The organism is Streptomyces sp. NBC_00344 (genome assembly GCF_036088315.1).
In the GTDB taxonomy this organism is placed as follows: Bacteria; Actinomycetota; Actinomycetes; order Streptomycetales; family Streptomycetaceae; genus Streptomyces.
The window spans coordinates 3,685,001-3,796,480 of the sequence record NZ_CP107996.1 but is presented as its reverse complement, the minus strand read 5'-3'; the positions used below and the strand labels follow the sequence as shown (position 1 = coordinate 3,796,480).

Sequence of the window (111,480 nt, the reverse complement as noted above, 5' to 3'; positions counted from 1 at the left end):
AGCTCGCGGAAGACACCGGCTGGTCCGTCGGCTGGGTCAACAACCGTCTGCGCGAGAGCGCGGAGGACAGCGAACCCGCTGAGGCTGCCGTCTGATGGCCGCGCTACCGGTCTACCCCTGGCGCCTCGCCCCGGACGGTATGGCCACCCGCCGCCAGCTCCGTGCAATGGGGCTACGTCCGGGTGGTCAGGACGTGGCTGCCGAAGTCCAGCGCCCCCGTCGACGGCGGGGCCCGCTGGTCGCCTACCTCTATCGCATCGACAAAGCCAAGTCGGTCCGGCCGATGACGCCGGGCCGCGCCGCTGCGCTGGCTAAGGCGATGCGGGCGCGCCGGACCTGTCCGAACTGCTGCCGGGATGCCGGGTACTGCATCCCGCGCTCACTCGGCATGTGCGTGCCCTGCGCGGACTCCCCCAACCAACACCCGGCTTGACCAGCGAGAGGACCACTTCGTGACTGCCGCCGAATACCGCGAGACCGCCATGGCACCCCTCACCGGGTGGCCAACCATCCCGGATACGCCCCTCACCGGCGCGGTGCGACTGCACGGCGAACAGGGCACCGTCGTCTACGTCCCCGGACCCGACGGGTCCATGGTCGCCGTACTGCGCGAGCACCTGCCGAGTGCCCCCGCCGCCTACCAGCCCCGGGACCTCACCCCGCAACCCCTGCTCGACCCCCGGGCACAACGCCTCGCGGCCGGCGGACTGCTCGCCGGGGGCGCCGGATTCGGGGCCGGTCAGCTGCTCGTCGGTGCAGGCCAAATCGTCAGCGCGTTGGCCGGTCTCGGGTCGGTGGTGATGTGGGTGGCGATCGCGGTCGTCGCCTCCCGGCTCGCACCGGCTCTGCTCGGCGCCAGCCGCCCCGCCACGGTTCATCACACCACGGTCAACAACCGGTGGTTCGGCCGCTCCACACACTGAACCGCTCTACGCCCCGCAGAAGCCCTGACCCCCCTCGCATGTGGGTCGAGATCCCCCGGGTCGTGAACGGCCTTACAGGGCCCCTTGAGGGGGTTGCACGGCCCCATTTTCCGCCGCTCTCGCGCGCGGGCGCGTAGGGCCCCACCCCTCCCCACCGCTCAACTCTGCAACTTCGCAGGTCACAGGTGGTTGCAGCGGTTCAACCGGGGCTGTCGACGCAACCGACAGCCCCGCCCCCCTGCAACTCGGGCGGGCCGGTGACGCCACGCAACGGCGCACCGGCCCTCATCCACGGTCTTGGAGGACCCTTTCGTGGACTGGAAGCAAGCATGGTCGACCACCGCCAACACCACCAACAACGCGCTGGATTCACTCGCGCCCGTCTGTGTTCCGTTCGCGGTCCGCTGGGACCTTGAGGCGGACCGGCGGGACAAGCTGCGCACCCCGGAGCACCTCAAGGCGCTCATGGCGGCGCAGAAGGAGCACAACGCCGCACGCTCCACACAGGCCACCGCCAAGTCGCAGCAACTCACCGCGCGTGCCGCGTCGAACAATCCGTTCGCGGCCGGCCGCCGCGCCGCGCGGGTGGCGAGCAAGGCAGCCGCGCGGCACGAGCGCGACACCCGGGCCAAGCTCAAGGCGGCGCGGGTGAACTACCCGAGCACGCTCAAGGCTCGGGCGATTCAGGCGCACGCGCTGCACGCCGTGCCCACGGTCGTCACGTCCGTGGTCATGTCCGGCTCGCACCTGACGCTGTGGCCGGCCGCCACGTCGGCCGTGCTGGTCGGCGCGAACGTGGCCGGTCTCGCGCTCGGTCGCCGCACGCTGCGAGTGCCGGTGGACGAGTCCGTCTCGCTGGAAGAGCGTCAGCTCATGGAACGGCTTGACCCGTCGTACTGGGTGGAGCACGCCCCGGACCGTGGCCTGTCGGGCACGGTGACAACGCCCCCGGCCATGGAGCCGGGCGGCATCCGGTGTGAGATCCGTCTGGATGGCACGTGGACGGTCAAGTCGCTTGCGGACAAGGCCGACTCGGTTCGTGCGCTGCTCGGGGCGCGCACCGCGTTGCGGATACGGATCACGTCCGCCTCGCGCGGCGGCTGGGCCGTGCTGAGTCTGGCGACTCGGTCGGCAGCCGCGGGCGTTTCCTCGCTGTGGACTCCGGACCGGATCCCGTCCGATCCGATGGCGATGAGCCTCGGTCTGGACACCGAGACAGGGGATGAGGTCCTGATCCCGTTCGATGAGCGGCTGTTGGTGTCCGGCGCGTCCGGCACCGGCAAGTCCTGGTCGTTCCGCCCGCTCATGGCCACCGCGCACCTGCGCGGTGACCTGCTCCTCATCGACGGCAAGGGCGAAGAGGCCAACATTTGGGAGCACTCGTGCCGCGTCGCCGTGGAACGGGAGGAGATCACGGACGCGGTGGACGACGCGCACGCGGAGATGACCCGCCGCAAGGTGGACATGAAGAAGCGCGGGATCAGCGTGTGGGACGGCCGTCAGCTCACCGTCGTCGTGGATGAGGGACAGGTGATCCTGGCCCTGATCATGAAGGACAAGGACCGGCTGCAGCGGCTGATTGAGCTGTCCTCGCTGGGTCGCTCGCGCGGCGTCGTTCTGTGGTGGGCGACGCAGTACCCGCTGACCGATGGCGGGGCGCCGGGCGTGCACAAGCTGATCGCGCCGAATCTCCTCACCAGGTTCTCGCTGCGGGTGGCTGGCACGACACAGGCTCAGGTCGCGCTCGACGACTGCGCGCACTACGCGCCGCACCAGATCCCCGACGGCCGCGAGTACCGGGGCCACGGCTACCTCAAGGGCTACGGTCCGCGCATGCTCCGCACCTGGACCCTCGACGACGCGGGCGTCCGCGCACTGCCCAAGTCGATCTGGACCCCGGAGCAGTCGACCGGCGGGCAGTCACCGCGACCGCTGCACCTGGTCAAGGAGACGGCCGCACCGTCCGGGGCGAGCAACCGGGACAAGGTACTGGCCGCTGTGCAGGCCGATGCCCGGACGGCCAGGGACGTGGCCGACCGGACCGGCCTCAACAAGGGCACCGTCTCCCGCGAGATCAAGGCCCTCACCGCGAACGGAGCCCTGCGCAGGACCGCAGACGGCCTGCTCCTGCCCGGCAGCCAGGCGGCCTGACCACCCCCGACGAACGACAACGGCGACCCCCTTCCGGCAAGAACCGGGGCCGCCGTCAATCCAGCACGCCTATAACGAACTGGAGACCTCCAGCATGACCCAACCGACCGACATTCGGCGAGACCACCCGCCCACCGCGCTCTCCCTCGCAGCCTCCGGGGTGCCGGTGCTGCCGTTACGAGCGGGGAAGGTGCCGTTCGGGAACTGCCCGGCCTGCACCAAGAACGCCTGCGGTGGCCGCCCGAACATGAAGACCCCCGGACCCTGCACCTGCCCGAGCCCGTGCCACGGCTGGGCCGCCGCCACCACCGACCCGAACGTCCTCAACTCGACGCCGTGGGTGCGAGCGTGGCGGGAAGCGGCGGGCGTGGCCTACCACCCTGGCGGCGCTGGCCTCACTGTCGTGGACCTGGACAACGCGGAAGCCATCGCGTGGGCTTGTGCGACCCTGCCCGCCACGCGGACCGTCCGGACGACCCGTGGCGAGCACTGGCTCTACCGGGGCGCCATGCAGGGCGCCAACGGCGTACGCCCCGGCGTCGACATCAAGTCGACCATGGCCTATGCCCGGTGGCTCGGCCCCGGCACCGGACCCATGACGGCCTTGCCGGACGTCGTGCGCGCCTTGACCGTGAGGGAGCCAGCCCCGGCCCGCACGGTATCCGTCACGGTGCCCGCCATGGGCAGGGGTGCGTGCCCTCACCGCACGCCCACCTATCTGGATCGTGGGATCGCTATGGCGGAGCAGCGCATCACCGAGGCACGTGAGGCGGTGCACGCCACCGTCTACCGGACGTTCCTCGCGGTGCTGTCCACGCACGGCCGGTGCGGCTGCCTCACTGAGACGCACACCGCGCGGCTGTTCACCGCCGCGCAGGCCAAGGGCGAATCGCCCCGGCACTGCGCCGATGCGTGGACCAACGCCCTGACCACGTTGGGACTGAGCCATGTCTGAGGACGACAAGACGCCCGCCCGCGAGGTCATCGCGGACTACGCGCAGGAGCACTTCCGGTACTTCCGTACCGCTGACGGGACCGTGTACGCGCAGAAGAACGGCCACCCCGTCGCCCGACCGATCCGCTCCCAGGGCACCACCGGCAGCCACCGCCAGGAACTCATGGTCGGCCTGTACAGGGACGGTCGCGGCGCATTCAACGGGTCCGCCATCAAGGAGGCACTGGACTTGATCGAAGCACTCGCACTGACCGAGACCGTCCAGCCGGTCCATATCCGCGTGGCCCCCGGCTTCGACGGGGCGACGTGGCTGGACCTGGGACGCGACGACGGGCAGTCCGTCCGCATCCACCCCACCGGCTGGGACATCCTCACCCCCGACCCCCACGAGGTTTGCTGGCGGCGCACGCAGCTCACCGGCGAACTGCCCCTTCCCATCAAGGACACCGACGGCAAGGGCATCGACCTGCTGATGCGGCTGTGCAACTTCGCCAACGCGGAAACCGAGTGCCTGGCCATCGTGTGGCTGATCGGCTGCCTCGGGCCCTCGGTGCCGGTCCCCGCGCCGTTCCTCACCGGACCGCAGGGAGCGGGCAAGTCCACCGGAGGCCGGATGCTCACCAGAATCATCGAGGGCATGAGCGGTGACCTGCGCCGGGCACCGAAGGATGAGGAAAGCCTGATCGCGGCCGTAGCGGCGGGATGGGTCACCGCCCTGGACAACCTCTCCCACGTCACACCGGACCTGTCCGACGCGATGTGCTGCATCGTCACCGGCGCCGAGAGCGTCAAGCGGGCCCTGTTCACCGACGGGGACGTGTTCCGCGTCGGCTACCGCCGGCCCCTGCTTCTCACCGGCATCGACGTCGGTGTCATCCGCCCCGACCTGGCGGACCGGCTCCTACCGCTGCGATTGGAGCGGCCCCGCGTCCGACGCACCGAGGCCGAACTCTGGGCTGACTACGCAGAAGTGCTACCCGTGGTCCTCGGCTCGCTCCTGGACCTCACGGTCAAGGTCCGCGCCGTGGAGGCCGAGACCCCTACCGACCTGAGGATGGCGGACTTCGCCCACCTGTGCGCGCAGTTCGACGCAGCAACCGGGCTCGGGGCGCTTCCCGCGTACCGGGCGAGTCTGGACGACCTGAACGACGACGTGATCGAAGGTGACCTCCTCGCGCAGACCGTCCTTCTGCACGCCGAGACCATCGAACCGGGCACGGCGCAGCGGATGACGTCGACCGAGTGGCTTGCCTGCCTCAGCAGCCTCTACAGCAACGAGGGTTGCCGTCCCCTGCCCAAGGGATGGCCGACCACCGGCAAAGTCCTCTCGGACCGCCTCAAGCGCCTCCAGCCCACCCTTGCGGCTCGCCGTGTCGTCGTCGACGCGGGGCGTACCAAGGCGGGCCGCTACCTCGAAATGACCCGCACTCTCCCCCCGGCCCCGCACGAACAGTCGCGGGCGTTCTGACCCGCGATCCGCAGGCTCAAGCGAACGGCAAGAGGAGCACGTGCTCCTCTTGCTGTTCGGCGGAACGCCGCCCCCAGGTCGCGCCGCGCAGCGGCTCGTTCTTCGCTCTGTAAGGCGCACCCAACTACAACAGGCAGCCCCCTTCTTTGTCCTAAGAAGGAAGACGCTGCGTCACCCGCGTCATCCGCTCCGGAAAACGGCTGCTGACCTGCGACAACAGCGGTGACGCAGACGGCTTTCTCTGCGTCATCCTGCGTCACCTGCGTCACCCGGTGACGCAACCGATGACGCGGCGGTGACGCAGGGCCAATCCGCCCTGTCACCCAAAACCGCAGGTCAGAGCACCAAATGACGCTGATGGCGCGGGTGACGCAGAAATCCGAGCCTCGGACAGACTCCGGCCTCGGACCTGCTCGTACATCCCCTTGAGGCAACGCCAACTGCCCTGGAGGCACCCCGGATGAGCACCGCGATTGCCGCCCCGATCGACCGACTCCTGTACAAGCCCGAGGAAGCGGCCGAAGCCCTCGCCATCGGCCGCTCCACCGTTTACGAGCTGATGGCCGAAGGCTCCCTGAAGTACATCAAGTTGGGCCGCACGCGCCGGATTCGACGTGCGGACATCGAGGCGTACGTGGAGAGCCTCGCCACGCTGCCCAACTGACCACAGCCCGCACCAAAGGCGCCCTGAGCACTGCGCTCGGGGCGCCTTTCGCATGGAGGAACAGATGAGCCCCCGCAAGTCGAACCTGGAATCCACCATCTACTTCGGCGATGACGGCTGGTGGCACGGCCGTGTCACCATGGGCGTACTGCCCGACGGGAGCCCCGACCGCCGGCACCGCATGGCCCGTACGGAGCCTGCGGTGCGCCGAAAGGTCCGTGAGCTGGAGAAGCTCCGTGACGAGGGGCGCGCGACCAAAGCGGGCCGCAAGCCCACGGTTGGCCAGTGGATGGAGACCTACCTGACCGATATCGCGAGCCTGAAGCTCAAGCCCAGGTCGCTGGATGACTACTGGTCCAAGACTCGCAATGACATCGTTCCCGGCGTGGGGAAGCACCGCATCGACAAGCTCGCCCCGGAGCACCTTGAGCAGATGTACCGGGCCATGCTCGATGCTGGGCGCGCCCCGTCCCACGTGGTCAAGGTGCACCGCATCCTGTCGCGGGCCCTGAAGATTGCCCACCGCCGCCGGATGATCGGCGAGAACGTCGCCACCCTGGTCGACCCGCCCAGCATCGACGAGACCGAGGCAAACCCCTTCACCCAGGAAGAGGCGAAAGCCTTCCTGAAAGCGGCGGCCAAGCGGCCCACGTTTATGCGGTGGATCGTCGGCGTCGGCATGGGGTTCCGGCAGGGTGAGACCCTGGGACTCCGGTGGCCCTACGTCGACCTACAGGCGGAGCTGTTCCACCCCCGGTGGCAGCTTCAGCGGCTCACCTGGCGGCACGGCTGCGGTGACGCGCACGCCTGTGGGGCGCGCCTGCACCGCTTCGAGCCCTGCCCGCCGGACTGCGCCACCCACAAGGGGTACAAGCGCGGTTGCCCGAAGCCGTGCAGTGCTACGTGCGTCAAGCACGCGAGCATCTGCCCGGGCCGCAAGGGCGGGGGCCTGGCCTTCACCCGCCCCAAGACGAAGAAGAGCACGAACCCCGTGCCGATCCCGCCCGCGTTCATCCCCTATCTGATCGCACACAAGGCACAGCAGGACGAACTGCGGGAGGCGGCCGGCGAACTCTGGCAGGAGCACCAGGCCGTGTTCACGCGGCCCGATGGACGCCCCATCGACCCCCGCGATGACTGGGGAGAGTTCAAGGAGCTGCTGGCGGAGGCGGGCATCGGTGACCGTCGCCTCTACGACGGGAGCCGCCACACTGCGGGCACGATCCTGAATGAGCTGGGGGTGGACATGCCTACGATCATGGAGATCCTTCGGCACACCCAGATCAGTCAGACGCGCCGCTACGTAAAGGGCCGCTCTCATCTCTCGAAGGACGCCATGCGCCGCATGGGAGACGCCTTCCTGCCATCCCCGGAACCGGTGTCTGAGCCCGCGACTGAGACTAAAACTGAGACTAGGGACCACCGCGCGGCCCGCGCCCGGCGGCGCCGCCGCATCCTGTGACGACGAAAGCCCAGGTCAGAGACATCTGACCTGGGCTTTCACAGAGCCTCCTGTCGGATTCGAACCGACGACCTACGCATTACAAGTGCGTTGCTCTGGCCGGACTGAGCTAAGGAGGCGTGCTGGAGCAGTCTAACCGGACCGGAAGCGTGCTTCGCTCGGAAATTTTCCCCACCCTGAACTACTGACATACCGCAAACGGCCAGGTAGCGTCTCGTCGCAGTTCACTCGTGTGGACTACACCACTCCCTTACTCGGATCGTCCGGCACGTTCCTGCCGGTGAAGGAGCACGCGATCATGGCAACTGTTTCGTTCGACAAGGCGACCCGGATATACCCGGGCTCCACCAAGCCCGCCGTAGACGCGCTGGAGATCGAGGTCGAGGACGGCGAGTTCCTCGTTCTCGTCGGCCCGTCCGGCTGCGGCAAGTCGACCTCCCTGCGCATGCTCGCGGGTCTTGAGGACGTCAACGGCGGCGCGATCCGCATCGGTGACCGTGACGTCACGCACCTGCCGCCGAAGGACCGGGACATCGCGATGGTGTTCCAGAACTACGCGCTGTACCCGCACATGACCGTCGCGGACAACATGGGCTTCGCCCTCAAGATCGCCGGTGTCAACAAGTCCGAGATCCGCGCCAAGGTCGAAGAGGCCGCGAAGATCCTCGACCTCAGCGAGTACCTGGACCGCAAGCCGAAGGCGCTCTCCGGTGGTCAGCGCCAGCGTGTCGCGATGGGCCGTGCGATCGTCCGCGAGCCGCAGGTCTTCCTCATGGACGAGCCGCTGTCGAACCTCGACGCCAAGCTCCGCGTCTCCACCCGTACGCAGATCGCCTCGCTGCAGCGCCGCCTCGGCATCACCACCGTGTACGTCACCCACGACCAGGTCGAGGCCATGACCATGGGTGACCGGGTGGTCGTGCTGAAGGACGGTCTGCTCCAGCAGATCGACTCGCCGCGCAACATGTACGACCGCCCCGCCAACCTCTTCGTCGCCGGCTTCATCGGCTCGCCGGCCATGAACCTGGTCGAGGTCCCGATCACCGACGGCGGTGTGAAGTTCGGCAACAGCGTCGTCCCGGTCTCCCGTGAGGCGCTGTCGGCCGCGTCCGACCGCGGCGACACGACCGTCACGGTCGGCGTCCGCCCGGAGCACTTCGACGTCGTCGAGCACGACGACACCACCGCCAAGACGCTGACCAAGGACGCCCCGGCCGGCATGGCCGTCTCCGTCAACGTCGTCGAGGAGCTCGGCGCCGACGCGTTCGTCTATGGCTCCGCCGAGGTCAGCGGCGCACACAAGGACCTCGTCGTCCGCGTCAACGGCCGCCGGGTGCCCGACAAGGGCAGCAAGCTGCACGTCGTTCCGCGTGCGGGCGAGATCCACGTCTTCGCCACCTCGACCGGCGAGCGGCTCAGCGACTGACGTCACGAGCACTGATCACAACCCCTGACGTTTGGACCACCGGCTTCAGGACCACTGCCGGCAGGGTCACCGCCGTCAGGAATGGAGCCCCGTAGCGTCCGCAGCGGCCCCGTATCTCCCTTCCCCGGAGAGACGGGGCCGCTGTACGTGTTCCGCAAATACCCCGGCAGAACCGGCATTTGACTGCGGCCGCGTCAACACGTGATTCGAAAAGAGAACTCGAACCATCCCCCGCAAGGGTGACTGAGTGTCGCCATGTCCTGACCGACCGCTACGCTCGCCTCCGTGACCCACACAGCCCGCCGTATCGGCCGAACCCTCGCCTTTGTCCTGCCCGTCGTCCTGGTTCTCTCCGGGACGCTCGCGGTCACCCGCGTCCCGTGGGCAGGCACATCCTCCACCGGCTCGCAGATCCTCACCGCGTCGTCCAAGGAGGTGTCGGTGCGCGCCAAGCCCCGTACCCCGCAGGACATTCTGCGCGACAAGCTCCTCGACGAGCTGTCGGAGAAGGACCCGGGAGTCGCCCTCACCGACCTCCAGCGTGAGATCGAGGGCCGCCCCTCACTCGCGGGCCACTGCATGGCGATCGCCCGTGCGCTGGGCCGCGCCGCCGTCGAGCGTTACGGACCCACCCGCGCCCAGTCGTACTCGCGCCCGGTCTGTGACACCTCCTTCGCCTACGGGGTCGCCCACACGCACTGAGACATACACCGGCGGGTGCACCGGGCCAGGCACCCGCCGACGGGCCTGGCCACGTACGCCGGAGGCGCGCCGCATAGGGTGCGCCTCATGACGACCGCTGATCCTCAAGCGCACGTACTGCCCACGCAGGCCGTGGTCCTGGCGGGCGGCCAGGGTTCCCGGCTGCGCCCGTACACCGACGACCGCCCCAAGCCGATGGTCGAGATCCCGGGCACCGGGACGCCGATCATCGGCCATCAGCTTGCCTGGCTCGCCGCCGAGGGCGTGACCGACGCGGTGATCTCCTGCGGCCACCTCGCCGAAGTGCTCCAGGAGTGGCTGGACTCCGCCGAACTCCCCCTGCGGGTCACCACCGTCGTCGAGCCCGAGCCACTGGGACGCGGCGGCGGCCTCAAGTACGCGGCCGCGCACCTGCCGAACGCCGACCGCCCCTGGTACGCCACCAACGGCGACATCTGGACGCGCTTCTCACTGCGCGACATGGCTGCCTTCCACGCCGAGCGCGATGCGACCGCCACCCTGGCGCTGGCCCGTCCCAGGATTCCCTGGGGCGCCGTGGAGACCGACGAGTTCGGGCATGTCCTCGACTTCATCGAGTCGCCGCCGTCGCCGTATCTCATCAACGCGGGCGTCTACGTCTTCTCCGCCGCCTTCACGGCGCTGCTGCCGGACCGCGGTGACCATGAGCGGTCCACCTTCCCCCGGCTGGCCAGGGAGCGCAGGCTGGCCGGCTTCCCGCTGCCGAACGGGGCGTACTGGCGGGCCATCGACACCGCGAAGGATCTCACCGAGGCGGCGAGGGAGCTCGGCGGGGCCGTCTGAAACCCTGCGGACCACCCGGGGCGGTACTACCCGCGGACGGGCCGGGGACCGGGACCGCACGGAGGGGCGGCCGCTGAGTGCGGCCGCCCCTCCGTCGTTCCGTGTGCTGGCCCAGGTGTCAGCCGAGCAGGCCGCCGATCGGGTTTCTGTTGGCGCCGCCGCCGGTCGAACCGCCGCCGTTGCCGCCACCGGACGAGGCGCCGCCGCCGGAGCTGCCGCCGGTCGTGCCGCCCGACGAGGACGGACCCGAGCTGCTGGCGGCGGGCGGCGGCGGGGCCTGCCGCTGCTGCTGGGAGGGCGGCTGCTGTGCGGTGCCCTGGGTCTGGCTGGGCTGTCCGCCCCCGGTGCCGACGGTGGCGGTCTCCCGCACGGTGCCCGGCGCCGACGGGGTGGTCGACGGCGGGGCCGATGTGCTCGCCGAGGGTGCGGGGGTCTTGTGCGCACGCCGGGAGGGGCTGCCCGAAGAGCCGGGCTCATGGTGCAGCGACCTGCCGGGCAGCCGGTTGGTGGGATCGGCGTCCGGCCCCGGTACGGTCACGACCTCGGCGGAGCGCACGGCGCCGCCGAGCAGCGAGCCGACCAGGAGCGTGAGACCGACCACGAGGGAGGCGACGACCGCGCCCCGGCGCAGCACCCTGCGCCGCAGGTCCCACAGTTCGGAGCGCGGGCCGAGCCTGCGCCAGGCCTCGCCCGCGAGGCGTCCGTCGATCGAGTAGACGGGAGCTCCGGCGATGATCAGCGGGGACCAGGCGGCCAGGAAGATGATGTCCGGCGTGTCGTACACCGGCACGGCCCGCCAGCTCACCGTCACGAGGAGGGCGACGGAGAGCAGCGCGCCGAAGGCCGCGGCGACCCGCTGCCAGAGGCCGAGCACGGTGAGCACTCCGACGACGACCTGGAGGAACGCGATGGTGAGCCCGGCGCCGACCGGGTGCGAGAGCGCGAAGTCCCGGAGCGGGCCGGCGAGTGCCCACGGGTGCAGCGAATGCAGCCACTTGACCATGGAGCCGCGTTCGCCGCCGTCGAAGTAGACGGGATCGCAGAGTTTGCCCATGCCGGCGTAGACGGAGATGAATCCGAGGAACACCCGGAGCGGAAGCAGCACCACGCCGAGGTTCATCCGGCGGCCGGGGTAGTAGGCGTGGCGGACGGCATCGGCGGCGTTCTGACGCGGCAGGCTGTCGCCGTCGTACGGCTCGTCGGCCGCGAACTCCTCGTCCGCGAAGGGTTCGCGCTCGTCGTACGCGCCCACGGCCTCGCGCATCCGCGGCACCAGCGGTGCGTTGGGCCGTGTGCCGTAGGGAGGCGCGCCCTGCTCCTCGATGCGCGGGATGACCTGGGTGGCCCCGGTCCGGTGGTCCGCGTCGTAACCGGCCTCCTGCACACCGGAGTTGCGCACGGCTTGCAGCAGTCGGATCGCCCCGGTGTCGTCCGGGGCGGACCTGCCGCTCCATACGACGGGCGCCCTGCGGCGCGCTCCCGAGGCGCCCGCGCCGACCCTGGCGCGGTCCGCCCTGGCCGAACCGGTCAGCCGTGGTGTCGAGTTCGGTGCGAGCTGCACCCGGAAGCTGGCGTGGTTGACGATGACCTGCGCGGGATCGCACGGTACCTTGACCATGCTCAGCGCCGGCAGATCGTCGAACCCGGGTGTTCTGGTGTCCACGCTCATCTAACCGAGTGACGGTGGCTTAGGACACTGCCTTGACGTGTCGGATCTGTCCGCGACCCGTCAACAGCCGGGCGTGGAAGGGGCGCGACGGCGCCGCAGCCGCGCCCCTTCCGATCAGCCACGGGGCTCCCACCAGTCACAACAGCCGAGCCGCCGCCGGCATCACCAGCGGGGACGGTGCGGGAAAACGCCGCGCCCGGCGGCCGGGTTAGGTACGGAAAACGGCTTGGGCAGCACCGGTTGAGCGCCGGTCCAGCACCCCTCCGGCGCCGGTTTCCCCATGGGTTCCGCAGAGGCTTTCGCACCGTAGTGGCGCGCGGACCGCTCCGAGGAATCCGCTCAACTCGGTCCGTGTGAGCGGCACATGGGCCCGGCCGGCATCATCCGCCGGATGGCACGGGGCCGGTGCGGACCGGCGCGAAAAAAAGTCCGGAGGGCCCGAGCGAACAGGCCCTCCGGACAGGACGCGGATCAGGCGCGCCGGCGGGCCGCCTCGTACAGCACGATGCCCGCGGCGACACCGGCGTTGAGGGATTCGGCGCCGCCCGGCATCGGAATCCGCACCCGGTAGTCACAGGTCTCGCCGACCAGGCGGCCCAGGCCCTTGCCCTCGCTGCCGATCACGATGACGACGGGGCCGCCCAGCGCCTCCAGGTCCTGGACCTCGTGTTCGCCGTCCGCAGCCAGGCCGACGACCGTGATCCCGGCCTTCTGGTAGCTCTCCAGCGCCCGGGTGAGGTTGGTGACCCGGGAGACGGGGGTACGGGCGGCGGTGCCCGCGGACGACTTCCAGGCACCGGCCGTCATCCCGGCCGCGCGGCGTTCCGGCACGACCACACCGTGGCCGCCGAAAGCGGAGACCGAACGGACGATGGCCCCCAGGTTGCGCGGGTCGGTCACACCGTCGAGCGCGACGATCAGCGGTTCCTCGTTGGCGTCGTACGCGGCGGAGGTGAGGTCCTCGGGGTGCGCGTACTCGTACGGCGGGACCTGGAGGACGAGGCCCTGGTGGTTCAGGCCGTTCGTCATCCGGTCGAGCTCCGGGCGCGGGGCCTCCATCAGGTTGATGTTGCCGCGCTGCCCGGCCAGCTGGAGCGCTTCACGCACCCGCTCGTCGTTGTCGATGTACTGCTGGACGTACAGGGTGACCGCGGGGACGCCGTCGCGCAGCGCCTCGTAGACCGGATTGCGGCCGACGACCATCTCGGACGTGCCCTTGGCCCCGCCGCGGCGGGGCGCCGGGCGGCGGGCCGCGGCCTGCCTGGCCTGGGCCCCGGCGATCCGGTTCTTCTTGTGTCCCTTGCGTTCGGAAGCGGGCGGCGTGGGGCCCTTTCCTTCGAGGCCGCGGCGTCGCTGGCCCCCGCTGCCGACCTGCGCGCCCTTCTTGTTGGACGTGCGGCGGTTCCTGCGCTGGCTGTTCCCGGCCATGACCTACCTGTTTCGTTGCTGCTCAGTACATTCGAAGTACGTTCGTATGGAAAAGTGTGCCGCCAAAAGCGGCCCGACGCTCACCGCGGTCCGAGTGTCCAGCGCGGACCGCTCGGGCCGTCCTCGATGACCAGGCCGGACTGCTGGAGCTGGTCGCGGATGCCGTCGGCGGTGGCCCAGTCCTTGCGGGCCCTGGCAGCCTCGCGCTGTTCGAGGACCAGGCGTACGAGTGTGTCGACCGCGCCGTGGAGGTCCTCGCCGTGCTCCCCGCCGCCCGCCCATTGTGCGTCGAGCGGGTCGAGGCCGAGAACGCCGAGCATCGCGCGTACCTCGGCGAGCCGGGCGACGGCCTCTTCCTTGTCGTCGGCCGCGAGCGCGGAATTGCCCTGCCGGACCGTCGTATGGACGATCGCGAGGGCCTGCGGCACTCCCATGTCGTCGTCCATCGCCTCGGCGAACGCGAGGGGCACCTCGTCCGCGGGCGCGACCGCGCCCCCGGCCTTCTCGACCACCCGCTGCATGAAGCCCTCGATCCGCGCGAAGGCGGACTCGGCCTCGCGCAGCGCCTCCTCGCTGTACTCGATCATCGACCGGTAGTGCGGGGTGCCGAGGTAGTAGCGCAGGACGATGGGCCGCCACTCCTTGACCATCTCGGAGATGAGCACCGAGTTGCCCAGGGACTTCGACATCTTCTCGCCGCTCAGGGTGACCCAGGCGTTGTGCATCCAGTACATCGCGAAGTCGTCGCCGTACGCCTTGGACTGCGCGATCTCGTTCTCGTGGTGCGGGAAGATCAGATCGATCCCGCCACCGTGGATGTCGAAGGCGCCGCCCAGGTACTTGTGGGCCATCGCCGAGCACTCCAGGTGCCAGCCGGGACGGCCGCGGCCCCACGGGGTCTCCCAGGAGGGCTCACCGGGCTTCACGGACTTCCACAGGGCGAAGTCGCGGGGGTCGCGCTTGCCGCTCGCGCCTTCCTCGGCGGGCTGGCGCAGGTCGTCGAGATCCTGGTTGGAGAGCTGCAGATAGCCGTCGTACGAACGCACGTCGAAGTAGACGTTGCCGTCTGCCTCGTAGGCGTGGCCGCGCTCGATGAGGCCGCGCATCATCTCGATCATCTCGGTGATGTGGCCGGTGGCACGCGGCTCGTAGCTGGGCGGCAGGCAGCCGAGGACGTCGTAACCGCTGTTGAAGGCCCGCTCGTTCTCGTAGCCGATCGACCACCAGGGGCGGTTCTGCTCCGCCGACTTCCAGATGATCTTGTCGTCGATGTCCGTGACGTTCCGGATGAAGGTGACGTCGTAGCCGCGGTAGGTGAACCAGCGGCGCATGATGTCGAAATTCAGCCCCGACCTGATGTGTCCGATGTGCGGGGCCGCCTGCACCGTGGCACCGCACAGGTAGATCGAGACACAGCCCGCTGTGAGCGGCACGAAGTCACGGATCTTCCGGGCGCTGGTGTCGTACAGACGAATAGTCACGACACCAGGGTAGTGGTCCCATACCAGTGCCCCGTGACCCTTTCGGCCACGGGGCCTCCAAGTGTGACGCAACAGTGCCCTCGCCGGGCCCCGCCCGGGCGCCGAGGGGCCCGGGCGGGGCCAGGACCGGCTTCAGAGGCGGCCGACGACCTTGCGCGGAGTGATACGGACGACCACTCGCTCGGCGTCCTGGCCGGAATCCGGGTTGAACTCCGCGTAGTGCTTGCCGGTGTACTTCAGCGACAGCTCGTCGATGAGCTCCTGGCCGCCTTCGGTGGTGAGCGTGGCGGTGCCGCGGATCTCGGCGTAGGCGTAGGGCTGTTCGAAAGGCTGCAGCAGCACGGTGACCCGGGGGTCGCGGCTCAGGTTCCTCTCCTTGCGACGGCCCCGGGTCGTCGAGATCAGCACGTCGTCGCCGTCGTGTTTCACCCAGACCGGTGAGACCTGCGGGCTGCCGTCGGGCTGGATGGTGGCGATGTTGACGAAGACGGGACCGTCGAGCAGTTCTTTGACTTTGTCGCTGAGCGCCGCAGACACGGGTTGTCCTCCGGGGTAGTGGGGTGTGGCGGTTGCTCTCCATCCCTACCCGTTATTCACTGCTCCGCCCGCACGACCAGCGCAGTTGCCATCGCCGCGAGTCCTTCGCCCCTGCCGGTGAAGCCGAGCCCGTCGGTGGTGGCCGCGGAGACCGACACCGGGGCGCCCGCAGCCGCGGAGAGGACCTGCTGTGCCTCTTCCCTGCGCCTGCCGATCTTCGGCCGCTGCCCGATCACCTGGACGGCGACGTTGCCGATGACGAAGCCCTCGGAGCGGACGATCCGGGCCGCCTCGGTGAGCAGGGTCAGCCCGGAGGCTCCGGACCACTCGGGGCGGCCGGTGCCGAAGTGGGCTCCGAGGTCGCCCAGTCCGGCTGCCGAGAACAGCGCGTTGCAGGCGGCGTGGGCGACCACGTCCGCGTCGGAGTGCCCGGCGAGTCCAGGGCCCTCCCCCTCCCAGCGCAGCCCGGCACACCACAGCTCCCGGCCTTCCTCGAAGGCGTGGATGTCGGTGCCGATCCCGACCTGGGGAAGCGGCGGGGTCCGTACGGCCGCCGGGGTCTGCGGCTCAGAAGCCATGGTTGGCCCTCCTGCGGGCGAGAACTGCCTCGGCCAGTACCAGGTCGAGCGGCCTGGTCACCTTGAACGCCTCTTCGTGTCCGGGGACCACGACTACCTGCACTCCGAGCTGTTCGACCATGCTCGCGTCGTCGGTGACATCGCCGGTCACCGTGGCGTGCGCCCGGGCGAGCAGTTCCCGGTCGAAGCCCTGCGGGGTCTGCACGGCGCGCAGCCTGGCGCGTTCCGGGGTGGCGACGACCGGTTCGGGTCCGCCGTCCGGCCTGGGATCGACCTGCTTGACGGTGTCGGCGAGCGGTACCGCGGGGACGACGGCGGCAGCTCCGTTGCGTACCGTCTCGATCACCGCGTCCACTGTCTCCACCGGGACCAGCGGCCGTGCGGCGTCATGCACCAGCACGGTGGTGACGCTCGCGGGGAGCACCGCGATGCCCAGTGCCACGGACTGCTGGCGCGTCTCACCGCCGGGGACGACGAGGACCTCGGTACCGGTGGGCAGCTGGAACTCGTCGACGAGCGACGCGACCTCGGCAGCTCCGTCCGGCGGAGCCACCACGACCACCAGCGACACGGACCGGGAGGCAGCCATGGCGCGTACGGCGTGGATCAGCATGGGCGTCCCGTTCAGGGTGCGGAGCGCCTTGGGTGCTCCGGGGCCCAGCCGTACGCCGCGTCCGGCGGCGGGAATCACCGCTGCGGTGGTGCTGGTGTCCCGCTGCACGGGGGTATCTGAGATCGGTTGCGCGTTCAGGGTTTGTGTCCTCAGCCGACGTGGGTATGGCCTGGGGGTGCCCCCGACCGCAGGTTGGGGGAGTGCCGGGCGCGACGCCTTGACCGGCCCCTTCCGTGACGACTGGTCGAGTCAGCATCCCGGGCCCGGCACACCAAGTACCGCTCCGGGAGAATTACCTCCGGAAGACCGGGGAATTCAGGAGCGCAACATGCCGCAGCGCCCGGCGGCACATGGAAGTGATCCATGTGGTCATCGGGCACCACGGCATCAATACGTCAGGACGCGAGGACCTCGTCGAGCAGAGCCTCGGCCTTGTCCTCGTTGGTGTTCTCCGCAAGAGCGAGCTCGCTCACCAGGATCTGGCGGGCCTTGGCGAGCATGCGCTTCTCACCTGCGGACAGTCCACGCTCACGCTCACGGCGCCACAGGTCGCGAACCACCTCGGCGACCTTGATGACATCGCCGGATGCGAGCTTCTCGAGATTTGCCTTGTAGCGGCGGGACCAGTTGGTGGGTTCTTCTGCATACGGTGCACGAAGCACCTCGAAGACCCGGTCCAGCCCTTCCTGACCAACCACGTCGCGTACGCCTACGAACTCCGCATTGTCCGCCGGCACACGAACAGTCAGGTCGCCCTGGGCGACCTTGAGCACCAAGTAGGTCTTGTCCACGCCTTTGATCTGGCGAGTTTCGATAGCCTCGATCAGCGCGGCCCCGTGATGGGGATAGACCACGGTGTCGCCAACCTTGAACGTCATGTGACAGGTACCCCTTCCGTGGCTATCCAGGGTAACACGGATACAGCTTCTACTGAATGGTGTTTTCGCAGGTCAGGGCATATCTCGGGGCTTGACAACAGCAACACGAACGTGCTGCGGAAGGCTTCCGGAACGCGGTATTCGCAGGTGGGAGCAGCTCTACGGGCGGGAAGAAACGCGTACGTTACAACGATCCCGACCCCTCCCCGAGGGGTTGAACGTCCCGATTTGCCGCATTCGAAACGGTGAACTTCGCCACCGCCGTTCGATCTTCGATCACTCATACGGACGCAATCCGGAATTGATCACTGTGCGCCGGAAGAGTGTTTTCCGTAAGGAATGCGTGGCGGCCCGGAGAATTGATCACCGGTGATATGCGAACGGTTCATGAAGCACCGGGCCGGCCGGCAGGCAGGACCGGAACCCCCGCATGGGGCGGGTCGGGTGCGGGGCCATCGGGACGGCTCGGTAACCTGAGCGCGCTGACACACCCTCGGGGCAGCTGCACGCGGCCCTGTTCCAGCCCTCCTGTCCGTAACGTCCTAGGAGTTGCCGCAGCCGTGAGCCTCCCCCAAACGCCGTCCGGGGGTGCCCCCCGCCTTCGGCGTGGCGCCATCGCCGCTTCTGCCATCGTGGTCTCGGTCGCCGCCCTGTCCGCCTGTGGCGCCGGCAACAACGCCCAGTCGCTCGAGGTCAAGCCGGACAACGCCGCCGCGACCGTGGGTGACATCAAGGTCCAGAACGCAACGGTGATCACCCAGCCGAAGAGCGGCGCTCCTGGCCCGGCCGTCATCACCGCCACGGTCTTCAACAACGGCTCGAAGAGCCAGACGCTGGACAGCGTCCACGTGACGGGCTCCGGCTCGCCGGTGAAGCTCTCCCCCGCCAAGGGCGCCGGACCGCTCGTGGTCCCCGCACACGGATCGATCCTCATCGGGGGCAGGAACCACCCCTCAGCGGTGATCGCCCAGGGCCGCGCTGCGGCGACGGACGGCAACGCCCAGCGGCTGGTCTTCAACTTCAGCGACACCGGCCAGGTCGCGCTGCTCGCCTACGTCGTCCCGGCGACCAGCTACTTCAGCGGCTACGGCCCGAGCGCCCTGCCCGCGACGCCCAAGCCCAGGCCTTCGGTGAGCCGGTCGCAGCCGGGTTCGGCCACGCCGTCCGGCACCGCCACCCCTTCGGGCACCGCCACCCCTTCCGGCGCGGCGACCCCTTCCGGTTCGCCGTCCCCGTCCGGCTCGCCGAGCGCCTAGGCCGGAGCAGCTGACACCCGTACAGCGAGGTGCCCCCGCCGGACATCCGGCGGGGGCACCTCCGTATGCACAGCCTGTCTACGGCTCGAACTTGTAGCCCAGACCGCGCACCGTGACCAGGTACCGGGGCGCCCCCGGGTCCGGCTCCACCTTGGCGCGCAGCCGCTTCACGTGGACGTCGAGGGTCTTGGTGTCACCGACGTAGTCCGCGCCCCAGACCCGGTCGATCAGCTGCATCCGGGTCAGCACCCGGCCCGCGTTGCGCAGCAGCATCTCCAGCAGGTCGAACTCCTTGAGCGGCAGATCGACCTTGGCGCCGGAGACCGTGACCACATGACGGTCCACGTCCATCCGGACCGGGCCGGCCTCGAGGGCGGCCGGTGAGACCTCCTCCGGCTCACCCCTGCGCCGCAGCACGGCGCGGATACGGGCGACGAGTTCGCGTGAGGAGAAGGGCTTGGTCACGTAGTCGTCGGCTCCTATTTCCAGGCCGACCACCTTGTCGATCTCGCTGTCCTTGGCGGTCACCATGATCACCGGGACATTGGAGCGCCCACGCAGCTGGCGGCAGACCTCGGTGCCGGGCAGCCCGGGCAGCATCAGGTCGAGCAGCACGAGATCGGCGCCGTTGCGCTCGAACTCGTCGAGCCCATCGGGGCCCGTGGCCGCGATCGCGACCTCGAAGCCTTCCTTGCGGAGCATGTAGGACAGGGCGTCGCTGAAGGATTCCTCATCCTCGACGACGAGCACTCGGGTCACGGAAGGACCTCCGGGGCAGGAATGGGATCAGGAGTAAGGAAGGTCTCGTACGGCTGGTCGTCGTCGGGGTCGACGGCGTCCGGTTCTTGATCCTGGCGGTCGGGGCGTTCTTGATCCGGGCGGCCGGCGCGGTGGGTCGCGGCACCGGCTTCCGGCAGGCGCAGGGTGAAAGTGGAGCCCTGTCCCTCCGAGCTCCACACCGTGACCTCCCCGCCGTGCGAGGCGGCCACGTGTTTGACGATGGCGAGGCCGAGTCCGGTGCCGCCGGTGGCCCGGGAGCGGGCCGGGTCGACACGGTAGAAGCGCTCGAAGACCCGCTCGCGGTCCTTCTCCGAGATCCCGAGTCCCTGGTCGGTCACGGCGATCTCGATGAGGTCCCCGCCGGGTGCGGCGACCCGCCGTGCGGCGATACCGACCCGGGTGCGGTCCTGTGAGTAGTTGACGGCATTCTCGACGAGATTGCCCAGCGCTGCGGCGAGCTGGCTCCGGTTTCCCCATACGTAGAGGCCTGCGGTGCCGCCCGCGGTCATGCTGATCTGCTTGGTTCCTGCCTGGTGGCGGCAGCGGTCGATGGCCTCGGCGGCCAGGACGTCCACCCTGACCGGCTCGGCGTCCTCCAGCGGGTCGTCGTTCTGGACCCGTGAGAGATCTATCAGCTCTTGGACCAGATTGGTGAGCCGGGTGGCCTCGATCTGCATCCGGCCGGCGAAACGGGTCACCGCCTCGGGGTCCTCGTTGGCCCCCATGACCGCCTCGGAAAGCAGTGAGAGGGCTCCGACCGGGGTCTTGAGCTCATGGCTGACATTGGCGACGAAGTCGCGCCGCACCGCCTCGATACGGCGCGCCTCCGTGAGGTCCTCGACGAGCAGCAGCACCAGCCTGGATCCCAGCGGCGCGACCCGGGCGGAGACCGCCAGGGCCTCGCCGCGCCCGGTGCCCCTGCGCGGAAGGTCCAGCTCGACCTGGCGGATCTCACCGTCCCTGCGGGTGTCGCGGGCCATGTTCAGCATGGGCTCGACGGCCAGTTTCCCGCCCCTGACCAGGCCCAGCGCATACGCGGCCGAGCTCGCCTTGACCACCGAGTCGCTCTCGTCGAGCACCACGGCCGATGAGCTCAGCACGGAGAGAACGGTGTCGACTCCGGGCGGCAGCACATCATCGGTGTGCAGTGAGGTGCGGGTGGGGCGAGCCTGGTCGCGTTCGCTCCAGCGGAACGCCAGCATGGCGATCACACCGGTGCACAGCCCGGCGATCGCGCTTGCTGCGGCGACCGCCGCGTTCACGTCCATGCCTCAAGGTTATGCGGGCCGGCCGGCACTTCCCCAGCCATAAGAGTGTCTGCTCGAACGTTCGTCGCCCAGAGTTCACCGAGGGGATAGGACCGGTTCACCTGGCATGACGGAAACGGACGCGTGACGGCCGCACCGTGGGAGCGTGGGGGTCAGAGACCTCAGGCTGTGTCGGCCGCCGCTGTGCCGGCTGTACGAAGAGAGGGACATCGATGAGGGACGCGTACCACGAGGAACTGGACTCGATCGGCGAGGGCCTGGTCGAGATGGCCCGGCTCGTCGGATCGGCGATCGGCCGGGCCACGACCGCGATCCTCGACTCCGATCTGAAACTCGCCGAGAGCGTGATCGCCGCCGACCAGAGGGTCGACGACCTCCAGCACGAGCTGGAGGCGCGGGCCATCGCGCTGCTGGCCCGCCAGCAGCCGGTCGCCACCGATCTGCGGATCGTGGTCACCTCACTGCGGATGAGCGCCGACCTTGAGCGCTCGGGGGACCTGGCCCAGCATGTCGCCAAACTGACCAGGCTCCGTTACCCCGAGCGGGCGGTGCCGCACGATCTGCACGCGACCATCCTGGAGATGGGGCAGCTGGCGCAGCGGCTGATGGTGAAGGCGGCAGAGGTCATCATCACCAAGGACGTCGACCTCGCGCTCCAGCTGGAGAACGACGACGACGCGATGGACCTGCTGCACCGCTCCCTCTTCCAGCATCTGATGGACGACCGCTGGAAGCACGGCATCGAGACGGCGGTCGACGTGACCCTGCTCGGCCGCTACTACGAGCGGTTCGCCGACCACGCGGTCTCGGTGGCCAAGCGCGTGGTGTACCTGGTCACCGGCGAGCACGCCGACGAACTCCAGGCGGCTCCGGCGTCGGTCGAGGGGGCGTGAACGGCGCGTCTGCGCGTGTGCGCCGTTGATGCGCCCCGCCGGGCTGGGTATGGGATGGGCGCAGGCAGCACGCCCTCGTATGCCGATCAGGAGGAACCCATGGCAGATTCCCCCGTCACCGAACCCCAGCCGAAGGCCCCTGTCCAGGTGCACCATCTGCGCGTCCTCGCCGCCTGCGGCTGCGGCTCGGGCTGCGGATGCGGATGCCAGTCGGGAGCGCCGTGTCAGTGCGGCGGCTGTCACTGAGGGATCCGTACAGCGATCCGTACGGCCGGGAGGGGTCCCGTGCACCGGTGGAAACCGGCGGACGGGGCCCTCACCAGGTCATGAGGGTTACTTCTTCTCGGCCGGACCGGTCGACGGGCGGCATACCGGTCGCCACAAGGCCGTAGGAGGGCGGCGTCCAGAGCCTCGCCGCTGGTATGGGCGCGGCGGGGATAGCCTCTGGCCATGCCGAGCTTCGAGATCACACCGATAGGTACGGTCCGGAACGAGCGGACGGATGTCCAGCACACGGACAACTGGGGTGCCGTCCGCAGCACGATCACCATCGACGAGCGCTTCGGCGAGGCATGCCTCCAGGGGCTGGAGGGCTTCTCCCACGTGGAGGTCCTCTTCATCTTCGACCAGTTCCCGGAACACGACGACTACCGCGAACCCCGCCCTTACCGCGGCCGCTCCGACCTCCCGTCCGTTGGCGTGTTCGCCGGCCGCGGCCCCCGCAGACCGAACCGCATCGGGGTGACGTGCTGCGCCATCGAATCCGTCCACGGCCGCGCATTGACGGTGGTGGGCCTCGACGCGGTCTCGGGCACCCCGGTCATCGACCTGAAGCCGGCCATGGCGGAGTTCTGTCCCGTGAACATCACGCAGCCGGAATGGGTGAGCGGCCTGATGTCGGAGTACTTCCAGCCGTAGGCAGGGGCCCGGGGGCGAAGTTCAACGCTTCGCCCGGCAGGGGCGTTTCAAGGGTCAGCAGCAGACGGCTGCGCGAGCCGGGCGGGTGCCGACTGGATTCTCTTGCCAGCGGCGGGGCGGCCCGCACGGCATTGTCTCCCACGTGTGCGGCCTCGCGGCCGGATCACACCTGCCGGTTCGGCAGCACGATCACTTGGCGCAGGTTGACGTGCGCGGGTCGGCTGACGACATACCCGATGAGGTCGGCGACATCCTCCGGCGCCAGGGTGCCGATCGCCTCGTACATGTCCCCGAGTTGTGATGACAGCTCCGGGTTGTCGAGGTGTTGATCGAGCTCGGTCCTGGTCAGCCCTGGCTCGATGTTGGTGACGCGGACGTCGCGCGTGCCGAGTTCGGTGCGCAGTGTTGCCGACAGGTGGGTGAGCGCGGCCTTGGTCGCCCCGTACACGGCGTACTGGGGGAATGTCACGTGCGCGCCGTTCGATGAGATGTTGACCAGATCGGCCGGCCGCCGCTCGGCCGCCGCGGCGACGAGGTCGGCTGTGAAGGCGCGGATGATCCGCAGCGCACCCGTCAGATTGGTGTCGATCATGCGGGACCACTCGTCGATCCGGCCGTCGTCGACCGGGTTGGGCAGCATGACGCCGGCCGAGTTCACCACCAGGTCGACAGGACCGTACGCATGGTGGATCCGGTCGGCGGCCGCGTCTACGGAGGCGCCGTCGGTGACGTCGACCGGTACGGCCAGCGCCTGTCCGCCGGCTGCGGCGATGCTTTCAGCCAGCTCGTCCAGCCGGTCCGCGCGGCGGGCCAGCAGCGCCACCCGGGCGCCGTTCGCCGCGAGTAGCCGGGCGGTGGCCTCCCCCATGCCGCTGGCGGCTCCGGTGACGACTGCGGTACGGCCTAGGTTGTCGTAGCTCATGCGACATGCTCCCTGAGGTGGTGGTGCTGGGTATGTCCTGCTGACGCCCTTCACCGTGCTGCCGATCGCGACGGCCACCCAGGGCCGTGCTGTTCCTGGGTCTGCTGCCCGTACCAGGCTCGGGTGCCCCCCCACCATCTGGACTGCTGCCATAGATACAGGTCCGAGCGGGTACCCGCAGTCGCGCCGCGCCCGGATCCAGCCGGACGACGTGAGCCTGCCCTCAAGCGGGCGACAGCGGTGCGGGGCTGCGCCGCGAGGAGGTCGCCCAGCTCGCCGGGCTGAGCGTGGACCAGCACCCGGTCCGCTGCATCGCGCCTTTCAAGGCTGAACGTGCAACTGAGTGCCGGGGATCCGTAACGCGTGGTCCGGGACTCACGCTGAAGGTGTACGCCCACCTCATGCCCAGCAGTCGTGACCGTGCTCGGAAGGCTCTTGGTGCGGCTCTGCGGCCGGACGAACCTCTGCACTGAGGGCCCAGCCGGGGCCCGGAACAGGAATCAGCCCCTGACCTGCAACGTAAATGCAGGTCAGGGGCTGATCGCTATTTCTGTTACTTCTTGCCCTGGTTCTTGACCGCCTCGATGGCCGCGGCGGCCGCGTCCGGGTCGAGGTAGGTGCCGCCGGCCTTGACCGGGCGGAATGCGGCGTCCAGTTCGTACGCGAGCGGGATGCCGGTCGGGATGTTGAGCCCGGCGATGTCCTCGTCCGAGACGCCGTCGAGGTGCTTGACCAGCGCGCGCAGCGAGTTTCCGTGCGCCGCGACCAGTACCGTGCGGCCGGTCAGCAGGTCCGGGACGATGCCGTCGTACCAGTAGGGCATCATGCGGACGACGACGTCCTTGAGGCACTCGGTCCTCGGGCGGAGCTCCGGCGGGATGGTCGCGTAGCGCGGGTCGTCGCTCTGCGAGAACTCCGTGCCGTCCTCGAGGACGGGCGGCGGGGTGTCGTAGGAGCGGCGCCACAGCATGAACTGCTCCTCGCCGAACTCCGCGAGCGTCTGCGCCTTGTCCTTGCCCTGGAGTGCGCCGTAGTGGCGCTCGTTCAGGCGCCAGGAGCGGTGCACCGGGATCCAGTGGCGGTCCGCGGCCTCCAGCGACAGCTGGGCCGTGCGGATGGCGCGCTTCTGGAGCGAGGTGTGCACGACATCGGGGAGCAGGCCGGCGTCCTTGAGCAGCTCACCGCCGCGGACCGCCTCCTTCTCGCCCTTCTCGGTCAGGTTGACGTCCACCCAGCCGGTGAACAGGTTCTTTGCGTTCCATTCGCTCTCGCCGTGGCGGAGGAGGATCAGCTTGTACGGTGCGTCGGCCATGGCCCCCAATCTAATCCACCCGATCCATGGCCATGGATTGACGCCCTGCGTCAATTGACTGGCGGCCGGGACCCCCGGCTATGTAATCTCCCAGAGTCCTGAGTGACGCTTACACATCCGCTGCTGTTCCTGTCGCACTCCTGGGGGATTCCGATGGCCGTCGCCCGTCTCCGGCGCGCCGTACACGAGAGCGTTTCGGGCTTGCCCCGGGAGTTCTGGTGGCTGTGGACCAGCACGCTGATCAACCGGCTCGGTGCGTTCGTCGCCACCTTCATGGCGCTCTATCTCACCCTGGACCGGGGGTACTCGGCCTCCTACGCGGGCCTGGTCGCCTCCCTGCACGGCCTGGGTGGCGTGATCTCCTCGCTGGTCGCCGGAGTCATGACCGACCGGCTCGGCCGGCGGCCCACCCTGCTGGTGGCCCAGGTCTCGACAGCGTTCTGTGTCGCGCTGCTCGGCTTCATGCGGGACCCGGTGTCGATCGCCGCGGTGGCCTTCCTGGTCGGCATGACATCCAACGCCTCGCGCCCCGCCGTGCAGGCGATGATGGCGGACATCGTGAAGCCCGAGGACCGGGTCCGGGCCTTCTCCCTCAACTACTGGGCCATCAACCTGGGGTTCGCTGTCTCGTCCGCCGGGGCGGGCTTCATCGCCCAGTACAGCTACCTCGCGGGCTTCATCGGAGAGGCGGCACTGACGCTGGCCTGCGCGGTCGTGGTGTTCCTCAAGCTGCCCGAGTCCCGCCCGGTGCGCACCGCGGTGGAGAAGACGACCGACGCGGCGGTCCGGATGAGCACGGTGCTGCGCGACGGCCGTTTCATGAGCGTGGTCGGGCTGTCCTTCGTGGTCGCCCTGCTCTTCCAGCAGGCATCGGTCGGTCTGCCGGTGGCGATGGGCGAGGACGGCTTCAACAGTGCCGACTACGGCTCGGCGCTGGCCGTCAACGGCGTACTGATCGTCGCCCTGCAGATCCCGGTCACCCGCTTCATCGAACACCGGGACCCGCGCCGGCTGCTGATCATCTCCTCGGTGCTCGCGGGGTACGGCTTCGGCCTGACCGCTTTCGCCGGCTCCATCGCGGTGTACGCCCTGACGGTCTGTGTATGGACCCTCGCCGAGATCGTCAACGCCCCCACCCAGACGGGCCTGGTGGTCAGGCTCTCCCCGCTTCACGGCCGGGGCCGCTATCAGGGGATGTACACGATGTCATGGGCGGTCGCCGCGCTGGTCGCCCCGCTGATGTCCGGCCTGGTGATCGACCACTTCGGCGCGGAGTGGCTGTGGGGGACGTGCGCGGCGCTGGGCACGGTGGCGGGTTTCGGCTACTGGCTGCTGCTGCGGGGGCTGCCCGCCGTACAGGCCGCTCCCGGGACGGTGCTCTCTCCAGCGGAGATCGCGGACGTCGTCGAGGCCGTGGAGATCGCGGAGACCGTGGTGCCGACGGAGCCCCCGGCCCGGGCCGGCATGGCGGACCCGGCGGGCGCACCCACCGGCTAGCCCGGCACGTCCGGCGCAGATCAGGCCGGGCGGATCAGGCGGCGCCGGATCAGCCCGGCCCCGGACCAAAGGACCGGGCGAGGGGCGATCAGGCCGGGGCGGTGTCCTGGCCCGTCGGGTGCGGCGCCGTCTCCGGCCTGGACGTCACCCGGGTGCCCGGGTGGAAGTACGAGCAGATGAACGCGACGACCAGGGCGCCCGCCATGCCGTAGAAGACCGCCCTGTTGGCTTCGGCGAAGTCCATCCGGACCGAGCTCATGGCATCCCGGGTCGCGGTCGCGACCGGCCCCGACCCCGTGGGCCGGCGGGCGTCCGCATTCCCGGTGACGGCCTCGGCGACCTGGCGGGCGGCGCTCCTCGCCGGCCCGGACGGGATCCCCCTGGCCTGGAGGGTGTCGGCGACCCGGTTGGTGGTGACATGGGTGAGGACCGTGCCGAACACGGCGAGCCCGACGCTCGCCGCATAGTTGCGCACCGTCTGCGTGATGCCGGTGACCTCGCCGTACGACGCTCCGATCGCCCGGTTGACCGCGTCCGTTGAGGCCGGGGCCAGCAGCAGTCCGATGCCCGCACCGGCCAGCGCCGCGTACGGCCACTGGTCGTGCATCGAAAGCGTCGTCAGCTTGCCGGCCCACAGGGCGAACCCGACCGCGCCGAGCGCCGATCCGAGCTTCAGCGCCGGGCGGGCTCCGCGCTTGTCCAGGATGCGGCCGCCCCACTGGGAGGCGAGGCCGAAACCGATGAAGAAGTACAGCAGGTAGAGCCCCGCCTGGTTCGGTGATGCGCTGAGAGACACCTGCGCGTACACGGAGGCGAAGAAGAACACCGGGACGAACGCGAGCATGGAGAAGAAGAGCACCAGCACATCGACGGTGAAGGCCCTTTCCCTGAACACCTCGAGCCTGATCAGCGGAACCCTGGCCCGTCGTTCGTAGACGCAGAACAGCACCAGGACGAGCAGTCCGCCCACGATGCAGAGCCAGGTGGTGACGCTGCTCCAGCCCCACGCCGACGCCTGCTGCAGACCGAGCACGCTCAGCCCCATCCCGGCGGCCACCAGCACCGCACCCGGGACGTCGAGCGGATCGCGGCGGGACACCTGCGGAATACGGGCCATGAGCGTCAGTACGAGCGCGATGACAGCGATGGGCACGTTCACCCAGAAGATCGCGCGCCAGGTCCAGTCGGTGAGCCAGCCGCCGAGGATCGGGCCCACGGCGGTGAGCGCGCCCGAGAGACCGAAGAACAGGGCCAGCGCGCGCCCGCGGCGGTCCACCGGGAAGACGGCGACGACCACGGCGAGGGCCGCCGGGAACATCAGCGCCGCTCCGACACCCTGGGTGGCCCGGAAGATGATGAGCCAGGTCTGGGCGAAGTCCCCCGTGGGGACCGCTCCGCACAGCACCGACGAGACCACGAAGACCACGGTGCCGATCAGCATGACGCGGCGGTGCCCGAAGATGTCGGACAACCGCCCGCCGAGCGCGAAGAAGGCGGCCAGGGTCAGCAGATAGGCGTTGATCACCCACTGCATCCCGGAAGAGGACAGACCGAGTTCGTCGATGATGTCCGGCGCGGCGATGGCCACGATGGTCTGGTCGATGAACGTCATGGAGACGGCGAACAGCATGGCCGCCAGCGTCAGGGTCTGGTTCGGTGCGGGCCCTGAGCCGGCCGTTCCGGCACCGGGGGACGAGGAGTCCGGTACGTGCCCTTCAGCGCTCATACCGGCATGTTCTCCCGGGTCCGATCAGCCCGCACCCCCGGCGGCCCGCGCCGGGACCGTGGCGGCTACGGCCGCAGGCCCCGCTGCGCCTCGTGCAGGTTGCCCGGCCGCACGGCCTCCGGCGTGCCGTACGCCTCCAGTCGCGCGTGCAGATCTCCGGTGAAGTCCGGCACGTCGATCTGGCCGAACGGGCTGACCGTGCTGATGCCGACGCTCGCGCTGTACGGCGCGAGGCCGTCGATCTTCATCAGCCCCTCGCGGCCGTTGGTGACCCTGATGTTCCAGTGGGTGAACCGGGCGCCGAAGAGGGGTCCTGCCGAAGCGTCGCCGCCGTGCTGGCCGGTGTTGTCGACCGTGATGTCGGTACGGACATTGGCGAACGGCAGACCGCGGTGCGAGTCGAAGGTGCCCATCTCCATCTCGCCCCGCGACCAGACGTTGTGACTGGAAAGCCCCTCCACATTGATGCCGTGGAGCTGGGTGCCGGCCGGCGCCGGGACGGTGCGCCGGGCAATGGCGAAGTCCTCGACGAGGTTGTCGTGCGAGCCCTCGCGGCAGAAGTACGGGTGGTGGGAGCCCCGGCCCTCGACGCGGGTGCGGCGCAGGGTGGTGGCGGACGCGGCGACCAGACCGAAGCCGTTGTCGACGTTGCGGACGACGACGTCGTCCGCCCAGCAGTCGTAGGCGCACTGGAAGGTGACGCCGTTGTAGCCCTTGTCGAGCAGATGCTGCGACTGGGGCGTGAGCACCGCCTCCAGGGTGAGCCCCTCGACAGCGGACCCGGTCAGCGGCGCGACATGGGTGGTGAGCCGGGGATCCCACTCCGGGCGGATGTCCAGCGGGAGCGGCCGCTCCAGAGTGAGCCGGTGTCCGTGCACGGCCGTGACGCGCACCGGCCATTCGTACGGCACATACGAGGTCAGCTTGGTCTTGTCGTCCCAGAAGTACGCCTCGGGGCCCGGGCCGCCACCCGACATGTGTTCCAGCAGGGTGTGATCCGCGTCGTCGGCGAGGCGCAGCAGTACGAGGTCACCGCGGCCGGTACCGCGGGTGTCGTGGACGGTGATGGTGTGGTCGCCCCGGAGTCCCGGGGCGACGGTGGTGAGGGTTTCCCACTCGTCGCGCTTGTTGCCCGTCCATCCCTCGAAAGGCCACTCCTGTTCCCTGATCGCGCCGGTCAGTGTGGCGAACCGGTCCGCCGGGCAGAGCCAGATGAGTCCTCCGGCCCAGGACCAGGAGGACTTGTCGCCTCCGTAGCGTGAGCCGTACGGGCCGATCAGCTCGGTGAGGCTTCTGGTCGCGTGGAGCGTGGTGCGACCGCTGCCCGCGCCCCGCACGACGACGTTGCTGTGACCGATCCGGATCAGGCCGTCGATCCGGAACGTCCCCTCCGGGATGAGGACCGTGCCACCGCCGCGTTGGCCGGCAGCGGCGATGGCACGGTTGATCGCGGGCGCGGAGTCGCGCTCGCCGGTGGGATCGGCGCCGTGGACCACGACATCGGCGACCACCGGGCGCCGTGGGAAGCGGAGCTCGCCGGTGCGGCGGCCCGCCCGTCCGATGTACGGGATCTGCGGGTGGGTGTAGGGGGCCCTGGCGAACTCCCGCCAGATGGCGGTCTCCCCGGGTGGGCGACGGGATGCGGCCACTGCTGTTCCCCCCGGTGCGGCGATGGCGGCCACAACCGCTGTCGCGCTGCCCAGCAGTCCTCGCCTGCTGATGTTCCCCATGAGCCCACCTTTCATGGATGTGAACAATATTCATATCTACGTTGGCGGTGAGCATGCCAGAAACAGCGGGGACCGCGGAAGAGGTGCGACAGCATGAGGCGGCAGCGTGGTGCGACAGCGTCCGCGGCCGGAGAAGTGCGGCGGCCGCGGAAGGGCGGGCGCTCAGCGGTGGCGAACACCCGGTTTACCGGCGCCCGTGGGGCAGCAGCGATGCGCGCGGGCGGCTGGGATGCGGCCGGGATGCCGGGACCGAAGGCCACAGCCGTTCCGGGCGGCCGGCGATCGGTGCCGCCGTTCGGTGCCGACGGCCGGCGGATCCGATCCGCCTCCCGGACATCAGAGTCCCGACGTCAGAATCCCGACATCAGAGTCCCGACCTCTGAGGCACGTCGGCGCCGGGAATCGTCGCCCGCGAAGCGAACCCGGGAACGCGTGGCCGTGCTGCCGCTCCCGAGCTCAGCCCGCGGTTCCTCCGGTCAGATGGGTGAACGCGTCCAGGTTCCGGGTCGACTCCCCGCGGTCCACCCGCCAGGCGTACTCGCGCCGAATCGCGCTCGCGAACCCCAGCTCCAGCAGTGAGTTGAAGGGTCCGTCCGCCGCCTCGAGAACCGACCCCAGCAGGCGGTCGATCTCGTCCGGCGTCACCACCGTCAACGGCAGCTTCCCCACCAGATAGATGTCGCCGAGCGAGTCGATCGCGTAGCTCACCCCGAACAGCCGGAGATTTTGCTCCAGAAGCCACCGGTGCACCCCGGCCTCGTTCTCGTCCGGATGCCGGATCACGAAGGCGTTGACGGACAGCGAGTGCTTCCCGACGATCAGCGAGCAGGTGGTGGAGAGTTTCCGGGTGCCGGGGAGTTTGACCACGTAGGACCCCGGTTCCGGGGACTCCCATTCCAGCTCGGCGTCCTTGAACGCCTGCTCGATGACCCGTTGTACGTCGGTCGCGTCAGCCATGGTGCGAGCGTACGCGCCTGCGGTGCTCGTGCATCGCGGCCGTGTAGACGTCCGCCGTCGCGGACGCCGCGGTGTCCCAGCCGAAGCACTGGGCGTGCCGGGCGGCCGCGTCGCCCATCCGGTCGACCAGGTGCGGGGCGTCGAGGAAGCGGCGCAGGGCGGCCGCGTACTTGGCCGGTTCGTGGCCGGGGACCAGGAAGCCGGTGGACCCTTCGCGCACGGCGACAGGCAGCCCGCCGACCTCCGCGGCGATCACCGGTGTGCCGGTCGCCTGAGCCTCTATGGCGACCAGTCCGAAGGACTCGTTGTACGAGGGCATGACCAGGACCGAAGCGGCACGGAACCAGTCGGCCAGCTGGTCCTGGCCGACCGGCGGGCGGAAGCGGACGATGTCCGCGATGCCCAGCATGGCCGCCAGCTTCTGCAGCCCCTCCGGCTTGGCGAGACCGCTGCCGGACGGGCCGCCCACCACCGGAACCACCATGCGCGAGCGCAGCGACGGGTCCTGTTCGAGCAGGACCGCCACCGCGCGCAGCAGGATGTCGGGGGCCTTGAGCGGCTGGATGCGGCCCGCGAAGAGAGGGATGAAGGCGTCCTGCGGCAGACCGAGTCTGGCCCGCGCGGCAGCGCGGCCGTCGGCCTTGCGGAACCGGTCGAGGTTCACGCCGGGATGAACGACCGCGACCTTGCCCGCCTCGGCCTCGTAGTGGCGGACCAGTTCGTCCGCCTCTTCGGCGGTGTTGGCGACCAGCCGGTCGGCGGCCCGCACGATCTGCGTCTCGCCGATGACCCGGGCGGCCGGCTCGGGTGTGTCGCCCGCCGCGAGCGCCGCGTTCTTGACCTTGGCCATGGTGTGCATGGCGTGCACCAGCGGCACACCCCAGCGGTCGGCCGCCAGCCAGCCGACGTGTCCGGAGAGCCAGTAGTGGGAGTGGACGAGGTCGTAGTAGCCGGGCCGGTGGCCGGCCCAGGCCTGCATCACGCCGTGGGTGAAGGCGCACAGCTGGGCCGGCAGCTCCTCCTTGGCAAGGCCCTCGTACGGGCCCGCGTCCACATGGCGCACCAGCACCCCGGGCGCAAGCTCCACGAGTGGCTCAAGGCCGCCTGTGGTGGCCCGGGTGAAGATCTCGACCTCGATGTTGATCGCGGCCAGCCGCTTGGCGAGTTCGACGATGTAGACGTTCATCCCGCCCGCGTCGCCGGTACCCGGCTGGTGCAGCGGCGAGGTGTGCACGCTCAGCATGGCGACCCGGCGCGGCTTGCGGTGCCCGGGGAACATCAGCCTCGGGGGACGCGCGGGTGCACCGATTCGGCCGCCGAGCCTGGACACGTACTGGCTCACGTGGGCGGTCCTCTCCTCACGGTGCGCGGACATGGTCAGGCGGCGCGGCACTCGTACCCCGCCACGGTGCTGAAACAGCGCAAGGGCCTGGCACATTTCCGCTTTGCCGAATAATTACCTTGACACGGCTCACATATCCTCGGCACATGGCTCAGCCCTCCCCCCGCCCGGTCGGCGCCGTGACCCGTGGGACCACCAACCCCAACCGGCTGCGTCGTATGGACCGCTGGATCGCCGCCGTGCAGGGCCCGGCCCTGCGCCGCTCGGGCGACCCGCTGGCGGTGGATCTGGGGTACGGAGCCGCCCCCTGGACCGCCGTGGAGCTGCTGCAGCGGCTGCGAGGTCCTGCGCCGGCCTGCGAGGTCATCGGCGTCGAGATCGAACCGGCCAGGGTCGCAGCGGCCAAGCCGTACGAACGGCAGGGGCTGAGTTTCCGGCACGGCGGCTTCGAGGTCCCGCCGGCCGGCCGGCGTCCCGCGCTGATCCGGGCGGCCAACGTGCTGCGGCAGTACGACGAGGGTGAGGTCGCCGCCGTCTGGCAGCGGCTGTGCGCACGGCTGGCACCGGACGGGCTGCTGGTGGAGGGGACCTGCGACGAGATCGGGCGGCGGCACGTCTGGGTCGCGCTCGGCCCCGAGGGCCCGCGCACGGTCACCTTCGCGACCCGTCTCGGCTCCCTGCACCAGCCGTCCGACCTGGCGGAGCGCCTCCCCAAGGCGCTGATCCACCGCAATGTGCCGGGTGAACCGGTGCATGCCTTTCTGCGGGACTTCGACCGCGCCTGGGCGTCGGCGGCGCCCTACGCCTCGCTCGGCGCCCGGCAGCGCTGGATAGCGGCCGTCCGCGCCGTCTCGGGCAACTGGCCGGTGGCGGACGACGTCCGCAGATGGCGGCAGGGCGAGATCACCGTGAAGTGGGCCGCGCTGGCACCGCGGCCGGGAACCTGAGCGGCCCCCGGTTCGTCGGAGGTGTCGGAGGGGCACGAGGAGGCCGGCGCGACTGGGGAGTTGTTGTGCCCCTCTGTCGCATTCGCGGCGGCCGTGGCAGCATCTCGCCAGCGCCACTCATGTTACTGACGGTAAATCAGCTCTGGAGGGGGAGCCTGTGACCCGACGCCGTAGCGTCGCCGCTGCCATCACCCTGGTCTGCACGCTGACCGTGCTGGCAGCGCCCGGCCTTGCGTACGCCGACCCCCAGCCACCCCCGGCCGCCGCGACGGCGCAGGCCGGCGACCGGACGGCCGCCGCCCCGGAGAAGAGCCTCGAAGAGGTGAGCAAGGAGGTCGACGCCCTCTACCGGAAGGCGGGCGCCGCCACCGACGCGTACAACCTCGCCAAGGAGCAGGCCGACAAGCAGTCGTCGCTGATGGTCGAACTGGCCCAGGACATGGTCAGGGGCCAGACGAAGATCGATCTGCTGAAGCAGCAGGTGGGCGTCGAGGCCCGCGCCCAGTACCGGGACGCCGGGCTGCCGCCCGAGGTCCGCCTGATGCTCAGCGGGGACCCGTCGAAGTTCCTGGAAGGCGCCACCCGGCTGCGCGCCGGCCAGCATGCGCAGCACACCCTGCTGAGTCAACTGACCACAGCACAGCAGGACTTGAAGGAATACACCCGGGACGCGAACTCCCAGTGGCAGAAGCTGGAGGCCAACCGCGCCCGGCAGGCCAAGTCCAAGAAGGACATCGAGAAGAAGCTCGCCGCGGCCAAGAAGCTCGAATCGGGCCTGCAGAAGAAGGAACTCGCGCAGCTGGCCGAGCTGGAGCGGCAGCAGGCACAGAAGGCGCAGACCGCCTGGCTGAACTCCGGCATCCTCAGGGAGATCGACAACAAGGCCGGCCCGCTGGGCAAGAAGGCCGTCGCCTTCGCGACGAAGCAGATCGGCAAGCCCTACGTGTGGGGCGCCGAGGGCCCGAAGTCCTACGACTGCAGCGGACTCACCTCACAGGCGTGGGCCGCGGCCGGACACCCCATACCGCGCACCTCGCAGGAGCAGTGGAAGCAGCTGCCGCACGTGGCGGTGCGGGACATGCGCCCCGGCGACCTGATCATCTACTTTTCGGACGCGACCCATGTCGGCATGTACATAGGCGGCGGGATGATGGTGAACGCCCCGCGGCCCGGCAGGGACGTCACCATCGGTGGCGCCGGCTCCATGCCCATCCTGGGTGTGGTGCGCCCGGACGCCTGAGTTGCGTACGTCACGTACCCGCGGAGCGCCGTCGCAGTGACGTTCATCATGGCCGCACCCGGCGCCAAACCGTCGCATGCGTGGTGGGAGACGGCATATGCCCCCGGCCGATCTTCCCGCACCATTCCGCTGTGGCCCCGCCAACCGCTATGGTCCCCGTCTGGTGGGACGTCGACTGGCGTTCCACCGCGCCCTCGGGGGGAGGGAAGGAAACCGAAGCGATGGAGAGCGGTCAGGCCGTTCTGCCCCACCAGACCAGGGGACCGGACTCGACCGGCAGCACCGATCTCACGCTGCTGGTGATCGAGAACGACCCCATGGGCACTTTCACGGTCCCGGAGATGCTCGACGCGGCCGGCAAGCGGGTGCGCGTGCGTACCGCCCGCAACCTCACCGAGGCCGAGCGGCTGCTCACCGACGATGTTCACTGCATCCTGCTCGACCTGGCACTGCCGGGCGCCGATGCCGACGACGAGCTGTCCGTGCTCCGGCACATCCTCCGGCTCGCACCGGGCCACGCCGTGCTGGCGCTGGCCTCGTCCGCGCACGAGGAGCGGGCCGCAGAAGCGGTCCGGGTCGGCGCTCAGGACTATCTGCTCCGCGACGAGCTGGACGGCAGGCTGCTGAACCGCGCCATCCGGTACGCCGTGGAGCGAAAACGCGCGGACACCGCGCACCACAAACTCGCCGAGTCCCGGCTGCGCGCCCAGGAGAACGCCCGCCTGGAGCGCGGCCTGCTCCCGACGCCGCTGCTCGAAGGCTCGGACCTGCGCTTCGCCGCGCGATACCGTCCCGGACGCTCGCGTGCGCTGCTCGGCGGCGATTTCTACGATGTGGTCCGCACCCCGGACGGCACCGTGCACGCGATGATCGGCGACGTCTGCGGCCACGGCCCGGACGAGGCCGCGCTCGGCGTCGAGCTGCGCATCGCCTGGCGGGCGCTGACACTGGCCGGGCTCTGCGGGGACCAGCTGCTCTCCACGATGCAGCAGGTGCTCGAACACGAGCGGGAGAGCGAGGAGCTCTTCGCCACGCTCTGCACGGTGGACATCGCCCCGGACGGCCGCCGGGCCGGACTCTGCCTGGCCGGTCACCCCGCCCCGCTGGTCTCCCGCGAAGGCGGGACCGCCCAGCTGCTCCCCTTCGAGGACGGGGGGCCCGCCCTCGGTCTGCTGCCGCGCGCCCGCTGGCCGCGCCGCCAGGTCGAGCTCGGCGGGTCCTGGAATCTGCTCATGTACACCGACGGACTGATCGAGGGCCGTATCGGCCAGGGCACCCAGCGGCTCGGCCAGGAGGGCATGGTCGAGATGATTGACCGGCAGCTGACGGCGGGGTTGCGCGGCGAGAGCCTGCTGGAGACGGCGGTCGCCGAGGTGCGCGAGCTGAACGGCGGCGAACTGACCGACGATGTGGCGGTCCTGCTGCTGGAGCGCAGGCGCTAGCCGTACCGCTAGCGGCCACCGTTGTAGGGGCCGTAGGGCCCGTCGCTGCTGGAGCCACCGCTCTTGCGGCCGCCGCCGCTGATCTGCCGGACCGCCGGTCGCACGTCGACCATGTACACGATGGTCGCCACCAGCCCGATCACCGGCAGGAACGAAAGAATCGAGAACAGCCAGTTCACGACGAACGCGATGGCGAGAATGATCAGCCAGAACGGCTTGGTCTGCTTGCTCGCCGCGCGATACGCGTCCTCACGGCGGATCGCCGCGTCCACCAGCGCGAAGCCGCTGAAGAGGATCAGCGCCAAGCTCAACAGCGACATGAATCCCGCGAAACCCTGCATAAGCACTGCGCCCACCACCGCCTGATCGACCGGCCATCTACATGGCCACGCTACCCGCAGAACAGGCCGGACACCGAGAAGGTGTCCGGCCTGTGACTCGCGGACCTGTCCGCCGCCGCGCCGCTACTTCGCGGTGGGAGGCGAGGCCTTCTTCGCGGTCGTGGCCCCGCGCGGAGCGGGAGCCGACTTGCCGGCCGGGGCAGGCTTGGCATCGGCCTTGACGGTCTTGGGTGCGGCCTTGACCGTCCCCGCCTTGGGCTGCGGCTTGGCCTCGGCCCTGGGCTGCGGCTTGGCCTCCACCTTGGTGGGCGTCTTGGCCTCGACCTTGGTGGGCGTCCTGGGCGCGGGCTTCGGGACGGGCTTCGCCGCCACCCGCTCCGGCTCGACGGCCGCGGCGAAGTCGACGATCTCCTCGGACGCCTCGCCACGCCACTGCCGCACGGTCTGCTCACCGCGTTCGGCGACCTTCTCGTACGCCTCGCGCGCCTTGACCGCGTACTCCGCGGCAACACCCACGCTCCGCAGCGCCAGATCCTGTGCGTTCTCGCCGAACTTCTTCAGGTCCGTGTCGAAGGAGCCGAACACCTCGGTCACCTTGGCGGTGACGGTGGCCTGCGCCTCCTTGGCCTGCGACGTGACCCTGTCCGAAACGGACTTCGGGTCGGTGTTGCGCACCGCGTCGATACGGGCCGGCGCCTCGGCCTGCAGCTTCTCGATCAGCGCCGGAACCTTCCGGGCCTGCTCGACGGCGAAGTCGGCCGTACCCGCGGCGAAGTAGAGCGGGGTCGGGTCGGTGAGGGTCTTGCGCAGGTCATCGGTGATGGCCATGACTGTGGTCCTCCCGGATCAGTTCTGTTCGTACGTCTGGTCGTGCTTCTGGTCGTGCTTCCGTTCGCGATGCGGGGCGTGTTTCCCGTCGTGCTCCGCGGGTTGCCCGGCATCACTGCCGTCCGCGTCACGGCCGGCAGCCGCATCCGCCGTGCGGGGTGAATCCGCCTCGGGTCCGTTCTCCTTGCGGAAGGACTCGTAGATCTGGAGCAGCACCTGCTTCTGGCGCTCGGTTATGGAGGGGTCGGCCAGGATGACGGCGCGCGTCTCCAGCTCGTCCCGCTCCCGCTCATCGAGGATCCCGGCCTGGACGTACAACGTCTCGGCGGAGATACGCAGCGCCTTGGCCAGCTGCTGCAGAATGTCCGCGCTCGGCTTGCGGAGTCCGCGCTCGATCTGACTGAGATACGGATTCGACACCCCGGCGGCGTCGGCGAGCTGACGCAGGGACAGCTGCGCGGTGCGCCGCTGTTCGCGCAGATACTCGCCGACATTGCCGACGTTGAGTGATGCCATGACACGATGCTGCACCCGCAGCGCTAACTTTTGCAAGCAGACGCTTGCAAAAGTGTTCTACACCACCCGTTCGGCGGGGTGACTCGCAGCCGCCGCCCCGTCTGGGGGACGGATAGACAGTCCGGCCCTCCGTAAACATGGGTGGCTGGGTTCCGGTCACATGGCGACAGGTTCCGGACAGCGCCACTACGGGATCCCGCCGGGCCGGCGGACCTGAACGTCGGCGGGGGTGGCCGCTGCCACGGCGCCGGGGAGGGTGAGACGCAGGTCACCTTCGTTCGTGTCACAACGCGCGGGTGCTGTTCGGTCCTAGGGGTGTAACCACCGACGACGACACAGGAGTGCACCATGGAAGCTCGGTTGAACGTCATGGCCAGCCCGGTCGCAGCCAAGGCCATGAAGCACATCATCGCCGCGGCCGGCGCGCTCGCGGACTCGACGCTGCCGGCCGCGACGCGAGAACTGGTGATGCTCCGCGCCAGCCAGATCAACGGCTGCGCCGGATGCATCGACATGCACACCAAGGACGCCGCCGCGGCCGGGGAGACCGCGGTGCGGCTCAACCTGGTCGCGGCCTGGCGGGAGGCCAAGGTCTACACCGACGCCGAGCGCGCCGCCCTGGAGCTGGCCGAGGAGGGGACCCGCATCGCGGACGCGGCAGGCGGCGTATCGGACGAGGTGTGGGCGAACGCCGCCAAGCACTACGACGAGGACCAGCTCGCCGCCCTGGTGACCCTCATCGCGGTCATCAACGCCTTCAACCGCGGAAACGTCATCACCCAGCAGCCCGCCGGGGACTACCAGGTCGGCCAGTTCCACTGACAGACGGCCGCCCGCGCCGTCCGGCGAGCGGCGACAAGCGGCAGCACACGCCCCGGGCACCGCCGCGCGGCGCCCGGGGTGCGCTTCCGGCCGTCGGCGGTCCGACTGCCGTTCATCCAGGCCCCGTTGGCACCGAATACGGTGGGGGGATGGGAAACGACCGCCGGCTCCGCCGCCTTACCGCCGGCGACACCACCTGGCTGTGGTCGGTGCGTCACCGGCACGGGGACTGCCGGGAAATACTCTCCCTGCACAAGGAGGGCGCGGACACCGTTCTGAGGATCGTCTTCCGTGCCGGCGCAGGCCGCTTCGTCGCGGAAGGGGCCTGGTACGCGGGCTGCGTCATGACAGACCATGGCGACCTGCTCAATCTCCGTGAACCGCGTGTTGTCCGCGGGCTCCTGGAAGTGGCCCGGGGGCACGGCGCGTTGCCCGTCGCTCCAGGTGAGACGGAACTGGACGGATGGCTCCTCCTCGACGCACCGCCGGGTATCGGATGAACCCGGTGTGCGCACCGCACTGCCCCGCCCCGACCGGTCGGTTCACTCATCGAACCAACGTGGGATACGGTGTCGCCTGATTCCGCAGGCCTCGTGAAGGGTGCACGCTCATGAAGATTCTCGTCGTCGGAGCCGGGGCCACCGGGGGCTGGTTCGGAGGCCTGCCGGCCGATGCAGGGCTGGATGTCACCTTTCTGGTCCGCCCCGGACGCGCCGCGGTCCTGCGGGAAAGGGGGCTGCGTATCACCGGTCTGGGCACCGATCTGACGGTCACTCCGAGGCTGGTCACCGCCGGCGAACTCACCGGTCCCTACGGCCTGGTGCTGTTCTCGGTGAAGTCCACTGCGATCGGGCAGGCAATCGAGGACGTCTCCCCGGCGATCGGCCCGACGACCGCGATCGTCCCGCTGCTCAACGGCATGGCGCACATCGGCGAACTGAACGCGCGCTTCGGCGAGCGGGCGGTGCTCGGCGGCGTGGCCATGATCGTCACCACTCTGAACGACCATGGAGACATCGTCCGCCTCGCCCCGATGGCGAATCTGACCATCGGCGAACAGGGCGGCGGGCCCTCCGCCCGGGTGGACGAGATCCATGCCCTGCTGAGCGGAGCGGGGGTGGAGGTGCACACATCGGACGACATCACCGCCGAGATGTGGCACAAGTGGGTCTTCATCACCGCGGTCGGTGCGCTGACCTGTCTGATGCGCGGCACGGTCGGCGATGTCACCGCCGTCCCCGGCGGAGCCGGGCTCGGCCCCGCCATTCTGGCGGAGGCCGCCGCCGTGGCGGCTGCCTCCGGCAACCCGGTGCCGAAGGAGAAGATCGCCTTCGCCGAGGAGCTGCTGACCCGGGCCGGCAGTCCGTTCGCCTCGTCCATGTACCGCGATGTCGTCGAGGGCCGGCCGACCGAGGTCGAGCACCTCTTCGGCGACCTGCTGACCCGCGCCCGCGCCCTGTCCGTGGCCACGCCACTGCTGGATCTGGCCACCATGCATCTGCGCGTCCATCAGCACCGCACCGCCGGGGACTGACTGATCCCGGGCGCCCGGCCGGACCGGCTCGCCCCCCTCGGAGGGCCCCGGCCGGACCCGCTGGTCCCTCTCAGAGGGCCAGCCGGTACTCCCACCAGCGGTGACTGATCCGCAGCCCGGCCGCCTTGAGCGCCGCCGCGAGTACGTCATCCGCGGACTCACGGACCTGCAAGGACACCACCGAGGGGTGCACCCGGCGTACCTGGACGATGAACTCGGCCACCAGGGCGCCCAGTTCAGGCGCTTCGATGCCATGGTGGCCGACCTTCTCCACATACATCTCATCGCCCGACACCACCGCGGCGATCCGCGCCGCGCCGCCACCGGGTGTCAGCAGTTCCAGACCCTGCCAGCCGGGCCCGGACGCCGGAGGCTGGGTACGCACGGCCGGCAGGGCCGTCCTGGGCTTCCAGCGGTCGAGCGCGGAACTGCCCCACTTCCGGCCGATCTCCCGGTGTACGGAGGCCTCCAGCTCGGCAGCGACCCGGGCATCGAGTTCGGCCTCCGTGTCGCTCCACTGCAGCATGGCGAATCCGGCGGCGCGGGCCTCGTCGGCGGCGCGCCGGAAGAGGCGGAGCAGGACGGCCTCCTCGTCGTCCGTTCCGTCCGGTTCGGCATTGTGACCTGAGACGATGCGTTCCCGCTCCAGGGCCACCAACACCCGCTGCACGGTGGCCACATCGGTCTCCGGGCCCGCGCAGTACACCGGTGCCCAGCCCAGGAGGGCGCCGTCGGCCCTGGCGACCGCGGTCCCCAGCAGCCCATGCGGCGGGTCGGCGCCAGGGGCCGGTCCGCCGGCCGGCAACCCGGCGTACAGCTCCCGCGCCAACCGCTCCCCGGCCGAGGGGTCCTGGTCGAAGTCGACCACGATGTCCATGTCGTCCCTCACTCGCCCGCCCGCAGGCCGCCGACCCCCGGCCCCTGCGGCGGGCATCGTGGAAGACGTACCGCGTGCACGGGACGTCCACCCCGGAGGCCCTCTCCGTGCCCCCACCCTCGCGCACCACGTCAGCGGCCCGGGGCACCGGGTCCGCCGACACGGCCCCGGCGCCTCATCGGCGCCCTCGGCGAGGCTCTCCTCACAGTCCCAGCTCAGCGGGAAGCGCACGGCAGTGCACCAGGTCGAGCCGCGAGACCGCCCGGGTCAGCACCACATAGAGCCGGTGCAGCCCGCGCTCCTCCGCCCCGGCGATCGCCGCGGGTTCGACCACCACCACATGATCGAATTCCAGCCCCTTCACCATCGTCGCAGGCAGCACGCTCACTCGCCCGTCCGGATCGGCCCCGGCCAGTGCCGCGTCCAGCGCCCCGATGTCCGTCTCATGGGCGATCACACCGACCGAGCCCTCGTATGCCAGCGCCGCGCGCACCGCTTCGGCCGCCACCGTCACCGGATCGTCGGCCCGCCGGATCCTCAACTCACCGTCCCTGCGCAGCGAACGGCCTGGTGGAACATCCACTCCGAGCGCCCCCACCAGTCGGTTCGCCAGCTCCACGATCACCTGCGGGACCCGGAATCCCACGGTGAGCGGGACGGTGGCAGCTGCGGGTTTCCGCAGATGGCCGAGCTGTTCGGGCCAGCTGCGCGCGGCCCAGGGCGTCGTGCCCTGCGCCAGATCACCGAGCACCGTCACCGATCCGAAGTCCACCCGTCTGGCCACCGCACGGCACTGCATCGGTGACAGGTCCTGGGCCTCGTCGATGACCACATGGCCATACCCCTCGGGGCGCTCGATCAGGCCGCTCACCTCGTCGATCAGCACCAGATCCGCGGCCGACCACCGGGCGCTGCGCCACGACCGCGGCGGTTTCGTCCAGAGCAGCGCCTTCTGCTCGTCGGCCGTCAGCACCCCGTCGGCCGCCACTGCCAGCACGTGGGGGTCGGTGAGCAGCGAGGCCACCGTCTCCTCCGCCGCCACCTTCGGCCATACCGCGTCCACGAACGCGGAGACCGCTGCGGCCCGGCCCATCCTGCGCAGCCACTCCTGGCCCGGCGGCCCGTCGCGGCGCTCGGCGTCACGCCGCAGCACATCCACCGCCCTGCTGCGCACCCGCTCACGCCCCACCGCGTACAGCGGTTCCTCCGCAAGGACGCCGGCGACGATCCGGCTCAGCTCGTCGAGTCCGATGCGCCGGCGGACGGGTCCGTCGGGCACCGCCACCTCTTCGACCGGGACGGACACCCCGGCGTACAGCGCCCTTCTGAGGACCACGGCCATCCGCTCGCTGTGCTTGAGCGCCGCCGCACCGGGTCCGTCCTCGCCGTTCGCCGGGTGTCGGGCCAGTTCATCGTCCACCGTCGACTGCCGGACATCGATCTCGCCCAGCGCGGGCAGCACCTCGGAGATGTAGGAGAGGAAGGTCCGGTTGGGGCCGAGGATCAGCAGACCACTCCGCTGGATCCGCTGCGGATACGTGTAGAGGAGGTACGCGGCCCGGTGCAGGCCGACGGCGGTCTTGCCGGTGCCCGGCGCGCCCTGCACACAGATGGATCGGCTGAGGTGGGCGCGAACCAGATCGTCCTGGTCGGGCTGGATGGTGGCGGCGATGTCGCGCATCGGACCGACCCTGGGCCGCTCGATCTCACCGGCCAGGATGGCGCTCCCGCCGCCGCCCCCCTCCGTCAGGTGCTCGTCCTCGAGAGCCGTCAGGTCATCCGACGCCCCGGCGCTCGCCGGCGCCCAGCCGAAGCGCCGGCGGACCGCCACGCCGAGCGGGTCACCGGCGCTCGCCTGGTAGAAGGTGCGCGAGACCGGTGCCCGCCAGTCGACGACCAGGGGCGGTGCCGACGGATGCTCGCTGATCCGGCGCCTGCCGATGTGGTAACTCTGCCCCCGGTGGTCCCTGGAGGCGTCGTCCTCACCGTCGGCGGCGAAGTCCAGCCGGCCGAAGAACAGCGGGCTGTCGGGTTCCTCCCGCAGCTCTTTGGCCCAACTGCGCAGCTGATAGCCGAGCACTTCCGCGTCGGCACCCGAAGCGAAGGCGTTCTCGCCGGTGATGACCTGCTCGGCGGCGTTCCGGACCATTCCGGTCAGGGCCGCCCGGCAGGCCTCGTGGTAGGTCCGCTCCGCGCTGAGTTCCCGGTCGAGTGGCGTCATCCACCCAGAATAACGTAACCGAGTAACATATTTTACTTTTCCTGGATCCCCGCCCCGAGCTGTGCGAAGGCTCGCTCGGCAGCGGCCACCGCATCCGGTCCGACCTCCCGCACGCTCTCCCCCGCCTCGATCCGGCGCCAGTTCTCCTCGGCCAGGATCCGCCGCACGGCCACGATCTGGCCGGCCGCCAGCCGCGCGTCCAGCCCTCCGCCCAGTGCGGCGGCGAGCGACTCCTCGCTGCCGTTGGTGTAGGCATACAGCCGGGCGACCAGTGCCGGGGTCCCGTACAGCAGCCGGTGGAAGGCCAGCACCTCCTTCTCCTCGCTGAGCCCGCTGACCGGATCACGGCGCCGCAGGGCGTCAAGGAAGTGGAGCCGCAGCGCCTCCAGCGGCGACTGGCCCGAGGGGCGCCCCGCCACGACAGCGGCCGCCTCGTCCTGGTGGTCGGCGAACCGGTGCAGCACCAGGTCCTCCTTGGCCGGGAAGTAGCGGAAGAGCGTCGGCTTGGAGATTCCCGCCGCTGCCGCCACCTCGGCCACCGAGACCTGGTCGAATCCCTTCTCCAGGAAGAGCGCGATCGCGGCGTTCGAGATCGCCCAGTAGGTCCGCTGCCGGTTGTGCTCACGCAAGCCCATCTCGCCGTCCATGACGAAAGAGCGTACGCAATAGCGGCCGGCGGCTGATCGGACGCACCGGCCGGGGGGCGAGGGCCCGGAGTCCGGGGCGGAGGGCGGGCCGGGGTGGGGGCCGGCTACCTGCCCCAGAGGATGTCGAGCACCGGCTCAAAGGTGTTCAGCACCAACTCGGCACCGGCCGAGGCGAGTTCGTCGACGTGCCGGTCATGGGTCGCATATCCGAGGAATGCCACGCCGGCCGCCTCGGCCGCCCTGAGGTCCGTCACCGAGTCACCGATCATCAGCGTGGTGCCGGGGTCGGCGCCGAGACCGCTCAGCGCCCTGCGCAGCACCTGCGGATCAGGGGTGAGCGGGTCCGGACCGGCGTCGCGCCCGTAGATGTGCGGAGCGAAGCACTCGGCCAGCCCCCGCCCTGCCAGATACTTCTCGACCGCCCGGGACGAGGTGTCCGCGGTGACCGCGAGCCGGCAGCCGCCCGCGCTCCAGGTCCGGATCACCCGGTCCGCGTACATCGCCGGCCAGGCGCCGGGGACCGCCCGCAGTTCCTGCTCGGTCAGCCACTCCTCCAGTTCCGTCACCAAACCGCTGTCCGGCCGGAGCTCACCTACCGCACGCAGGATGTCCAGCGGGTCGCTGCGCTCCAGGGTGATCCCGTGCTCCCGCGCCAGCTGAAGCATCTCGGCAGCCACGGTCCGTGCGGTCCGCCCCGTGTGGTGGGCGTAGAGGCGGCAGAGCGGGCCGTCGAAATCGAACAGCACACATCGCGTGGATGTGATCCGGGCTCTGAGGTTTTCACGGATCAAGGATGCCGCCTGTTCACTTCGCGTCGAATCAGAGGTCGTGCCGGAGGTCCTGCCGGAGGACGCACCGGGGGCCGTTGCGCACTCCGTGGTGAAGTCGGCCTGGGCAACGGCGTGTTCGGGTGTAGTGCGTCCCGCACTTCCATGTTCGAAGATGGTGCGTCCTGGGGAACATCGAACCACTCCTGGGGCCCTCGCGCACGGGCCTGGGAGCAATCACCCGCCGTCGTCCGCAAGAAGATCACGCGGCGCGCCGCCCCGGCTCCGTCCCGGCGAGCCGGGCACCTGACCGTACGGCTCGCAGCCACACCGCACAGGCAGGCGCGATGTGTTCGGTGCCCGGCACCCGGCGGAGTCCCAGCGGACCACGCGCCGCCTCGAGCACCGTGCGGATGCCCGCCGCGGTGGCCGCGAGAACGGCCGGCTCGGGACAGAGCACCAGAGCCATCGTCAGCCGGATCACATCGATGTGGACCGAGAGCAGCCGCTCGAAGTCCAGATAGATCCGCAACGCGGCGCGGTGTCCGGCCAGCGCCCCTGGACAGCTCGCGGCGACCGCCGCACGCCAGGCCCGGATCGCGGCCTGCCGCTGCCCGCGCCTCGGATAGCGCATGCGCGCCAGATGCGAGGCGATCTCGTAGACCGGATCACCGAAGAGCGCCAGCTCCCAGTCGATCAGCGAAAGCCCGCCGTCCTCGGCGACGATCAGGTTCCCGGCATGGGCGTCGGTGTGCAGCAGGGCGAAGGGCCGCTCCCCCAGCCCGTCCGCCCGGTCCCGCAGCCGCGCGAGTGCGTCACCCGATACGCCGAGCGCCGTGAACAGTTCACGGTGCGCGGGACTGCAGCGTCCCCTGACCTCGGAATCGGTGAAATCGACGAGGGTACGGAGAAAGCCCGCGCAGTCCCCGTCCGCCGGCCAGCCCTCCGGGCGCGGCGGCAGCAGACCCGGCGGTACGGCGGCGGTCTGCCGGAAGAGCCGCTCCATCGACTCCGCGTACCGGCGACCGGCGGGCCGGTCCCGACCGGTCAGACGGGAGAGCGGCTCACCCTGCGCGAAGGAGTACACGGTGAAACCCGGCCGGTGGACCAGCACCCGGGGGCTCCCGTCCACTCGGCCTGCTATGGCGCCGAGCAGCTCTCCCTCGGGCCAGATGCGCAGATTGAACTGGACCGCGTCAGGGATCGGGGCGCGCACCTTCACCGGCGTACCGGCCGCCAGCGAAAGCGATTCGGCGAGCGCGGGGGGCAGCCCGACACGGTAGTTGCGGTGGTAGTAGCCGCTGAGCGGCTCTCCCTCGCCGGCTGTCCGGTACAGCATTTCCCAGCTGTCGACCGTACGACCTGAGGCGCTGCGGGCTACATCGGGCATGCGGCTCCTGCGCTCTCGTGACCGGAGAACTCGCCGGCGGGCCGTCCCGGGCCCACCGCTCACCTTCATACCCAAGAGTACCGAAGATCTCAAACCCCTGAACAGAGAGGCGAGTTGACCTCTCCTACCGGTCGATCGCCGCCCTCATGGCCGCAAGGTCAGCGACCAGGTGCTCAGCACCGGCCTCCCTCAGCCGCCGCAGTTTCGCAGGGGCGGGGTGATAGCCGACGAACGCGACACCGGCCGCCCGGGCGGCCACCGCGTCGGCGGGCGAGTCCCCGATCATCAGGCCGTCGGCCGCGCCGGTACCGGTCTCCGCAAGGAGACGCTCCAGGCAGTAGGGGTGGGGCTTCATCAGCCGGGGGTCGTCATGACGGCCGACGACCGCCCCGAAGTACGTCACGATCCCGTGCAGTTCGAGATAGGCGCGGGCCGCGGCCTCACTGTTGTTGGTGGCGATCACCAGCCGCTTGTCCGCCGCCAGGAGCCCTTCCATCAGCTCGAACGCCCCCGGCGTCGGCTCGGCGGTCGCCGCCGCGTGGGTCTCCAGTTCCTCGAGCCGCTTGCGCATGGCGGAGACAAGCCCGTCCGGATCGCTCGGAAAGGCGTCGTAGCTGCGCCGCAGTACCGCGAGGGGGTCGTCGAGGCCGTCGAGTTCCCGCCACCGCGGCAGCACGGCGGCAGCCATGGAGCGGAGTTCGGCAGCGATCCGGGGGGCGCGGAGCCCGGCGAAGAGCCCGCAGACCGGGCCGTCGAAGTCCCACAGAACGAGCGAGGCGGCGGAGAGCAGCGTGCGCAGTCCGGCTTCGGGGGTCGGGGAAGGGGTGGGGCCGGAGGAGAGCAGCACGTCAGTCGCCGAAATCCGCATCTTGGGACAGCTGGTCCCAGTAGGAGTCGAAGAATGTCTGCGCCGCTTCCACCTTCAGTGCCTGGTCGGGCTTGGTGTACGGGAAAAGCGTCGCGCCCATGCCGAGCGAGTCGAGGATGGTGACCTCGACGCCGTCGATGGGCTCGGGTGTCCACTGCTCAAGGGTGTAATAGCCCTCGAGCAGCTGGTCCTTGTTCAGCAGGTACAACTTGAGCGGAGGGGTGAAGGGCACGGTCCGGATCTGCACCGACACCTCGGGGACCAGTCCCCGGTGGCGGAGCTTGAGCAGCGACTGCCGCAGCGACTTCGCATGGTTGATCACCATGTCGCGGTGGCGCTTGCGCGGACGGTCGTCCTCGGGGTCGTCCACGCCGCAGGGAAACGCGAGCCGTATGCCAGTGATGTCGGGAAGCATCAGCCGCAGCGCGATGCTGCGCGGCTGGATCTCGCCGTCGTGGATCCTGGTCACCTGGGAGCCCAGATGACGGTCCATCGTCTCCGAGGTGAGCGAGAGGACGTCCATCGTGATGTCCTCGGCCTCGAAGGCCTCCTTCAGCCTGGGCTGCAGGGTCACCTGCGCCGAACGGGCGACCGCCGGGGCGGCCGCGCCCGCGGTCACCGTGGCCGGCCGGCCACGGCTGGACGAGATCAGCCCCTCGTCCCTGAGTACGTCCAGCGCCCTGCCCACCGTCTCGCGCGAGACCACGTACTTGATCTGGAGCTCGCGCTGCGACGGCAGCTGCTGGCCCACCCGGTAGACGCCGTCGGTGATCTCCGTCCTCAGGTCCCCCGCGATGACCTGGAACTTCCTGCCGTCCTCACTGCCTGCGTCACGTGTTGGCACGCCTCCACCGTACAACTACCGCACACCTTCGCGTAATTGACATGACCGAACAGACAGGGGTGCACTTCTCGGTCATCCAACCAGACCAGTCACCAGACAAGTTTACGGGCATGTCGTGAACGGGAACATGTAACTCAAGTCAACCGGGCCAACTTGTCTGGGCACTTGACTGGTTATACCTCTCCACGGGGCACAGGAGCCGTACAACGGGGTACGGGCACCGGCGCTCCCAGCCATCCCGAAGGAGGGAACCCCATGCCCACCGCAGCTCTTCTGCTGGCCGCACTCGGCTTCGTCATCGAGCAGACCGTCCAGTCCGCGTTCGGCATCGCCGGTCTGATCGGACTCGCGATGCTCACGGTCGGAGTGAAGTCCGCCAACGTTCCCTGCAGTTGCCTGGGGGCGTTCATGCTGGTGATCCAGGTGCAGGCGGTCATCGGCTGACCGCCGCCCCACCCGCCGGGCCTCCGGCCCGGCACTTCTCCCCACCCCGCGACCAGCCCCCACGACGGCCCGGCTCCGGCCGCACGCATGGCACAGGCGCTGCGGCCGCTTCGAGCGCAGCCGGTGCACTGCCGGGTGCGCAGCCGGTAGGACCACCCACGACCGACCCTGCCAAGGAGAGTCCGTCATGCCGCTCTTCGCACTCGCCCCCGCCGTGTTCGTCCTTCTCTTCGAGACCTTCGTCCAGCAGGATTCCGGGGTCGTGGGGTTCTTCGCCCTCGCACTGCTGACCATCGGAGCAAAGACCAGGAACCCCACCTGTGCCGGACTCGGCGTCATCGGCCTCGTCCTGCTCCTTCAGCCCGCACTCGGCTGATCCGCTCGAAAGACCTGCGCCGTCTGTGAGCAGCCCCGGCTGCCCCGCCACTTCTGGAACACGGCTAGAACACGTCCGGGCACCAGGGCCGCACCGCCGTACGGAAGAGCGCCTCGGCGACCGCGATCGCGCCCGGTGTCCGCTCGGTGATCCGCTCCAGCGCCGCGAGCCGGACCGCCGATGCGTCACCGAGGTACAGGGCACTCAACTCCCTTACGTCCAGCACGACATCGGCCGGTCCGGAGGACGGCGCGCAGACCGCGCCGTCCGGCGACGCGTCCAGCCGGTACCGGCCGGAGGACAGCCCGTCCGTGTCGCGCACGTCGAGCACCAGAGTGCCTGTGGCCTCGTACGTCCTGGACTCCAACGCCCGTGGGACATCCAGCAGCCGCACCCACAGGAAGTCCGCCTGCTGGGTGATCCGGGCGGCCCGGGGATCCGGCAGGAACAGGGGCAGCAGGTCATCGGGACCCCGCCGGCCGGTCTTCACGGTGGTGATCCAGTCGACCGAGCAGAGGTAGTGCCAGAGCGCGCGCTCGGCGGCCGGGGACACCGCGATCAGGCTCCGCACGGTCGCGGTGTTCAGCGGCTGCTTGGCGTCGCCCCACGTGTCGTCGGCCGTGTAGACGAGCAGGCCGTCGATCTCACCGGCGGGCGACCGGTAGACCGCGTAAAAGGGCTCCGTCCAGGTCTGTCCCGGAAGCCGCTCGAAGCCCGTGCTGCCGGCCCACCAGCGGTCGTCCCTGGTGACCGCACCGGGCTGAAGCCCGCGGAAGCGCGCGTACAGGCCGGGTCCGAGCCCGCGGACGTCCGCGGCGTCGACCAGATCGATCCGGCCCTGCTCCGGACCCGGCCGGCACCGGTCGAGGCCGGTGCGCGGAACGTCGACCGTCCACTCGCAGATCCCCGCCGCCGGCCCGAAGCCGTACCGGCCGTAGATCGGATACTCGGCGGCGATCAGCGTGGCCAGCACGTCCCCGCGCTCCCTGGCCGCCGCCAGGTCCGCGGCCATCATCCGGCTGAGCAGTCCGCGGCGGCGGTGGGTGGGGGTCACGGTCACGTTGGTGATCGCGTCCGCGGGCAGCGAAGCGCCGCCCGGGACACTGATCTCCTGGGCGAACGAGCGGAACGTCGCCACACAGCGCCCTTCGTCGAAGGCCCCCCGGGTGCGCGACAGATCGGTGTGCGGAAGCCTGCTGCGCACCTCCTCGTCGGAGGCCACCGGCGGCTGCAGGAAGCCGGTGTGCACGGCGCGCAGCCAGCCGGGGAATTCGGACTCGGTGACGGTGCGGATGTCGACGGTCATACGCCCACGCTAGGTACCCGTGCTCAGACTGTCGCGCGGATTTCGCCGACCCTCTCGGCGCCGCCGAGCAGCGGGGAGTCGGCCAGCCGGGCGAGGACCGGACTGTCCACACCCATCCGCTCCAGCGTGCGCGCCAGTACCGGGCCCAGCACCCGGGTCGCTCCGTCATCGATCTTGAAGGCCAGCGCACGGCCGTCCGGCAGGGCCAGCGCCTGAACCGCCTCTGCGCCCATCTTGGACAACGCGCCCGGGAGTTCGCGCATCAGCCAGGTGTCGGGCCTGCGGTTGCCCGCCACGTACTCCGGGTGGGCCCGCATCGCATCCGCCACCCGGCGCTCCGCGGTGCCTTCGGGGGCGAGCACGAAGGAACGGAACGCCCGCGCGAGACCCACCAGACTCACCGCCATCAACGGCGCCCCGCACCCGTCGGTGCCGACCGCGGGGACCCGTTCGCCCGCCGCTTCCTCCACCACGGTCAGCACCAGTCGCTGCAGGGGGTGAGAAGGGTCCAGATAGGAGTCGGCCGGCCAGCCGTTCAGCGCGCACACCGCGAGCATCGCGGTGTGCTTGCCCGAGCAGTTCATGGTCACGCGCTCCCGGTCCCGGCCGGCCGCGAGATAGGACTCGGCCTCGACGGGGTCCAGCGGCAGATCGGGCGGGCACTGCAGATCGCTTTCCCGCAGGCCGTATTCGGCGAGCATCTTCCGTACCAGTTCGAGCTGGAACCCCTCGCCCGAGTGGCTGGCCGCGGTCAGGGCCAGCCGCTCCCCCGCCAGATCCAGTCCGGCCCGCAGCACGGCGGCGGCCTGCATCGGCTTGTTGCTGGAGCGGGGGAAGACGGGCAGCGAGGGGTCTCCGAGCGTGAACTCCACGCTCCCGTCGGCGGCGAGAATCACCAGCGAGCCCCGGTGCCGGCCCTCGACGAAGCCGGAACGTACGACTTCGGCGAGCACCGGCGGGACAGCGGGGGATATGGGGGCGGTGGAAGTGGAGGTCATCGTCGGCCTTCCCGGAGAAGGGACCCGCTCAGCCGAGGGATCGCCTCAGGTGAGCAGATCGTCTACTTGCGCTTCGCCCTCACGGTACCTGCGGGCGATCTCCGCACTGCAATCATCCGCGGTCCGCTGGAGATGCTGCCGCCGGCGTGAGACCTGCTGTTCGTGGCGGACCAGGCGGCCCATGCCGGTATGCAGCTCTTCGTCCGTCCGGGCGCCGAGGTCGGAGAGTTCCACCTCGGCGAGCATGTCGGCCGCCAGTTTCCGGTTCTCCTCGCTGCGCGGCGGGGAAAGTGTGACGTGCCGGGCCGACGAGCGGTGCGACGACGGCAGATCCGCCAGGATCTCGGAAAGCCGCTCGACCACCGGCGAGTCGGGGCCGGCACGCCTGGACAGCTCGGCACGGAGGATGTCGATCCGCCCGTGCAGCATCCGCCGTACGTAGCTGAGATCCGCCTCGTCCGATTGCGCGTCCCTGCGCAGGGACCGCAGCTCCGGCAGACGCAGCGCACCGATGTCGTGCTCGGCGACCGCGGGGAGCGCGTCCCCGGCTCGCTGCACCGGTGGCCGCTGAGCGGAGCTGAACCGGGTCATGGATACGGGACCGGGCGACTGCCTGGCGCCAGATGTGCTCATATGCGTAATCCGTCCCCTCGACCGGTGCGGTGCACCGCCTCCCGTGCATGGTGCCACTCCCTGTGGTGCCCCTGCTGACGCTCTGCACCCGTTCGGCCCCGGATAGATTGGTTCGCATGCGTGCAGTGGTGCAGAGAGTGAACGGCGCGAGCGTCGTCGTTGCTGGTGAGACGGTTGGGGAGATCAGCGGGGAGGGTTTGTGCGTTTTGGTGGGTGTCACCCATGCGGACTCGGAGGAGGAGGCGGCGCAGCTCGCCCGTAAGCTCTGGTCGCTGCGGATCCTGGCGGACGAAAAGTCCTGTTCGGACGTCAATGCACCATTGCTGGTGATTTCACAGTTCACGCTGTACGGGGACGCCCGCAAGGGCCGCCGCCCCACCTGGAACGCGGCCGCGCCCGGTGACGTGGCGGAGCCGCTCGTCAACGAGGTGGTGGCCCGGCTGCGCGCCCTGGGGGCGACGGTGGAGACAGGCCGGTTCGGCGCGAGCATGCGGGTCTCGCTGACCAACGAAGGCCCGTTCACGGTGCTGCTCGACGTCTGATGCCCCGGGGGCCGGAACCCGTATCCGCTTCGGACACGGGCCCGGGGCCGGGCTCAGGGTTCGACGACGACTTCCTGGGCGGCGGCCGTGTCCCCCGCCATCAGCTCGGCGTCCACCGGTACGTTCCGCTTGACCAGGGCGAGCGCGATCGGCCCCAGCTCGTGGTGGCGCGCCGACGAGGTGATGAAGCCGAGCTGGCGCCCCTCCTCGCCGTCCGCGGCGAGGCGGACCGGGGTGCCGTGCCCGGGCAGCAGCACCTCGCTGCCGTCCAGATGCAGAAAGACCAGCCGGCGCGGCGGTTTCCCCAGGTTGTGGACACGGGCGACCGTCTCCTGGCCCCGGTAGCAGCCCTTCTCCAGATGAACGGCGCCGCCGATCCAGCCCAGCTCGTGCGGGATCGTGCGGTGATCGGTCTCGAGTCCCAGCCGCGGCCGGTGCCCCTCGATCCGCAGGGCCTCGTACGCCAGCAGCCCCGCAACCGGGCCGTGCTCCGCCGCGTACGCCTCGAGCCGGTCCCTCGGCAGGAAGAGATCACGGCCGTGCGCCGTCTCCCTCACGACCACACCGTCCGGGACCTCGGCGATCGAACCGGCCGGCAGATGCACCACCGCGATGTCCTCGCTGCGGTCGGCGACCTCGACCCGGTAGAAGAACTTCATGCTCTCCAGGTAGGCGATCAGATCCTGCTGCGTCCCCGGCTCCACGTGCGCCCACACCGTCTCGCCGTCGTCCACGAGATACAGGGCGTGCTCGATGTGCCCGTTGGCGGAGAGGATCAGCGCTTCGGTGGCCCGGCCCGCCGGCAGCTCGCTGACGTGCTGGGTGAGCAGCAGATGCAGCCAGCCCAGCCGGTCGTCGCCGGAGACGGTGACCACGCCGCGGTGCGAGAGGTCCACGAGACCGGCACCGGCCGCGAGTTCACGTTGCTCCCGGAACAGGTCGCCGTAGTGCGCGGCGACACCTTCGTCACGTCCTTCGGCGGGGACGGCGCCGGGCAGGGTCAGCAGCGGGCTCTTCATGTCCGTAAGCCTACGACCGGCCGCCGGAAGTCTCACCGGCGCACTTGTCCGTACAGCTCTGGCAGCGCCCGAAGATGGCGAAGTGCTTCATGTCGGTGTCGAATCCGAAGGTCTCGCGGAGCTTCGCCGTGAAGTCGGCGGCGACGGCGATGTCCGCCTCGATGACGTCCGTGCAGTCCCGGCAGACCAGATGGATGTGATGGTGCCGGTCCGCGAGGTGGTACGTGGGGGCGCCATGCCCGAGATGGGCATGGCTGACCAGCTCCAGCTCCTCCAGCAGCTCCAGGGTCCGGTAGACGGTGGAGATGTTCACTCCGCGCGCCGTCTTCCTGACCTCGGTCAGGATGTCGTCGGGCGTCGCGTGCTCCAGCGCGTCCACGGCCTCGAGCACCAGCTGCCGCTGCGGGGTCAGCCGGTATCCGCGCCTGCGGAGGTCGCTCTGCCAGTCGGTGGTCACCACGCCTCCAGTCTAGGCAGCGCCCCGCCCCGGTCGCCCTGCTCGGTGCGGGCGGTCTACTTGAAGAAGGCGATCCCGTCGTCGGGCAGGTCCTTGAGGTCCTTCGCCCACTCGCTCGGATCGACGACCTTCTTCAGATGTGCCGACATGTACGGGCGGAGCTCGACCTCGGGGGTGGCCTTCTCACCGACCCACATGAGATCGCTGTTCACGTAGCCGTAGAGCCGCTTGCCGCCGCTGTACGGTCCGGACGCGGCGGTACGGGCGACCGCGTCCGTGACGAGGTCGATCTGCGGCTTCTGGTCGGCGAGCTCGCCGTACCAGATCTCGACGACTCCCTGGTCGCGGACCATGACGACCTCGACCTTGCGGTGCTCGTCGACGCGCCAGTACCCGGACTCGGACTCCAGCGGCTTGACCTTCCTGCCATCGGAGTCGAGCACCCAGGTGTGCGAGACGTACTCGAGGAAGTCCCTGCCGTCGTGGGTGAAGGTGACTTCCTGGCCGAAGTTGCACTTCTCGTCGCCCGGGAAATCGGCGACGCCCGCGCCCTCCCAGTTGCCGAGCAGGAAGACGAGGGGGACGAGGCTCGGATGCAGGTCCGACGGAATCTCGATCATGACGTCAGCGCTGGCCCTGGTAGAGCTTCTTCACGGACAGGCCGGCGAAGGCGAGCACGCCGACGCAGACCAGGATCAGAAGGGCGATGAAGACTGCGTCAAGCACGGGGTGCTCCTTGCATGAACGGTGGAGGCAGAACGGCCGGGTCCCAGCCTAGTGGGTGGGGGCCGGGCCCTCTCTGCGAGGTGGCCGGCAAGCGGGCGGGCGCCCCGCACCACCGGCCGGACCCGGCGCCACGGCGGCCGCGCCGGGCCACCGGGAGGGCCGGAGGCCTCGCGCCCGGCGATTACAGTTCGGCCATGGCGCAGAAGAAGCTAGTGATCAAGGTGACAGCGGGTTCGGACGCGGCGGAGCGATGCTCCCAGGCCTTTACCGTGGCCGCCGTCGCCGTCGCCAGCGGCGTGCAGGTCTCACTCTGGCTGACCGGGGAGTCGGCCTGGTTCGCCCTGCCGGGCAGGGCCGCCGAGTTCGAGCTTCCGCACGCCGCGCCGCTGCCCGATCTGATCGAGTCGATCCAGGCAGGCGGGCAGGTCACCCTGTGCACGCAGTGCGCGGCCCGGCGGGACATCACCGAGCAGGACGTCCTGGACGGCGTACGGATCGCGGGCGCGCAGGTCTTCGTTCAGGAAGCCATGGCGGACGGCGTACAGGCGCTCGTCTACTGACGACGGCAGCCCCCGTCGGTTCCGGTCCGCGCCGATTGCGCCACGGCCCCGGCTAACGCCGCTTTTTTCCGTCCAGCTCGTCCCACCACTCATCGGACTTCTTGTCGCCCGACGGGTCGTCCCACCAGCGGTCCTCGGGGCCGCGCCGGTTGCCGACCACCGCGGCGATCGGCGGAATGATCATGGCCACCAGGCACATCCCGACGGCAGCGGGAACCGACCAGAGACGCACAAAGGCCCAGGCGGATATGAACAGCACCAGACATCCGCCCATCAGCAGGAAATAGCCGCGCCGACGTCGCGAGTACATGGGTCCAGCGTAAGTCCGGCGGGCCCGGAGTGCGCCGGTCCGGGATGGCACGAAGGGCCGCACCCCGTATGTTCGGCGGCGTCCAACCCCCGGGGGTGCGGCCCTTCGGCCGGTCACTGAATTCAGCGCACGATGCGGTCAGACCGCGATCGCGACCTCGGCAAGACCGCCGGTCTGCGCGACGACCGTACGGTCCGCCGTGCCGCCGGGGACGAGCGCCCTCAGCGTCCAGGTGCCCTCGGCCGCGTAGAAGCGGAACTGCCCGGTCGCCGAGGTCGGGACCTCCGCGGTGAACTCGCCGGTCGCGTCCAGCAGGCGCACATAACCGGTGACGGGCTCGCCGTCGCGGGTCACGCTGCCCTGGATGGTGGTCTCACCGGGCTTGATGGTCGAAGCGTCGGGGCCGCCGGCCTTTGCTCCACACATAGGGATCTGTCCTTCAGGTCGGAGAGGAGGGGTTACTTGTTGGCGCCGAGCTCGATCGGTACGCCCACCAGGGAGCCGTACTCGGTCCACGAACCGTCGTAGTTCTTGACGTTCTCCTGGCCGAGCAGCTCGTGCAGCACGAACCAGGTCAGCGCGGAGCGCTCACCGATACGGCAGTACGCGATGGTGTCCTTGGCCAGATCGACCTGCTCGTCCTCGTAGAGGGCCTTGAGCTCGTCGTCGGACTTGAAGGTGCCGTCGTCGTTGGCGTTCTTCGACCACGGGATGTTGCGGGCGCTCGGAACGTGGCCGGGGCGCTGCGACTGCTCCTGCGGGAGGTGCGCCGGGGCGAGCAGCTTGCCGCTGAACTCGTCGGGCGACCGCACGTCGACCAGGTTCTGGTTGTTGATCGCGGCCACCACGTCGTCGCGGTAGGCGCGGATCGACTCGTCCTGCGGCTTGGCCTTGTAGTTTGCGGCCGGGCGGGACGGAACGGCGTCGACCAGGTCACGGGAGTCGAGCTCCCACTTCTTGCGGCCGCCGTCGAGCAGCCGGACGTCGCCGTGACCGTAGAGCTTGAAGTACCAGAAGGCGTACGACGCGAACCAGTTGTTGTTGCCGCCGTAGAGGACGACGGTGGTGTCGTTGCCGATGCCCTTGTCCGACAGCAGCTTCTCGAAGCCGGCCTGGTCGATGAAGTCACGGCGGACCGGGTCCTGAAGGTCCTTGGTCCAGTCGATGCGGATGGCGTTGCGGATGTGGTTCTTCTCGTACGCCGAGGTGTCCTCGTCCACCTCGACGATGGCGACCTGCGGGTCATCGATGTGGGCCTCGACCCAGTCAGCGTCTACCAGTACGTCGCTGCGGCTCATGCGGCTCTCCTCCGGGGCAGTGTGCGGCGGGGTGGTGCGGAGGTGCCGGCATACGGGTCCACAGCGGCGTGGGGGCGCATCCGGCACCGGGGGCGGACCCTGACAACGGTCGAAGGGTCCCGGAATACGGGAGGCGGAGCTCCCGCTCAGACGGCGCGACAGAGCATGGCGGCGACGCGGCACAGGTCTACTGCCCGCCGCTTCGTGAGAACCGCCAGTCCCCGGGTACGGAGACCGCTCGAATAACGCTGCATGGAGACGATCGTAGGGAAGTACGGGCGGAGATGTCACCGGCGTGTCGCATATTGAGACGCGATCGTCCGCAATGCGAGACGATCAGGAGAGCGAAGGGCCCACGGCCGCCCTCATCGCGTCGGTCTGCTTACCCGCCATCTGCGGACCGGACACCCCTGTCTCATCATCCGGGCGAAGGGCGCTGGGCCCACGCTCGGACACCGCATGCCCGGCCCTAGCCGGCCAGCGATACGTCCGTCCCGGTGACTCCGATGTCGACACCGTCCGGCGTGGCCTGCACCTTGTCGAGTTCGAGGCCGGACGGCAGGCCGCCGATCGCGCCCTCGAAGTCGGTCTTCTTGCGGACGAGTCCCTCGAGACCGGGAATGCCCTCACCGGGCACCGCGTCCGCGCGCACCTTGATCCTGTTCTTGCCCACCATGGTCACCGAAGACGTCACGCTGCGGGTCAGGGTGCGGCCCAGGATGTCGACCGACCCGGTGACCTTGACCTTGCCGTCGCCCCCGTAGGCGACCTTGGCGCCGGTCTCCGACGCCCTGGTGAGGTCCTCGTACGAGATGTGCGCGGTGCCGCTCGCCCGCGCGGCGACCGCGCTGGAGTAGCTGCCCGAGATCCGCACGTCGTGGAGTTCGGCCCGCACCCGGGTGATCCGGACCTTCCGGCCCTGCGCGCTCGCCTCGACCCCGTTCATCGTGATGTCGACCCGGTCCAGCTTCTTGCCGAGGACCTGGGTCAGGAAGGGGAACCCCTTGATGTCGACGTCCGGCGATGCGGTGAGCCCCTCACTGCTGCGTATCCGGTCGGCCGCCTCGTTCTCCGCGACATGCACCGCGATGCGGTCGGCGCCGACGAAGAGACCGCCGAGAATGACGACGATGATGAGCAGTGTCCGCAGTGCGCGCATGGCCGGTAGTCCCCACCCTGGTCGTGCCCGTGTCCCTTGATGCGTGCCGGTGGCACCGAACGCGAGCCTAACCGCCGGGTCAGCCGACGACCCGTCCGATCAGATAGATCGCGGGCGCCGCCGCGGTGAGCGGCAGGGCCACTCCGGCCGTCATATGGACGAATCGGGACGGGTAGTCGTAGCTGGCGACCCGCAGCCCGATCAGCGCGCAGCCGCCCGCGGCGAAGCCGAGCAGTGCCCCCTGCGCCCCCAGGCCGGTCATACCGCCCGCCGCGATGCCCGCGCCCGCCCCGGCCAGCAGCGCGACGAGCACCGACGCGGGGCCCGGCAGCGGCAGCGCGCGGGCGATCACGGCGACCGCCACGGCGATCCCGCCTACCGTCACCGCGTCCATCGAGGCGGCCAGCGTTCCGGTCGCCATGACGGCGAGCGCGGAGGAGGCGATGGTGGCCAGCAGCCCGGCCATCCGCTCGTCGCCCGGCGCGTGGCTGCGCAGTTGCAGTACGAGGGTCAGCAGCACCCAGACGCCGAGGGTGCCGATGATGGCGGCGGGCCCGTGTCCGGCGCCCGCGACGAGCAGCGCGGCGTCCGCGACGACACCACCTGCGAAGGCGAGTGCGATGCCCTGGCGGGCGGGCCACATCCCGTTCAGCCGGAACCATCCGGCGGCGGTGAGCGCCTGGAGCACCAGCAGCGGCACCAGCACCGCGTACCGCCCGCCGAACGCGGTCAGAGCGATCAGCAGCGCCAGCCCCGCGGTCAGCCCCGCGGGCTGCATCCCGGGCGCGATGATCGGCGACCGCCCCTCGGCGCGGGCCCGCTGGGCGTCCGTGATCCGCGCATTGCCCGCCGTGCTCGGCGCGCTGTAGGCAGGCCCCTCGGCGGCCGGCGACTCGTATCCGGCCGCCGGGGCGGCGGCCGGCGCGGCGGCAGGGGTCTCCGGCGGCAGGGGATGGGACTGCGGCGGCAGGTAGGCGGGATCAGCGGCCACCGGCTGCTGGGGGTACTGCTGGGGCTGCTGCGACTGCGGGTACTGCTGCGGGTGCCCGGAGGCGAAAGGCTGCTGGGGCTGGGACTGCTGGGACTGCTGCGGGTGCCCGGAGGCGAAAGGCTGCTGGGGCTGGGACTGCTGGGAGTGCTGCGGCGGGTAGCCGCCGGGCTCCTGCGGCGGAGGGTACTGCTGCGCGTGCTGCTCCTGCGGATGCCCCGCGGCCTGCTGCTGGTGCCCCCCGGCCTGCCGCGGATGCTGCGCGGACTGCTGGACCGGCTGGTACTGGGTGTCCCACGTCTGCCCGTCCCAGGTCTGGGTGTACGGGTCGTGCGCATGCGGATCCTGCGCGTACGGCTCCTGGTAGGGCGGCTGGGGCTGCTGCTGCCCGTACTGGTCGTACCGCCCGTAGGGATATTGCTGATCAGTCATGCTGGGTCACCCTCCTGCAAACGGCGGGAGCACCTCGACCGTGCCGCCCTCGGCAAGCCGTACCGTCTCATGACCGCGGGTTCCGACGGGATCGCCGTCGACGAGGAACGAGCATCGCCGCAGCACCTGCACCAGCTCGCCCGGGTGCCGCTCGCGGGCCGCGCCGAGGGCATCCGCGAGGGTGTCGGCGGTGTAGGGCTCTTCGGCGGTGCCTGCCGCGGCCTTGGCGGCGGCCCAGTAGCGGATGGTTCCCGCAGCCATGGGTGGTACTCCTCTTCGGTTCGCGTCGCGCGGGTCCATGATGCCGGTTGCCGGCCGGTGGTGTGCGCGGAGCCCGCCCGTTTGCGGGACCGGTTCCGCCCGTCCGTGTCGCGCTACCGCGACGTCAGCCAGTCCGCCACACGTTCCAGCAGCCCGGGACCGGCCGCGTTCTCCGCATGCCCCATCCCCGGTTCGATCCACAGTTCCGCCGCGCCACCGGACGCACCGGCCAGCATCCGGGGGTGGTCGAGCGGGAAGTACGGATCCCGGTCCCCGTGCACGATCAGCAGCGGGATGGGCGCGATCATCGGCACCGCTTCCACCGGCGAGAGCGGGACCGGGTCCCAGTCCTCGGTGTGTATACGGGTGCCGAAACCGACCCGGCCCACCAGTCGCCCCAACGGCCGGGTGACCACCCAGTGCAGTCGGCGCATGGGGGCCGTCCCCCGGTAGTACCAGCGCGCGGGGGCGCTCACCGCGGCCACCGCGTCAACGCGCGCGTCCGTGCGCCCCTCGTACGCGGAGGCTTCCGAAGCGCAGAGCGCCGCCTGGCGCAGCACCACGGAGCCGCCCATCGAGAAACCCACCGTGACCACTCTGCTGTGACCGAGCGCACGAGCCCACGCGACCGCCGCCTCCAGATCGAACACTTCGCTGTTGCCGACCGTCGAGCGCCCGCCCGACCGCCCGTGCCCCCGGAACGAGAAGGTGATCACGGCCGCACGGTGCGCGAAAACACCGGCCGCCCGCCGTACCGCGGGCCTGTCGACCGCCCCGGTGAAGCCGTGCGCCAGCACGATCGCGGTGTCCGAAGGGCCGGCCGTGCACGGCTCGTACAGCGCCTCGATACGGACCCCGTCACGGGTGAGCAGGACGGTCCGCCGGTCGCCCCGAGTGACCGGCGGAACGGGGGTCCTGCGGAACTGGCCTTCAGGTACGGAGCTCATGTGAGCTATTCTGCTGGGATAAGGACCTGGGCAGAGTTGCCCCCGGGTCCTTTTGTGCTTTCGGAGCGTTGTATACGAAACGCCACGTCAGCGCAGCGAACCCCCGGATGCGGGGTACGCGGAGACAAGCAGTGCCGCATACGTCCTCGCAGGGACCGAGGAGGAACCGACGTAATGGGCAAGCGAAACCCGCACGACCGGATGACGACCACGGCAGGTGGGGCGCGATGAGCTCTCTGCTGCTCCTGACCAATGCCCTTCAGCCGTCGACGGAGGTGCTCCCCGCCCTCGGCCTTCTGCTGCACAACGTGCGGGTCGCCCCCGCCGAGGGCCCGGCCCTCGTCGACACCCCCGGTGCCGATGTGATCCTCATCGACGGGAGGCGTGACCTGCCGCAGGTCCGCAGCCTCTGTCAGCTGCTCCGTTCCACCGGGCCCGGCTGTCCGCTGATCCTGATCGTGACCGAGGGCGGTCTCGCGGCCGTCACCGCCGACTGGGGCATCGACGACGTACTGCTCGACACCGCGGGCCCCGCCGAGGTCGAGGCGCGGCTGCGCCTCGCCACCGGCCGGCGGCAGCTCACATCCGACGACTCCCCGATGGAGATCCGCAACGGCGACCTCTCCGTCGACGAGGCGACGTACAGCGCGAAGCTCAAGGGCCGGGTGCTGGACCTGACCTTCAAGGAGTTCGAGCTGCTCAAGTACCTCGCCCAGCATCCGGGACGGGTCTTCACCCGGGCCCAGCTGCTCCAGGAGGTCTGGGGCTACGACTACTTCGGCGGCACCCGCACGGTGGACGTCCATGTGCGGCGGCTGCGGGCCAAGCTCGGTCCGGAGCACGAGTCGCTGATCGGTACGGTCCGCAACGTCGGCTACCGCTTCGTCACCCCCGAGAAGGCCGAGCGGGCAACCGACGATCCCAGGGCGAAGACCGCCCCCCGGGCCGCCGGCACCGACTCGTCAACCTTCAATCCGGAAACCACCCGTACGGGAGGCACTGCGGCCTCGCCCGAGGAAGCTGTCCGACCTGCAAAACGGTAGGTCCCATGGGTGGTCCATCCGCGTAGACTGCCGCGCGTGGCCAAGGTGACGCGGGACGACGTAGCGCGACTGGCGGGGACTTCGACCGCCGTCGTCAGCTATGTCATCAACAACGGACCGAGGCCGGTCGCCCCGGCCACGCGCGAGCGGGTAGTCAACGCGATCAAGGAGCTGGGGTACCGGCCGGACCGGGTGGCGCAGGCGATGGCCTCGCGCCGTACCGATCTCATAGGAATGATCGTGCCGGACGCCAGGCAGCCCTTCTTCGGGGAGATGGCGCACGCGGTGGAACAGGCCGCAGCCGAGCGCGGAAAAATGGTCCTGGTCGGCAATTCCGACTACCGCGACGAGCGTGAGGTCCACTACCTGCGGGCCTTTCTCGGGATGCGGGTCTCCGGTCTGATCCTGGTCAGCCAGGGCATGAGCGAGCGCGCGGCGGCCGAGATCGAGGCCTGGGACGCCAGGGTGGTGCTGCTGCACGAGCGCCCCGAGGCCATCGACGACGTGGCCGTCGTCACGGACGACATCGGCGGCGCCCAGCTCGCCACCCGCCATCTGCTGGAACACGGCTACGCGTACGTGGCCTGCCTCGGCGGTGTCGAGTCGACGCCGGCCGTCGGCGACCCGGTGGCCGACCATGTCGAAGGCTGGCGGCGGGCCATGCAGGAATCCGGCCGCTCCGTCGAGGGGCGGCTCTTCCAGGCCCCGTACAACCGCTACGACGCCTACCGGGTCTCGCTCGAGCTGCTCGCCGGCCCCGACAGGCCCCCGGCGATCTTCTGCTCCACCGACGACCAGGCGATCGGCGTGCTGCGGGCGGCGCGCGAACTGCGGATCGATGTGCCGGGCGAGCTGGCCGTGGCCGGCTTCGACGACGTCAAGGAAGCGGCGCTGACCGACCCGCCGCTCACCACCGTGTACTCCGACCGCCCCGCGATGGCGCGGTCGGCGGTGGATCTCGTGCTCGACGATTCACTGCGGGTCGCCGGATCCCGGCGGGAACGGCTGAAGCAGTTCCCTTCGGCGCTCGTCGTACGCCGTTCCTGCGGCTGCGAGTAACCCCGGCCCTGTGGCGGGGGCCGGCCCGCCTTTACATCGGGCATACGGGCTTCTGTCGGGCTTCTCAGCAGGGACTCAGGAAACTCTCATGGTCGGTGGACACGCTATGAGACATGACCGAGAACCCGGAGCAGTACCCCACCTCGCAGCATGAAGATGCGTATGCGGCCCGGTCCTACCCGCCGCCGCCCGCCCACGAGCCGTCTGCGGCCTGGCCCCCTCCGGCTCCCGCGGCGGACCCCGCCCGCCCCCGGCGGGCGAAGCGGCCGATCGCCCTGCTCGCAGCGGTCGCCATCGTCGCGGCCGCCGTCGGCGGCGGTACGGCGGTACTGGCCGAGTCGCTGCTGGACAACGGCAGCAGCGGCAACCCGGCAGGCACGGTCAGCGGCACCACCGTCTCGCAGTCGAGCCGGGGCACGGTCTCCGGTGTCGCCCAGGCCGTGTCGCCGAGCATCGTCGAGATCAAGGCCACGTCCAGCGCCGGTCAGTCCACCGGAGCAGGCGTGATCATCAGCTCGGCCGGCGAGATCGTCACCAACAACCATGTGATCTCCGGCGCCACCTCGGTCAAGGTCACCATGAACAACGGCAGGTCGTACACCGCGAAGGTCGTCGGCACCGACCCGGGCAAGGACCTCGCCCTTGTCGATGTGGACGGCGCGAGCGGTCTGAAGCCGGCCTCGCTCGGCGACTCCGGCAATGTCGCCGTCGGCGACCAGGTCGTGGCGATCGGTTCCCCCGAGGGCCTGACGGGAACGGTCACCAGCGGCATCGTCTCCGCCCTGAACCGGGACGTCACCGTCGCCAAGGACGGGGGGCAGAACGAGCAGCAGCAACAGCAACAGGGCGGCGGCGAAGGCAACTGGCCCTTCCAGTTCGGTGGCCGGCAGTTCAACGGGGACACGGGCGAGTCCACCACCACCTACAAGGCGCTGCAGACCGACGCCTCGCTCAACCCGGGCAACTCCGGTGGCGCGCTGATCAACATGAACGGCGAGATCATCGGCATCAACTCCGCGATGTACTCGTCTGCTTCGCAGAGCAGCGACAGTTCCAGCAGCGCGGGCAGCGTCGGTCTCGGTTTCGCCATCCCGATCAACACCGTGAAGGCCGACCTCGCCGACCTGAGGGCCGGCGGAAGCAACAGCAACAGCTAGGAGGACCCCGTGACCGCATCACTGCACGTCACCGTCAACCGAGCCCGGCACGCCCTGCTCACCACAGTCTCCTGGGCGGACCCTGCGGACCTCGGTCTGCCCTTCGCGCTCGCCCAGTCGGAAGCCGGACGGGCGCCGGTACGGGCCCCCGAGGTCCGCAGCACCACCGCCGCCAAGGGGCGTGCCGCACGCCGCCGCCGGTCGGCCGTGCGAGGCTGAACCCGCCCGCCACCGACGACATCCCGCGAACCGAGGACAGAGCACCGATGAGCCCCGCCGAAGACGGCCGCGACCAGCAACGCATCCTGATCGTCGACGACGAACCCGCCGTACGCGAAGCGCTGCAGCGCAGCCTCGCCTTCGAGGGGTACGGAACGGAGGTCGCGGTCGACGGGCTCGACGCGCTCACCAAAGCAGTCCCCTACGACCCCGATCTGGTGGTCCTGGACATCCAGATGCCGCGGATGGACGGCCTGACCGCCGCCCGCCGACTGCGCGCCTCCGGGTCGACGACACCGATCCTGATGCTCACCGCCCGTGACACGGTCGGCGACCGGGTCACCGGACTCGACGCGGGCGCCGACGACTATCTGGTGAAACCGTTCGAACTCGACGAGCTGTTCGCCCGTATCCGTGCGCTGCTGCGCCGCAGTTCCTACGCTGCCGCGGCGGGTCAGGAGCCCGACGACAATGTGCTGGCCTTCGCCGATCTGCGGATGGATCTGTCCACCCGCGAGGTCGTGCGCGGGGAGCGCAGGGTCGAACTGACCCGCACCGAATTCACCCTGCTCGAGATGTTCCTGGCACATCCGCGCCAGGTACTCACCCGGGAGCAGATCCTGAAGGCGGTGTGGGGCTTCGACTTCGAGCCGAGCTCCAACTCGCTGGACGTGTACGTGATGTATCTGCGCAGGAAGACGGAGGCGGGCGGCGAGCCGAGGCTGGTGCACACGGTCCGGGGCGTGGGCTATGCCCTGCGCACCGGGAGCGCGGAGTGAGACTCCCCCAGCCGGTGCGCTGGTTCCGCCGCCTGCCGCTGCGGTCCCGGCTGGCGATGCTGACCGCCGCCGCGGTGGCCTTCGCGGTGGCCGTGGTGTCGGTGATCTGCTGGTTCCTGGTGCAGGGGAAGCTGTACAACGAGGTCGACTCGAATCTCGAGGGCATGGTCAAGGACGGCCGTCCGCCCTCGGCTCTCGCCGTCACCAACGTCCTCAACAACTGCTCCCGGACGCCGCCGCCCCGGCAGGACATCGGGGGCGGCCCCCAGAACCTGTACTACTACCAGCTGGTGGAGGCCGACGGCACCTACTGCGTGGCGGGCACCGCCCCTGCCGTCAAGGTGGAGGCCGGCGACAAGCAGGTGGCGCGGGACTCGGCCACGTCCAGAGGCAGATACCGCAACGGCACCGACGCCGAGGGGCATCCCGTACGCGTGCTGACCACGCCGATGCCCGTCGACGGGCCGGTCGCGGTCTATCCGCGGGTCGCGCGCATGGTCTCGCTCTCCCTGACGGACACCCGGAACACCCTCAACGAACTGGCCCTGCTCCTCCTCGGCGTGTCCGGGCTCGGCGTCGTCGGGGCGGGCGCCGCGGGTCTGGGGATCGCCCGCGCCGGTCTCAAGCCGGTCGACGAGCTGGCCGAGGCCGTGGAACACGTGGCCCGCACCGAGGACCTCACCGTGCGCATCCCCGCCGAGGGCGAGGACGAACTCGCCAGGCTCTCCCGCTCCTTCAACTCCATGACGGCCGCCCTCGGCGACTCCCGTGAGCGCCAGGCACAGCTCATCGCGGACGCCGGGCACGAGCTCCGTACCCCGCTCACCTCGCTGCGCACCAACATCGAACTGCTCGCCAGGAGCGAGGAGACCGGCCGCGCGATCCCGCCGGACGACCGCAGGGCCCTGATGTCGTCCGTCAAGGCACAGATGACCGAACTGGCCGCCCTGATCGGTGACCTCCAGGAGCTGTCCCGCCCCGACGCCACCCGATCCGGACCCCAGAAGGTCGTCGCGTTGCACGACATCGCCCGCACCGCGCTCGAGCGGGCGCGGCTTCGCGGACCGGAGCTGGTCATCACGGCCGATCTCCAGTCCTGGTACGTCCAGGCGGAGCCCGCCGCACTGGAGCGGGCCGTGGTCAACGTGCTCGACAACGCGGTCAAGTTCAGCCCGGCCGGGGGGACCGTCGAGGTCGCGCTGCGCCGGGGTGAACTGACGGTCCGGGACCACGGCCCCGGCATCCCGTCCGATGACCTGCCCCACGTCTTCGAGCGCTTCTGGCGTTCACCGTCCGCGCGTTCACTGCCGGGCTCGGGACTCGGGCTCTCGATCGTGGCCCGCACGGTCCAGCAGTCGGGCGGCGAGATCACGCTCCGACCGGCGCCCGGCGGCGGCACCGAGGCAAGGATCCGTATCCCGGGTGTCCCGACACCGCCGCCCTCCGAGGCCCCCTGAGGGGCCACGGGACTACTTGCCCCAGTGCAGCCCCGAACCCGCCAGGTCCGCACGGATTCCCTTGTCCTCGACGACCACATGGCGCAGCCGCAGCTGCCCGGGGGCCTTGGGCAGCTTGAACGACAGCGAGAGCCGGTCGGAGAGCTCCGGCAGTCGCAGGTTCATGACGGCGCCGACCAGCTTGGGGTCGATGCCCGCCTTCTCCAGCAGCCAGGGGTGGGCCAGCACCACGTCGACCAGATTGATCTGCATCAGCTGATGGGCGAAGCGCGGTGTGCCGATCAGCCGGTGGAGTTCGTCGTCGCTGCGCAGCGCCTGCCGTACCCGGTCATGGGGTACGCCGATCCGGTCGACCACGGCCGGCACCGCCAGCAGCGCCCTGATGTGCTTCTTCTCCCGGGCGATCCTGGCCACCGCCTCGGGGGCCAGCCGCAGGCCGGAGTGGGCGCGGTCCTTGCCCGGCGTGTAGGTGGCGATACCGGGGATGTCGAGCTGCATGTGGTCGACCGTGGTGGAGACCGCGCGGCCGCCCTCCCGGCGGATGTGCGCCTCGGCCCTGACCCGTACGTCCTTGCCCGCGACGGGCAGCCCGCCCGCCACCTTCACCGAGTCCTGGCCGGCGTCGGTGAACTTCACCTGTGAAGCGCCCAGTTCACGGTTCATGTCGTCGAAGGACAGAAACACGTCGCCGTCCATGGAGCCGACGACCGCGCCCTTGATCGATGTGGGGAGGTCGCCGGTGATCCGTACGTCCTTGGCGGTGGCCCTGACCTCGGCGAGCGAGACGCGGTCCGCCGCCACATCGGGGACGGCGACGTCGACCCGGTCGATGCGCTTGTCCATCAGCTGGGTGAGGAAGGGGAATCCGTGGATGTCCACCTCGGGCTTGGTCGCCAGATGCAGAGACTGCTGGAGCTTGTCGGCGGCCTTGTCCTGCGCGTAGAGCTCGGCGAGACGGTCGCTGAGGAAGAGGAATCCGGTGCAGACCAGCGCGGCGACGGCGATCTTCACCACCGATGAGACGGCGGCGAGGCGTCCGCGTCCGCGGTGGTCGGGCGGCGACCATGTGTCGTCGTCGGTCTCGTCATCGGCCTTCAGACCGAGGTCGAGCGGGTCGCTCTCGTCGTACGGGTACGGCTCGTGGCCCGGCTCCGGGTCGCGGAGTTGTGCCAGCTGGTCGTAGGGATTGTAGGGATGCGGGGCTATGCGTGTGGGGGGTCGCATCGGCTCATCCCACCACGCACGCGCCCCCCGAGCGCAAGTCGTACCCCCGGTAGCCACCGGTTTCCATCCATTTGTCGGTCGTTATGCGGACCACTCCCGCCCGGCCCGCAACTTCCCGGCGTGCCCGGCTTCCCAACCCGGCTTCCCGGCCCGGCTTGCCGCCACGTCCGGCGTCCGGGCCGTGGCGCCTCCGCGTGAGACCTCCGGCTCCGCTCGCGCGGACGGGGCGGTGGGCTGCCGCCCACCGCCCCGTCCGGCTGTGCCGTTTCCTGGACTACTGGACGACCGTGATCCGGTCCGCGGCCGGCGGCGTGATCGGCGCGGACGCCGAGGAGTTCGCCGCCAGGTAGGCGTTGAAGAGATCCAGGTCGGACGCGCCGACCAGCTTGTTCGTGCCCTGGCCGAGGGCCGCGAAGCCGTCGCCGCCGCCCGCCAGGAATTCGTTCATCCCGACCCGGTAGGTCGCGGCCGGGTCGATCGCCTTGCCGTTGAGCTCGATGGTTCCGGCGACCACACGGTCGGCGCCGCTCTTCGTCATGTCGAGGGTGTAGGTCAGCCCCTTCGAGATCTGAAGAATCTTCGGCGATGCCGCGTTCGCCCCGCTGACCTGCTGCTGCAGGGCGCTGATGACCTGAGCACCGGTGAGGTCGACGACGTTCATCATGTTGGTGAACGGCTGCACGGTGAACGCCTCGCCGTAGGTCACCACCCCGTCGCCCTCACTGCCGCTCGCCTTGTACACGAGGTCGGACCGGATGCCTCCGGGGTTCATGAAGGCGAGCTGCGCGCCGCCCTTGTCCGCCGGGGAGAGTCCGGCGAGCTGGGCGTCGGCGATCAGATCACCGAGCGGTTCCTCCGGCGTCGTGGCACCTCGGCCGTTGATGTCCGCGGAGATGAAGCCCTGCGGCTTGTTGGCGATCGGCGCGGCCAGCGCGTTCCAGCGGGCGATCAGGCTGCTGATGTCCTGCGCCTTGGGCTGGTCACGGCTGACGATGTGGTTCGCCGATGTCACGGACTTCACCGACGTACGCACGATGTCGTTCGTCCTGCGGTCGTAGGTGAGGGTGCTGTCGGTGTAGAGCCGCCCGAAGGACGCTGCCGATGTGACCATGCGCGGCTTCCCCGAGGGGTCCGGGATGGTGCAGACGTACGCCTGGTGGGTGTGCCCGGTCACCAGCGCGTCCACCTTGGACGAGATGCCCTTGGCGATGTCGACGATGGGACCCGAGATGCCGTCCCCCGCACCCGGGGAGTCGCAGCCGTAGTTGTACGAGCTGCTGGCCGGCAGCCCGCCCTCGTGGATCAGCGCGACGATGGACTTCACGCCCTGCCGGTCCAGTTCCCTGGCGTACTTGTTGACCGTCTCGATCTCGTCGTGGAACTTCAGTCCCTTGACGCCGTTGGCGGTGACGATGTTGGGCGTGCCCTCCAGGGTCACCCCGATGAATCCGATCTTGACGCCGTTCTTCTTCCAGACGGTGTACGGCTTGAGGATCGGCTTGCCGGTCTTCTCGCTCGTCACGTTGGCGGCCAGGTAGGGGAAGTCCGCACCGCGGAACTTCTTCCCCTTCTCGTAGCAGCCGTCGGTGGGGTGGCAGCCGCCGTTCTGCATCCGCGCCAGCTCGGTCGCGCCCTCGTCGAACTCGTGGTTGCCGACGGAGGTGACATCGAGCTTGATGTCGTTGAGCGCCTCGATGGTCGGCTCGTCGTGGAAGAGCCCCGACAGCATCGGGCTGGCGCCGATCATGTCGCCGCCCGCAGCGGTGATCGAGTACGGGTGGCCCTTGCGGGCGTTCCGCAGCGAACTCGCCAGATACTCCGCGCCACCGGCCGGAATCGACTTCACCGTCCCGTCCGGCTGGGTCTCCGCCACGGTGCCGGACGAGCCGGCCGGCGGCTCCAGGTTCCCGTGCAGATCGTTGAAGGACAGCATCTGCACATCGACGGTGGGATCCGGCCGGTGGTGGCCGTGGCCGCCGTGCCCGTGGCCGTGCGACCCGGCCGGCATCGCCGCGACGAGCGCGCCGGCGGTCGCGAGCCCGGCTGCGGCGGCAAGGATGCGCCGCGTCGCACGGCTGCCGCGGGTTCTGTGAGGTGTCGCTGACATTCGTCCCCTTGTGAGTTCTGTGTGAAGGGTGAGGGGTGCGAGGCGCAGCCTAGAGTCAACGCGCGTAGCGCGACAGGGGAATGGGGTTACGAGCTGGTTTCCGTTGGGGGCGCGCCGTCGTCCGCGGGAGCCCGGGCCGTTCGGCGACGGCCCGGGGTGTCCGAGGCGGCGGCGGTCCGCTCCCGCCCCGCCGCCGTACGCTCGTCCCCATGACGAATGTGCCCGCAGTCCCCTTCCCCGGCCGGCAGATCCAGACCCTGGAAGCCCTCACCGACGACCAGGAGCAGGCCGTGCTCACGCTGCTCGCCGAGGCCGCCCGTACCGACGGGCAGCAGGCCGTCTCCGAACAGGGAAGACTGCAACTGCGCGGCGGGCGGCGCGAAGGGGTGCTGCACTTCCTCGTCAGCTCCGGGGACACGCTCACCGGATACGCCCAGTTGGAGGCCACCGACCCGGTCGAGGCACCCGCCGCCGAACTGGTCGTCCACCCCTCGCACCGCGGTCAGGGCCACGGCCGGGCGCTGGGGGCCGCGCTGCTCGCCGCTTCGGGAAGCAGGCTGCGGGTGTGGGCGCACGGCGGCCACTCCGGCGCCCGTCATCTCGCCCAGGTGCTCGGCCTGACCAAGTTCCGCGAACTGCGCCAGCTGCGGCGCCCGTTGGTCCCGCTCGACATTCCCGAGCCGGTGTACCCGGAGGGCGTGACCGTACGGACCTTCGTACCCGGCGAGGACGACGCCGCCTGGCTCGCGGTGAACGCGGCCGCCTTCGCCCATCACCCCGAGCAGGGCCAGATGAACCAGCGCGATCTCGACGACCGCAAGTCCGAGCGGTGGTTCGACCCGAAGGGCTTCTTCCTCGCGGTACGCGCGTCCGGCGGCGGCCCCGGCGGGGAGATCGTCGGCTTCCACTGGACGAAGGTGCACTCCCGGGAGCAGCTGGGCGAGGTCTACGTGGTCGGCATCCGCCCCGACACGCAGGGCGGCGGCCTGGGCAAGGCGCTGACCGCGACCGGGCTGCGGCATCTCGCGGCGCAGGGTCTGCCGACCGCGATGCTGTACGTCGACGAGGACAACACCGCGGCCGTCACGGTGTACGAGCGGATGGGGTTCACCACGCATGAGGTGGACCTGATGTACCGCACGGAGTCCTGAAGGGCCCTCCCGGGGCGGTGTCGATCCAGGAATTGACACCGCCCCTTCTTTGCATCACTCTTCCACTACTCAATTAGTTAAAGGGGGTAGGCGAGTGATCGAGTTCCGCATCGACCGCCGCAGCGGCGTCTCGACGTACCTCCAGATCGTCCAGCAGACCAAACAGGCCCTGCGCCTGGGCCTGCTGGAGCCCGGCGACCAGTTGCCCACCGCGCGCGCGGTCGTCGAGGCCACCGCGATCAACCCCAACACCGTCCTGAAGGCCTACCGCGAGCTGGAACGCGAGGGCCTGGTCGAGGCCCGGCGCGGAATGGGCACCTTCGTCAGGAAGACACTCGGCCGGACCCCGCCCGCCGACTCGGCACTGCGGGCCGAACTCGCCGAGTGGGCGGGCCGCGCCCGGGCGGCCGGGCTGGACAAGGACGACGCGGCGGCGCTCTGCGCATCCGTACTCGACGACTGCTTCACGAACCAGAGCTCCCAGGGGGACGCGATCATATGACCGACACCGCCATCGAAGCCGCCGGCCTCGGCAAGACGTACGGCAGGCGGGGCGGCTGGGCGCTGCGGGACTGCTCGTTCCGGCTTCCCACCGGGCGCATCTGCGCCCTGGGCGGGCCCAACGGCGCCGGCAAGTCGACCCTGCTGGCCCACGCCGCCGGACTGCTCCGGCCGACCGAGGGCGCGGTGCGCGTGCTCGGCACCCGGCCGGCAGCGGCCCGTGAGCGGATCGCGTACGTCGCCCAGGACAAGCCGCTGATCGGCCAGCTGACGGTCGCCGAGACCCTCCGCATGGGATACGAGCTGAACCGGGCCCGCTGGGACGCGGCGATCGCGGAGAAGATCGTCGCGGATGGAAAACTGGCGTCGGGCGACCGCGTCCGCTCGCTCTCCGGCGGTCAGCGCACCCGCGTCGCCCTCGCACTCGCACTGGCCAAGCGGCCCGAGCTGATGCTGCTCGACGAACCGATGGCCGACCTGGACCCGCTGGCCAGGCACGACCTGATGGGCATGCTGATGTCCGATGCCGCCCAGCACGGGACCACGATCGTGATGTCCTCGCACGTCCTGGCCGAACTCGACGGCGCCTGCGACTACTTGCTGCTCGTCGACGGCGGCCGGGTGCGGCTCGGCGGCGAGACGGACGAGCTGCTGTCCGTGCACTCCCTGCTGACGGGGCCGGTGGCCGACCTCGGTCAGCACACGGTCGTGGAGTCCCGGACCACGGGCCGCCAGATGACCGCCCTGGTCCGGCGGGACGGCCCGGTCGTGGGCGACTGGCAGGCCGTGGAACCCACCCTCGAAGAGCTGTTGCTCGCCCATCTGCGGTCCCCCGACGCCCCCGCGCTGCTCACCCCGAGCGCCGAGCAGCGGACCGCGGTGACGGCATGAGCACGTCCGTAGCAAGCGCTCCGGGCACGGCGTCCCCGGGCACCGGCAGGTCGCAGCTGCGCGGGCTCGCATGGATCGTGGTCCGCCGGCACCGCTCGGCGTTCTGGTGGACGGCGGCGCTGCTCGTGGTCTGGACGGCGCTGCTGGTCGCGACGCGGCTCTGGGCGCCGGTCTCGGCCCAGCCAGGCCTGCTGGAATGGTTCACCTACAGCAACTTCCTGGGCGCCGGCAGCAACGTGATCAACCTGGCCCCGGTCGTCGTCGGTGCCTTCGTCGCGGGACCGCTGATCGCGGCGGAACAGGAGTCCGGAACGTACCAACTGCTCTGGACGCAGTCCGTCTCCCCGGTCCGCTGGTTCGCGGTGAAGCTCGCCCTGCCCACCGCCGCGGGCCTTGCTGCGACGGGCGTGCTGGTGGGTGTCTGCCGCTGGGCCTGGACCGGCCGACCGCGCGGGAACTGGGAGAACGGCCTGCACTGGTTCGATCTGTACGGCTCGATCGGCCCGGTCGGCGTCGCGTCCGTACTGACGGCCGTCACGATCGGCGCCCTCCTGGGTCTCCTGGTGCGCCGCACCCTGCCGGCCATGGTGACCTGCGTCATCACCGTCGGTGCCGTGAGACAGGTGCTCGCAACGGCGCGCGAGCACCTGTGGCCGGCCAGGACCGTCATCGGTTCCCTCGAGCACGGCTACCTCGGAACCGGCAACGGATGGCCCCTCGCGGAGGGCGCGGTCACATCGAGCGGCGCCCACGTGTCCGACCCGATCTGTGTCAACGACCAGAAGTGCTGGGCCGCCCACCACATCACCGGCTTCTACAACACCTATCAGCCCGCCTCCCATTTCTGGCCCCTCCAGCTCGTCGAGACCTGCATCCTCCTGGCCCTCGCCGCCGTCGTGGCAGCGGTCGCCTTCCAGGTGCTCCGAAAGAAGGCTTCCGCATGACCGCCCCCGCCCCCGTGATACCCGCGGCCGTTTCGCGCCGCAGCCCGCTGCGTTCCACCGGACTGGTCTGGACCGTCCTGCGGGTGCACCGGCCCGCCCTGTGGGCCTGGGCCTGCTACGTCGCCGTCACCGCGCTTCTGCTCCTCTGGCTGGTGGGCCCCGCCACCACGGCGGCGACCCATGAGATCGCCCGCTGCGCCGGCCATCCCTGCACCGGCCACCCGGCGGTGTGGCGCTACAAGTACACGCTCACGGCCGTGAACGCCCTGATCCGGGCCGCGATCTACGCCGTCCCCGCATTCGCGGGCGCCGCGCTGATCGGACGCGAACTGGAGAACCGCACCAGCGTGCTGGCCTGGACCCAGTCGGTCACCCCGGTGCGCTGGCTCACCGCCAAGCTCGCCGTACCCGCCGTCCTCATCACCGCGGGTACGGGCCTGCTGGCGGCCCTGTACCGCTTCGCCATGTCCCAGCGTTTCGGCATCGGGAACTGGAGCCCGTACGACGGCAGTGTCTACAACAACGCGGGACCGCTCGCCGTCGGATACCCGCTGCTCGGTCTGGCCATCGGCGCTCTCGCCGGGATGGTACTCGGCCGGGCGGTGCCCGCCCTCGTCGCAGGCACCGCGGTCACGGCAGCTGCCGCCTGGGTGATCGGGCACTGGCACTATCTCCTCTGGCCGTCCCGGACCAGCACGTCGAAGGTCTTCAATGGTCTTCCCGAGGGCTACAACATCAGGGCGTACTGGCTCAGCCCCTCCGGCGCCCGGCTGCATGATGCGCCGCTGCACTGTGTGCGGCAGACCTGCACCCCGGACCGCAGCGGACACTACGTCTACGAGTACCAGCCGCTCTCCCACTACTGGCCTCTCCAGCTGCTGGAGACCGGCATCGTCCTGGCCCTCGCCGCCGTCACGGTCGCCGTCACCTTCAGGGTGCTGCGCCGCCGGCTCGGCTGACCCGGCCGCAAGCGGCACAACCTGGACGCGAAGGGCCTGCGGCGCACCGCACCGGCACGCCCGCCGGTGCGGTGCGCCGCGGTCCCCACCCGCTTCCAGGACGTCATGTCCCCGTTACCCGTCATTCAGACACGCTTGCGACCCTCACGGAATGCAACCCGCCGCCGCGCCCTCCGGCCCCCATGCGCGGAACAATGGGCATATGAGCCAGCAGCCGAGTGCAGAGGTCCCGCTCCAGCACCTCCAGCCATCCGTCGGTTCCATCGCCGCGCACCGCCCGCGCACCGTGGCGGCCGCGGTTCCCGACCTGGACTCCGGCATCGACGCCGACGCCGACGTCTACGACGAGGAGCATGACGGCGCCGAGCTGCCGTCGGGCCGATTCCTCGACCGGGAGCGGAGCTGGCTCGCGTTCAACGAGCGGGTTCTCGAGCTCGCCGAGGACCCCACCACCCCACTACTCGAACGGGCTAACTTCCTCGCCATCTTCGCGAGCAACCTGGACGAGTTCTTCATGGTCAGGGTCGCCGGGCTGAAGCGCCGGATCGCCACCGGCGTCGCCACCCGGTCCGCCTCCGGGCTGCAGCCCCGTGAGGTGCTGGAACAGATCTGGACCAGGTCGCGCGAGCTGATGGCCAGGCACGCCGCCTGCTACCAGCAGGACGTCTCACCGGCCCTGGCCGACGAAGCCATCCACCTGATCCGGTGGCCCGACCTCACGGAGAAGGAGCAGGCCAGGCTCTTCACCTTCTTCCGGCAGCGGATCTTCCCGGTACTGACCCCGCTGGCCGTCGACCCGGCGCACCCCTTCCCCTACATCTCGGGGCTCTCGCTCAATCTCGCCGTGGTGGTCCGCAATCCGGTCAGCGGTCACCGCCACTTCGCCCGGGTCAAGGTCCCGCCGCTGCTCACCCGCTTCCTGGAGGCGTCGCCGCAGCGCTACGTCCCCGTCGAGGACATCATCGCGGCGCATCTGGAAGAGCTCTTCCCGGGGATGGAGGTCCTGGCGCACCACATGTTCCGGGTCACCAGGAACGAGGACCTGGAGGTCGAGGAGGACGACGCCGAGAACCTCCTCAAGGCCCTGGAGAAGGAGCTCATGCGGCGCCGCTTCGGCCCACCGGTCCGCCTGGAGGTCGAGGAGTCGATCGACCCCTACATACTGGATCTGCTGGTCAGGGAGTTGAAGATCTCGGACGCCGAGGTCTATCCGCTGCCCGGTCCGCTGGACCTCACCGGTCTCTTCGGTATCGCGTCGCTGGACCGGCCGGAGCTGAAGTACCCGAACTTCATCGCGGGCACCCACCGGGACCTGGCCGAGGTGGAATCCGCCTCGGCACCCGACGTCTTCGCGGCGCTGCGCGAACGGGACGTGCTGCTGCACCACCCGTACGACTCCTTCTCCACCTCGGTGCAGGCCTTCCTCGAGCAGGCGGCCGGCGACCCGGACGTGCTCGCCATCAAGCAGACCCTGTACCGGACCTCCGGCGACTCTCCGATCGTGGACGCCCTGATCGACGCCGCGGAGTCCGGCAAGCAGGTCCTCGTACTGGTCGAGATCAAGGCCCGTTTCGACGAACAGGCCAACATCAAATGGGCCCGGAAACTCGAGGAGTCCGGATGCCATGTGGTGTACGGGCTGGTCGGGCTGAAGACCCACTGCAAGCTGTCCCTTGTGGTGCGCCAGGAGGGCGACACCCTGCGCCGCTACTCCCACGTCGGCACCGGCAACTACCACCCGAAGACGGCCAGGCTGTACGAGGACCTCGGGCTGCTCACCGCCGACCCGCAGGTCGGCGCCGACCTCTCGGACCTCTTCAACCGGCTCTCCGGCTACTCGAGGCGGGAGACCTACCGGCGGCTGCTCGTGGCCCCCAAGTCGCTGCGCGACGGCTTGATCGCCCGGATCAACAAGGAGAGCGTCCACCATCGCGCGGGCCGGCCCTCGTACGTCCGCATCAAGGTGAACTCGCTGGTCGACGAGGCGATCATCGACGCCTGCTACCGGGCGGCGCAGGCCGGGGTCCGCGTCGACATCTGGGTGCGCGGGATCTGTGCGATACGTCCGGGCGTCACCGGGCTCTCCGAGAACATCCGGGTCCGCTCGGTACTCGGCCGCTTCCTGGAACACTCGCGGGTCTTCGCCTTCGGCAACGGCGGCGAGCCCGAAGTCTGGTTCGGCAGCGCCGACATGATGCACCGCAACCTCGATCGCCGGATCGAGGCCCTGGTCCGGGTCACCGACCCGGCCCACCGCTCAGCACTCAGCCGTCTCCTCGAGACCGGTATGTCCGACACCACGTCCTCCTGGCACCTGGGCCCGGACGGCAACTGGACGCGCCATTCGACCGACGCCGAAGGCCAGCCGCTGCGCCATGTGCAGGAGATGCTGATAGACGCCCGGAGGCGCCGCCGTGCAACCCCCTGACGGTTTCCCCGACGTTCACCGGAGGCTCAGCCGTGCCACGCCCTGACCCGAAGGTGACGGCGGACCAGCTGCTGTCCCGCTATCTGCACGACCAGGCGGCGGAGTTCCTGCGCAGCCTGCGCACCTGCTCGGACGGCGACGAGGAGGCGGCCCGCGCCCTGCGCCGCTCCTCCCGCCGGATCAGCGGCACCCTGCACACCTTCCGGGCCCTGCTGGACGCCGGCTGGGCCGACCAGCTGCGCTCCGAACTCGCCTGGCTCTCCGGCACGCTGGGGTGCGAACACGCCTACGCGGGCCGGCTGGAGCGACTGCTCGAAGCGCTGGGCAGACTCGCCGAGAGCACACCGGCGCTGCCGGGGCCCCGGGCCGAGGCGCTCCGTCCCACGCCGGCCGTGGGGGCCGCGCGGGCCGGAGCGCTGCTCGACCGGCAGCTGACCCTGGCCAGGACCCGAGCCCACTCGGCCGCACTTCAGGCGCTGGGGTCCTCGCGGTTCCACGCGGTCGCGGACGCGGTGGCGTTACTGGCATCCGAAGTCCCCTTCGGGCCCGCTGCCGCCGGGTACGCCGGCTCGGCCCTGCCCCCCGCTGCGGAAACAGCCGGGCGCAAACTCGCCGAGGCGGTGGCCGCGCTGCCGCTGCACCGGGCCGCGCACCCGTACAACGCGGAGGCGCTGAGTGATGCGCTGGACGCCCCCTGGCACCAGGTCAGGCTGCTGTTGCGGCTGCACAGATACGCCCAGGAGGTGCTCGGGGCGGCCGACGATGGCCGGCCGGCGCTCGACCTGAAGCTGTTCGGCGCCGGGCAGGCCCTCGATCATCACCGGGAGGCCGCCGAAGCGGCCGCCGCGGCCGCGGCGGCGGCCCGCACGCCCCGGATCGCGACGGCCACGGCGTACGCGCTCGGGGTGCTGCACGCCGACCAGCGCCATGAGGTCGAGGCGGCCAGATACGCCTTCCAGCAGAGCTGGCAGCGGACGGCGGTGACCGCGCCGTGATCCAGGGCCACGACAACACCGTGCTGGCGGCCGGGTGTGTGCTGTGGCGCCGCTCGCCGTACGGCCCCCGGCTGGAGATCTGTCTGGTGCACCGGCCCAGGTACGACGACTGGTCGCACCCGAAGGGCAAGCTGAAGCGGGGCGAGGACACCCTGGCCGGTGCGGTCCGCGAGGTGCTGGAGGAGACCGGGCACCACTGCGAGCCCGGAGCACGGCTGGCGACCGTGCGCTACGAGGCGAACGGACGCCCCAAACAGGTCACCTACTGGGCGGCGGAGGCGACCACCGGCACCTTCGTCCCCAACGACGAGGTCGACCGCATCCAGTGGCTGCCGCCCGGGGCGGCCCGCGATCTCCTCACCCAGCCCCGCGACCGGGAACTCGTCGACGCGCTGCCCGCGGCCCTGCACCACCCCTGAGCGGCCCCCGGACGCCCCACCGGCACCGCCCTCGCGCCCGGGCAGCCGCACCCCCGCACCCGGTCGTCCGCCGAGGTTCACTCCCCGTTCACTCACACCCTTCGGTCACTTCACCTGATCTGCCTAATTTCGGCCTTACACGGTGCACGGCATCCCGCCTCACCGGTCATCTCTTCGCACGCCGCCGCAGCAGGAAACCGAAACCTCAGGCGGCTCCTGGAAGGAACACCCGAAGTGAAGCTTCAGCGCAAGAACCGGCTTCGCGCCGCCGCGATCGGCGCCCTCGCCGTCTCCGGCGCCCTGGTCCTCACGGCGTGCGGTTCGGACGACAACAGCGGCTCCACCGGCGGCACGGGCGGCAAGACCAGCGCCGCCTCCAACGTCAAGTGCGACGGCGCCAAGGGACAGCTGCGCGCATCGGGCTCCAGCGCGCAGAAGAACGCCATGGACCTGTGGGCCAAGGGCTACATGGCCGCCTGTCAGGGAGTGGAGATCAACTACAAGGCCTCGTCGTCCGGCGAGGGCATCGTCGCCTTCAACCAGGGCACCGTCGGTTACGCCGGCTCGGACTCGCCGCTCAAGCCCGACGAGATCAGCGACTCGAAGAAGGTCTGCAAGGGCGGCCAGGGCATCGACCTGCCGATGGTCGGCGGCCCCATCGCCGTCGGGTACCACCTGGAGGGCGTGGACAACCTGGTCCTCGACGGACCCACCCTCGCCAAGATCCTCTCCACCAAGATCAAGAACTGGAACGACCCGGCGATCGCCAAGCTCAACCCCGGCACGAAGCTGCCGGACAAGCCGATCCAGCCCTTCCACCGCTCCGAGGACTCCGGCACCACGGAGAACCTCAGCAAGTACCTGACCGCGTCGGCTCCCGGCGACTGGAAGTACCCGATCGGCAAGTCCTGGCCCGCCCCGGGCGGCCAGGCGGCAGCCGGCTCCGCCGGAGTCGCCCAGCAGGTGAAGCAGGTCGACGGCTCCATCGGGTACTTCGAGCTCTCGTACGCCACCTCGCAGAAGATCTCCACGGTCAAGATCAACACGGGTGCGGGTTCCCCGGTGGAGGCGAGCTCCGACAACGCCTCCAAGGCCATCGCCGCCGCCAAGGTGGTCGGCACCGGTCCCGACCTGTCGCTCAAGCTCGACTACACCACCAAGGCCGAAGGCGCCTACCCGATCGTCCTGGTGACCTACGAGATCGTCTGCGACAAGGGCAACAAGGCCGACACCCTCGGCACGGTCAAGTCCTTCCTGACCTACACGGCGAGTGACGAGGGCCAGCAGCAGCTCTCCACCGCCGGCTACGCCCCCATCCCCGCGGAGATCAACGCCAAGGTCCGTTCGGCGATCGCCGCCATCTCCTAGCAGGCCGGACGGGGCCGCACGCAGGCCCCGGCCCGGGAGAAAGGTGCCGGCGGCCGGCCCCGCACGAAAGCGGGCCGGCCCCGGCCACCCATCCGGTGCACCGCCGCCAGGGGAGCCGACACTCCCCCACACAGACCGGAGAAACGATGGCCACCACCACACAGATCGACACCCCTCCGCCCCAAGCACCGGTAGAGCGCCCCTCGGGCCGCCCCACCGGCCGTACCGGCGACAGAATCTTCCTCGGCCTCAGCAGGGGCTCCGGCATCCTGCTCCTGGTGGTGATGGCAGCGATCGCGGGGTTCCTCACCTACCGCGCCTCCATCGCCATCAGCAAGGACCACGCGAACTTCCTCACCTCGTTCGACTGGCTGCCGTCCCAGACGCCGCCGGTCTTCGGCATCGCCGTCCTGCTCGTCGGCACGGTCGTCAGCTCGGTGGTCGCGATGGTCATCGCGGTACCGGTCGCCGTCGGCATCGCCCTGTTCATCTCGCACTACGCACCGCGCCGGCTGGCCACTTCGCTGGCCTACGTGGTCGACCTGCTCGCCGCGGTGCCCAGCATCATCTACGGCGTCTGGGGCGCCCTCGTCCTGGTGCCGTATCTCGACGGCCTCAACGCCTGGCTCGATCACTACTTCGCGTGGACGTACATCTTCGACCAGACCCAGTCGGGTGTGGCCAGGAACATGCTGACCGTCGGCATCCTGCTGGCGATCATGATCCTGCCGATCGTGACCAGCGTCAGCCGGGAGGTGTTCCTCCAGGTCCCGCGGATGAACGAGGAGGCGGCGCTCGCTCTGGGCGCCACCCGCTGGGAGGTCATCCGGCTGTCCGTCCTGCCCTTCGGACGCTCCGGCGTCATCTCGGCCTCGATGCTGGGACTCGGCCGGGCGCTCGGCGAGACGATGGCGGTCGCCACGGTGCTCTCGCCGAGCTATCTGATGTCGTTCCACCTGCTCAACCCGGGCGGCGGCACCTTCGCACAGAACATCGCGGCGAAATTCGACGAGGCCAACCCGCTCGGGCGTGACGCCCTGATCGCCTCGGGCCTGGTCCTCTTCGTCCTCACCCTGCTGGTGAACGGCGCGGCCCGGCTGATCATCGCCCGCCGCAAGGAGTACTCGGGGGCCAACGCATGACCGACGCGACCGTACAGACCGAGCAGAAGCGGTTCCCGCCCATGAGCACCGGCAACTCGCTCAGCGGACGCAGCCTCCCCCGCTGGGCCCCGGCCGGCTTCGTCGCCGCCGGGATCGCGGTGGGTGTGGCGACAGGCGCGGCCAGCGGGCTCACCAGCAAGGTCCAGTGGGGCCTGATCGCCGTCGTGGCCTTCCTGGTCATCTCGTACGTCACCACATCGGCGGTCGAGAACAAGCGCCAGGCCAAGGACCGGCTGGCCACCAGCGTCATCTGGGTGTGCTTCATCCTGGCCGTGATCCCGCTGTTCTCACTGCTGTGGACCACTGTGAGCCACGGCCTGAAGGACCTCAGCCCGGACTTCCTCACCCACTCCATGGCCGGGGTGCTCGCGTCCGACCAGGGCGGCGGCGTCTACCACGCGCTGATCGGCACCCTGGAGCAGGTCGGCATCGCCACCGTGATCGCCGTCCCGATCGGTCTGCTGACCGCCGTCTATCTCGTGGAGTACGGCAAGGGCGGGCTCGCCAGGGCCGTGACGTTCTTCGTGGACGTCATGACCGGCATCCCGTCGATCGTGGCCGGCCTGTTCATCCTGTCGATCATGCTGATGGCGGAGATCGAACCGTCCGGTCTTATGGGCTCGCTCGCCCTCACGATCCTGATGGTCCCGGTCGTGGTCCGCTCCACCGAGGAAATGCTCAAGCTCGTACCGAACGAGCTGCGCGAGGCCGCACTCGCCCTGGGCGTACCGAAGTGGCGCATGATCCTCAAGGTCGTCCTGCCGACCGCGATCGGCGGCATCACCACCGGCGTGATGCTGGCCGTCGCACGGATCGCAGGTGAGACCGCGCCGATCATGCTGCTGGTGTTCGGCAGCCAGCTGATCAACACCGACCCCTTCAACGGCGGGCAGTCGTCCCTTCCGTACTACATCTTCGAGCAGTACAAGCTCGGCGAGCCTCCCGCGATCGACCGCGCGTGGGCAGCGGCTCTGGTGCTGATCGCCTTCGTCATGATCCTGAACCTCGTCGCCCGCGGCATCGCCCGCTGGAAGGCCCCGAAGACGGGCCGCTGAGGCCCCGAGAGAAGAAGCTGATTCCCATGGCCAAGCGAATCGACGTGGGCGGCCTGACCGCCTACTACGCCAACCACAAGGCCATCGAGGACATCTCGATGACCGTCGAGCCCCGCTCCGTGACCGCCTTCATCGGCCCGTCCGGCTGCGGAAAGTCCACCTTCCTGCGCACCCTCAACCGGATGCACGAGGTCACCCCCGGCGGCCGGGTCGAGGGCAAGGTCATGCTGGACGACGAGAACCTCTACGCGTCGAGCGTCGACCCGGTCTCCGTACGCCGCACCGTCGGCATGGTCTTCCAGCGCCCCAACCCCTTCCCGACCATGTCGATCTTCGACAACGTCGCGGCGGGACTGCGCCTCAACGGCTCCTACCGGAAGAGCGAGCTGGCCGACATCGTCGAGAAGTCACTCAAGGGCGCCAACCTCTGGAACGAGGTCAAGGACCGGCTGAACAAGCCGGGCTCCGGTCTCTCCGGCGGCCAGCAGCAGCGGCTCTGCATCGCCCGCGCCATCGCGGTCGAGCCGCAGGTCCTGCTGATGGACGAGCCGTGCTCGGCGCTCGACCCGATCTCCACCCTCGCCATCGAGGATCTGATCGGCGAGCTCAAGGAGCGCTTCACCATCGTCATCGTCACGCACAACATGCAGCAGGCGGCACGCGTCTCGGACCGTACGGCCTTCTTCAACCTGGCCGCGGTCGGACAGCCCGGCAGGCTCATAGAGATCGACGAGACCGAGCGGATCTTCTCCAACCCGTCCGTCCAGGCGACCGAGGACTACATCTCCGGCCGCTTCGGATAGACGCCACCGCTTGCGGTGCTGCATGGCGGTGCCACCGCAAGACAGAAAGGGCCCGCCCCCGCGGATTCCGGGGGCGGGCCCTTTCACAGCTCGTGGCTGCCTGTCCGGTGCCGTGGCGCTAGAAGACCAGCCGGACGATCCAGTAGCTGAACGCCGCGACGAGCGCCGCGGCCGGCATCGTGATGAACCAGCCGAGGACGATGTTCTTCGCCACTCCCCAGCGCACCGCACGGGAGCCCTTGGTGGCCCCCACACCCATGATCGCCGAGGTGATCACATGGGTCGTCGAGATCGGCGCGTGGAAGATGAAGGCCGAACCGAACATGATCGAGGCGCCGGTCGTCTCGGCGGCGAAACCCTGCGGCGGGTCCAGCTCGATGATCTTGCGGCCGAGGGTGCGCATGATGCGCCAGCCGCCCGCGTACGTACCGAGCGAGAGCATCAGCGCGCAGACCAGCTTGACCCAGACCGGGATCGCGTCGGAGTACGTCTGGTGGCCCGAGATGACCAGGGCCATCACCACGACACCCATCGTCTTCTGGGCGTCCTGCAGACCGTGGCCGAGCGCCATACCGGCGGCCGAGACCGTCTGGGCGATGCGGAAGCCGCGCTTGGCCTTGTGCGGGTTGGACTTCCGGAATATCCAGAGGATCGCGACCATCACCAGATAGCCGACCACCAGACCGATCACCGGCGACGCGAACATCGGGATGACGATCTTGTCGACCACCCCGGACCAGTAGACGGTGATGCCCCCGGCGAGCGCCGCGCCGACCATGCCGCCGAACAGGGCGTGCGAGGACGAGGACGGCAGGCCGAAGTACCAGGTGATCAGATTCCAGATGATCGCCCCGACCAGCGCGGCGAAGAGGATTCCCATCCCCTTCTGGCCCTCGGGGGTGTCGATGATCCCCTCGCTGACGGTCTTGGCGACACCGCTGCCGAGGAAGGCGCCCGCGAGGTTCATCACCGCGGCCATCGCCAGAGCCGCACGGGGCGTCAGTGCTCTGGTGGAGACCGATGTGGCGATCGCGTTGGCGGAGTCGTGGAAGCCGTTCGTATAAGTGAATCCGAGCGCGACCCCGATGGTCACGATCAGAGTGAAGGTGTCCACGTGGTCAGGACTCCTTGACCGCGATGGTCTCCACCGTGTTGGCGACGTGCTCGAACGCGTCGGCCGCCTCTTCCAGCACATCCACGATCTGCTTCAGCTTCAGCACCTCCATGGCGTCGTACTTGCCGTTGAAGAGCTGGGCGAGCAGCTTGCGGTGGATCTGGTCCGCCTGGTTCTCCAGCCGGTTGACCTCGATCCAGTACTCGGTGAGGTTGTCCATGGTCCGCAGGTTCGGCATGGCCTCGGCGGTCAGAACGGCCGCCCGGGCCAGCACCTCGATCTGCTGCTCCACACCCTTGGGAAGCTCCTCCACCTGGTACAGCACGACCAGGTCGACGGCCTCCTCCATGAAGTCCATGATGTCGTCGAGCGACGAGGCGAGATTGTAGATGTCCTCGCGGTCGAACGGCGTGATGAAGGAGGAGTTCAGCTGGTGGAAGATCGCGTGGGTCGCGTCATCCCCCGCGTGCTCCGCTGCCCGCATCCGCTCCGCGATCTCGGCCCGGCCGGAGGCGTCCGCGCCGAGCAGTTCCATGAGGAGTTTGGAGCCCGTGACGATGTTGTCCGCGGATGCGGCGAACATGTCGTAGAAGCTCGTCTCCCTGGGGGTCAGACGAAAGCGCACGTGGGGTCCTCGGGTGCTCTGGATTCGGTCAGGCTGATGCTAGGCGCATCATCCGGCCACGGCTAACCGGCGTTCTTCAGTGTCGCCCATGAGGCACAGTGATCAGCACGGGCCCCGCCCCGAATTCAGGGAGGATCGGTACCATATACCCACGAGGGGTATGGAAAACCCCTCAGAACAACGGCGCACAGTCATTCACAACGGTTCCACAACGGGAGGACGCGATGACGACCACCGAGGCAGCCGGCGCTCCCGACCGCGCAGGCCTTGAGCCTGCCGAAGAGCCGGCAGTGCACGGCTACCACGATCAGAAGGACGAACACCTCAAGCGGCTGCGCCGTATCGAGGGCCAGGTCCGGGGACTCCAGAGGCTGGTGGCCGAGGACGTCTACTGCATCGACATCCTCACCCAGGTCTCGGCCTCCACCAAGGCCCTGCAGTCCTTCGCCCTCCAGCTTCTCGAGGAACACCTGAGGCACTGTGTGGCGGATGCGGCGGTCAGGGGCGGCGACGAGATCGACGTGAAGGTCGAGGAAGCGACCAAGGCGATCGCCCGGCTGCTGCGCACCTGACGGAACGCGCGGGGTGCGCCCCGTCCGGCTCGGGGAAGCGCGGCCCCCGACGAGCGGCGCCCCGCCCGTTCACCGATCGTGATCGTGGCCGGAAACCGATGTATCGGCCCCCACCATCAGAACCTCGTCGATACGGTCCTGGCTGAGCCGCTCCTCGCCGGCAGCGGCGGCCGCGATCATCAACTCGCCGCAGAGCTCGATCTCGACGAGGGCCATACGGTCCTGGACGGTCAGCGTCCCAGGCACGGACTTCACCCCTTTCTGCCGCAGTCGACTTCCTAGCGTATGGAGCCGGACACGCCCCGCGCATGGCACGGACGGACCATTTCCTACTGGACAGTTCCGGCGTAGATCTGATCCGCAGGGGGCAGGTGGGCCGTGACCCGGGTGCCGAATCCGTACAGCAGAGTCGTCGACGCGACCTCGACGATGTGCCCCTCGTTGGCGAAATCGAACCGGTGCCGCACCTTGCGCAGCCGCCCCTGATCGTCGAGATAGGCGTCGAAGGGCACCGAGGAACCGGCGAACCGCTTCGCGGCTGCCGCCAGCGCCTGCCTGATGTCCGGCGCTGCGGCCTTGGCAGCCACCAGGAGATTCGCGTCACCCCGGTAGTGCCACACCCGGGTCCCGGCCAGATTCTCCGTACCGATGTACGTCACCCCGCGGGCCCCGCGCAGCAGCTCGGCCGCGACCAGCGGATCGGTCGCACCGTTGGTCACCAGATTGCCGTCCGGCAGCTTCGCGGGCTCCACCCGGACCCACTGGTCGGCAGGGACGTTGGCGCCCCGGTTCTTCATGTAGACGGCCGCCGGTGTCAGCACCTCGGTGATCGGCCGGTGCTCATCGCCCCCGGCGGCGTCCTGCGGCAGCACCACCCTGAGCTGCCCGGTCCGACGCCCGAAGTCGAATCCGCCCTCACCCCGGATGGTCACCCTGGTTCCCCCGGTCGCCATCGTCATCGACGTGCCGACCTTGGAACTCCCGGCAGCGGACAGCACATCGGCGGCCCGCCGCACCGCGCCCGCACCCCCGGCCCGGCCGTCGGACGCGGGGCCGGCACTGGCGTGCGGGGCGCATCCACCGGCTCCTACCGCACCCGCCAGAGCGAGCACGGCGCCGGCCAGCCCTCCGGCCCTGCCTCTGTACTGCTGCACCATCGCCTGCCAACCCCCAACGCCTGGCCAGTATTCGTCCGTGCCCGCTCTTCCCGGATAACGACGCCTGGGAGCCACCGTCACGCCCGCGTACCGTGGACGGGTGCGCGACGACGACCCCTCGCAGACCGACCGGGACCACACCACCACGACCTACGAGCGCGGGGCCTTCTGTCTGGCCCGCTGCACCTGCGGCTGGGCCGGACCCGCCCGCAGATCCCGCGACCTGGCCCGTACGGACGCGGCGGAACACCCCGGGCAGGCCTGAGAAGGACGGCGGGTACGCGGAAACCGCCCCTCCGGTACGGACACCCCCGCGGTACGGGAACCCGTACCCCCCGGATGCTCGTCTCGTAGGCCGGAGGTCCCTATGCAACGCCGTACCCTGCTCACCGCAGTCCCCGTCCTCGCCGGCGCCGTCGCCTGCCACAGCACCGACGCCGGTGCCCGTGGGAGCAGCCGCACGACCACCCTCGGCACATCCGCCGCATCCGGCACGTCAGGCACCGTGCCGAAACCGCGCAAACCGAGCGCCGCGGCCGACTGGACCGCGCTCGGCCGCGGGCTCGACGGCAAGCTGGTCCGCCCCGGCGATGCGGACTACCCCGCGGCCCGCCAGCTCTACAACACCCGCTTCGACGGTCTGAAACCCGCGGCGGTCGCCTACGTCGCGGGCGACGACGACATCCGTGAGTGCCTCGCCTACTCCCGGGCGCACGGTGTCCCCGTCTCCATCCGCAGCGGTGGCCACTCCTACGCCGGCTGGTCGTCGGGAAACGGCCGCCTGGTCATCGACGTGTCGAAGCTCTCGCACATATCGGCCGGCGGCACCATCGGCGCGGGCGCCAAGCTCGTCGACGTCTACGAAACCCTCGGCAGGAGTTCCCGCTCGCTCCCCGGCGGCTCCTGCCCGACCGTCGGCATCTCCGGCCTCACCCTCGGCGGCGGGCACGGTGTGGCCTCCCGGGCATACGGGCTGACCTGCGACGCCCTCACCTCTGCCACGCTCGTGACGGCCGACGGAAAACGGCTGACCGCCTCCGCCACCCAGAACAAGGACCTCTTCTGGGCGCTGCGCGGTGCGGGCAACGGCAACTTCGGCGTCGTCACCGAAATGACCTTCCGTACGCACAGCGCACCGCAGACCGTCTCCGCGTATCTCTCCTGGCCCTGGTCGAAGGCGCGCGCGGTCATCGACGCCTGGCAGAAGTGGGGTCCCGACCAGCCCGACGAGATCTGGTCGTCGGCCCATCTGGAGGCCGCGACCGGCGGAGGCGCCCCCGGGGTGACCATCGCCGCGTTCTCCCTCGGCTCCTACGGGGATCTGCAGAACGCCGTCGACCGCCTGGCCGATGCGGTGGGCGCCTCCGCGCGCTCCGTATCACTGCGCCGGCGGAGCTACGAGCAGGCCATGCTGGTGTACGCGGGCTGCGCGAGCCTCAGCGAGGACCAGTGCCATCTGCCGGGTCCGACACCCGGCCGCAGCACCAAGGGGGCCCTCCAGCGCGAGACCTACTCCGCCGCATCGGACTTCTACGACCGCACGATCCCGGCAGCCGGCCTCTCCGCGCTGCTGAACCACGTCGAATCCTTCTCCCGGCTGCCCGCGACCTCCGGCTCGGGCTCCGTCGCCCTCACCGCGCTGGGCGGCGCCATCAACCGCGTCGACCCGTCGGCCACGGCCTTCGTCCACCGGCGCTCCCGGGTACTCGCCCAGTACATCGCCTCCTGGCGGCCGGGCACCAGCGGCTCCGCCCAGCAGGCCTGGCTGAAGTCCACCCATACGGCGATGCGCCCCTACGCTTCCGGCGGCGCCTACCAGAACTACATCGACCCGGCTCTCAAGGACTGGAAGAAGGCGTACTACGGGGACGGCGCCGCGCGGCTGGCGAAGCTGAAGCAGCAGTACGACCCGCAGAAGATGTTCGGTTTCCCGCAGGCACTCTGACCGCATTCCAGCCATCCGGGGGCCTTGCGCCCCCGGTGAGCGGGGTAGACGCCACCGGAGCATCACGAATGGCGCCGGCGGCGGCAGCGGGAGAGGGACGGTATGACGGAGCGGACTGCACCGGACCGCAGCAGCGGCATCGCCGCCCCGCTGCTCCCTGGGCCCGATGTCTGGGCCCAGGGGCGTACCGCACTGCGCCGCACGCCCCTCTCGATGTGGAACGAGGACGTCTCCGACTGGGCAGCGGCGCTCACCTACTACGCGATCCTCGCCCTGTTGCCCGCCCTGCTGATCACCATCTCGGTCATCGGTCTGATCGCGCCGTCCACCACCGATGAGCTGATCTCCGACGTCACCGCATGGGCCCCGGCCGAGTCGGGCACCGCCCTGCACAAGGCGCTCACCGACATGGCGGGGGAGCGTTCCGCCGCCCTCACCGTCCTGATCGGGGGCGCGTTCAGCGCGCTGTGGTCCGCTTCGAGTTATCTGGCGGTTTTCCGGCGCGCCCTGCACGCCATGCATGCGGTGAAGGACGAGCGACCCGCCCTGCGCAAGGCGCACCGCATCGTCCTGACGGCGCTGGCCCTGCTGGCCCTGCTCCTGGTGAGTGCGCTGATCCTGGTGCTCAGCGGACAACTGGCCCAGTCCATGGGCCGCATGCTCGGCCTCGGCAACGCGGGCGCCGATGCGTGGAACCTGCTCAAGTGGCCGACGCTGCTGTGCTGTGTGGCCCTGCTGGTCCTCATCCTGTTCCGCTCGGGCCCGCCCGCCGCGCGAGGGATCCACCGGGGCCTGCTGGGCGGTGTGCTCGCCGCCCTGCTGTGGCTGATCGCCTCGGCCGGCTTCACCCTGTACGCGGCCGGGCTCGGGACGTACAGCAAGCTCTACGGTTCCCTCGCGGGTGTCGTGGTCTTCCTGGTGTGGCTCTGGATGTCCAACCTGGCGCTGCTGGCCGGAGCCCAGTTCAACGCCGAACTGGCCCGGGCGGCGACACGTTCGTACCGGACAGCGCCGGAAGCGGCCTGATCAGGCCGCCAGGTCGTTGCGACCGGGTCTCGGCTCGGAGATCTCCACCGCCGCGGCGGTCACCTCCCGGTGACGCCGGGACCACACCACCGACCCCAGCCGCCCGGAACGCTCGACGGCCCGCACCACCGGCGAGAGCAGCGCCATCGCGAGCGGCGAGAGCAGCAGGACCACCGCGGTCCCCAGCGCGAAACCCCCGACCACATCGGTCGGGTAGTGCACACCCATGAAGACCCGGCAGAACCCCTCGGCCAGCGCCAGCCCGATCGCCGCGAGCCCGAACTTCCGGTGCGCGACGAAGAGTCCGGCGCCGATGGCCATCGCCATCGTCGAGTGGTCGCTCACGAACGAGAAGTCGGTCTTCCCCGTCACCAGGACATCAAGTCCCTTGTGGTCCACGAACGGTCGTGGCCGCGCCACGAACCCACGGATCGGGATGTTCACCAGGACCGCGATGCCCGCGGCGAGCGGAGCCCAGACGATGGCGGCGACAGCCGTCACCGACCGCTCACGGTCCGGCTGCCTGCGCGCCTGCCACCAGCAGCCGAGCACCAGCAGCACCATCGCGAGCAGGATGCCGTACTCGCCGATGAACTCCATGGTCCGGTCGACCCAGCCCGGCGCGGCCTTCGCGATGCCGTTGATGTCGTAGAGCAGGCTGACATCAGGGTTCGACCCATCACTTGCGAGTCCAGCCATCTGCTGCCCCTTGCCTTCGCTCCTGCCGTGCGGCGCACGTCCGTGTACGCCGCTCTACCAGCCCCCGTGGTTGCGCGGTGTTGCTGCTCCAGTCCAGGGAACGCCCCGGACACCCCCGGCGTTCCGCTCTCCACCGAAAGATCACCATGACGTTATCGAAGAGATACTCGTCGTCGCAGCTCAGGGGTGACGCTCTCACGATGGGTTCAAGCCATGCGACGCAGCGTTTCAGGCTTCCGGCTGCGTAGTGGGGAGCGCTTTCGCGCCATCCTTGGTGACCCGCGTGGCGCCGAAGTAGTCCGGCGAATCAATCTTGTCGAAGCGGATCACGGCGCCGGTGTACGGGGCGTCGATCATGTAACCGCCGCCCACATAGAGGCCGACGTGGTGGATGGCCCTGGAGTTGGACAGGTCGTTCGAGAAGAAGACCAGATCGCCGGGCAGCAGCTCGTTCCGCGCGGGATGCGCCCCCGCGTTGTACTGGTCGTTCGCCACTCGCGGCAGCTCGATGCCGACGCTGTGGTACGCGGCCTTGGTCAGGCCCGAACAGTCGAACCGCCCTCCCTGGTCGGCGGTGCCGTTGCCGCCCCAGAGATAGGGGGTGCCGAGCTTCTGCTGGGCGTAGTAGATGGCAGCGGCGGCCTGCTGGGAGGGGGCCACTCCGTTGACGGGCCTGGCGAAGCTCTTCTCGAGGGTGCGGATGATCTTGACGTAGTTCTGGGTCTCCCGGTACGGCGGCACACCGTGGTACTTGATCACGGCGTAGGAGCCCGCGTTGTACGCGGCGAGCATGTTGTCGCTCTGACTACCGGGCACGTTCTTTACGTATCCGGCCAGTTCGCAGTCGTACGAGGCGGCTGACGGGATCGCGTCCGCGGGGTCCCAGATGTCCTTCTTGCCGTCGCCGTTCCCATCGATCCCGTGCGTCGCCCAGGTACCCGGAATGAACTGGGCCACCCCCAGTGCATTGGCCGGACTCCTGGCCTGCGCGTTCCAGCCGCTCTCCTGGTACAACTGCGCGGCGAGCAGGGCGGGGTTGAGGGATGGACAGAGGTTGCCCCATTTCTGCACCGTTGCCTGGTATTGACTGGGCACAGCTCCCTTGGCGAGCGTGACAGCCGAGCCGGCGCTGCCGAGACCTGCCGCCGCCGAGTAGGTACCGACGAGGAGCAGGCCCACGAAGCCGACACCCGCCCCGAAACCGATGCCACCGACCACCAAGACTTTGCGCATCCCTCAACCCTCCCCGATTCGTGACAGGTTCACTGCCTACTTCACTCGGAAGCCCGAGCAGCTGATGCCGGAGTAGTCCGTTGGGGTTCCTTCGACATGGAAGAAGACCCCGGTCCAGTCTCCCGGGTCGCCGGCGACAGGGATGCTGCCGGTGCCCTTCCCATCGGCGCGGTTCTCGAAGTCGTCCGGATACAGCAGCGTGGCGTATCCACCGGCCTTCCGCTGCGCGCAGGTGTCCAAGGGCCTGCTGGGGTCGGCGACACGGCGTCCAGCACCCCCCTGAACCGTTCACAGAAGCCCGGCGGCAGTCATTCCGAGCCTCACCACGGACAGTCACTCTTCTCCGCACACTCCGCCCAGAGCACCTTTCCGCCTCCTCCGAGGACATACGCGCCCCACCTCTCGGCACACATCCGCACCAGGAAGAGCCCCCGCCCGTACTCGGCATTCCCGCCGGGCGGCGGGCCGAAGGGGGCGGGGACGGTGGGGTTGCTGTCCCAGACCGCCAGCCGGACGCGGTCCGCGCCCATGGCACGGAGCCGCAGGCCGTAGGAGCCTCGCGAGTGCCGGTAGGCGTTGGTGACGAGTTCACTGGTCAGCAGCTCGGTGGTGTCGGTGAGCTGGGCCATTCCGTGCGAACGCAGCACTTCCCGCAGGGTCTTGCGTGCGATGCCGGGCGCGCGCGGATCGTGCGGCAGTTGGAGGGTGTACGCCCAGGGCGGCGCTACGGTGGTCATGGAAGTCTCCGATCACGGAGGGAAGTTGAATGAGAGCACTGGGTGCGAGCCCGGTGACGAGACCGCTCCGTCGAGCGGGGTACTTCCGGGCGGATGGCCTAGTCGGACACTAGACTCTCTGCAAAGAATCTTTGCGTGGTTCAGCTGATATCTTTGCGGATTCCCTCGCGCGAGTGACGGTCTCAACTGTTCGTTCGGAAAGAAGAGTTACCCCATGCCTGACAGGCCCGCGCCGACAGCCCGTCGCATCCGGCTTGGCGCTGAACTGCGCAAGCTCCGCGAGAGGGCCCGTATGACGTCCACCGAAGCGGCCCGACGTCTCGGGACCAGCTCCGGTCAGCTGAGCAACGCCGAGACCGGTCGCTTCGGCGTGAGCGGCGACCGGATCAGGTCCTTGGCCGATATGTACGGCTGCCAGGACAAACCCCTGATCGAGGCCCTTGTCTCCATGGCCCAGGAGCGCAGTCGTGGATGGTGGGAGGAGTACCGCAGCATCCTTCCGGGCCCACTCCTCGACCTCGCCGAGCTGGAGCACCACGGCCACCACTTCCGCACAGCGCACACGGCCCACATCCCGGGGATGTTCCAGACTGCCGAGCACGCGCGGGAGATCTACCGGCAGGCAGTGCCGGCATTCTCCCCTCCTGACGTGGAACAGCGGATCTCCTTCCGGATCAAGCGTCAGACAGTCCTCTTCCAGGACAGTCCGGCCCCGTACAGCGCGATCGTCCATGAGGCGGCCCTGCGGATGAGGTTCGGCGGTCCGGAGGTAACGCGGGCGCAGTTGCAGCATCTGCTGAAGCTGAGCGAGTTGAGACACGTCACGCTTCTGGTGATCCCGTTCGACGCCGGCTCGTACCCCGGGTCCGGGCAGACCATCACCTACGCCCACGGTCCAGTGACGCAGCTTGACACCGTGCAGCTCGACCAGTCGCACGGGATCGCATTCATCGACGCCGAGCACCAGTTGGCCCAGTACCGGCTGCTGTTCGACCGTCTGGCAGCATCAGCGCTCACAGCGGCACGATCCCGGGACTTCATTCGCGCCGTTATCCACAGCCTGTGAAGGAGAAGCCGTGGCCGTCCGCACCTGGCAGAAATCCTCTTACTGCGCGCAAGGCGAGGCCTGCCTTCACGTCGGCTCAGCTCCGGGCCAGGCTGTCGGACTGACCGAAAGCAGCGATCCGGACGGCGTCATACTCCGGACCACCCCTCCCGCCTTGGCAGCCATGATTCGGGCCATAAAGAGGGCGGAGCCACGTGGCTGACGTCCCCGGAGGCCTCGACTGGATCCGGGCCGCCCCCGAGGCCGAAGAGGGCCCCGGCCCCTGGATCGAGATCGCCTTCGGCCCCGAGGACGCCGTCTACCTCCGCGAGACCGGCGACCCGGACAACGTCGTCGCCACCACCCGGAAGAAATGGGACGCCTTCGTCCTCGGCGTCCAGGCAGGCGAGTTCGACCACTTCGCCGAACCCGAAGGACGGGGCCCCGTCGTCTGACGTGCCGCACCGCCGCCGGAGCACGTGACCCAGGTGTACCCGCCCCCGGTACACCGCTCAGTACGATCCTCCGTCGAATCCCGCCGCGACCGCCTGTTCCAGCGTGAGGGCACTCGCGTCGTCGTCCGGTTCGAGGAACGCATGGATCACGGCCAGCGCGACCGTACCCATGAGCGAGCGGCGATTGCCGTGGTCGACCACACCGGCCCCGGGGTCACCCATGGCCCGGAGGGTCATTCCGTCGTTGACCGCGGACAGCGCGTTGGCCAGGTCGTCGAGGGTGAGCCCCTTGCGCAGCCGCAGGCGGCGTTCCCGCAGGACGGCCGCGTACAGCTCCTTCCAGGAGCCGAGGTAGTCGGCGTACATGGTGGAGATGATCCGCGTCACCTCGTCGTCCCCCTCGGCCGCCGTCATGAGGGCCAGACCGAGACGGACGGCGGGCAGGTCGACGCCCTCGGCGGTGTGCTGATAGGCGATGTCGTGGACAGCACGTACGAAGTCCGGACCGTGCACCAGCCGCTTGAGGTTGGCAGCCCGCTGCTCCCGGAACTCCGGCCGGTAGTTCTCCCTCCAGACCGCGAAGCCGATCAGGTCGCTGACGAAGTCCGAGTGCCGGACCCAGCGGTCGCGCAGCATCGACACGCCGTTGCCGTGCCGGGTGAACGGATGGGGGTTGCCGGCGAACTCCTCGGCGACCCTGCGCTGCGAGAGGGATCCGAGCAGCAGACGCTCACTGCTGACGCGCCGCTGGGCTCCGGGTCCGAGGTGCCGTACGAGCAGCCGCATGCCGGCTGCCAGAAACGCGGCTGTGGTCCGGTCGTTCGCGAGCCGGTCGCAGCCCCAGCGGGTGCGGCGGTTGAGATGGCGCAGCACCCCCGACAGATCCTGGTTGTAAGGGAAGGGCAGGTTCCCTTTCCCTCTGGGACCGCGCGGCTCCTCGATGTCGTCCATGCGCGCATACTCTCCGGCCCGCTCTTCGGACAACAGGGGCGCGGGTGCGCTGAGTTCACGGCCCCGGCCGATTTCCGCGCGGCTGCGGGGAAGCGGGCCCGCCCTTGACCGGGCTACACCGGAGATCTCCTGTTCCGGAAGGGTGATCGAAGATGCTCACCACGCACCTGGGCGTTGCCGCCTGGTCGCTGGCCGCCGTCGCCGTCAGCAACGGTCTGGTCCGGCTGGCACTCGGCCTGATCACCGCGCATGCGGCCCGCAAAGCGCTGGCGCCATCGGCGGCCCCCGAGGCAGCCCACCGTCTCGCGGTGCTGCGCGCCCTCCTCAACGGGTCGAAGCGGTGACCGCGTTGACCACTCCCGGACGGGAAAGCCCCGATGTGCTCCAGCGGGCGTGGCGGCCGTCGATCGGCTCAGGACCGTCCGACGGGGCAACGGCGCGAGCCCGCCCCGGGGAGACGGCCGTCGTGACCGGCGCCTCCGTACAGCCGCGCCTCCGTAGACGGGCGCTTCCGGACATCCGGAACCGTGCGGCGGCCCGGTCGGCGTTGTGGGGGATGCTGGAGCCATGCAGATCACGACCCTCGGCCCGCTCGCCGTCGACGGACGGCCGGTCCGCGGTGAGCGGCTGGCGGCGGTGGTCCGGGAGCTCGTCGACGCCCGCGGCCGGACGGTGTCCACCACCTCGCTCATCGACGCGGTGTGGGACGGCGAGCCGCCGGAAGACGTACTGGGCGCCGTTCAGGCACTGATCTCCCGGGTACGGCGCCTCGGGCTGCCGGTGAACGGCGTGCCGGGCGGCTACCGGATGCCCGCCGAACAGGTCCGGATCGACGCGGTGGAGGCCCGGGGGCTCGTGGAGCGGGCCCGGGCCGCACTGACCGCCGGCGACCCGGCCGCCGCGCGCCAGTGGTCCGACCGCGCCCGCGAACTGTTCCCGGAGGTCCCGGAGCTCATCGGCGGCGCGAGCACCCGGCTGCTGGCGGACATCGCGGCGCTGCGCGCCGAACTGGCCTTCACGGGCGAAGGACCGTTCGACGAGGCCGACCTGCGGAGGCTGGCCGCACACACACCGCCCGACGAGCCGTCGGCCGCCCTGCTCGTACGGGTACTCGCGGTGCAGGGCCGCAACGCCGAGGCGCACGGGATCATCGAGCAGCTGCGTGCCGAGCTCGCCGAGCGGTACGGGACCGATCCGTCACCGGTCGTCGCCGCCGCCCATCTGGCCCTGCTGCGCGGGGAGTTCACCGACCTCGCCCGCACACCCGGGCTCCCGTCCGGCGTCCGGCAGCCGAAGGAAGAACCCCGGCAGGCAGCGCCTCCGCATCCCTCGGCCGCCGCGCTGCCCGCCGCATGGCGCAGACCCGGGACCGCACTCGTCGGCCGGGACACGGACCTGGCGGCGGTGACCTCCGCGCTCGCCGGCGCACCGCTGGTGACGGTCGTCGCGACAGGAGGCGCCGGAAAAACACGCCTGGCCGTCGAGATCGCCCGGCGGGCGGCGGGCGCCGGGCAGCCGGTACGCGTGATCGAGCTCGCCGGTCTGCGCTCGCCCGACGAGGTGCTGCCCGCGGTACTCGCAGCCGTCGCAGGTTCGGACCCCGCTCCCGGACTGCGCGAAACGGGCCCCGAGCGGCGGGCGCTGACCCTTGACGAACGGCTGGTCGCCGCCGCACGGGAGCTTCGCGGGCTGATCGTGCTGGACAACTGCGAACACGTCCTCGACGCCGCGGCAGCCGTCGTCGCCGCCCTGCTCGCGGCGGCGCCGCCGGACTTCGCGGTACTGGCCACCAGCCGGGCACCGCTCAGCCTCGTCGGCGAGGTGGTCCACCCGCTGCCTGCCCTGACCGACACCGACGCCATGGACCTCCTGGCGGCACGCCTGCGGGCCGGCGGCGCCGCGCAGGCCAGGGACGGGGACCGCGCGCTCGAACTGTGCCACCGGCTCGACAATCTGCCCCTGGCACTGGAACTCGCGGCGGCCCGCCTGCGGCACATGCCCATCGGTGACGTAATCGCCGGCCTGACCGACCGGTTCGCGCTGCTCGACGACGCACTGCGCGGGCTGCCCGAACGCCACGCGAGCCTGTGGGCGATGGTCGACTGGAGCCGGGAACTGCTCAGTCCCGGTGACCGTGACCTGCTGCAGCGTCTCGCGGTCGTCCCCGCACCGTTCACCGCGGAGGCCGCCGCCCTCGTCGCCGGTGCGAGCGACGTACGCCGCGGGCTCGCGAGGCTCGTCGAACAGTCCCTGCTGTCGCTGGTCGACGACGACGCGGGCCCGCCGCGCTACCGCATGCTGGAGACGGTGCGCGAGTACGGCGGCGCCCGCCTCGACGCGTCCGGCGGGCGGGAAGCGGCCCTGTCCGGCCTGGTCGCCTGGGCCCGGACGCAGGCCGTCGGACTCGCCGCCGACTTCATCGGGCCACGGCAGCTGGTCGCCATCGCCGGGTGCGCCATGGAGCAGGACAACCTGGTCGCGGCGCTGCGCCGGTCGATCGCACAGTACGAGGAGGCGGCATCGGTCGACATCGCGGCGGCGCTTTTCCATCTGTGGACCGCGCGCGGTCTCGACGCCGAGATCACCGGCTGGGCACAGGAGTTGATGTACGCCGACGATCCGGCGGCCCGGCGGCGGTCCGCGATCCTGCACGGCGACGAGACCGGCCGGCCGCTGCCGGACGCGGACCGGCTCGCCTGGATGTGTCTGCTGCTGGGAGCCAGCAGCAGCGTGACCGGTTCCCACCGGCTGTTCGTGCTCGCCCGCCGCGGACTGCGGACCCTTTTCGCGCAGCGGCCGGGCGAGGTCTCGGCGCGCGCGACCGCGCTCGCCTCGGTGCTGCCCACGCTCGGTTCGGCCGACCTGCAGGCGAGCCTCGGCACCGCCGCCGCGCTGATCGCGCACCCGGACCCGTATGTGCAGGGCTGTGGACTGTTCCTGCGGGCGGCCGTCCGGGAGAACCGCGGCTTGCTCTCGTCGTCGGCCGACGACGCCGAGCAGGCCTACCGCCGGTTCGAGGCGGCGGGCGACCACTGGGGCATGGGCATGACCGCGCAGGCCATCGGGGACTGGGCGGGATCACGCGGCCGGGAGGGCGCGGGGGAGTGGCTGCGCCGTGGCGAACACCATCTCGAACTCGTCGGCGCGGCTCGCGACGCGGGCTCGGTCCGGGTGCTGCTGGACATCCAGCTGGCCCTGGCCGGTGACCAGGACGCCGCGCTGCGGCTGCGCGAGGCGTCCACATCGGGCGAGGTCAAGGAAGTGGGCACCGCGCAGGCTCACCTCGGACTCGCCCAGCTCGCCTGGCAGCAGGAACGCTACGACGCCGCACTCACGCACGCCGAGAGCGCCATGCGCATTGCCGACGAGACCGATCTCCCGGTGCCGCAGGCGCTCACCGTCTTCCGGGTCGCGGTCGCGGTCCTGCGTCTGCGCGTGTCCGTCGCGCTGCTCTCACCCGACGCGCAGCGGCAGGCCGATGCCCGCGCGGTCACCCTGCTCACTCTGGCCCGCGACGAGGCAGTGTCGTCGGACGACATGCCCATGCTCGGCTCCTGGGCACTCGGCGGAGCCGCACTGGCAGCGCACCGGGGCGACGAGGTGCGGGCCCGCGAGCTGTGGGCGGCCGGCATGCGGCTCGGCGCCAACGTCGCCCCGCTCTTCCAGCAGGGGCACTACGGCGAGCGGCTGGCGGCCGCCCTCGGCGACGAGGACGGCCACGAGCCGCTGCCGGGCGTAGCGGGCGAGCGGTCGGGCGAGCGGTCGGTTGCCGCGACGGCCGCCCGGGTCAGGGAGGCCGTCAGCGGTCTGCTCGGCTGAGGACCCTCCCCCGGCCTCAGACCTTCGTGCGGTACGCACGCAGCGCCAGCGGCAGGAACACCGCCACCATCGCGGCACACCACACCAGGGTCCACCACACATGCGAACCGATCGGGGTGCCGAGGAACAGTCCGCGCATCGCGCCGACCAGATGAGTGAGCGGGTTGACGTCGACGAACGCCCTCATCCAGCCGGGCAGCGACGACGGGCGGACGAAGACGCTCGACGCGAAGCTGAGCGGCATGACCAGCAGGAACATGATTCCCTGCACGGCGCCGGGGGTGCGGACCCTCATCCCGACGAAGACCGACATCCAGCTCAGGCAGAGGGCGAACAGCACTGCCAGCAGACAACCTGCGAGCGCGCGCAGCGGATCGGTCTGTATGCGAAAGCCCATGGCGAAGCCGATGGCCAGTGTCGAGACCGTGACGATCACATACCGCACCACGTCGCCCAGAACCGCACCGATCAGCGGGGCCGATCGTGGGATCGGCAACGCCCGGAACCGGTCGAAGATCCCTTTGGTGAGGTCGGTGTTGAGGTTCACCCCGATCGAGATGGCTCCCGTGGCGATGGTCTGCCCGAGGATGCCCGGCAGCAGGAACTGCAGGTAGGAGTGGGTGGATCCGGCGACAGCGCCACCGAAGATGTACACGAAGACCACGAGGAAGACGGCCGGCTGGAGGGTCACGTCGATCAGCGCCTCGGGGGTGCGCCAGGTCTTGATCAGGCTGCGCTTGGTCAACGCGAGGGAGTGCCGTACCAGCCGGAACGGCCGGCGCCGCGGAGGCGCCGCCGGGAGGGGTGCACGCGTCGGCGCGGGTGTGCCGCCCTTCGTGACGATGCTCATGCCGCCACCTCCGTGGTCTCCTCGGCGGCCGTGCGGCCGGTGAGGGTGAAGAACACTTCGTCGAGACTCGGCAGATGCAGGGAGAGCTCGGTGACCGCGATCCCCGCGACCGCGAGCCGCGCGACGGTCCGGGTCATGGCGGCGTCGTCGCTCACCGGCACCGCGAGCACGCCCTTGCGGATCTCGTCCGCCCGCGCACCGGACGACACCTCGGAGAGGATCACACCGGCCTGCTCGAGCTGCGCCGGGTCGGCCGGCCTGACCTCGAGGGTCTGGCCGCCGACCACGCGCTTGAGCCCCTCAGGGCTGTCGTGGGCGATGACCCGGCCATGGTCGATGACCATGACCTCGTCGGCGAGCGCATCCGCCTCCTCGAGGTACTGCGTGGTGAGCAGCACGGTCGACCCCTCGGCGACCAGCGACCTCACCACATCCCACATGTCACCGCGTTTGGCGGGGTCCAGGCCGGTGGTCGGCTCGTCGAGGAAGATCACCTCGGGGCGGCCGACGAGGCTCGCGGCCAGGTCCAGACGCCTCCGCATCCCACCGGAGTACGTTCTGGCCGGCCGGTCGGCGGCGGCCGTGAGGTCGAACCACTCGAGCAGTTCCGCGGCGCGCCACCGGGCGCCGTGCCGGCCCAGCTCCAGCAGGGTGCCGAACAGCACGAGGTTCTGGCGCCCGGTCAGGTCCTCGTCCACCGAGGCGTACTGACCGGTGAGGCCGATGACCTCACGGACCCGCTCGGCGTCACGGACCACGTCCAGACCGCCGATGCGGGCCGTGCCCGCGTCAGGGGCAAGGAGGGTGGACAGGATCCGCACAGCGGTGGTCTTGCCCGCGCCGTTGGGACCGAGCACACCGAGCACTCTGCCCCGGGGGACGGCGAGGTCGACGCCCTGCAGGGCTTTGGTGCCGCCGAAATTCTTGACGAGGCCCTCGGCCTCGATCACCAGGTCTGATGTCATGCCCCCAGCGTGCGTGGACCGCCTGACACCGGCCTGACAGCGACCTGACACGGATACGTTCTCACCGACACCCCGCTGGCAGCCGGCTCTCCCGGTCGGCCCCGATGAGCACATCGGGCTCGTGTCCGTTCCCGGCCGGGAGATCCCGCCGTGGTCTCGTACGCCTGCATGCCATGGCCGTCGAGGACCAGCACGGTGTGCTCCCAGCCGTGGTCGGTTCCGGCCTTTCAGCATGATCGGAGCGCTGGTCCCAGGACATCCGGACATCGGGAGTCCGGGCCGGGGGGAAACCCCCGTCGAAGGGGGCGCAAGAGCGCCTTCGCATTCCCGCCCGCCTCTGCGACCGTTCGCTCCTCCCGCGCACCGGGTGTGCGGAGTGGGGAGGACACGGATGGCGCACCTGTGGTCATGAACAGGGCAGCGGACAAGCCGAACTCCTGGACGATTCTTGGCCACGACCGGCGCACTCGACGCGCAGGGCCGGTTCACCGATGCACAGGCCCGGCGCACTGGAGCACCGGACCACGGGCCTGCGCAGGCTGATGACGGTGCAACAGCGCGTCGACCCGGCACTCCACGCGCTGCGACCGAGCGCCGCCGCCTCGCGGTATTCCCCATCCCGCGTCCGAGGCTGCCGAGGACGCCGGCGTTCCGCACCGTGCTGCCGAGCGATGACGGCCCCTCCGGGGCGACAATCGGACCGGTGACGGCAGACCAGCATCATTGCCCGGCGTCACCCAGCGTGATACACAGAGTAACCATACATATGGGAGCGAACACGAGTCCGCACCGCAGGCCAGGGCGGAACATTCGGACAGACGTGCGGGCACGGGGTAAAGAGAGCCGCCGGGTTACACACGGAGGCAGTTTCATCAGCGAAGATAGGACATGACCCGTGCAGCGGAGCACGGGCATGAACTACCGGATAGGGGCGGTGAGTTATATGAACCTGGCAGCCGACAAGGGCGACATCAGCACCATCATCGGCGGAATCGCCCCCAACTGGGGGCCGTTCGGAAGCCTCGGGAACGAGGCGCGGGTGATGGTCGAGGTGGTGATGGCCGTCGCCATCCTGCTCTGCCTGGGCATCGCGATCTGGGGCGCGGCGAAGCAACGCATCGGAGCCACCGCCCTGCGCGACACCTTCAGCGCCGAGCAGGGCAAGGGGCTGATCGTGGCAGGCCTGACCGGCGTATTCATCATCGGCTCCCTGGGCACCGTCTTCACCATCGTGTACGGGATGGCTGTCTGACCCGGGGCAGCCGCCCCGCCGCCCCCGGGCCTGCCCGGCTCACCCAGAGGTTGCGTTTCCCTGATGTTGAGTCACCACAGCCCGCCCGAGCGGGAACCAGCACAGTTACCGTCGTACTGCACAGCACGACACATGGTTGAGGGGGCGTACGCGGCATGAGTCTCGGTGACGAGCGCGACTACGGCAGCGACGCGGGCCGCTCCGAGGGCATGGGCGGCACGGGCCAGACCCGTACGCGGCTGCCCGAAGGCGGCAGCGGCGATGTCTACGGCGGCGGCAGACGCCCCGTCAGGGCGTCGCGCTCCCTCGTGACGGTCGTGGGCGTCGTGGTCCTGCTCATCGCGGCCATCGCCTTCGCCAACCGGGGCGGCGGCACCCCTGCGGACACCACCGACGCGAAGAAGCCCGGGGCGGACCCCACGGCGGCATCGGGGGTCAAGCCGGTGACCGGGTACGCCTCGGGCATCCCTTCCGGGTTTGCGCACGACGGGCAGGGGGCGCAGAGCGCGGCATCCAACTACGCGGTGGCACTTGGTTCTGACGGCATGTTCAAAGCAGCCAGTCGGCATCAGATCATCGACCGCGTCTATACGCCCGCGGCATCCAGCAAACTTCAGGGCCCAATGGACAGCGCCTACTCGGTCGACTTCCTGAAGAAGCTGGGCCTGGATGCAGCCGGCGATCCTCCGAAGGGCAGCACGTTCGTCTCCCGCACGGTCCCCGTTGGAACCAAGGTGGAGAGCATCAGCACCAATGCCGCCCAGATCTCCGTCTGGTACACGGGTCTGATCGGGATGGCAGGCTCCGGGTCGACGGACCCGGTGCACACCGCCTGGAAGACCTGGACGTTCAGCTTGAACTGGACGGACGGTGACTGGAAGGTCGTCGACGACAGGCAGAAGGACGGTCCTGCTCCGGTCGCCGGTGATGCAGTCGCCGCAGGCTCGGATGAGATCAGTAAGGCTGTCGAGGAGTACGGAGGCTTCACTTATGCCAGGTAGCCCTCACAATCGTGCGTTCTCCCTTGCTGCCGTTTTCGGGACCGTTCAGACAGCGGTAGTGCTGTTCGCCGCACGCGTCTCCGCCGCACCAAGCCCGACGCCCACACCAGGCAAGAGCAGCGATCCATGCGATCTTCTGATCGGCCCGGCCAAGCAGTATTGCAGTGGCAAAAAAGGCAGCCCCAGCACCCCCACCCCCTCCAACGACCCCCTGGACCCCCTCTCCTCCCTCGCCAAGGGCTGCGCCGACGCCGCCGCGTGGATCGTGGGCAAGCTGTCCGACGCCGTGAAGAACACCGCCAACGTCGACTTCACCAACGCCGCGTTCCTCCGTCAGTACGCCGTCGTCTTCGCCGCCTCGACGATCCTCACGCTCGTCATCTGGCTCCTCGCAGTGGCCAAACGCGCCGTGCGCGGGGTACCGCTCACCACGGCGATCTCCGAAGCCATCGGGTTCCTCTGGCTGACGGTCATCGCCTCCGCCTTCACACCGCTGATCCTCTACACACTGGTATCGGCGACCGACGGCGTGACCGACGTGATCTCGACATCCACCGGCGGCCAGAACGACGTCTTCTTCGGCTCCTTCGCCAAGGCGCTCAAGAAGGGCACCGACATCGGCGGCGGGCCGATCATGCTGATCGTGACCTCCCTGGTGTCGATCCTCGCCGCCGGAGTGCTCTGGCTCGAGCTCGTCATACGGGCCGCTCTGCTCTACGCCGGCGCCCTCCTCGGCACCGTGGTGTACGCGGGGCTCGTCGACAAGAACATGTGGGGCCACGTCCGCCGCTGGGCCGGCATCATGATCGCGGTGATCATGGTCAAACCGGTCATCGTCATCGTGCTCGGTCTCGCCGGTGCGCTCTCGTCGGGCAAGGGCCCCGACTCCTTCTCCGCCGTAGTGTCCGGCCTCGCGATCATCCTGCTCGCCATCTTCGCCAGTGGCATGATCTACCGCTTCGTGCCCGGCTTCGGCGACGAGGTCGCCGCATCCCGCACCAATCGCAAGACCGCGACCGACGGCTCCCAGGCCGCCGCACTGATCAGTTCCCCCGCCGCACTGGTGTCGCAAGGCATCAAGACACACAGCAGCCGCGGCGGGGGCGGCAACGACGGCGGTGGAGGCGGCGGAGGCGGCGGGCGCCCGTCCAACCCCATGTCCGGCGGCGTCGCGGCCCACAGCAGCCGCGGCGGTTCGGGCGGAGGCACAGGCGGCAGTGGCGCCGGGCGGGGAGGCGGCGGAAATGCCCCCTCCGCCGCACCCCCACCCCGCAGTAGCAAGCCGAGCAGTTCCGGAACCCACAGCACACGCAACAACGGCACAGGAGGTGGAGGGCGTTGACGACCCAGTCCCCGGTCGCACCCCGCCGCACGTATCTGATCGGCCGGGCCAGGCCATCGGCGATCGTCGGCAAGAACCGTGAGACGGGCGAGATCGCACTGATCATCGCGGGCGCCTTCCTCGGCATGATGTGCGGGCTGCTGGTCCCCGTCCTGCCGCTCCGCATCGTGTCCCTGACCGGGTTCCCGATGCTGGCCCTCGCCGCGGTGTACGTCCCGTACAAGCACCGCACGTTCTACAAATGGTTCGAGATCAACCGCAGTTACAAGCGCTCGCTGCGCCGCGGCACCGCGTACCGCTCGCCCACCATGGAGTCGGGCACGGCGCTCGACGGCCGCGAGGTCGAGGTCGGGCCCCCGCCGGGCATCGGCCGGATCAACTGGCTGGCCGCGCCGTTCGGACCCGACGAGATCGCCGTGCTGCTGCACGCCGACCGGCGTACGGTCACCGCCGCCATCGAGATCGAGGGCCCCGGCGTCGGCCTGCGCGACTCGGAGGACCAGGAAGCCCTGGTGGACCGTTTCGGCACCCTCCTGAAACATGTCGCCAACGGCGACGGCTTCGTGACCCGGCTTCAGATCCTGGCCCGTACCCTGCCGGCCGACCCCGACGCGCACGCCAAGGACGTCGCCCAGCGCGGCGACACCCGCGCGCCCGCCTGGCTCCAGGATTCGTACGACCAGCTCGCATCGATGGTGTCGACGTCCAGCGAGCAGCACCGCGCCTACCTCGTGGCCTGCATGCACTTCACCCGCGAGCTGGCATCCGAGGCGCAGGCCATGGCACGCGCCGCCCGCCCCGCCGCCGGCCGCAAGCTGGACCGCGACGCCGGTCTTGCCGTCGTCATGGCGCGGGAGCTCACCGATATCTGTGCCCGGCTCGCCGAGGCCGACATCCGGGTGCGTCAGCCGCTCGGCCAGAGCAGGCTCTCCTCGCTGGTGCACTCGATGTACGACCCGGACCACCCGATGGACCACATCCAGGCCATGACCAAGCGGAACGCCTGGCCGGCCGAGCTGGACGCCATGGAGCCCACGTATCTCCAGGCCAAGACCCGCGAGTCCTCGACCCGTGCCCCCTGGTGCCACGCCACCGCCTGGGTGAAGGAATGGCCGATGACACCCGTCGGCGTGAACTTCCTCGCGCCGCTGCTCGTCCACACCCCGGACGTGATCCGTACGGTCGCGGTCTGCATGGACCTGGAACCGACCGAGGTCGCCATCGAACGGATGCTCACCGAGAAGACCAACGACGAGGCGGAGGCCTCCCGCGCCGCGAAGATGAACCGGACCGTCGACCCACGCGACGTCGCGTCCCACGGGAGGCTCGACCAGCGGGGTGAAGATCTCGCCAGCGGTGCTGCGGGGGTCAACCTGGTGGGGTACATCACCGTGTCATCGCGCTCGCCCGAAGCGCTCGCCCGTGACAAGCGGACCATCCGCGCCTCGGCGGGCAAGTCGTACCTCAAGCTGGAGTGGTGCGACCGCGAGCACCACCGGGCCTTTGTGAACACACTGCCGTTCGCGACCGGCATCCGCCGATAGGGGCCCTGTGATGCGAGATCCGATGACCGCCGTCACCGAAAGCTTTGGCGCGTTCCTCTTCGGCAAGGTCGAGACGACCCGCCTCCCCGTCCGTACGTCCACGGGCCAGGCCCAGGCGGTCTATCTGCCGACAGCCGCACCCGGCCTCGGCGACTCGGGCGTGATCATCGGCCGCGAGGTGTACTCCGGGAAGGGCTACATCTACGACCCCTTCCAGCTGTACGGCCAGCAGCTTCCGGCCCCGCACTGGCTGGTACTGGGCGAGTCCGGCAACGGCAAGTCCGCGCTGGAGAAGACCTATGTGCTGCGCCAGCTGCGCTTCAAGGACCGCCAGGTGGTGGTACTCGACGCCCAGGGCGAGGACGGCGTGGGGGAATGGAACCTCATCGCGGAGGAACTGGGCATCACCCCCATCCGGCTCGACCCGGTCGCCGCGCTGGACGACGGCATCCGGCTCAACCCACTGGATCCGGCCATCACCACCACGGGCCAGCTGGCCCTGCTCCGCACGATCATCGAAGTGGCGATGGGCCACGGGCTGGACGAACGCTCCGGCTTCGCGCTGAAGGTGGCGCACGCCTACGTCAACGAGACCGTCGTGGAGCGCCAACCGGTGCTCACCGACATCGTCGAGCAGCTCCGCCACCCCGAACCCGAGTCCGCGGAAGCCATGAACGTCGGCATAGACGACGTGCGGGCCTGGGGCCTGGATGTCGCCCTGGTGATCGACCGGCTGGTCGACGGTGACCTCCGCGGCATGTTCGACGGCCCGACAACGGTCGGCATCGACCTGGACGCACCGTTGATCGTCTTCGACCTCTCGCACATCGACCGCAACTCCATCGCCATGCCGATCCTGATGGCGATCGTCGGTGTCTGGCTGGAACACACCTGGATCCGGCCCGACCGCAAGAAGCGCATCTTCCTGGTGGAAGAGGCCTGGCACATCATCAACAGCCCGTTCGTGGCGCAGCTCTTCCAGCGTCTGCTGAAGTTCGGCCGGCGGCTCGGGCTCTCGTTCGTGGCGGTGGTCCACCATCTCTCGGACGTCGTGGACGGAGCGGCGGCCCGGGAGGCCGCGGCCATCCTGAAGATGGCGTCGACCAGGACCATCTACGCCCAGAAGGCGGATGAGGCGAGAGCGACAGGCCGGGTGCTGGGCCTGCCCCGCTGGGCGGTGGAGATCATCCCCACCCTGACACCGGGTATCGCCGTATGGGACGTCAACGGGAACGTACAGGTCGTCAAACACCTGATCACCGCGGCGGAACGGCCCCTGGTCTTCACCGACCGTGCGATGACGGAGTCCTCCACCCCCGACGCCGACGACGCACTGACCGCACAGCTGGAGACGGAGGCGGAGGAACGAGCGGCCAGGATCGAGCGGCAGCTGAACGAGTCCTCAGAGTCGACGGTGGCCTGACATGGTCCAGGCCCGGCCTCACGAGCCCTACCCGCCCCGAACCCCGTCCGCTTCGCCGTCCGGGCCCGGCTCCCGCGGGATTCCGGACGGCCTGCTGATCGCCCTGATGGTCTTTCTGCTCGGACTGACCGTCCTGGTCTGGGTGGCGACCGGGCTGGCCGGGCTGTTCGCCCATGGTTCCTGGCCGGACGGAGTGACCGTCTCGCACACCCCGGCGGCCATCCGCCAACTGGTCGCCGCACCCAAGGTGCTGCCCGCGGCCTGGCCGGACACCCCGCCCGCGCAGCTCTCGGGCTACGGACTGTTCTGGGGCCTGCTGATCGGCGAGCTGATGGCGCTGCTGGTCCTGACCGTGTTCGTACTGGGCACGGTGACCCGGTGGCGGACGATGCGCGCGGCCGGCCGGGCCTCCGCGGCAGCCGCCCCGGGGCCCGGCACGACGACGGCCGCGCAGGCATCCGGGACCACCGCCGCCACCGCGGTCGAGCAGACGCCCCGGCACACACCCGCCCCGGTGGGCGAGCAGCCGCCGCACCCAGCAGCCCGACCGCCCGAGAGGACGGCCGAAGCAGCCGCCCCACCGGGGGTCGTGCAGCAGGGCGGCACCCCGGCAGCGGAGGTGGAGCCGCCGGTCACCACCCCGATGCCGGCCATTGGCTCAGCAACGCCGGTGACCGCATCACAGGCCGGCAGCAACGGCATCGGAGGCGCGGACCACGGCAGCCTTCCGGACCCGGCTCCCGCCACCCCTGGTGCCGGGCAGCCCGGCACCACCACCGGCGTCGGCCCCCGCATCGTCTACGGCCCTGCCGAAACCCGCCGTCCAGCCGCCTTGCAGGCCGTACGTGATGCGGCAGGTCCGGCCCTGGTCGTCACGTCCCTGCCCGCGATCTGGGCGGAGACCAAGGACGCCCGGGCGAAGCTGGGCCCCGTGCTGGTCTACGACCCCGGCCACCTCTGCGACACCCCGGCCCGCCTCCACTGGTCGCCCACCGCCGGCTGCGAAAGCGCCGATATCGCCGCCGCCAGGGCGACGGCCCTGCTCGCCCCGGTACGGCCGCAGGCCCGTATCGACGCGGCCATGGCCGACACCGCCCACACCCTGCTCAGCAGCTGGCTGCACGCCGCGGCGATCGACGGCCGTCCGTTCAAGCAGGTGCACCGCTGGGCACAGGGTTCCGGCCCGGCCCATGAGCCGGTACGCATCCTGCGCACGCACCCCAAGGCATCGGGCGGCGCGGCAGGACTGCTCGAATCGGCGCTCACCGCCTATCCCGAACGCCGGGAGATCGCCCAGGAACTGACGACCCGATCGCTCTCCGCGCTCTCATCGATCCATATCCGTGAGGCCTGCACACCCAACCGAAGCGACACCCTCATCCTGGAATCTTTCGTGCACGAGGGGGGCACCCTCTATGTGGTGGGTGAAGCAATCGAGGACCCCCGCACGCGCCCCGGCGCGATGCCGTTGCTCACCGCACTCGTTTCAAGCGTGGTCGAGCACGGCCGCCGCCTGGCCGCACGGTCAACCGACGGTCGGCTCGACCCACCAATGACCTTGGTCCTCGAGGACATCGCTGCTGTGGCACCGCTGCCGCAGCTTCCGGAGCTGCTGTCGGCCGGCCGGGACCACGGCCTCACACCCCTGGTGCTGCTCCGTTCCCCGGAGCAGCAGAGATCCCGCTGGCCCGAGACCCTGCCCCGCTGAGAAATTCCGGCATCACCGGACTTCAGGCCTCGCGTGTGATCACCATCTCCAGCTCCCGGTGCCCCGCATCACCAGGCGAGGCCACCGAGTGACCTGTGGGCACAAAGCCGGCCTTCCGGTAGAAGGCGGCGGCTCGTCCGTTGGCGTCGTGGACATACAGCCGGACCCGCTCGAGCTTCGGCTCCCGCAACGACCAGGCCCACTCCAGAGCGCCGTTGAAGAGCTCCCGGGTGAGTCCGGTCCCCCGGAACTCGGGACGCACGAAGACCCCCACCAGGTGACCCTGACTGACGGGTACCTCGTCGTCGAAGAAACTGATGCTGCCGGCACGCTCGGTCAGCAGCACCACAGTGCCGGCCCACTCACCGTCCGGGCCCTCCGCGATGAACTGCCGCGCCGTACCGCCGTGCGATGCGCCCCTGGCCCGGTCCTGCCAGAAGGAGTCCGGGCGGGCGAGTGCCTCTTCGTGCGTCTCGAGGAAGGCGATGTTCGCCACCGGATCCAGTAGCGCCGCCAGGCGCAGACCCTTGATCTTGAGCCACTCTTCGGCCCGCACCGGGCGTATGACGTGTTCCATGGACGGATCCTGCCAGAGGCGGCACCGGAGCGCACACGGTTAAGCGCCGGAACCTCAAGGCTCCGGAACGCAGAAAAGCCCCGCACCATAAGGTGCGGGGCTTCCCCACAATGATTGTTCGGCGGCGTCCTACTCTCCCACAGGGTCCCCCCTGCAGTACCATCGGCGCTGAAAGGCTTAGCTTCCGGGTTCGGAATGTAACCGGGCGTTTCCCTAACGCAATGACCACCGAAACACTATGAAATTAACGAAACCGGATATGGACACGGCTGTTCGTTATTTCAGAACTAACACAGTGGACGCGAGCAACTGAGGACAAGCCCTCGGCCTATTAGTACCAGTCAGCTCCACCCGTTACCGGGCTTCCACATCTGGCCTATCAACCCAGTCGTCTACTGGGAGCCTTAACCTCTCAAGGAGGTGGGAATACTCATCTCGAAGCAGGCTTCCCGCTTAGATGCTTTCAGCGGTTATCCTTTCCGAACGTAGCCAACCAGCCATGCCCTTGGCAGGACAACTGGCACACCAGAGGTTCGTCCGTCCCGGTCCTCTCGTACTAGGGACAGCCCTTCTCAATATTCCTACGCGCACAGAGGATAGGGACCGAACTGTCTCACGACGTTCTAAACCCAGCTCGCGTACCGCTTTAATGGGCGAACAGCCCAACCCTTGGGACCGACTCCAGCCCCAGGATGCGACGAGCCGACATCGAGGTGCCAAACCATCCCGTCGATATGGACTCTTGGGGAAGATCAGCCTGTTATCCCCGGGGTACCTTTTATCCGTTGAGCGACGGCGCTTCCACAAGCCACCGCCGGATCACTAGTCCCGACTTTCGTCCCTGCTCGACCCGTCGGTCTCACAGTCAAGCTCCCTTGTGCACTTACACTCAACACCTGATTGCCAACCAGGCTGAGGGAACCTTTGGGCGCCTCCGTTACTCTTTAGGAGGCAACCGCCCCAGTTAAACTACCCATCAGACACTGTCCCTGATCCGGATCACGGACCGAGGTTAGACATCCAGCACGACCAGAGTGGTATTTCAACGGCGACTCCACAACCACTGGCGTGGCCGCTTCAAAGTCTCCCACCTATCCTACACAAGCCGAACCGAACACCAATATCAAACTGTAGTAAAGGTCCCGGGGTCTTTCCGTCCTTCTGCGCGAAACGAGCATCTTTACTCGTAGTGCAATTTCACCGGGCCTATGGTTGAGACAGTCGAGAAGTCGTTACGCCATTCGTGCAGGTCGGAACTTACCCGACAAGGAATTTCGCTACCTTAGGATGGTTATAGTTACCACCGCCGTTTACTGGCGCTTAAGTTCTCAGCTTCGCACGCCCGAAAACGCACTAACCGGTCCCCTTAACGTTCCAGCACCGGGCAGGCGTCAGTCCGTATACATCGCCTTACGGCTTCGCACGGACCTGTGTTTTTAGTAAACAGTCGCTTCTCGCTGGTCTCTGCGGCCACCCCCAGCTCATGGAGTAAATCCAATCACCAGTGATGGCCCCCTTCTCCCGAAGTTACGGGGGCATTTTGCCGAGTTCCTTAACCATAGTTCACCCGAACGCCTCGGTATTCTCTACCTGACCACCTGAGTCGGTTTAGGGTACGGGCCGCCATGAAACTCGCTAGAGGCTTTTCTCGACAGCATAGGATCATCCACTTCACCACAATCGGCTCGGCATCAGGTCTCAGCCTTAATGTGTGACGGATTTGCCTATCACACGGCCTACACCCTTACCCCGGGACAACCACCGCCCGGGCTGGACTACCTTCCTGCGTCACCCCATCGCTTACCTACTACCACCTTGGTTCAGCGGCTCCACCACTCCCCTCAACTCCGAAGAGATCAGGGCGGCTTCACGGCCTTAGCATTAATGGGCTCAGTATTGGGCGTTTCAAAGCGGGTACCGGAATATCAACCGGTTGTCCATCGACTACGCCTGTCGGCCTCGCCTTAGGTCCCGACTTACCCTGGGCAGATCAGCTTGACCCAGGAACCCTTAGTCAATCGGCGCACACGTTTCTCACGTGTGTATCGCTACTCATGCCTGCATTCTCACTCGTGAACCGTCCACCACTGCCTTCCGGCGCGGCTTCACCCGGCACACGACGCTCCCCTACCCATCCATACAGGCGTTGGCCCTATGTGTATGAATGACACGACTTCGGCGGTACGCTTGAGCCCCGCTACATTGTCGGCGCGGAATCACTTGACCAGTGAGCTATTACGCACTCTTTCAAGGGTGGCTGCTTCTAAGCCAACCTCCTGGTTGTCTCTGCGACTCCACATCCTTTCCCACTTAGCGTACGCTTAGGGGCCTTAGTCGATGCTCTGGGCTGTTTCCCTCTCGACCATGGAGCTTATCCCCCACAGTCTCACTGCCGTGCTCTCACTTACCGGCATTCGGAGTTTGGCTAAGGTCAGTAACCCGGTAGGGCCCATCGCCTATCCAGTGCTCTACCTCCGGCAAGAAACACACGACGCTGCACCTAAATGCATTTCGGGGAGAACCAGCTATCACGGAGTTTGATTGGCCTTTCACCCCTAACCACAGGTCATCCCCCAGGTTTTCAACCCTGGTGGGTTCGGTCCTCCACGACCTCTTACAGCCGCTTCAACCTGCCCATGGCTAGATCACTCCGCTTCGGGTCTAGAGCGTGCAACTCAAACGCCCTATTAGGACTCGCTTTCGCTACGGCTTCCCCACACGGGTTAACCTCGCTACACACCGCTAACTCGCAGGCTCATTCTTCAAAAGGCACGCAGTCACGACGCACCGAGTAAACTCGATGCGCGACGCTCCCACGGCTTGTAGGCACACGGTTTCAGGTACTATTTCACTCCGCTCCCGCGGTACTTTTCACCATTCCCTCACGGTACTATCCGCTATCGGTCACCAGGGAATATTTAGGCTTAGCGGGTGGTCCCGCCAGATTCACACGGGATTTCTCGGGCCCCGTGCTACTTGGGAGTCACACAAGCAAGCCGTTGATGTTTCAGCTACGGGGGTCTTACCCTCTACGCCGGACCTTTCGCATGTCCTTCGCCTACACCAACGGTTTCTGACTTGCCCAACAGCCGGCAGACTGTTGAAGTGCAATCCCACAACCCCGCATGCGCAACCCCTGCCGGGTATCACACACATACGGTTTGGCCTCATCCGGTTTCGCTCGCCACTACTCCCGGAATCACGGTTGTTTTCTCTTCCTGAGGGTACTGAGATGTTTCACTTCCCCTCGTTCCCTCCACACTGCCTATGTGTTCAGCAGCGGGTGACAGCCCATGACGACTGCCGGGTTTCCCCATTCGGAAACCCCCGGATCAAAGCCTGGTTGACGGCTCCCCGGGGACTATCGTGGCCTCCCACGTCCTTCATCGGTTCCTGGTGCCAAGGCATCCACCGTGCGCCCTTAAAAACTTGGCCACAGATGCTCGCGTCCACTGTGCAGTTCTCAAACAACGACCAGCCACCCATCACCCCACCCATACAGGCGAGTTCACTGGGGCCGGCAACCGAAGACACAGGCATAGCCCGTACCTTCAGATACCCAACAGCGTGCCCGACACGGTCGATCCAGATCCTGTATTCCACGCCGAAGCAGTACTAAC

The 111,480-nt window shown here is 69.5% G+C and carries 110 protein-coding genes, 1 tRNA gene, 2 rRNA genes and 1 pseudogene (1 of these 114 running past the window's edge); 58 read left to right on the top strand and 56 right to left on the bottom strand.

Annotated elements, in window-relative coordinates; all coding sequences use genetic code 11:
• The 8 genes from OHS16_RS17150 to OHS16_RS17115 form a co-directional block, all read left to right on the top strand.
• Positions 1-95, top strand: the final stretch of a protein-coding gene (locus tag OHS16_RS17150) for a DUF2637 domain-containing protein (protein WP_328538080.1). The gene continues 946 nt to the left of window position 1, outside the view; 95 of the gene's 1,041 nt are visible here — the last part of the coding sequence; its start codon lies beyond the left edge, outside the window; the stop codon is at positions 93-95.
• The gene (locus OHS16_RS17145; RefSeq protein ID WP_328538079.1) at positions 95-433 is read left to right on the top strand and encodes an RRQRL motif-containing zinc-binding protein; all 339 of its coding nucleotides are present in this window, start codon (positions 95-97) and stop codon (positions 431-433) included. The genes OHS16_RS17150 and OHS16_RS17145 overlap by 1 nt, the downstream gene beginning before the upstream one ends.
• 19 nt (positions 434-452) lie before the next feature.
• Complete coding sequence (locus tag OHS16_RS17140; RefSeq protein ID WP_328538078.1) at positions 453-923, top strand: hypothetical protein; 471 nt, start codon at positions 453-455, stop codon at positions 921-923.
• Positions 924-1,235: 312 nt separating this feature from the next.
• Positions 1,236-3,074, top strand: coding sequence for a helix-turn-helix domain-containing protein (locus tag OHS16_RS17135; RefSeq protein WP_328538077.1), 1,839 nt, complete (start codon positions 1,236-1,238; stop codon positions 3,072-3,074).
• Positions 3,075-3,168: 94 nt separating this feature from the next.
• Entirely contained in the window at positions 3,169-4,029 is an 861-nt protein-coding gene (locus OHS16_RS17130) for a bifunctional DNA primase/polymerase (protein ID WP_328538076.1), read from the top strand.
• Entirely contained in the window at positions 4,022-5,497 is a 1,476-nt protein-coding gene (locus tag OHS16_RS17125) for an ATP-binding protein (RefSeq protein WP_328538075.1), read from the top strand. The genes OHS16_RS17130 and OHS16_RS17125 overlap by 8 nt, the downstream gene beginning before the upstream one ends.
• A gap of 460 nt (positions 5,498-5,957) precedes the next feature.
• A complete protein-coding gene (locus tag OHS16_RS17120; protein WP_328538074.1) occupies positions 5,958-6,161 on the top strand; it encodes a helix-turn-helix domain-containing protein in 204 nt (67 codons plus the stop codon).
• Between the two features lie 64 nt (positions 6,162-6,225).
• Entirely contained in the window at positions 6,226-7,623 is a 1,398-nt protein-coding gene (locus OHS16_RS17115; RefSeq protein WP_328538073.1) for a tyrosine-type recombinase/integrase, read from the top strand.
• 44 nt (positions 7,624-7,667) lie between these two features.
• On the opposite strand, the gene OHS16_RS17110 is transcribed toward OHS16_RS17115, so the two are convergent.
• Positions 7,668-7,742 (bottom strand) — tRNA-Thr (locus OHS16_RS17110).
• 179 nt (positions 7,743-7,921) lie between these two features.
• On the opposite strand from OHS16_RS17110, the gene OHS16_RS17105 reads away from it, so the two are divergent.
• The 3 genes from OHS16_RS17105 (at position 7,922) to OHS16_RS17095 (ending at position 10,573) form a co-directional block, all read left to right on the top strand.
• Positions 7,922-9,049 carry an ABC transporter ATP-binding protein gene (locus tag OHS16_RS17105; RefSeq protein WP_328538072.1) on the top strand — a complete coding sequence of 376 codons (1,128 nt, stop codon included), beginning with the start codon at positions 7,922-7,924 and terminating at the stop codon, positions 9,047-9,049.
• A 285-nt stretch (positions 9,050-9,334) separates the two neighbouring features.
• Positions 9,335-9,751, top strand: coding sequence for a hypothetical protein (locus tag OHS16_RS17100; RefSeq protein ID WP_328538071.1), 417 nt, complete (start codon positions 9,335-9,337; stop codon positions 9,749-9,751).
• An 87-nt stretch (positions 9,752-9,838) separates the two neighbouring features.
• Positions 9,839-10,573 carry a nucleotidyltransferase family protein gene (locus tag OHS16_RS17095; protein ID WP_328538070.1) on the top strand — a complete coding sequence of 245 codons (735 nt, stop codon included), beginning with the start codon at positions 9,839-9,841 and terminating at the stop codon, positions 10,571-10,573.
• A 118-nt stretch (positions 10,574-10,691) separates the two neighbouring features.
• Here the strand turns inward: OHS16_RS17095 and OHS16_RS17090 are convergent, their stop codons facing one another.
• The 7 genes from OHS16_RS17090 to OHS16_RS17060 form a co-directional block, all read right to left on the bottom strand.
• On the bottom strand, positions 10,692-12,242 hold the full coding sequence (locus OHS16_RS17090) for a DoxX family membrane protein (protein ID WP_328538069.1): 1,551 nt from the start codon (positions 12,240-12,242) through the stop codon (positions 10,692-10,694).
• A gap of 471 nt (positions 12,243-12,713) precedes the next feature.
• Entirely contained in the window at positions 12,714-13,670 is a 957-nt protein-coding gene (rlmB, locus tag OHS16_RS17085) for a 23S rRNA (guanosine(2251)-2'-O)-methyltransferase RlmB (RefSeq protein WP_328538068.1), read from the bottom strand.
• A gap of 80 nt (positions 13,671-13,750) precedes the next feature.
• Positions 13,751-15,151, bottom strand: coding sequence for a cysteine--tRNA ligase (gene cysS, locus OHS16_RS17080; protein WP_328538067.1), 1,401 nt, complete (start codon positions 15,149-15,151; stop codon positions 13,751-13,753).
• 132 nt (positions 15,152-15,283) lie between these two features.
• Entirely contained in the window at positions 15,284-15,688 is a 405-nt protein-coding gene (locus OHS16_RS17075) for a PPOX class F420-dependent oxidoreductase (protein ID WP_328538066.1), read from the bottom strand.
• A gap of 56 nt (positions 15,689-15,744) precedes the next feature.
• Positions 15,745-16,266 carry a 2-C-methyl-D-erythritol 2,4-cyclodiphosphate synthase gene (gene ispF, locus OHS16_RS17070; RefSeq protein ID WP_328538065.1) on the bottom strand — a complete coding sequence of 174 codons (522 nt, stop codon included), beginning with the start codon at positions 16,264-16,266 and terminating at the stop codon, positions 15,745-15,747.
• Positions 16,256-17,002, bottom strand: coding sequence for a 2-C-methyl-D-erythritol 4-phosphate cytidylyltransferase (gene ispD, locus OHS16_RS17065; RefSeq protein WP_443042773.1), 747 nt, complete (start codon positions 17,000-17,002; stop codon positions 16,256-16,258). Before ispD ends, ispF begins: the two co-directional genes overlap by 11 nt.
• 272 nt (positions 17,003-17,274) lie before the next feature.
• Positions 17,275-17,757, bottom strand: a complete 483-nt coding sequence (locus OHS16_RS17060; protein WP_006380568.1) for a CarD family transcriptional regulator — start codon at positions 17,755-17,757, stop codon at positions 17,275-17,277.
• A gap of 560 nt (positions 17,758-18,317) precedes the next feature.
• Between OHS16_RS17060 and OHS16_RS17055 the strand changes: the two genes are divergently transcribed.
• A complete protein-coding gene (locus OHS16_RS17055; protein WP_328538063.1) occupies positions 18,318-19,013 on the top strand; it encodes a DUF461 domain-containing protein in 696 nt (231 codons plus the stop codon).
• Between the two features lie 78 nt (positions 19,014-19,091).
• Here the strand turns inward: OHS16_RS17055 and OHS16_RS17050 are convergent, their stop codons facing one another.
• Positions 19,092-19,772, bottom strand: coding sequence for a response regulator transcription factor (locus tag OHS16_RS17050; RefSeq protein ID WP_328538062.1), 681 nt, complete (start codon positions 19,770-19,772; stop codon positions 19,092-19,094).
• Positions 19,769-21,061, bottom strand: coding sequence for a sensor histidine kinase (locus OHS16_RS17045; protein ID WP_328538061.1), 1,293 nt, complete (start codon positions 21,059-21,061; stop codon positions 19,769-19,771). Before OHS16_RS17045 ends, OHS16_RS17050 begins: the two co-directional genes overlap by 4 nt.
• 212 nt (positions 21,062-21,273) lie before the next feature.
• Between OHS16_RS17045 and phoU the strand changes: the two genes are divergently transcribed.
• A complete protein-coding gene (gene phoU, locus OHS16_RS17040; RefSeq protein WP_328538060.1) occupies positions 21,274-21,954 on the top strand; it encodes a phosphate signaling complex protein PhoU in 681 nt (226 codons plus the stop codon).
• A gap of 450 nt (positions 21,955-22,404) precedes the next feature.
• Positions 22,405-22,872 carry an SAM-dependent methyltransferase gene (locus tag OHS16_RS17035; protein ID WP_328538059.1) on the top strand — a complete coding sequence of 156 codons (468 nt, stop codon included), beginning with the start codon at positions 22,405-22,407 and terminating at the stop codon, positions 22,870-22,872.
• A gap of 163 nt (positions 22,873-23,035) precedes the next feature.
• Here OHS16_RS17035 and OHS16_RS17030 read toward each other — a convergent pair whose 3' ends face one another.
• Positions 23,036-23,794: an SDR family oxidoreductase gene (locus OHS16_RS17030; RefSeq protein WP_328538058.1), complete on the bottom strand. Its 759-nt coding sequence runs from the start codon at positions 23,792-23,794 to the stop codon at positions 23,036-23,038.
• A 553-nt stretch (positions 23,795-24,347) separates the two neighbouring features.
• Positions 24,348-25,106 carry a phosphoglyceromutase gene (locus OHS16_RS17025; RefSeq protein WP_328538057.1) on the bottom strand — a complete coding sequence of 253 codons (759 nt, stop codon included), beginning with the start codon at positions 25,104-25,106 and terminating at the stop codon, positions 24,348-24,350.
• 153 nt (positions 25,107-25,259) lie between these two features.
• Between OHS16_RS17025 and OHS16_RS17020 the strand changes: the two genes are divergently transcribed.
• Positions 25,260-26,603 carry an MDR family MFS transporter gene (locus OHS16_RS17020; RefSeq protein WP_328540875.1) on the top strand — a complete coding sequence of 448 codons (1,344 nt, stop codon included), beginning with the start codon at positions 25,260-25,262 and terminating at the stop codon, positions 26,601-26,603.
• An 88-nt stretch (positions 26,604-26,691) separates the two neighbouring features.
• On the opposite strand, the gene OHS16_RS17015 is transcribed toward OHS16_RS17020, so the two are convergent.
• The 4 genes from OHS16_RS17015 to mshA all read right to left on the bottom strand — a co-directional run bounded on the left by OHS16_RS17015 (position 26,692) and on the right by mshA (position 32,358).
• Positions 26,692-28,329, bottom strand: a complete 1,638-nt coding sequence (locus tag OHS16_RS17015; protein ID WP_328538056.1) for an MFS transporter — start codon at positions 28,327-28,329, stop codon at positions 26,692-26,694.
• Between the two features lie 65 nt (positions 28,330-28,394).
• Positions 28,395-30,059 (bottom strand): glycosyl hydrolase family 28-related protein, encoded by a 1,665-nt coding sequence (locus OHS16_RS17010; RefSeq protein WP_328538055.1) that lies wholly within the window; start codon positions 30,057-30,059, stop codon positions 28,395-28,397.
• A gap of 456 nt (positions 30,060-30,515) precedes the next feature.
• Complete coding sequence (locus OHS16_RS17005; RefSeq protein WP_328538054.1) at positions 30,516-31,016, bottom strand: YbjN domain-containing protein; 501 nt, start codon at positions 31,014-31,016, stop codon at positions 30,516-30,518.
• Entirely contained in the window at positions 31,009-32,358 is a 1,350-nt protein-coding gene (gene mshA, locus OHS16_RS17000; protein WP_328538053.1) for a D-inositol-3-phosphate glycosyltransferase, read from the bottom strand. Before mshA ends, OHS16_RS17005 begins: the two co-directional genes overlap by 8 nt.
• A gap of 146 nt (positions 32,359-32,504) precedes the next feature.
• Here mshA and OHS16_RS16995 point away from each other — a divergent pair, with 146 nt between their 5' ends.
• The 3 genes from OHS16_RS16995 to OHS16_RS16985 all read left to right on the top strand — a co-directional run bounded on the left by OHS16_RS16995 (position 32,505) and on the right by OHS16_RS16985 (position 35,987).
• Positions 32,505-33,305 (top strand): class I SAM-dependent methyltransferase, encoded by an 801-nt coding sequence (locus tag OHS16_RS16995; RefSeq protein ID WP_328538052.1) that lies wholly within the window; start codon positions 32,505-32,507, stop codon positions 33,303-33,305.
• 157 nt (positions 33,306-33,462) lie between these two features.
• Positions 33,463-34,545, top strand: coding sequence for a C40 family peptidase (locus tag OHS16_RS16990; RefSeq protein WP_328538051.1), 1,083 nt, complete (start codon positions 33,463-33,465; stop codon positions 34,543-34,545).
• A gap of 221 nt (positions 34,546-34,766) precedes the next feature.
• On the top strand, positions 34,767-35,987 hold the full coding sequence (locus OHS16_RS16985; protein WP_328538050.1) for a PP2C family protein-serine/threonine phosphatase: 1,221 nt from the start codon (positions 34,767-34,769) through the stop codon (positions 35,985-35,987).
• A gap of 8 nt (positions 35,988-35,995) precedes the next feature.
• Here OHS16_RS16985 and OHS16_RS16980 read toward each other — a convergent pair whose 3' ends face one another.
• The 3 genes from OHS16_RS16980 to OHS16_RS16970 all read right to left on the bottom strand — a co-directional run bounded on the left by OHS16_RS16980 (position 35,996) and on the right by OHS16_RS16970 (position 37,672).
• Positions 35,996-36,334 (bottom strand): DUF2516 family protein, encoded by a 339-nt coding sequence (locus OHS16_RS16980; protein ID WP_328538049.1) that lies wholly within the window; start codon positions 36,332-36,334, stop codon positions 35,996-35,998.
• Between the two features lie 117 nt (positions 36,335-36,451).
• Positions 36,452-37,156 carry a hypothetical protein gene (locus OHS16_RS16975; protein ID WP_328538048.1) on the bottom strand — a complete coding sequence of 235 codons (705 nt, stop codon included), beginning with the start codon at positions 37,154-37,156 and terminating at the stop codon, positions 36,452-36,454.
• Between the two features lie 18 nt (positions 37,157-37,174).
• Positions 37,175-37,672, bottom strand: coding sequence for a helix-turn-helix domain-containing protein (locus OHS16_RS16970; RefSeq protein ID WP_328538047.1), 498 nt, complete (start codon positions 37,670-37,672; stop codon positions 37,175-37,177).
• Between the two features lie 348 nt (positions 37,673-38,020).
• Here OHS16_RS16970 and OHS16_RS16965 point away from each other — a divergent pair, with 348 nt between their 5' ends.
• The 3 genes from OHS16_RS16965 to OHS16_RS16955 all read left to right on the top strand — a co-directional run bounded on the left by OHS16_RS16965 (position 38,021) and on the right by OHS16_RS16955 (position 40,028).
• The gene (locus OHS16_RS16965) at positions 38,021-38,494 is read left to right on the top strand and encodes a carboxymuconolactone decarboxylase family protein (RefSeq protein WP_328538046.1); all 474 of its coding nucleotides are present in this window, start codon (positions 38,021-38,023) and stop codon (positions 38,492-38,494) included.
• 149 nt (positions 38,495-38,643) lie between these two features.
• The gene (locus OHS16_RS16960; protein ID WP_328538045.1) at positions 38,644-38,994 is read left to right on the top strand and encodes a hypothetical protein; all 351 of its coding nucleotides are present in this window, start codon (positions 38,644-38,646) and stop codon (positions 38,992-38,994) included.
• A gap of 110 nt (positions 38,995-39,104) precedes the next feature.
• Complete coding sequence (locus OHS16_RS16955; protein WP_328538044.1) at positions 39,105-40,028, top strand: ketopantoate reductase family protein; 924 nt, start codon at positions 39,105-39,107, stop codon at positions 40,026-40,028.
• 70 nt (positions 40,029-40,098) lie between these two features.
• Here OHS16_RS16955 and OHS16_RS16950 read toward each other — a convergent pair whose 3' ends face one another.
• From OHS16_RS16950 to OHS16_RS16920, 7 genes are all read right to left on the bottom strand, one after another.
• Complete coding sequence (locus OHS16_RS16950) at positions 40,099-40,905, bottom strand: hypothetical protein (RefSeq protein WP_328538043.1); 807 nt, start codon at positions 40,903-40,905, stop codon at positions 40,099-40,101.
• 202 nt (positions 40,906-41,107) lie between these two features.
• Positions 41,108-43,126: a HelD family protein gene (locus OHS16_RS16945; RefSeq protein ID WP_328538042.1), complete on the bottom strand. Its 2,019-nt coding sequence runs from the start codon at positions 43,124-43,126 to the stop codon at positions 41,108-41,110.
• Positions 43,127-43,158: 32 nt separating this feature from the next.
• Positions 43,159-43,773: a TetR family transcriptional regulator gene (locus tag OHS16_RS16940; RefSeq protein WP_328538041.1), complete on the bottom strand. Its 615-nt coding sequence runs from the start codon at positions 43,771-43,773 to the stop codon at positions 43,159-43,161.
• Between the two features lie 104 nt (positions 43,774-43,877).
• Complete coding sequence (locus tag OHS16_RS16935; protein WP_328538040.1) at positions 43,878-44,519, bottom strand: HAD family hydrolase; 642 nt, start codon at positions 44,517-44,519, stop codon at positions 43,878-43,880.
• Between the two features lie 283 nt (positions 44,520-44,802).
• On the bottom strand, positions 44,803-45,930 hold the full coding sequence (locus OHS16_RS16930) for an aminoglycoside phosphotransferase family protein (protein WP_328538039.1): 1,128 nt from the start codon (positions 45,928-45,930) through the stop codon (positions 44,803-44,805).
• A gap of 124 nt (positions 45,931-46,054) precedes the next feature.
• On the bottom strand, positions 46,055-46,798 hold the full coding sequence (locus OHS16_RS16925; protein WP_328538038.1) for an HAD family hydrolase: 744 nt from the start codon (positions 46,796-46,798) through the stop codon (positions 46,055-46,057).
• Positions 46,779-47,642 carry a winged helix-turn-helix domain-containing protein gene (locus OHS16_RS16920; protein WP_328538037.1) on the bottom strand — a complete coding sequence of 288 codons (864 nt, stop codon included), beginning with the start codon at positions 47,640-47,642 and terminating at the stop codon, positions 46,779-46,781. Before OHS16_RS16920 ends, OHS16_RS16925 begins: the two co-directional genes overlap by 20 nt.
• Before the next feature lie 255 nt (positions 47,643-47,897).
• Between OHS16_RS16920 and OHS16_RS16915 the strand changes: the two genes are divergently transcribed.
• Together OHS16_RS16915 and OHS16_RS16910 are read left to right on the top strand one after the other, a co-directional pair.
• Positions 47,898-48,086: a hypothetical protein gene (locus OHS16_RS16915; protein ID WP_328538036.1), complete on the top strand. Its 189-nt coding sequence runs from the start codon at positions 47,898-47,900 to the stop codon at positions 48,084-48,086.
• Positions 48,087-48,273: 187 nt separating this feature from the next.
• Entirely contained in the window at positions 48,274-48,462 is a 189-nt protein-coding gene (locus OHS16_RS16910) for a hypothetical protein (protein WP_328538035.1), read from the top strand.
• A gap of 64 nt (positions 48,463-48,526) precedes the next feature.
• Here the strand turns inward: OHS16_RS16910 and OHS16_RS16905 are convergent, their stop codons facing one another.
• Genes OHS16_RS16905 through OHS16_RS16895 form a run of 3 tightly spaced genes read right to left on the bottom strand, consistent with a single transcriptional unit; the run spans position 48,527 to position 51,399 of the window.
• Complete coding sequence (locus OHS16_RS16905) at positions 48,527-49,768, bottom strand: GNAT family N-acetyltransferase (RefSeq protein ID WP_328538034.1); 1,242 nt, start codon at positions 49,766-49,768, stop codon at positions 48,527-48,529.
• 23 nt (positions 49,769-49,791) lie between these two features.
• Positions 49,792-50,766, bottom strand: coding sequence for an asparaginase (locus OHS16_RS16900; protein ID WP_328538033.1), 975 nt, complete (start codon positions 50,764-50,766; stop codon positions 49,792-49,794).
• A 45-nt stretch (positions 50,767-50,811) separates the two neighbouring features.
• Positions 50,812-51,399 carry an RsiG family protein gene (locus OHS16_RS16895; RefSeq protein WP_328538032.1) on the bottom strand — a complete coding sequence of 196 codons (588 nt, stop codon included), beginning with the start codon at positions 51,397-51,399 and terminating at the stop codon, positions 50,812-50,814.
• A 116-nt stretch (positions 51,400-51,515) separates the two neighbouring features.
• On the opposite strand from OHS16_RS16895, the gene dtd reads away from it, so the two are divergent.
• A complete protein-coding gene (dtd, locus tag OHS16_RS16890; RefSeq protein ID WP_328538031.1) occupies positions 51,516-51,941 on the top strand; it encodes a D-aminoacyl-tRNA deacylase in 426 nt (141 codons plus the stop codon).
• Between the two features lie 53 nt (positions 51,942-51,994).
• Here the strand turns inward: dtd and ygfZ are convergent, their stop codons facing one another.
• From ygfZ to OHS16_RS16875, 3 genes are read right to left on the bottom strand one after another with little or no spacing between them, the layout of a single operon-like run.
• Positions 51,995-52,960: a CAF17-like 4Fe-4S cluster assembly/insertion protein YgfZ gene (gene ygfZ, locus OHS16_RS16885; protein WP_328538030.1), complete on the bottom strand. Its 966-nt coding sequence runs from the start codon at positions 52,958-52,960 to the stop codon at positions 51,995-51,997.
• Between the two features lie 10 nt (positions 52,961-52,970).
• Positions 52,971-53,420 (bottom strand): Fur family transcriptional regulator, encoded by a 450-nt coding sequence (locus OHS16_RS16880; RefSeq protein ID WP_328538029.1) that lies wholly within the window; start codon positions 53,418-53,420, stop codon positions 52,971-52,973.
• A gap of 53 nt (positions 53,421-53,473) precedes the next feature.
• Positions 53,474-54,037, bottom strand: coding sequence for an FABP family protein (locus tag OHS16_RS16875; protein ID WP_328538028.1), 564 nt, complete (start codon positions 54,035-54,037; stop codon positions 53,474-53,476).
• Between the two features lie 300 nt (positions 54,038-54,337).
• Here OHS16_RS16875 and OHS16_RS16870 point away from each other — a divergent pair, with 300 nt between their 5' ends.
• Positions 54,338-54,703 carry a DsrE family protein gene (locus OHS16_RS16870; RefSeq protein WP_328538027.1) on the top strand — a complete coding sequence of 122 codons (366 nt, stop codon included), beginning with the start codon at positions 54,338-54,340 and terminating at the stop codon, positions 54,701-54,703.
• 52 nt (positions 54,704-54,755) lie between these two features.
• On the opposite strand, the gene OHS16_RS16865 is transcribed toward OHS16_RS16870, so the two are convergent.
• The 8 genes from OHS16_RS16865 to OHS16_RS16835 all read right to left on the bottom strand — a co-directional run bounded on the left by OHS16_RS16865 (position 54,756) and on the right by OHS16_RS16835 (position 60,098).
• Positions 54,756-55,013, bottom strand: a complete 258-nt coding sequence (locus tag OHS16_RS16865; RefSeq protein ID WP_328538026.1) for a DUF3099 domain-containing protein — start codon at positions 55,011-55,013, stop codon at positions 54,756-54,758.
• Between the two features lie 138 nt (positions 55,014-55,151).
• Complete coding sequence (locus OHS16_RS16860) at positions 55,152-55,439, bottom strand: DUF1416 domain-containing protein (protein ID WP_328538025.1); 288 nt, start codon at positions 55,437-55,439, stop codon at positions 55,152-55,154.
• A gap of 32 nt (positions 55,440-55,471) precedes the next feature.
• The gene (locus tag OHS16_RS16855; protein WP_328538024.1) at positions 55,472-56,311 is read right to left on the bottom strand and encodes a sulfurtransferase; all 840 of its coding nucleotides are present in this window, start codon (positions 56,309-56,311) and stop codon (positions 55,472-55,474) included.
• 146 nt (positions 56,312-56,457) lie between these two features.
• Complete coding sequence (locus OHS16_RS32130; RefSeq protein WP_443042632.1) at positions 56,458-56,565, bottom strand: putative leader peptide; 108 nt, start codon at positions 56,563-56,565, stop codon at positions 56,458-56,460.
• Between the two features lie 215 nt (positions 56,566-56,780).
• Entirely contained in the window at positions 56,781-57,470 is a 690-nt protein-coding gene (locus OHS16_RS16850; protein WP_328538023.1) for an LmeA family phospholipid-binding protein, read from the bottom strand.
• A 79-nt stretch (positions 57,471-57,549) separates the two neighbouring features.
• Entirely contained in the window at positions 57,550-58,890 is a 1,341-nt protein-coding gene (locus OHS16_RS16845; protein WP_328538022.1) for a hypothetical protein, read from the bottom strand.
• Between the two features lie 6 nt (positions 58,891-58,896).
• On the bottom strand, positions 58,897-59,151 hold the full coding sequence (locus OHS16_RS16840) for a MoaD/ThiS family protein (protein ID WP_328538021.1): 255 nt from the start codon (positions 59,149-59,151) through the stop codon (positions 58,897-58,899).
• 113 nt (positions 59,152-59,264) lie between these two features.
• Positions 59,265-60,098, bottom strand: a complete 834-nt coding sequence (locus OHS16_RS16835; protein ID WP_328538020.1) for an alpha/beta hydrolase — start codon at positions 60,096-60,098, stop codon at positions 59,265-59,267.
• Between the two features lie 227 nt (positions 60,099-60,325).
• Here OHS16_RS16835 and OHS16_RS16830 point away from each other — a divergent pair, with 227 nt between their 5' ends.
• The 6 genes from OHS16_RS16830 to OHS16_RS16805 all read left to right on the top strand — a co-directional run bounded on the left by OHS16_RS16830 (position 60,326) and on the right by OHS16_RS16805 (position 65,812).
• Complete coding sequence (locus OHS16_RS16830; protein ID WP_328538019.1) at positions 60,326-61,141, top strand: response regulator transcription factor; 816 nt, start codon at positions 60,326-60,328, stop codon at positions 61,139-61,141.
• 36 nt (positions 61,142-61,177) lie between these two features.
• Positions 61,178-62,200 (top strand): LacI family DNA-binding transcriptional regulator, encoded by a 1,023-nt coding sequence (locus OHS16_RS16825; protein ID WP_328538018.1) that lies wholly within the window; start codon positions 61,178-61,180, stop codon positions 62,198-62,200.
• 113 nt (positions 62,201-62,313) lie between these two features.
• Entirely contained in the window at positions 62,314-63,357 is a 1,044-nt protein-coding gene (locus tag OHS16_RS16820; protein WP_328538017.1) for a S1C family serine protease, read from the top strand.
• 9 nt (positions 63,358-63,366) lie between these two features.
• Positions 63,367-63,576 carry a hypothetical protein gene (locus tag OHS16_RS16815; protein ID WP_328538016.1) on the top strand — a complete coding sequence of 70 codons (210 nt, stop codon included), beginning with the start codon at positions 63,367-63,369 and terminating at the stop codon, positions 63,574-63,576.
• 47 nt (positions 63,577-63,623) lie between these two features.
• Positions 63,624-64,355 carry a response regulator transcription factor gene (locus OHS16_RS16810; protein ID WP_328538015.1) on the top strand — a complete coding sequence of 244 codons (732 nt, stop codon included), beginning with the start codon at positions 63,624-63,626 and terminating at the stop codon, positions 64,353-64,355.
• A gap of 56 nt (positions 64,356-64,411) precedes the next feature.
• Positions 64,412-65,812 carry a sensor histidine kinase gene (locus tag OHS16_RS16805; RefSeq protein ID WP_328540874.1) on the top strand — a complete coding sequence of 467 codons (1,401 nt, stop codon included), beginning with the start codon at positions 64,412-64,414 and terminating at the stop codon, positions 65,810-65,812.
• Between the two features lie 12 nt (positions 65,813-65,824).
• Here OHS16_RS16805 and OHS16_RS16800 read toward each other — a convergent pair whose 3' ends face one another.
• Both OHS16_RS16800 and OHS16_RS16795 read right to left on the bottom strand, forming a co-directional pair.
• Complete coding sequence (locus OHS16_RS16800) at positions 65,825-67,036, bottom strand: LmeA family phospholipid-binding protein (RefSeq protein ID WP_328538014.1); 1,212 nt, start codon at positions 67,034-67,036, stop codon at positions 65,825-65,827.
• Between the two features lie 274 nt (positions 67,037-67,310).
• Positions 67,311-69,143 carry a bifunctional metallophosphatase/5'-nucleotidase gene (locus tag OHS16_RS16795; protein ID WP_328538013.1) on the bottom strand — a complete coding sequence of 611 codons (1,833 nt, stop codon included), beginning with the start codon at positions 69,141-69,143 and terminating at the stop codon, positions 67,311-67,313.
• Positions 69,144-69,352: 209 nt separating this feature from the next.
• On the opposite strand from OHS16_RS16795, the gene mshD reads away from it, so the two are divergent.
• The 12 genes and pseudogenes from mshD (at position 69,353) to pstB (ending at position 81,820) form a co-directional block, all read left to right on the top strand.
• Complete coding sequence (gene mshD / locus OHS16_RS16790; protein ID WP_328538012.1) at positions 69,353-70,294, top strand: mycothiol synthase; 942 nt, start codon at positions 69,353-69,355, stop codon at positions 70,292-70,294.
• 94 nt (positions 70,295-70,388) lie between these two features.
• On the top strand, positions 70,389-70,796 hold the full coding sequence (locus tag OHS16_RS16785) for a GntR family transcriptional regulator (RefSeq protein WP_328538011.1): 408 nt from the start codon (positions 70,389-70,391) through the stop codon (positions 70,794-70,796).
• Positions 70,793-71,287, top strand: a pseudogene (locus OHS16_RS32125) (ATP-binding cassette domain-containing protein); the annotation flags it as partial. The gene OHS16_RS16785 and the pseudogene OHS16_RS32125, both read left to right, overlap by 4 nt.
• A gap of 395 nt (positions 71,288-71,682) precedes the next feature.
• Positions 71,683-72,630, top strand: a complete 948-nt coding sequence (locus tag OHS16_RS16775) for an ABC transporter permease (protein WP_328538009.1) — start codon at positions 71,683-71,685, stop codon at positions 72,628-72,630.
• The gene (locus OHS16_RS16770) at positions 72,627-73,589 is read left to right on the top strand and encodes an ABC transporter permease (protein WP_328538008.1); all 963 of its coding nucleotides are present in this window, start codon (positions 72,627-72,629) and stop codon (positions 73,587-73,589) included. Before OHS16_RS16775 ends, OHS16_RS16770 begins: the two co-directional genes overlap by 4 nt.
• A gap of 202 nt (positions 73,590-73,791) precedes the next feature.
• A complete protein-coding gene (locus OHS16_RS16765; protein ID WP_328538007.1) occupies positions 73,792-76,017 on the top strand; it encodes an RNA degradosome polyphosphate kinase in 2,226 nt (741 codons plus the stop codon).
• On the top strand, positions 76,014-77,012 hold the full coding sequence (locus OHS16_RS16760; protein WP_443042772.1) for a CHAD domain-containing protein: 999 nt from the start codon (positions 76,014-76,016) through the stop codon (positions 77,010-77,012). The genes OHS16_RS16765 and OHS16_RS16760 overlap by 4 nt, the downstream gene beginning before the upstream one ends.
• Positions 77,012-77,431: an NUDIX hydrolase gene (locus tag OHS16_RS16755; RefSeq protein ID WP_443042770.1), complete on the top strand. Its 420-nt coding sequence runs from the start codon at positions 77,012-77,014 to the stop codon at positions 77,429-77,431. Before OHS16_RS16760 ends, OHS16_RS16755 begins: the two co-directional genes overlap by 1 nt.
• A gap of 234 nt (positions 77,432-77,665) precedes the next feature.
• Positions 77,666-78,799 (top strand): phosphate ABC transporter substrate-binding protein PstS, encoded by a 1,134-nt coding sequence (gene pstS, locus OHS16_RS16750; RefSeq protein WP_328538004.1) that lies wholly within the window; start codon positions 77,666-77,668, stop codon positions 78,797-78,799.
• Between the two features lie 146 nt (positions 78,800-78,945).
• The gene (pstC, locus tag OHS16_RS16745) at positions 78,946-79,941 is read left to right on the top strand and encodes a phosphate ABC transporter permease subunit PstC (protein ID WP_328538003.1); all 996 of its coding nucleotides are present in this window, start codon (positions 78,946-78,948) and stop codon (positions 79,939-79,941) included.
• A gap of 41 nt (positions 79,942-79,982) precedes the next feature.
• A complete protein-coding gene (gene pstA, locus OHS16_RS16740) occupies positions 79,983-81,017 on the top strand; it encodes a phosphate ABC transporter permease PstA (RefSeq protein ID WP_443042769.1) in 1,035 nt (344 codons plus the stop codon).
• A 26-nt stretch (positions 81,018-81,043) separates the two neighbouring features.
• Positions 81,044-81,820 carry a phosphate ABC transporter ATP-binding protein PstB gene (gene pstB / locus OHS16_RS16735; RefSeq protein WP_328538001.1) on the top strand — a complete coding sequence of 259 codons (777 nt, stop codon included), beginning with the start codon at positions 81,044-81,046 and terminating at the stop codon, positions 81,818-81,820.
• Between the two features lie 118 nt (positions 81,821-81,938).
• On the opposite strand, the gene OHS16_RS16730 is transcribed toward pstB, so the two are convergent.
• Together OHS16_RS16730 and OHS16_RS16725 are read right to left on the bottom strand one after the other, a co-directional pair.
• Positions 81,939-82,934, bottom strand: coding sequence for an inorganic phosphate transporter (locus tag OHS16_RS16730; RefSeq protein WP_328538000.1), 996 nt, complete (start codon positions 82,932-82,934; stop codon positions 81,939-81,941).
• Positions 82,935-82,938: 4 nt separating this feature from the next.
• Complete coding sequence (locus OHS16_RS16725; RefSeq protein ID WP_328537999.1) at positions 82,939-83,559, bottom strand: DUF47 domain-containing protein; 621 nt, start codon at positions 83,557-83,559, stop codon at positions 82,939-82,941.
• 224 nt (positions 83,560-83,783) lie between these two features.
• Between OHS16_RS16725 and OHS16_RS16720 the strand changes: the two genes are divergently transcribed.
• On the top strand, positions 83,784-84,131 hold the full coding sequence (locus tag OHS16_RS16720; protein WP_328537998.1) for a metal-sensitive transcriptional regulator: 348 nt from the start codon (positions 83,784-83,786) through the stop codon (positions 84,129-84,131).
• Positions 84,132-84,200: 69 nt separating this feature from the next.
• On the opposite strand, the gene OHS16_RS16715 is transcribed toward OHS16_RS16720, so the two are convergent.
• Both OHS16_RS16715 and OHS16_RS16710 read right to left on the bottom strand, forming a co-directional pair.
• Entirely contained in the window at positions 84,201-84,377 is a 177-nt protein-coding gene (locus OHS16_RS16715; RefSeq protein WP_328541063.1) for a hypothetical protein, read from the bottom strand.
• Between the two features lie 83 nt (positions 84,378-84,460).
• On the bottom strand, positions 84,461-85,288 hold the full coding sequence (locus OHS16_RS16710) for a hypothetical protein (RefSeq protein WP_328537997.1): 828 nt from the start codon (positions 85,286-85,288) through the stop codon (positions 84,461-84,463).
• A 100-nt stretch (positions 85,289-85,388) separates the two neighbouring features.
• Between OHS16_RS16710 and OHS16_RS16705 the strand changes: the two genes are divergently transcribed.
• The 3 genes from OHS16_RS16705 (at position 85,389) to OHS16_RS16695 (ending at position 88,259) form a co-directional block, all read left to right on the top strand.
• Entirely contained in the window at positions 85,389-85,553 is a 165-nt protein-coding gene (locus tag OHS16_RS16705) for a hypothetical protein (protein WP_328537996.1), read from the top strand.
• Positions 85,554-85,655: 102 nt separating this feature from the next.
• Complete coding sequence (locus OHS16_RS16700; protein ID WP_328537995.1) at positions 85,656-87,233, top strand: FAD-binding oxidoreductase; 1,578 nt, start codon at positions 85,656-85,658, stop codon at positions 87,231-87,233.
• A 102-nt stretch (positions 87,234-87,335) separates the two neighbouring features.
• Positions 87,336-88,259 (top strand): YihY/virulence factor BrkB family protein, encoded by a 924-nt coding sequence (locus OHS16_RS16695; RefSeq protein ID WP_328537994.1) that lies wholly within the window; start codon positions 87,336-87,338, stop codon positions 88,257-88,259.
• On the opposite strand, the gene OHS16_RS16690 is transcribed toward OHS16_RS16695, so the two are convergent.
• The 4 genes from OHS16_RS16690 to OHS16_RS16675 all read right to left on the bottom strand — a co-directional run bounded on the left by OHS16_RS16690 (position 88,260) and on the right by OHS16_RS16675 (position 90,928).
• Positions 88,260-88,958, bottom strand: coding sequence for a phosphatase PAP2 family protein (locus OHS16_RS16690; protein WP_328537993.1), 699 nt, complete (start codon positions 88,956-88,958; stop codon positions 88,260-88,262).
• Positions 88,959-89,186: 228 nt separating this feature from the next.
• The gene (locus OHS16_RS16685; RefSeq protein ID WP_328537992.1) at positions 89,187-90,191 is read right to left on the bottom strand and encodes a C40 family peptidase; all 1,005 of its coding nucleotides are present in this window, start codon (positions 90,189-90,191) and stop codon (positions 89,187-89,189) included.
• 36 nt (positions 90,192-90,227) lie between these two features.
• The gene (locus tag OHS16_RS16680; RefSeq protein ID WP_328537991.1) at positions 90,228-90,431 is read right to left on the bottom strand and encodes a hypothetical protein; all 204 of its coding nucleotides are present in this window, start codon (positions 90,429-90,431) and stop codon (positions 90,228-90,230) included.
• An 80-nt stretch (positions 90,432-90,511) separates the two neighbouring features.
• Entirely contained in the window at positions 90,512-90,928 is a 417-nt protein-coding gene (locus OHS16_RS16675; protein ID WP_328537990.1) for an ATP-binding protein, read from the bottom strand.
• A gap of 214 nt (positions 90,929-91,142) precedes the next feature.
• Here OHS16_RS16675 and OHS16_RS16670 point away from each other — a divergent pair, with 214 nt between their 5' ends.
• From OHS16_RS16670 to OHS16_RS16660, 3 genes are read left to right on the top strand one after another with little or no spacing between them, the layout of a single operon-like run.
• Positions 91,143-91,994 carry a helix-turn-helix domain-containing protein gene (locus tag OHS16_RS16670; protein WP_328537989.1) on the top strand — a complete coding sequence of 284 codons (852 nt, stop codon included), beginning with the start codon at positions 91,143-91,145 and terminating at the stop codon, positions 91,992-91,994.
• 10 nt (positions 91,995-92,004) lie between these two features.
• Complete coding sequence (locus OHS16_RS16665) at positions 92,005-92,196, top strand: DUF397 domain-containing protein (RefSeq protein ID WP_328537988.1); 192 nt, start codon at positions 92,005-92,007, stop codon at positions 92,194-92,196.
• A complete protein-coding gene (locus tag OHS16_RS16660) occupies positions 92,189-92,428 on the top strand; it encodes a DUF397 domain-containing protein (protein WP_328537987.1) in 240 nt (79 codons plus the stop codon). Before OHS16_RS16665 ends, OHS16_RS16660 begins: the two co-directional genes overlap by 8 nt.
• A gap of 57 nt (positions 92,429-92,485) precedes the next feature.
• Here the strand turns inward: OHS16_RS16660 and OHS16_RS16655 are convergent, their stop codons facing one another.
• Positions 92,486-93,379, bottom strand: coding sequence for a hypothetical protein (locus tag OHS16_RS16655; protein ID WP_328537986.1), 894 nt, complete (start codon positions 93,377-93,379; stop codon positions 92,486-92,488).
• Positions 93,380-93,531: 152 nt separating this feature from the next.
• On the opposite strand from OHS16_RS16655, the gene OHS16_RS16650 reads away from it, so the two are divergent.
• The gene (locus OHS16_RS16650) at positions 93,532-93,723 is read left to right on the top strand and encodes a hypothetical protein (protein ID WP_328537985.1); all 192 of its coding nucleotides are present in this window, start codon (positions 93,532-93,534) and stop codon (positions 93,721-93,723) included.
• 223 nt (positions 93,724-93,946) lie between these two features.
• On the top strand, positions 93,947-97,198 hold the full coding sequence (locus OHS16_RS16645) for a BTAD domain-containing putative transcriptional regulator (protein WP_328537984.1): 3,252 nt from the start codon (positions 93,947-93,949) through the stop codon (positions 97,196-97,198).
• Positions 97,199-97,214: 16 nt separating this feature from the next.
• On the opposite strand, the gene OHS16_RS16640 is transcribed toward OHS16_RS16645, so the two are convergent.
• Complete coding sequence (locus tag OHS16_RS16640; protein ID WP_328537983.1) at positions 97,215-98,048, bottom strand: ABC transporter permease; 834 nt, start codon at positions 98,046-98,048, stop codon at positions 97,215-97,217.
• Entirely contained in the window at positions 98,045-99,013 is a 969-nt protein-coding gene (locus tag OHS16_RS16635) for an ATP-binding cassette domain-containing protein (protein ID WP_328537982.1), read from the bottom strand. Before OHS16_RS16635 ends, OHS16_RS16640 begins: the two co-directional genes overlap by 4 nt.
• Positions 99,014-99,956: 943 nt before the next feature.
• Here OHS16_RS16635 and OHS16_RS16630 point away from each other — a divergent pair.
• The 6 genes from OHS16_RS16630 (at position 99,957) to OHS16_RS16605 (ending at position 107,283) form a co-directional block, all read left to right on the top strand.
• Positions 99,957-100,265, top strand: coding sequence for a hypothetical protein (locus OHS16_RS16630; RefSeq protein WP_328540873.1), 309 nt, complete (start codon positions 99,957-99,959; stop codon positions 100,263-100,265).
• A gap of 155 nt (positions 100,266-100,420) precedes the next feature.
• A complete protein-coding gene (locus tag OHS16_RS16625; RefSeq protein ID WP_328537981.1) occupies positions 100,421-101,266 on the top strand; it encodes a hypothetical protein in 846 nt (281 codons plus the stop codon).
• Entirely contained in the window at positions 101,256-102,608 is a 1,353-nt protein-coding gene (locus OHS16_RS16620; RefSeq protein ID WP_328537980.1) for a hypothetical protein, read from the top strand. The genes OHS16_RS16625 and OHS16_RS16620 overlap by 11 nt, the downstream gene beginning before the upstream one ends.
• Positions 102,605-104,152, top strand: a complete 1,548-nt coding sequence (locus tag OHS16_RS16615; RefSeq protein WP_328537979.1) for an SCO6880 family protein — start codon at positions 102,605-102,607, stop codon at positions 104,150-104,152. The genes OHS16_RS16620 and OHS16_RS16615 overlap by 4 nt, the downstream gene beginning before the upstream one ends.
• 10 nt (positions 104,153-104,162) lie before the next feature.
• Complete coding sequence (locus OHS16_RS16610; RefSeq protein ID WP_328537978.1) at positions 104,163-105,575, top strand: ATP-binding protein; 1,413 nt, start codon at positions 104,163-104,165, stop codon at positions 105,573-105,575.
• 1 nt (position 105,576) lies between these two features.
• Complete coding sequence (locus OHS16_RS16605) at positions 105,577-107,283, top strand: type VI secretion protein (protein ID WP_443042631.1); 1,707 nt, start codon at positions 105,577-105,579, stop codon at positions 107,281-107,283.
• 22 nt (positions 107,284-107,305) lie between these two features.
• Here the strand turns inward: OHS16_RS16605 and OHS16_RS16600 are convergent, their stop codons facing one another.
• From OHS16_RS16600 to OHS16_RS16590, 3 genes are all read right to left on the bottom strand, one after another.
• The gene (locus OHS16_RS16600; RefSeq protein ID WP_328537977.1) at positions 107,306-107,860 is read right to left on the bottom strand and encodes a GNAT family N-acetyltransferase; all 555 of its coding nucleotides are present in this window, start codon (positions 107,858-107,860) and stop codon (positions 107,306-107,308) included.
• Between the two features lie 116 nt (positions 107,861-107,976).
• Positions 107,977-108,093: ribosomal RNA gene (gene rrf, locus OHS16_RS16595) — 5S ribosomal RNA — on the bottom strand.
• A gap of 78 nt (positions 108,094-108,171) precedes the next feature.
• Positions 108,172-111,295, bottom strand: a 23S ribosomal RNA gene (locus OHS16_RS16590).
• Positions 111,296-111,480 lie beyond the last annotated feature (185 nt).

Bases quoted from the DNA above. Each gene is read 5' to 3' on its own strand.
- OHS16_RS17145 (WP_328538079.1), top strand. From the start codon at position 95: ATGGCCGCGCTACCGGTCTACCCCTGGCGCCTCGCCCCGGACGGTATG.
- OHS16_RS17130 (WP_328538076.1), top strand. From the start codon at position 3,169: ATGACCCAACCGACCGACATTCGGCGAGACCACCCGCCCACCGCGCTC.
- OHS16_RS17125 (WP_328538075.1), top strand. From the start codon at position 4,022: ATGTCTGAGGACGACAAGACGCCCGCCCGCGAGGTCATCGCGGACTAC.
- OHS16_RS17120 (WP_328538074.1), top strand. From the start codon at position 5,958: ATGAGCACCGCGATTGCCGCCCCGATCGACCGACTCCTGTACAAGCCC.
- OHS16_RS17115 (WP_328538073.1), top strand. From the start codon at position 6,226: ATGAGCCCCCGCAAGTCGAACCTGGAATCCACCATCTACTTCGGCGAT.
- OHS16_RS17105 (WP_328538072.1), top strand. From the start codon at position 7,922: ATGGCAACTGTTTCGTTCGACAAGGCGACCCGGATATACCCGGGCTCC.
- OHS16_RS17095 (WP_328538070.1), top strand. From the start codon at position 9,839: ATGACGACCGCTGATCCTCAAGCGCACGTACTGCCCACGCAGGCCGTG.
- OHS16_RS17090 (WP_328538069.1), bottom strand. From the start codon at position 12,242: ATGAGCGTGGACACCAGAACACCCGGGTTCGACGATCTGCCGGCGCTG.
- rlmB (WP_328538068.1), bottom strand. From the start codon at position 13,670: ATGGCCGGGAACAGCCAGCGCAGGAACCGCCGCACGTCCAACAAGAAG.
- ispF (WP_328538065.1), bottom strand. From the start codon at position 16,266: ATGGCTTCTGAGCCGCAGACCCCGGCGGCCGTACGGACCCCGCCGCTT.
- OHS16_RS17060 (WP_006380568.1), bottom strand. From the start codon at position 17,757: ATGACGTTCAAGGTTGGCGACACCGTGGTCTATCCCCATCACGGGGCC.
- OHS16_RS17045 (WP_328538061.1), bottom strand. From the start codon at position 21,061: ATGGACGTGAACGCGGCGGTCGCCGCAGCAAGCGCGATCGCCGGGCTG.
- phoU (WP_328538060.1), top strand. From the start codon at position 21,274: ATGAGGGACGCGTACCACGAGGAACTGGACTCGATCGGCGAGGGCCTG.
- OHS16_RS17035 (WP_328538059.1), top strand. From the start codon at position 22,405: ATGCCGAGCTTCGAGATCACACCGATAGGTACGGTCCGGAACGAGCGG.
- OHS16_RS17030 (WP_328538058.1), bottom strand. From the start codon at position 23,794: ATGAGCTACGACAACCTAGGCCGTACCGCAGTCGTCACCGGAGCCGCC.
- OHS16_RS17025 (WP_328538057.1), bottom strand. From the start codon at position 25,106: ATGGCCGACGCACCGTACAAGCTGATCCTCCTCCGCCACGGCGAGAGC.
- OHS16_RS17020 (WP_328540875.1), top strand. From the start codon at position 25,260: ATGGCCGTCGCCCGTCTCCGGCGCGCCGTACACGAGAGCGTTTCGGGC.
- OHS16_RS17015 (WP_328538056.1), bottom strand. From the start codon at position 28,329: ATGAGCGCTGAAGGGCACGTACCGGACTCCTCGTCCCCCGGTGCCGGA.
- OHS16_RS17010 (WP_328538055.1), bottom strand. From the start codon at position 30,059: ATGGGGAACATCAGCAGGCGAGGACTGCTGGGCAGCGCGACAGCGGTT.
- OHS16_RS17005 (WP_328538054.1), bottom strand. From the start codon at position 31,016: ATGGCTGACGCGACCGACGTACAACGGGTCATCGAGCAGGCGTTCAAG.
- OHS16_RS16995 (WP_328538052.1), top strand. From the start codon at position 32,505: ATGGCTCAGCCCTCCCCCCGCCCGGTCGGCGCCGTGACCCGTGGGACC.
- OHS16_RS16985 (WP_328538050.1), top strand. From the start codon at position 34,767: ATGGAGAGCGGTCAGGCCGTTCTGCCCCACCAGACCAGGGGACCGGAC.
- OHS16_RS16975 (WP_328538048.1), bottom strand. From the start codon at position 37,156: ATGGCCATCACCGATGACCTGCGCAAGACCCTCACCGACCCGACCCCG.
- OHS16_RS16970 (WP_328538047.1), bottom strand. From the start codon at position 37,672: ATGGCATCACTCAACGTCGGCAATGTCGGCGAGTATCTGCGCGAACAG.
- OHS16_RS16965 (WP_328538046.1), top strand. From the start codon at position 38,021: ATGGAAGCTCGGTTGAACGTCATGGCCAGCCCGGTCGCAGCCAAGGCC.
- OHS16_RS16960 (WP_328538045.1), top strand. From the start codon at position 38,644: ATGGGAAACGACCGCCGGCTCCGCCGCCTTACCGCCGGCGACACCACC.
- OHS16_RS16955 (WP_328538044.1), top strand. From the start codon at position 39,105: ATGAAGATTCTCGTCGTCGGAGCCGGGGCCACCGGGGGCTGGTTCGGA.
- OHS16_RS16950 (WP_328538043.1), bottom strand. From the start codon at position 40,905: ATGGACATCGTGGTCGACTTCGACCAGGACCCCTCGGCCGGGGAGCGG.
- OHS16_RS16945 (WP_328538042.1), bottom strand. From the start codon at position 43,126: ATGACGCCACTCGACCGGGAACTCAGCGCGGAGCGGACCTACCACGAG.
- OHS16_RS16940 (WP_328538041.1), bottom strand. From the start codon at position 43,773: ATGGACGGCGAGATGGGCTTGCGTGAGCACAACCGGCAGCGGACCTAC.
- OHS16_RS16930 (WP_328538039.1), bottom strand. From the start codon at position 45,930: ATGCCCGATGTAGCCCGCAGCGCCTCAGGTCGTACGGTCGACAGCTGG.
- OHS16_RS16925 (WP_328538038.1), bottom strand. From the start codon at position 46,798: ATGCGGATTTCGGCGACTGACGTGCTGCTCTCCTCCGGCCCCACCCCT.
- OHS16_RS16915 (WP_328538036.1), top strand. From the start codon at position 47,898: ATGCCCACCGCAGCTCTTCTGCTGGCCGCACTCGGCTTCGTCATCGAG.
- OHS16_RS16910 (WP_328538035.1), top strand. From the start codon at position 48,274: ATGCCGCTCTTCGCACTCGCCCCCGCCGTGTTCGTCCTTCTCTTCGAG.
- OHS16_RS16905 (WP_328538034.1), bottom strand. From the start codon at position 49,768: ATGACCGTCGACATCCGCACCGTCACCGAGTCCGAATTCCCCGGCTGG.
- OHS16_RS16900 (WP_328538033.1), bottom strand. From the start codon at position 50,766: ATGACCTCCACTTCCACCGCCCCCATATCCCCCGCTGTCCCGCCGGTG.
- OHS16_RS16895 (WP_328538032.1), bottom strand. From the start codon at position 51,399: ATGAGCACATCTGGCGCCAGGCAGTCGCCCGGTCCCGTATCCATGACC.
- dtd (WP_328538031.1), top strand. From the start codon at position 51,516: ATGCGTGCAGTGGTGCAGAGAGTGAACGGCGCGAGCGTCGTCGTTGCT.
- ygfZ (WP_328538030.1), bottom strand. From the start codon at position 52,960: ATGAAGAGCCCGCTGCTGACCCTGCCCGGCGCCGTCCCCGCCGAAGGA.
- OHS16_RS16875 (WP_328538028.1), bottom strand. From the start codon at position 54,037: ATGATCGAGATTCCGTCGGACCTGCATCCGAGCCTCGTCCCCCTCGTC.
- OHS16_RS16870 (WP_328538027.1), top strand. From the start codon at position 54,338: ATGGCGCAGAAGAAGCTAGTGATCAAGGTGACAGCGGGTTCGGACGCG.
- OHS16_RS16865 (WP_328538026.1), bottom strand. From the start codon at position 55,013: ATGTACTCGCGACGTCGGCGCGGCTATTTCCTGCTGATGGGCGGATGT.
- OHS16_RS16860 (WP_328538025.1), bottom strand. From the start codon at position 55,439: ATGTGTGGAGCAAAGGCCGGCGGCCCCGACGCTTCGACCATCAAGCCC.
- OHS16_RS16855 (WP_328538024.1), bottom strand. From the start codon at position 56,311: ATGAGCCGCAGCGACGTACTGGTAGACGCTGACTGGGTCGAGGCCCAC.
- OHS16_RS32130 (WP_443042632.1), bottom strand. From the start codon at position 56,565: ATGCAGCGTTATTCGAGCGGTCTCCGTACCCGGGGACTGGCGGTTCTC.
- OHS16_RS16850 (WP_328538023.1), bottom strand. From the start codon at position 57,470: ATGCGCGCACTGCGGACACTGCTCATCATCGTCGTCATTCTCGGCGGT.
- OHS16_RS16845 (WP_328538022.1), bottom strand. From the start codon at position 58,890: ATGACTGATCAGCAATATCCCTACGGGCGGTACGACCAGTACGGGCAG.
- OHS16_RS16840 (WP_328538021.1), bottom strand. From the start codon at position 59,151: ATGGCTGCGGGAACCATCCGCTACTGGGCCGCCGCCAAGGCCGCGGCA.
- OHS16_RS16835 (WP_328538020.1), bottom strand. From the start codon at position 60,098: ATGAGCTCCGTACCTGAAGGCCAGTTCCGCAGGACCCCCGTTCCGCCG.
- OHS16_RS16830 (WP_328538019.1), top strand. From the start codon at position 60,326: ATGAGCTCTCTGCTGCTCCTGACCAATGCCCTTCAGCCGTCGACGGAG.
- OHS16_RS16820 (WP_328538017.1), top strand. From the start codon at position 62,314: ATGACCGAGAACCCGGAGCAGTACCCCACCTCGCAGCATGAAGATGCG.
- OHS16_RS16810 (WP_328538015.1), top strand. From the start codon at position 63,624: ATGAGCCCCGCCGAAGACGGCCGCGACCAGCAACGCATCCTGATCGTC.
- OHS16_RS16805 (WP_328540874.1), top strand. From the start codon at position 64,412: ATGCTGACCGCCGCCGCGGTGGCCTTCGCGGTGGCCGTGGTGTCGGTG.
- OHS16_RS16800 (WP_328538014.1), bottom strand. From the start codon at position 67,036: ATGCGACCCCCCACACGCATAGCCCCGCATCCCTACAATCCCTACGAC.
- OHS16_RS16795 (WP_328538013.1), bottom strand. From the start codon at position 69,143: ATGTCAGCGACACCTCACAGAACCCGCGGCAGCCGTGCGACGCGGCGC.
- mshD (WP_328538012.1), top strand. From the start codon at position 69,353: ATGACGAATGTGCCCGCAGTCCCCTTCCCCGGCCGGCAGATCCAGACC.
- OHS16_RS16775 (WP_328538009.1), top strand. From the start codon at position 71,683: ATGAGCACGTCCGTAGCAAGCGCTCCGGGCACGGCGTCCCCGGGCACC.
- OHS16_RS16770 (WP_328538008.1), top strand. From the start codon at position 72,627: ATGACCGCCCCCGCCCCCGTGATACCCGCGGCCGTTTCGCGCCGCAGC.
- OHS16_RS16765 (WP_328538007.1), top strand. From the start codon at position 73,792: ATGAGCCAGCAGCCGAGTGCAGAGGTCCCGCTCCAGCACCTCCAGCCA.
- pstC (WP_328538003.1), top strand. From the start codon at position 78,946: ATGGCCACCACCACACAGATCGACACCCCTCCGCCCCAAGCACCGGTA.
- pstA (WP_443042769.1), top strand. From the start codon at position 79,983: ATGAGCACCGGCAACTCGCTCAGCGGACGCAGCCTCCCCCGCTGGGCC.
- pstB (WP_328538001.1), top strand. From the start codon at position 81,044: ATGGCCAAGCGAATCGACGTGGGCGGCCTGACCGCCTACTACGCCAAC.
- OHS16_RS16720 (WP_328537998.1), top strand. From the start codon at position 83,784: ATGACGACCACCGAGGCAGCCGGCGCTCCCGACCGCGCAGGCCTTGAG.
- OHS16_RS16710 (WP_328537997.1), bottom strand. From the start codon at position 85,288: ATGGTGCAGCAGTACAGAGGCAGGGCCGGAGGGCTGGCCGGCGCCGTG.
- OHS16_RS16700 (WP_328537995.1), top strand. From the start codon at position 85,656: ATGCAACGCCGTACCCTGCTCACCGCAGTCCCCGTCCTCGCCGGCGCC.
- OHS16_RS16695 (WP_328537994.1), top strand. From the start codon at position 87,336: ATGACGGAGCGGACTGCACCGGACCGCAGCAGCGGCATCGCCGCCCCG.
- OHS16_RS16690 (WP_328537993.1), bottom strand. From the start codon at position 88,958: ATGGCTGGACTCGCAAGTGATGGGTCGAACCCTGATGTCAGCCTGCTC.
- OHS16_RS16685 (WP_328537992.1), bottom strand. From the start codon at position 90,191: ATGCGCAAAGTCTTGGTGGTCGGTGGCATCGGTTTCGGGGCGGGTGTC.
- OHS16_RS16675 (WP_328537990.1), bottom strand. From the start codon at position 90,928: ATGACCACCGTAGCGCCGCCCTGGGCGTACACCCTCCAACTGCCGCAC.
- OHS16_RS16670 (WP_328537989.1), top strand. From the start codon at position 91,143: ATGCCTGACAGGCCCGCGCCGACAGCCCGTCGCATCCGGCTTGGCGCT.
- OHS16_RS16655 (WP_328537986.1), bottom strand. From the start codon at position 93,379: ATGGACGACATCGAGGAGCCGCGCGGTCCCAGAGGGAAAGGGAACCTG.
- OHS16_RS16650 (WP_328537985.1), top strand. From the start codon at position 93,532: ATGCTCACCACGCACCTGGGCGTTGCCGCCTGGTCGCTGGCCGCCGTC.
- OHS16_RS16645 (WP_328537984.1), top strand. From the start codon at position 93,947: ATGCAGATCACGACCCTCGGCCCGCTCGCCGTCGACGGACGGCCGGTC.
- OHS16_RS16640 (WP_328537983.1), bottom strand. From the start codon at position 98,048: ATGAGCATCGTCACGAAGGGCGGCACACCCGCGCCGACGCGTGCACCC.
- OHS16_RS16635 (WP_328537982.1), bottom strand. From the start codon at position 99,013: ATGACATCAGACCTGGTGATCGAGGCCGAGGGCCTCGTCAAGAATTTC.
- OHS16_RS16630 (WP_328540873.1), top strand. From the start codon at position 99,957: ATGAACCTGGCAGCCGACAAGGGCGACATCAGCACCATCATCGGCGGA.
- OHS16_RS16625 (WP_328537981.1), top strand. From the start codon at position 100,421: ATGAGTCTCGGTGACGAGCGCGACTACGGCAGCGACGCGGGCCGCTCC.
- OHS16_RS16620 (WP_328537980.1), top strand. From the start codon at position 101,256: ATGCCAGGTAGCCCTCACAATCGTGCGTTCTCCCTTGCTGCCGTTTTC.
- OHS16_RS16610 (WP_328537978.1), top strand. From the start codon at position 104,163: ATGCGAGATCCGATGACCGCCGTCACCGAAAGCTTTGGCGCGTTCCTC.
- OHS16_RS16605 (WP_443042631.1), top strand. From the start codon at position 105,577: ATGGTCCAGGCCCGGCCTCACGAGCCCTACCCGCCCCGAACCCCGTCC.
- OHS16_RS16600 (WP_328537977.1), bottom strand. From the start codon at position 107,860: ATGGAACACGTCATACGCCCGGTGCGGGCCGAAGAGTGGCTCAAGATC.